General features: G+C 39.9%; 95 protein-coding genes (2 of these 95 running past the window's edge). 47 read left to right on the top strand and 48 right to left on the bottom strand.

The annotated features are described in order from the left end of the window. Positions 1–267 carry the 5' end (the start) of a serine palmitoyltransferase gene (gene spt, locus B4Z90_RS19225; protein ID WP_046672730.1) on the bottom strand. It extends 933 nt beyond the left edge of the window, so only the first 267 of its 1200 coding nucleotides appear in the window; it begins with the start codon at positions 265–267; its stop codon lies beyond the left edge, outside the window. A 411-nt stretch (positions 268–678) separates the two neighbouring features. Between spt and smpB the strand changes: the two genes are divergently transcribed. Continuing rightward, positions 679–1134, top strand: a complete 456-nt coding sequence (gene smpB / locus B4Z90_RS19220; RefSeq protein WP_046672731.1) for an SsrA-binding protein SmpB — start codon at positions 679–681, stop codon at positions 1132–1134. A gap of 1 nt (position 1135) precedes the next feature. On the opposite strand, the gene B4Z90_RS19215 is transcribed toward smpB, so the two are convergent. Next, positions 1136–2038: an AraC family transcriptional regulator gene (locus B4Z90_RS19215; protein WP_046672732.1), complete on the bottom strand. Its 903-nt coding sequence runs from the start codon at positions 2036–2038 to the stop codon at positions 1136–1138. A 175-nt stretch (positions 2039–2213) separates the two neighbouring features. Between B4Z90_RS19215 and B4Z90_RS19210 the strand changes: the two genes are divergently transcribed. Both B4Z90_RS19210 and B4Z90_RS19205 read left to right on the top strand, forming a co-directional pair. After that, positions 2214–3716 (top strand): aldehyde dehydrogenase family protein, encoded by a 1503-nt coding sequence (locus B4Z90_RS19210; RefSeq protein WP_070561223.1) that lies wholly within the window; start codon positions 2214–2216, stop codon positions 3714–3716. 120 nt (positions 3717–3836) lie between these two features. Then, a complete protein-coding gene (locus B4Z90_RS19205; RefSeq protein ID WP_112374846.1) occupies positions 3837–4211 on the top strand; it encodes a DUF779 domain-containing protein in 375 nt (124 codons plus the stop codon). 90 nt (positions 4212–4301) lie between these two features. Here B4Z90_RS19205 and B4Z90_RS19200 read toward each other — a convergent pair whose 3' ends face one another. The 5 genes from B4Z90_RS19200 to B4Z90_RS19180 all read right to left on the bottom strand — a co-directional run bounded on the left by B4Z90_RS19200 (position 4302) and on the right by B4Z90_RS19180 (position 10732). Next, positions 4302–4703 (bottom strand): acyl-CoA thioesterase, encoded by a 402-nt coding sequence (locus tag B4Z90_RS19200; protein WP_070561224.1) that lies wholly within the window; start codon positions 4701–4703, stop codon positions 4302–4304. 68 nt (positions 4704–4771) lie between these two features. After that, entirely contained in the window at positions 4772–6595 is a 1824-nt protein-coding gene (locus tag B4Z90_RS19195) for a MutS-related protein (protein ID WP_115046637.1), read from the bottom strand. Between the two features lie 131 nt (positions 6596–6726). Next, positions 6727–7383 (bottom strand): protein-L-isoaspartate(D-aspartate) O-methyltransferase, encoded by a 657-nt coding sequence (locus B4Z90_RS19190; protein ID WP_046672736.1) that lies wholly within the window; start codon positions 7381–7383, stop codon positions 6727–6729. 235 nt (positions 7384–7618) lie between these two features. Beyond that, on the bottom strand, positions 7619–10102 hold the full coding sequence (priA, locus tag B4Z90_RS19185; RefSeq protein ID WP_112374849.1) for a replication restart helicase PriA: 2484 nt from the start codon (positions 10100–10102) through the stop codon (positions 7619–7621). Between the two features lie 240 nt (positions 10103–10342). Next, positions 10343–10732 (bottom strand): DUF423 domain-containing protein, encoded by a 390-nt coding sequence (locus B4Z90_RS19180; RefSeq protein WP_046672738.1) that lies wholly within the window; start codon positions 10730–10732, stop codon positions 10343–10345. A gap of 412 nt (positions 10733–11144) precedes the next feature. On the opposite strand from B4Z90_RS19180, the gene B4Z90_RS19175 reads away from it, so the two are divergent. From B4Z90_RS19175 to B4Z90_RS19165, 3 genes are all read left to right on the top strand, one after another. Further along, positions 11145–13784: a hypothetical protein gene (locus tag B4Z90_RS19175; protein WP_146753065.1), complete on the top strand. Its 2640-nt coding sequence runs from the start codon at positions 11145–11147 to the stop codon at positions 13782–13784. A 118-nt stretch (positions 13785–13902) separates the two neighbouring features. Continuing rightward, positions 13903–14913: a DHH family phosphoesterase gene (locus B4Z90_RS19170; protein ID WP_286803001.1), complete on the top strand. Its 1011-nt coding sequence runs from the start codon at positions 13903–13905 to the stop codon at positions 14911–14913. 23 nt (positions 14914–14936) lie between these two features. Further along, the gene (locus B4Z90_RS19165; protein WP_115046632.1) at positions 14937–15959 is read left to right on the top strand and encodes an FKBP-type peptidyl-prolyl cis-trans isomerase; all 1023 of its coding nucleotides are present in this window, start codon (positions 14937–14939) and stop codon (positions 15957–15959) included. A 79-nt stretch (positions 15960–16038) separates the two neighbouring features. Here the strand turns inward: B4Z90_RS19165 and B4Z90_RS19160 are convergent, their stop codons facing one another. From B4Z90_RS19160 to B4Z90_RS19150, 3 genes are read right to left on the bottom strand one after another with little or no spacing between them, the layout of a single operon-like run. Continuing rightward, positions 16039–17211 carry an ABC transporter permease gene (locus B4Z90_RS19160; protein WP_112374853.1) on the bottom strand — a complete coding sequence of 391 codons (1173 nt, stop codon included), beginning with the start codon at positions 17209–17211 and terminating at the stop codon, positions 16039–16041. Between the two features lie 11 nt (positions 17212–17222). Then, entirely contained in the window at positions 17223–18179 is a 957-nt protein-coding gene (locus B4Z90_RS19155; protein WP_112374854.1) for an HlyD family secretion protein, read from the bottom strand. Between the two features lies 1 nt (position 18180). After that, positions 18181–19575, bottom strand: a complete 1395-nt coding sequence (locus B4Z90_RS19150) for a TolC family protein (RefSeq protein ID WP_286709677.1) — start codon at positions 19573–19575, stop codon at positions 18181–18183. A 363-nt stretch (positions 19576–19938) separates the two neighbouring features. Here B4Z90_RS19150 and B4Z90_RS19145 point away from each other — a divergent pair, with 363 nt between their 5' ends. Together B4Z90_RS19145 and B4Z90_RS19140 are read left to right on the top strand one after the other, a co-directional pair. Beyond that, positions 19939–20706: a TatD family hydrolase gene (locus B4Z90_RS19145; RefSeq protein WP_112374856.1), complete on the top strand. Its 768-nt coding sequence runs from the start codon at positions 19939–19941 to the stop codon at positions 20704–20706. A gap of 12 nt (positions 20707–20718) precedes the next feature. After that, the gene (locus tag B4Z90_RS19140) at positions 20719–21738 is read left to right on the top strand and encodes an asparaginase (RefSeq protein ID WP_046672745.1); all 1020 of its coding nucleotides are present in this window, start codon (positions 20719–20721) and stop codon (positions 21736–21738) included. 113 nt (positions 21739–21851) lie between these two features. Here B4Z90_RS19140 and B4Z90_RS19135 read toward each other — a convergent pair whose 3' ends face one another. The 11 genes from B4Z90_RS19135 to B4Z90_RS19085 all read right to left on the bottom strand — a co-directional run bounded on the left by B4Z90_RS19135 (position 21852) and on the right by B4Z90_RS19085 (position 38350). Then, on the bottom strand, positions 21852–23156 hold the full coding sequence (locus B4Z90_RS19135; RefSeq protein WP_112374857.1) for a bifunctional folylpolyglutamate synthase/dihydrofolate synthase: 1305 nt from the start codon (positions 23154–23156) through the stop codon (positions 21852–21854). Between the two features lie 11 nt (positions 23157–23167). Then, positions 23168–23995 carry an energy transducer TonB gene (locus B4Z90_RS19130; protein WP_286802998.1) on the bottom strand — a complete coding sequence of 276 codons (828 nt, stop codon included), beginning with the start codon at positions 23993–23995 and terminating at the stop codon, positions 23168–23170. Between the two features lie 58 nt (positions 23996–24053). Continuing rightward, entirely contained in the window at positions 24054–24464 is a 411-nt protein-coding gene (locus B4Z90_RS19125) for an ExbD/TolR family protein (protein ID WP_046672748.1), read from the bottom strand. Then, positions 24464–25171 carry a MotA/TolQ/ExbB proton channel family protein gene (locus B4Z90_RS19120; RefSeq protein WP_112374858.1) on the bottom strand — a complete coding sequence of 236 codons (708 nt, stop codon included), beginning with the start codon at positions 25169–25171 and terminating at the stop codon, positions 24464–24466. The genes B4Z90_RS19125 and B4Z90_RS19120 overlap by 1 nt, the downstream gene beginning before the upstream one ends. 31 nt (positions 25172–25202) lie before the next feature. Further along, complete coding sequence (locus B4Z90_RS19115; RefSeq protein ID WP_112374859.1) at positions 25203–26645, bottom strand: SPOR domain-containing protein; 1443 nt, start codon at positions 26643–26645, stop codon at positions 25203–25205. A 41-nt stretch (positions 26646–26686) separates the two neighbouring features. Continuing rightward, positions 26687–28429, bottom strand: a complete 1743-nt coding sequence (locus tag B4Z90_RS19110; RefSeq protein ID WP_046672750.1) for a TonB-dependent receptor — start codon at positions 28427–28429, stop codon at positions 26687–26689. Positions 28430–28435: 6 nt separating this feature from the next. Further along, positions 28436–31474 carry a tetratricopeptide repeat protein gene (locus B4Z90_RS19105; RefSeq protein WP_115046620.1) on the bottom strand — a complete coding sequence of 1013 codons (3039 nt, stop codon included), beginning with the start codon at positions 31472–31474 and terminating at the stop codon, positions 28436–28438. Between the two features lie 381 nt (positions 31475–31855). Continuing rightward, positions 31856–32794 (bottom strand): aspartate carbamoyltransferase catalytic subunit, encoded by a 939-nt coding sequence (locus tag B4Z90_RS19100; RefSeq protein WP_046672752.1) that lies wholly within the window; start codon positions 32792–32794, stop codon positions 31856–31858. A 182-nt stretch (positions 32795–32976) separates the two neighbouring features. Further along, a complete protein-coding gene (gene pyrR, locus B4Z90_RS19095; protein ID WP_286802995.1) occupies positions 32977–33540 on the bottom strand; it encodes a bifunctional pyr operon transcriptional regulator/uracil phosphoribosyltransferase PyrR in 564 nt (187 codons plus the stop codon). A 245-nt stretch (positions 33541–33785) separates the two neighbouring features. Further along, positions 33786–35186 carry an APC family permease gene (locus tag B4Z90_RS19090; protein ID WP_286802993.1) on the bottom strand — a complete coding sequence of 467 codons (1401 nt, stop codon included), beginning with the start codon at positions 35184–35186 and terminating at the stop codon, positions 33786–33788. A 149-nt stretch (positions 35187–35335) separates the two neighbouring features. Continuing rightward, positions 35336–38350, bottom strand: a complete 3015-nt coding sequence (locus B4Z90_RS19085; protein ID WP_286769493.1) for a DUF2723 domain-containing protein — start codon at positions 38348–38350, stop codon at positions 35336–35338. 810 nt (positions 38351–39160) lie between these two features. Between B4Z90_RS19085 and B4Z90_RS19080 the strand changes: the two genes are divergently transcribed. The 3 genes from B4Z90_RS19080 to pth all read left to right on the top strand — a co-directional run bounded on the left by B4Z90_RS19080 (position 39161) and on the right by pth (position 41868). Then, entirely contained in the window at positions 39161–40117 is a 957-nt protein-coding gene (locus B4Z90_RS19080) for a ribose-phosphate pyrophosphokinase (protein ID WP_046672755.1), read from the top strand. A gap of 510 nt (positions 40118–40627) precedes the next feature. Continuing rightward, on the top strand, positions 40628–41224 hold the full coding sequence (locus B4Z90_RS19075; protein WP_046672756.1) for a 50S ribosomal protein L25/general stress protein Ctc: 597 nt from the start codon (positions 40628–40630) through the stop codon (positions 41222–41224). An 80-nt stretch (positions 41225–41304) separates the two neighbouring features. Further along, positions 41305–41868: an aminoacyl-tRNA hydrolase gene (gene pth, locus B4Z90_RS19070; protein ID WP_070561240.1), complete on the top strand. Its 564-nt coding sequence runs from the start codon at positions 41305–41307 to the stop codon at positions 41866–41868. A gap of 68 nt (positions 41869–41936) precedes the next feature. Here pth and B4Z90_RS19065 read toward each other — a convergent pair whose 3' ends face one another. Next, positions 41937–44147 (bottom strand): M56 family metallopeptidase, encoded by a 2211-nt coding sequence (locus B4Z90_RS19065; RefSeq protein WP_286802990.1) that lies wholly within the window; start codon positions 44145–44147, stop codon positions 41937–41939. A 4-nt stretch (positions 44148–44151) separates the two neighbouring features. Next, positions 44152–44514 carry a BlaI/MecI/CopY family transcriptional regulator gene (locus B4Z90_RS19060; RefSeq protein ID WP_046672759.1) on the bottom strand — a complete coding sequence of 121 codons (363 nt, stop codon included), beginning with the start codon at positions 44512–44514 and terminating at the stop codon, positions 44152–44154. A 335-nt stretch (positions 44515–44849) separates the two neighbouring features. On the opposite strand from B4Z90_RS19060, the gene B4Z90_RS19055 reads away from it, so the two are divergent. From B4Z90_RS19055 to B4Z90_RS18985, 15 genes are all read left to right on the top strand, one after another. Next, positions 44850–46220 carry a hypothetical protein gene (locus B4Z90_RS19055; protein WP_070561242.1) on the top strand — a complete coding sequence of 457 codons (1371 nt, stop codon included), beginning with the start codon at positions 44850–44852 and terminating at the stop codon, positions 46218–46220. Positions 46221–46225: 5 nt separating this feature from the next. Further along, positions 46226–47233, top strand: a complete 1008-nt coding sequence (locus tag B4Z90_RS19050; RefSeq protein ID WP_070561243.1) for an SPFH domain-containing protein — start codon at positions 46226–46228, stop codon at positions 47231–47233. A gap of 126 nt (positions 47234–47359) precedes the next feature. Beyond that, positions 47360–47608, top strand: coding sequence for a hypothetical protein (locus tag B4Z90_RS19045; protein ID WP_286802988.1), 249 nt, complete (start codon positions 47360–47362; stop codon positions 47606–47608). A 189-nt stretch (positions 47609–47797) separates the two neighbouring features. After that, positions 47798–49084 (top strand): citrate synthase, encoded by a 1287-nt coding sequence (locus tag B4Z90_RS19040; RefSeq protein WP_046672763.1) that lies wholly within the window; start codon positions 47798–47800, stop codon positions 49082–49084. 252 nt (positions 49085–49336) lie between these two features. Then, positions 49337–50410 carry an NADH-quinone oxidoreductase subunit NuoH gene (nuoH, locus tag B4Z90_RS19035; RefSeq protein WP_046672764.1) on the top strand — a complete coding sequence of 358 codons (1074 nt, stop codon included), beginning with the start codon at positions 49337–49339 and terminating at the stop codon, positions 50408–50410. A gap of 3 nt (positions 50411–50413) precedes the next feature. Then, positions 50414–50977: a NuoI/complex I 23 kDa subunit family protein gene (locus B4Z90_RS19030; protein WP_046672765.1), complete on the top strand. Its 564-nt coding sequence runs from the start codon at positions 50414–50416 to the stop codon at positions 50975–50977. Positions 50978–50980: 3 nt separating this feature from the next. After that, positions 50981–51523, top strand: coding sequence for an NADH-quinone oxidoreductase subunit J (locus B4Z90_RS19025; protein WP_070561245.1), 543 nt, complete (start codon positions 50981–50983; stop codon positions 51521–51523). Continuing rightward, positions 51520–51828 (top strand): NADH-quinone oxidoreductase subunit NuoK, encoded by a 309-nt coding sequence (nuoK, locus tag B4Z90_RS19020; RefSeq protein WP_046672767.1) that lies wholly within the window; start codon positions 51520–51522, stop codon positions 51826–51828. The genes B4Z90_RS19025 and nuoK overlap by 4 nt, the downstream gene beginning before the upstream one ends. A gap of 3 nt (positions 51829–51831) precedes the next feature. Further along, entirely contained in the window at positions 51832–53886 is a 2055-nt protein-coding gene (locus B4Z90_RS19015; RefSeq protein ID WP_286727820.1) for an NADH-quinone oxidoreductase subunit L, read from the top strand. Positions 53887–53889: 3 nt separating this feature from the next. Further along, positions 53890–55491, top strand: coding sequence for a complex I subunit 4 family protein (locus B4Z90_RS19010; RefSeq protein WP_070561247.1), 1602 nt, complete (start codon positions 53890–53892; stop codon positions 55489–55491). A 6-nt stretch (positions 55492–55497) separates the two neighbouring features. Further along, the gene (locus tag B4Z90_RS19005; protein WP_286802986.1) at positions 55498–56976 is read left to right on the top strand and encodes an NADH-quinone oxidoreductase subunit N; all 1479 of its coding nucleotides are present in this window, start codon (positions 55498–55500) and stop codon (positions 56974–56976) included. 107 nt (positions 56977–57083) lie between these two features. Beyond that, complete coding sequence (locus B4Z90_RS19000) at positions 57084–57689, top strand: DUF4254 domain-containing protein (RefSeq protein ID WP_159333421.1); 606 nt, start codon at positions 57084–57086, stop codon at positions 57687–57689. 3 nt (positions 57690–57692) lie between these two features. Beyond that, positions 57693–58718 (top strand): glycosyltransferase family 9 protein, encoded by a 1026-nt coding sequence (locus tag B4Z90_RS18995; RefSeq protein WP_112374873.1) that lies wholly within the window; start codon positions 57693–57695, stop codon positions 58716–58718. After that, positions 58715–59929, top strand: a complete 1215-nt coding sequence (locus B4Z90_RS18990) for a glycosyltransferase family 4 protein (protein WP_159333423.1) — start codon at positions 58715–58717, stop codon at positions 59927–59929. Before B4Z90_RS18995 ends, B4Z90_RS18990 begins: the two co-directional genes overlap by 4 nt. 12 nt (positions 59930–59941) lie before the next feature. Beyond that, on the top strand, positions 59942–61060 hold the full coding sequence (locus B4Z90_RS18985) for a glycosyltransferase family 4 protein (protein WP_286802984.1): 1119 nt from the start codon (positions 59942–59944) through the stop codon (positions 61058–61060). Here the strand turns inward: B4Z90_RS18985 and B4Z90_RS18980 are convergent. The 8 genes from B4Z90_RS18980 to B4Z90_RS18945 all read right to left on the bottom strand — a co-directional run bounded on the left by B4Z90_RS18980 (position 61052) and on the right by B4Z90_RS18945 (position 69276). Then, positions 61052–62008 carry a glycosyl transferase family 90 gene (locus B4Z90_RS18980; protein ID WP_159333424.1) on the bottom strand — a complete coding sequence of 319 codons (957 nt, stop codon included), beginning with the start codon at positions 62006–62008 and terminating at the stop codon, positions 61052–61054. The two genes, B4Z90_RS18985 and B4Z90_RS18980, sit on opposite strands and share 9 nt — an antisense overlap. A 62-nt stretch (positions 62009–62070) precedes the next feature. Beyond that, a complete protein-coding gene (locus B4Z90_RS18975; protein WP_070561253.1) occupies positions 62071–62739 on the bottom strand; it encodes a glycosyltransferase family 32 protein in 669 nt (222 codons plus the stop codon). A 12-nt stretch (positions 62740–62751) separates the two neighbouring features. Continuing rightward, positions 62752–63561: a glycosyltransferase family 2 protein gene (locus B4Z90_RS18970; RefSeq protein WP_070561254.1), complete on the bottom strand. Its 810-nt coding sequence runs from the start codon at positions 63559–63561 to the stop codon at positions 62752–62754. Positions 63562–63585: 24 nt separating this feature from the next. Then, positions 63586–64395: a glycosyltransferase family 2 protein gene (locus B4Z90_RS18965; protein WP_083295763.1), complete on the bottom strand. Its 810-nt coding sequence runs from the start codon at positions 64393–64395 to the stop codon at positions 63586–63588. Between the two features lie 4 nt (positions 64396–64399). After that, complete coding sequence (locus B4Z90_RS18960) at positions 64400–65566, bottom strand: glycosyltransferase (RefSeq protein ID WP_286802982.1); 1167 nt, start codon at positions 65564–65566, stop codon at positions 64400–64402. A gap of 107 nt (positions 65567–65673) precedes the next feature. Then, entirely contained in the window at positions 65674–66939 is a 1266-nt protein-coding gene (locus tag B4Z90_RS18955; protein WP_159333426.1) for a glycosyltransferase, read from the bottom strand. Further along, a complete protein-coding gene (locus tag B4Z90_RS18950) occupies positions 66936–67973 on the bottom strand; it encodes a glycosyltransferase family 2 protein (protein ID WP_159333427.1) in 1038 nt (345 codons plus the stop codon). Before B4Z90_RS18950 ends, B4Z90_RS18955 begins: the two co-directional genes overlap by 4 nt. A gap of 73 nt (positions 67974–68046) precedes the next feature. Further along, complete coding sequence (locus tag B4Z90_RS18945) at positions 68047–69276, bottom strand: hypothetical protein (protein ID WP_112374878.1); 1230 nt, start codon at positions 69274–69276, stop codon at positions 68047–68049. Positions 69277–69721: 445 nt separating this feature from the next. Between B4Z90_RS18945 and B4Z90_RS18940 the strand changes: the two genes are divergently transcribed. After that, complete coding sequence (locus B4Z90_RS18940; RefSeq protein ID WP_070561258.1) at positions 69722–70213, top strand: SixA phosphatase family protein; 492 nt, start codon at positions 69722–69724, stop codon at positions 70211–70213. Positions 70214–70258: 45 nt separating this feature from the next. On the opposite strand, the gene B4Z90_RS18935 is transcribed toward B4Z90_RS18940, so the two are convergent. The 7 genes from B4Z90_RS18935 to B4Z90_RS18905 all read right to left on the bottom strand — a co-directional run bounded on the left by B4Z90_RS18935 (position 70259) and on the right by B4Z90_RS18905 (position 81358). Beyond that, entirely contained in the window at positions 70259–72829 is a 2571-nt protein-coding gene (locus B4Z90_RS18935) for a flippase-like domain-containing protein (protein ID WP_159333428.1), read from the bottom strand. Positions 72830–72944: 115 nt separating this feature from the next. After that, positions 72945–75464, bottom strand: coding sequence for a DUF5686 and carboxypeptidase-like regulatory domain-containing protein (locus tag B4Z90_RS18930; RefSeq protein WP_159333429.1), 2520 nt, complete (start codon positions 75462–75464; stop codon positions 72945–72947). A 51-nt stretch (positions 75465–75515) separates the two neighbouring features. Beyond that, the gene (locus tag B4Z90_RS18925) at positions 75516–76214 is read right to left on the bottom strand and encodes an AcvB/VirJ family lysyl-phosphatidylglycerol hydrolase (protein WP_159333430.1); all 699 of its coding nucleotides are present in this window, start codon (positions 76212–76214) and stop codon (positions 75516–75518) included. A gap of 103 nt (positions 76215–76317) precedes the next feature. After that, on the bottom strand, positions 76318–77136 hold the full coding sequence (locus B4Z90_RS18920; protein ID WP_046672782.1) for a DUF4249 family protein: 819 nt from the start codon (positions 77134–77136) through the stop codon (positions 76318–76320). A 5-nt stretch (positions 77137–77141) separates the two neighbouring features. Then, positions 77142–79712 (bottom strand): TonB-dependent receptor, encoded by a 2571-nt coding sequence (locus B4Z90_RS18915; protein WP_159333431.1) that lies wholly within the window; start codon positions 79710–79712, stop codon positions 77142–77144. Between the two features lie 18 nt (positions 79713–79730). Next, complete coding sequence (locus B4Z90_RS18910) at positions 79731–80741, bottom strand: FecR family protein (RefSeq protein WP_070561264.1); 1011 nt, start codon at positions 80739–80741, stop codon at positions 79731–79733. A gap of 2 nt (positions 80742–80743) precedes the next feature. Beyond that, complete coding sequence (locus tag B4Z90_RS18905; protein WP_112374885.1) at positions 80744–81358, bottom strand: RNA polymerase sigma factor; 615 nt, start codon at positions 81356–81358, stop codon at positions 80744–80746. A 200-nt stretch (positions 81359–81558) separates the two neighbouring features. Between B4Z90_RS18905 and B4Z90_RS18900 the strand changes: the two genes are divergently transcribed. From B4Z90_RS18900 to B4Z90_RS18885, 4 genes are all read left to right on the top strand, one after another. Next, positions 81559–83559 (top strand): thioredoxin domain-containing protein, encoded by a 2001-nt coding sequence (locus B4Z90_RS18900; protein ID WP_159333432.1) that lies wholly within the window; start codon positions 81559–81561, stop codon positions 83557–83559. 36 nt (positions 83560–83595) lie between these two features. Then, positions 83596–84093: an FKBP-type peptidyl-prolyl cis-trans isomerase gene (locus B4Z90_RS18895; RefSeq protein WP_046672788.1), complete on the top strand. Its 498-nt coding sequence runs from the start codon at positions 83596–83598 to the stop codon at positions 84091–84093. Between the two features lie 102 nt (positions 84094–84195). Continuing rightward, positions 84196–84885, top strand: a complete 690-nt coding sequence (locus B4Z90_RS18890; RefSeq protein WP_070560718.1) for an SMUG2 DNA glycosylase family protein — start codon at positions 84196–84198, stop codon at positions 84883–84885. Positions 84886–85412: 527 nt separating this feature from the next. Next, positions 85413–86147: a hypothetical protein gene (locus B4Z90_RS18885; RefSeq protein WP_070560720.1), complete on the top strand. Its 735-nt coding sequence runs from the start codon at positions 85413–85415 to the stop codon at positions 86145–86147. Between the two features lie 309 nt (positions 86148–86456). Here the strand turns inward: B4Z90_RS18885 and mnmD are convergent, their stop codons facing one another. Continuing rightward, positions 86457–87122: a tRNA (5-methylaminomethyl-2-thiouridine)(34)-methyltransferase MnmD gene (gene mnmD / locus B4Z90_RS18880; RefSeq protein WP_070560722.1), complete on the bottom strand. Its 666-nt coding sequence runs from the start codon at positions 87120–87122 to the stop codon at positions 86457–86459. Between the two features lie 146 nt (positions 87123–87268). Continuing rightward, positions 87269–87436, bottom strand: coding sequence for a hypothetical protein (locus tag B4Z90_RS18875; RefSeq protein ID WP_286802979.1), 168 nt, complete (start codon positions 87434–87436; stop codon positions 87269–87271). A gap of 259 nt (positions 87437–87695) precedes the next feature. Between B4Z90_RS18875 and B4Z90_RS18870 the strand changes: the two genes are divergently transcribed. After that, the gene (locus tag B4Z90_RS18870) at positions 87696–88946 is read left to right on the top strand and encodes a dicarboxylate/amino acid:cation symporter (protein WP_112374892.1); all 1251 of its coding nucleotides are present in this window, start codon (positions 87696–87698) and stop codon (positions 88944–88946) included. Positions 88947–89043: 97 nt separating this feature from the next. On the opposite strand, the gene B4Z90_RS18865 is transcribed toward B4Z90_RS18870, so the two are convergent. Beyond that, the gene (locus B4Z90_RS18865) at positions 89044–90003 is read right to left on the bottom strand and encodes a lipid A deacylase LpxR family protein (RefSeq protein ID WP_112374893.1); all 960 of its coding nucleotides are present in this window, start codon (positions 90001–90003) and stop codon (positions 89044–89046) included. Positions 90004–90385: 382 nt separating this feature from the next. Here B4Z90_RS18865 and B4Z90_RS18860 point away from each other — a divergent pair, with 382 nt between their 5' ends. From B4Z90_RS18860 to B4Z90_RS18845, 4 genes are all read left to right on the top strand, one after another. Continuing rightward, entirely contained in the window at positions 90386–90793 is a 408-nt protein-coding gene (locus B4Z90_RS18860; protein ID WP_046672794.1) for a cytochrome c maturation protein CcmE, read from the top strand. A 19-nt stretch (positions 90794–90812) separates the two neighbouring features. Next, entirely contained in the window at positions 90813–93272 is a 2460-nt protein-coding gene (locus B4Z90_RS18855; protein WP_286752632.1) for a heme lyase CcmF/NrfE family subunit, read from the top strand. After that, positions 93272–94033: a Rossmann-like and DUF2520 domain-containing protein gene (locus tag B4Z90_RS18850; RefSeq protein ID WP_286802976.1), complete on the top strand. Its 762-nt coding sequence runs from the start codon at positions 93272–93274 to the stop codon at positions 94031–94033. The genes B4Z90_RS18855 and B4Z90_RS18850 overlap by 1 nt, the downstream gene beginning before the upstream one ends. A 186-nt stretch (positions 94034–94219) precedes the next feature. Next, complete coding sequence (locus B4Z90_RS18845; RefSeq protein WP_075994264.1) at positions 94220–95776, top strand: FMN-binding glutamate synthase family protein; 1557 nt, start codon at positions 94220–94222, stop codon at positions 95774–95776. Positions 95777–95876: 100 nt separating this feature from the next. Here the strand turns inward: B4Z90_RS18845 and B4Z90_RS18840 are convergent, their stop codons facing one another. From B4Z90_RS18840 to B4Z90_RS18830, 3 genes are all read right to left on the bottom strand, one after another. After that, positions 95877–96320: a MarR family winged helix-turn-helix transcriptional regulator gene (locus tag B4Z90_RS18840; protein WP_046672798.1), complete on the bottom strand. Its 444-nt coding sequence runs from the start codon at positions 96318–96320 to the stop codon at positions 95877–95879. Positions 96321–96586: 266 nt separating this feature from the next. Continuing rightward, entirely contained in the window at positions 96587–97363 is a 777-nt protein-coding gene (locus B4Z90_RS18835; RefSeq protein ID WP_046672799.1) for an amidohydrolase, read from the bottom strand. Between the two features lie 84 nt (positions 97364–97447). Then, a complete protein-coding gene (locus tag B4Z90_RS18830; protein WP_112374896.1) occupies positions 97448–98416 on the bottom strand; it encodes a polyprenyl synthetase family protein in 969 nt (322 codons plus the stop codon). Between the two features lie 111 nt (positions 98417–98527). Here B4Z90_RS18830 and B4Z90_RS18825 point away from each other — a divergent pair, with 111 nt between their 5' ends. The 4 genes from B4Z90_RS18825 to B4Z90_RS18810 all read left to right on the top strand — a co-directional run bounded on the left by B4Z90_RS18825 (position 98528) and on the right by B4Z90_RS18810 (position 101719). Beyond that, on the top strand, positions 98528–99697 hold the full coding sequence (locus tag B4Z90_RS18825) for a glycosyltransferase family 4 protein (RefSeq protein ID WP_286802973.1): 1170 nt from the start codon (positions 98528–98530) through the stop codon (positions 99695–99697). Then, positions 99694–100023, top strand: coding sequence for a metal-sulfur cluster assembly factor (locus tag B4Z90_RS18820; protein WP_046672802.1), 330 nt, complete (start codon positions 99694–99696; stop codon positions 100021–100023). Before B4Z90_RS18825 ends, B4Z90_RS18820 begins: the two co-directional genes overlap by 4 nt. 198 nt (positions 100024–100221) lie before the next feature. Beyond that, positions 100222–100899, top strand: a complete 678-nt coding sequence (locus B4Z90_RS18815) for a hypothetical protein (protein WP_286774677.1) — start codon at positions 100222–100224, stop codon at positions 100897–100899. Positions 100900–100930: 31 nt separating this feature from the next. Next, positions 100931–101719 carry a TlpA family protein disulfide reductase gene (locus B4Z90_RS18810; RefSeq protein ID WP_286802971.1) on the top strand — a complete coding sequence of 263 codons (789 nt, stop codon included), beginning with the start codon at positions 100931–100933 and terminating at the stop codon, positions 101717–101719. A gap of 67 nt (positions 101720–101786) precedes the next feature. Here the strand turns inward: B4Z90_RS18810 and B4Z90_RS18805 are convergent, their stop codons facing one another. Together B4Z90_RS18805 and B4Z90_RS18800 are read right to left on the bottom strand one after the other, a co-directional pair. Further along, a complete protein-coding gene (locus tag B4Z90_RS18805) occupies positions 101787–103031 on the bottom strand; it encodes a cation:proton antiporter (protein ID WP_112374899.1) in 1245 nt (414 codons plus the stop codon). Positions 103032–103034: 3 nt separating this feature from the next. Next, positions 103035–103514 carry a cation:proton antiporter regulatory subunit gene (locus B4Z90_RS18800; protein WP_046672804.1) on the bottom strand — a complete coding sequence of 160 codons (480 nt, stop codon included), beginning with the start codon at positions 103512–103514 and terminating at the stop codon, positions 103035–103037. Positions 103515–104036: 522 nt separating this feature from the next. Between B4Z90_RS18800 and B4Z90_RS18795 the strand changes: the two genes are divergently transcribed. The 3 genes from B4Z90_RS18795 to B4Z90_RS18785 all read left to right on the top strand — a co-directional run bounded on the left by B4Z90_RS18795 (position 104037) and on the right by B4Z90_RS18785 (position 108702). Further along, positions 104037–106646 carry a SusC/RagA family TonB-linked outer membrane protein gene (locus B4Z90_RS18795; RefSeq protein WP_286802968.1) on the top strand — a complete coding sequence of 870 codons (2610 nt, stop codon included), beginning with the start codon at positions 104037–104039 and terminating at the stop codon, positions 106644–106646. Between the two features lie 81 nt (positions 106647–106727). Then, positions 106728–107021 (top strand): hypothetical protein, encoded by a 294-nt coding sequence (locus B4Z90_RS18790; protein WP_286802966.1) that lies wholly within the window; start codon positions 106728–106730, stop codon positions 107019–107021. A 58-nt stretch (positions 107022–107079) separates the two neighbouring features. Beyond that, on the top strand, positions 107080–108702 hold the full coding sequence (locus B4Z90_RS18785) for a RagB/SusD family nutrient uptake outer membrane protein (protein WP_286802965.1): 1623 nt from the start codon (positions 107080–107082) through the stop codon (positions 108700–108702). Between the two features lie 49 nt (positions 108703–108751). Here the strand turns inward: B4Z90_RS18785 and B4Z90_RS18780 are convergent, their stop codons facing one another. Continuing rightward, positions 108752–109534: an MBL fold metallo-hydrolase gene (locus B4Z90_RS18780; RefSeq protein WP_286802964.1), complete on the bottom strand. Its 783-nt coding sequence runs from the start codon at positions 109532–109534 to the stop codon at positions 108752–108754. Positions 109535–109648: 114 nt separating this feature from the next. Between B4Z90_RS18780 and recJ the strand changes: the two genes are divergently transcribed. The 3 genes from recJ (at position 109649) to B4Z90_RS18765 (ending at position 113772) form a co-directional block, all read left to right on the top strand. After that, entirely contained in the window at positions 109649–111349 is a 1701-nt protein-coding gene (recJ, locus tag B4Z90_RS18775; RefSeq protein WP_046672806.1) for a single-stranded-DNA-specific exonuclease RecJ, read from the top strand. Between the two features lie 151 nt (positions 111350–111500). Next, positions 111501–112235: an LPS export ABC transporter ATP-binding protein gene (gene lptB, locus B4Z90_RS18770; protein WP_028072074.1), complete on the top strand. Its 735-nt coding sequence runs from the start codon at positions 111501–111503 to the stop codon at positions 112233–112235. A 22-nt stretch (positions 112236–112257) separates the two neighbouring features. Then, positions 112258–113772 carry a GH3 auxin-responsive promoter family protein gene (locus tag B4Z90_RS18765; RefSeq protein ID WP_286752640.1) on the top strand — a complete coding sequence of 505 codons (1515 nt, stop codon included), beginning with the start codon at positions 112258–112260 and terminating at the stop codon, positions 113770–113772. Positions 113773–113963: 191 nt separating this feature from the next. Here the strand turns inward: B4Z90_RS18765 and B4Z90_RS18760 are convergent, their stop codons facing one another. Next, entirely contained in the window at positions 113964–114122 is a 159-nt protein-coding gene (locus B4Z90_RS18760) for a hypothetical protein (RefSeq protein WP_156167568.1), read from the bottom strand. 325 nt (positions 114123–114447) lie between these two features. Between B4Z90_RS18760 and B4Z90_RS18755 the strand changes: the two genes are divergently transcribed. Then, positions 114448–115343, top strand: partial view of a branched-chain amino acid aminotransferase gene (locus B4Z90_RS18755; protein ID WP_115046575.1) — the 5' portion only. It continues 175 nt past the right edge of the window; the window shows 896 of its 1071 coding nt (coding positions 1–896); it begins with the start codon at positions 114448–114450; its stop codon lies off the right edge, out of view.

Here is a 115343-nt window from a genome sequence, read left to right as displayed (position 1 = left end):
ATCCAACGTACCGTTTAAGAAACGAGATCCAGCACATCCAGTACCATACTTTTCCAAAGCATCTTGCGCTGCTTTTATAATACGTGTATCAGTCGTTAACCCTAAATAAGAGTTAGAACCAAACATCAACACACGTCTACCATCGATTTTTACTTCGGTATCTTGTTTTGATTGAATAGGTCTAAAATAGGCATATAAGCCCTTAGCTTTCAACTCCTCAACAATCTTAAATTGCGATATTTTCTCGCCTAACTTTCCTTTACTCATGCGATAAAAATGTATTTCTAAAACTATTTCTAACTTTTAGATGTTATTGTAACAAACAAAATTATCGAATTGGACTTTTATATAAAAAACTCGGTCTCCGACTAAAAATCTGCTATATCCACAATGTAAGTTGAAATGCTACGTTGTATATATTCACAATAATTCCAAAAAACGTTGCAAACATACGAAAACATAATCTGACTTTCACTTAAATTTAGTCATATTTTTAACACATCGCCCAAAACAGTTAATTTTATTTTAATACTCCGCTAACATCCGCCCCACACAATTCTACTTTAAAATAAGACAATTTTAATAATTATATTTGCGAACTTTAAATTATCCTATAATTAGTTACATTTAGGTTCATTGCAATAGCAATGGTATAGACTTACTAATATACAACAATATATGGCTTTATCTTCAGATATCAATATAAAAAATAAAAAAGCTTCTTTTGAATACCACTTACTGGACAAGTACATTGCAGGAATTCGATTATTGGGTACAGAAATAAAATCCATACGCGAAGGAAAGGCAAATATTAACGATAGTTTCTGTAGTTTTTTTGAGGACGGATTATACATCCGTAACATGCACATTGCCGAATATTCCATGGGATCTTTCTATAACCATGAAGCAAAACGCGACCGTCAACTGCTATTGACAAAAAGAGAATTAAAAAAACTGAAAGAGAAAGGGGAAGAACGTGGTTTTACCATTGTACCCCTACGCATCTTTATCAGTGCCCGGGGGTTTGCCAAAGTTGAAATTGCCTTGGCACAGGGTAAAAAAGATTTTGACAAACGAGAAAACATCAAAGAAAGAGATGTTAAACGTGAGCTTGATCGCGTGATGAAATTTTAGGTTAACGCGCCAGGACAAATGCGCCTGGCGTCATGCCTACCCTGCTTTTAAAAAGCCGAACAAAGTAGTTGACATCATTAAATCCTGCCCCATAGCACGACTCCTTTACATTACGGGTGAGTAAAAGCATCTTTTTTGCCTTCTCGATACGCTGTTGGATCACATACTCCATTGGACTAAGTCCAAGTTCACGGTTAAACATCCGCGTAAGGCTCGCTTTGCTCATGTGAGCAGTCCGCTCCAATAGACCAATTGAAATTTTCTCGGTAATATGTTTCTGAATAAATTCCTGCACGTGTAACAGTACTTTGTTGGGCGACTTCCCAATTTTTAATGCCATCATCGACTGTGACTGAAGTAGCCGAATCGTAAGCTCTTTAAAGGTCAGATCTGCAAGCACATCTTTCAACGGATTTTCACTAATAATGATCTGAAACAACTTGTTCACCAGATCGGCAAGCTCAGTCGAATTGTACAGGTGAAAAAACTCCGGATCAAGCCGCCATTGATTGACATGTTCTTTTGGATAAAACTCATTTAGATAATCTAAGACTGCTGCTATCTTCTCTCTATGAATTGTTAAAGCGGTACACTGCGTGGGCTGGTCGAGGGTCGCTTCTGGAAAATCAATATGCATAGCCACCGATGCAGGTAACACCATCATCTGACCGGGCAGATAGTCAAAAGCCTTTACATTCTCCAAATGCATGATTTTTTTACCCTGGATCATATTAATCATAACCAAATCATCAAAACATAAAGGTACATGCTGCGATATCCGATATGTTTCGTAGATATTAAGCTCCAAGCTATCTAACGTAAATGCGCGTCGGTTCTCCACTAATGTGCTGAGCTCCCCCTTCCGCGAAAATGGCAATGTATGAATCAGCGTCCTATTTTCCATAGTGCAACAATTAAATATAATTGGCAGTCAATCAAATATAATAAATAAAATAAACTATGAGCGAAAGTTATGTGCCACAATTGTGCTATGTTTTGGATCAATTCTGCTACACCATTGAATAATTGCTGGCTAACTTTGATAAGAAGGGATTAAAAATAATTAATAAATAAACCATATGAGCGCAATCAAAAGACCATCGTTCAAAGAACGATATGACAACTACATTGGTGGTAAATTTGTCGCACCAATTCAAGGAAAATACTTCGATAATATTTCGCCGGTAGATGGAAAAGTGTTTACTCAAGTTGCCCATTCAACAAAAGAAGATCTGGATCTCGCTGTCGACACCGCCGCTAAAGCTTTTGAAACTTGGGGACAAACCTCGGCTACAGAACGAAGTATTATCCTCAATAAAATTGCTGACCGCATTGAAGCTAATTTAGAATATATCGCCGCCGTTGAAACGATAGACAACGGAAAAGCGGTACGTGAAACATTAAATGCCGATATCCCATTGGCAATCGACCATTTCAGGTATTTTGCTGGTGTAATCCGCGCTGAAGAGGGGTCCATAAGCGAATTGGACAGCAATACAGTGTCACTGATTGTACACGAACCAATCGGAGTTGTTGCACAGATTATTCCATGGAATTTCCCGATTCTAATGGCCGTATGGAAACTAGCTCCGGCCCTTGCCGCAGGGAACACCGTCGTATTAAAACCTGCTGAAAGTACACCCACATCCATTCTTGTCCTTATGGAGATTATCGGTGATCTGATTCCTGCCGGAGTAGTCAATATCGTTAACGGTTTCGGCGCAGAACTTGGTCGTTCTTTGGTCACAAACCCAAAGGTTTCCAAAGCAGCATTCACTGGTTCCACAGCAACTGGACGTTTGGTTATGCAATATGCGACTGAAAATATCATTCCGGTAACCCTAGAATTGGGTGGGAAATCGCCCAATATTTTCTTTAGTTCGGTTATGGATGCAGACGATGCATTTTTGGACAAAGCAGTGGAAGGAGCCGTATTATTCGCACTCAATCAGGGCGAAATTTGTACCTGTCCTTCTCGTTTACTGATCCAGGAGGACATTTATGAAAAATTTATCGCTAAAGTAGTCGATCGGGTTAATCAGATCAAAGTGGGCGATCCATTAGACCCAACAACAATGATGGGTGCTCAGGCATCGAAGATCCAAAAGGACAAAATTATGTCCTATATTAAACTTGGCAAAGAAGAAGGGGCCGAAGTATTGACCGGCGGTGATGAAAACAATGTCGGTGCTGGTTTTGAAGAAGGCTACTACATCAAACCTACCCTATTCAAAGGCGATAATAGCATGCGTATTTTCCAGGAAGAAATCTTCGGCCCCGTGTTGGCAGTCACCACGTTCAAGGATGAACAAGAAGCAATTGCTATCGCCAACGACACCATGTATGGTCTCGGAGCAGGTGTATGGACCCGAGATGCACATCAGCTTTATCAGATCCCACGTGCCATACAAGCAGGACGTGTTTGGGTAAATCAGTATCACTCCTACCCAGCGGGTGCCCCATTTGGCGGATACAAACAATCAGGAATTGGACGGGAAAACCATAAAATGATGCTTGCCCATTACAGACAGGCCAAAAATATGTTGATTTCCTACAGTAAAGAAAAACTTGGTTTCTTTTAACTGAAGCGTACCGGGTATTCTTTTCGAACAGCTAGATACCCGAGTTTAGGGGGAGCAAATGCTGCCCCTTCAGCTGAATTTCCTATTCGTCAACGCTAAAACACATAAACGAATTTCACCATGATCAATAGACTAGACATCACTGAAAAAGCCAGGGAGCTCATTCATGAACTTGAAGCGAAGCATGGTAAATTAATGTTTTATCAGGCCGGAGGTTGCTGCGAGGGTACACAGCCACAGTGTTTTGAGGAAGGAGGTTATTTTCCTAGGACAAATGACGCCATGATCGGATTAGCCGAAGGATATGAGTTTTGGGTGGATCGGGATCTCTTTGAATATTGGAAACATGCGCATTTCACACTCGATGTGCTGGATGGATTTGGTCCGGGGGGATTCTCATTGGAAACCCCACTGGGTAAAACTTTCAAAGTTCATTATCGTTTATTTACAGCCGAAGAACTTAACGACCTCCGCCCCATCAAGAGAAACGAATGACAAAAAGGGTCGCATTGCAATCTGCGACCCATTTCCATGTTATAATTTTAAAAAATCTCCCTTGAGTTTCCGCATTCGGAAGCTAAAATTTTATTCAATATCCAAGCCTTCAAGGACTGGAATTGGCTGTCTGTTTTCATCAAGGGCAACAAATGTAAAAACACCCTCAATGGCCAATTCTCTTCCTTCCTTGTACATATGTTCCAAAAATATGTCGACCTTCACCTTCAAGCTGGTCCGGCCTACATTTTGAACCCGCGCGACCGCTTCAATAATACTTCCGGAAGGAATTGCCTTATTGAAGTCAATACGGTCTGTCGATACAGTCACCAACGTTTTGCGGCAAAATCGTGTCGCAGCCATAAACGATACTTCGTCCATAATGGACATCGCCTTGCCGCCGAATAAAGTATCGTGATGATTTGTCAAAAACGGAAACACGGTCGTGCAAACATGTGTTTCTGATAAATCAATACGTTCTTGTAAAGTCATTTATTGTATTATTTAGTGGATTTAAGAGGAGACAAATGTAAACCAATCTAGCTCCAGTTCCGTCATTTTTATTCCATATTTTCGTCAATATCCACGCCTATACCTTTCAATAAAAGCGACGCATTGAATATCTTACATTCCCCTATCTTCAGCTTATAATCAAACAGCATCTGCCCCGCATCAACACGAATGTCAAAATGATAATTTTTGATATCTCCCGGGAATTCCTCTTGTAAACTGGACAGTTGTAAGTCGTGTGTAGCCACCATACCCTTACCGTCCAATCGAACCAGTTTCTTTATGATTGCACGGGAGCCAAGATATTTGTCGACTGAATTTGTTCCACGAAGCATCTCATCGATTAGAAAAAAGCTATCGCTATGTACTGAAACTGTATCCAATATAAATTTCATCCGATTCAGTTCTGCTTTAAATGTCGACGTACTTTCATTCAGGTTATCCTTGATGCGCATATAGGATATTAGTTTGTAAATCGGGAGCTGAAAAGAAGTCGCTGCAACCGCAGCTCCGGCATAAGCCAAAATTGCATTAATACCTACTGTCCGCAGAAATGTACTCTTTCCAGCCATGTTTGAACCTGTTACCAAAGCAACACGATGATCTATACTACTGTAATCATTGGCGACGACCTGACTGCTTGGGATCAGTGGATGATATAACCCTTGCGCGTCAATCTTATTTTCCAGCGGATTATCCAAAATTACTGGATAACTATAAGACGAATGGTTTCTCTTCCAAATAGCAAGACTAGTGACAGCCTCCACCTTAGCCAAGGTATCGAATGAATTCAGAATCTCGTTTTCGTATTTATTCTTCCAATCAACAATAGCCAATACTTGTCTAAAGTCCCAAAGGAGAAATAGGTTTAGAAATAGCCCAACAAAGACATTATTCCGTGCGTCCAAGTTGTTAATAAGACCAGCGAGTTTTTTAAAGGCAAAGGAAATGGATGCTGTTCCCCGGTTTTGTTTTAGCTCTCCGGCGATCTCCTGCATAGCAATAGACTTCCATGCGTGGTCTTCGATCGATTGAATCGCATCTGCATATGATCCCAGCACGCCACCAATTTTGTCTATTCGCGACGAGAACATACTCACACTTCCTGCTTTGGCCAATGCCCAAAGAATATGAAATAGTCCTATCAAGGTTGCCACTCCAGCCAATTTTGGCACGAAAAAGCTGCCCGCTAAAACGACCAAAAATAAAACAGGGCCTGCTTTGATATAAAATCGCATAAAAGCATTTCCGAATTGAAAATTTCGGTCTTGAAAGTAATTTGTCAAAAATGCCTTGATATCCAATTTATGGTTCAGATTGGCCAAGAGCTTTGCCTGAAAATCCCATATCCATTCGGATTCATTTTCGAGTTCCTGTGATGCTTCTTGATTGCGTTGAATTTGATTGCTTTGGAGAGGCGCATCAAGCCAAGAAGCCAAAAGATCAATCCCCTGTTTGGTCGTTGCCCGATTTATCTGCGCGAATAAGGAGTATGTGCCAAAGATATCCATATCGGAGCTATAAGGATGAGCTCCGTTTTCGAAATGCTCACCATGGTCATACATGTTTAGTTTCCCTTCTGCTAGGGCCTGTTCATTTGCCAAAACTTTCAGATAAGCTTCAAAATAGTTCTTCTGAAGCTCTAACTGGCTCTGCTTCCGCACCAGATAGGCAAATAGGAACAATAGTCCAAAAAAGCAGAAAAAAACCAGCGGAAGGCTTTCCAGTTGAAAGGTATAAAATAACAACGCTCCGCCACCGAGTATCACAAATAGCCGCGACAAGCTGAGCGTGTTGACTTGTTTATTTAATTTGACCACAGTTGAAGCGGTTTCGCGATGCTTCTGGTCATATTGTATTGCAGTTGGCGTCATAAGGTGAATATTTATTCTTTCACGTTCATTTCAATTTAATCATGGCTATTTTGCATCTGCTCATGAAACAAGGGCTCGATTGTCACTCGCAGACCTTGGGGGAGGCCATCGGAACTGGTTGAATGGATCTCCTACCAAGCTTGATCACCCACCAAAGGCACAAAACGAAACGTATCCAATTCGATACGGTCAAAATCATTTTCACCTACCCGAATGATCGTCATCATCTTTTGCGATTTTTCGTCTCCTACAGGGATCACAAAAATTCCGCCCATTTTCAACTGCTTCAACATAACCTCTGGCACGAAAGGCGCACCTGCAGTGACAATAATCTTGTCATAAGGGGCGTGCTCTTCGATTCCCTTGGAGCCATCACCTAAAAAGAAATTTGGTTTATAGCCCATGTAGGGCAACACTTGAATGGTTCGTTGATATAGGTTTTCCTGACGTTCGATAGTATACACTTCTGCGCCAAGTTCCAACAAGATACAGGTTTGGTACCCCGATCCCGTACCAATTTCCAGTACTTTATCTCCTTTTTTCACGTGGAGCAGTTCAGATTGATAGGCGACGGTATACGGCTGCGAAATTGTTTGTCCGTCACCTATTGGAAAAGCAATATCCCGATAGGCCTGATTCCAGAATGTTTCATCAAAAAAATAGTGACGTGGTACCTTGCCAATGGCATCTAATACTTTCTGGTCCGCAATGCCCCGGCTTTTTAGATGTTCAACCAATTTCTTACGAGCACCTTTCTCCCGATAATTATCAATAAACTTGTACGCCATGATGTTTCAAATTTACCTTTTAAAAGGCACATTAAACAGAATTAATCACAAATAATTCAATACCAACACTGTACGTATTTTCAAGTTAATTTGCTTTATTTTCCGAATCATCTTTCCCTTAGGCTCAACCTCCGTTGACCTCTTGAATTTGGCCGCGAAGAAAACGATAAGCGCATGTGATTTAAGTTTACCAAGAACGCTCGTTTTTACAAGTTAATGCGGGCAATAGCTGTCACTAATAGGGATCTACATCGACCTGAACGCGCACACCAGCATTGGTTTTATCGATTTCAAAATCGAGGAGCACCGAACGGATCAATTCCTTGACCTTTGCAATACTAATATTTGTTCGCTCAATCTTCAAGGTAATGGTCTGGATAAAATTATTCCGCACACGAGAAACTAAAGGCGGCTCCGGTCCCAATACCCTTGCACCCAACTGTTGCCGCAGCGCCGAGGCAAAACGATTGGCCGAATCATAGCATTTCTGAAAATCCGTATGTTTAATATCAATCCGAATGAGACGGTAGAAAGGAGGATAAAGATAGTTTTTACGTTCTGTAATTTCAGTCATAAACATCCCTTCATAATCGTTATTGACCACCTGTTCTAAAACCCGATGATTCGTGGTGTAGCTCTGGATGATAACTTTTCCGCCGGCTTCACGTCGACCTGCGCGTCCTGCTACCTGGGAAAATAACGAAAATGATCGTTCATACGAACGGAAATCCGGAAAGTTAATGATCGTATCTGCATTGACAACACCAATAAGGCTTACTCTTCCGAAATCGAGCCCCTTAGCGACCATTTGTGTCCCTATAAGAACATCAAATTCATGCTCATCAAAAGCCGTGATAATTTTGTCGAAACCATATTTGCCTTTTGTGGAATCCAGATCCAAGCGACCGATGCGGATTTCGGGCATCAGGATTTCAAGTTCTTCCTCTACCCGTTCTGTACCGAAGCCTTTACTTTCGATATGGGGCATTCCACAGGCTGGACAAACACGAAGTGGAGGCTCCACATGACCACAGTAATGGCAATGCATCATATTAGAGCTCTTGTGATAGGTTAAGCTGACATCACAATTGACACATTTTGCAACAAATCCACAGGTATTACACTGGATCATTGTCGTGTGCCCACGTCTATTTTGAAATAATATAACCTGCTCTTTATTTTTTACAGCTTCTTCAATTGCCTTTAACAAGATACCCGAAAAATAGGAAAACATATTTTCCTTTCTTCCTTCTTCGGGAATATTCACCAACTCAATACTTGGCAATTGGGCATTGCCATAACGCTCAAGCAGCTGCACAAAGCCATACTTCTTAGCTTTGGCATTGTAATAACTTTCCAAAGAAGGCGTCGCGGATCCCAATAGTACTTTGGTCTGATGTAGAAATCCGAGGTAAATGGCCGTATCGCGGGCATGGTAACGTGGGGCTGGATCAAACTGCTTATAGGAGCTTTCGTGCTCTTCATCAACGATGATGATCCCTAAATCCTGAAATGGCAGAAAGACGGAAGAACGAGCCCCAATCACAACCTGAAATTCATTCTTCATGACTTTATGCCACACCTCGGCACGCTCATTATCATTAAACTTAGAGTGGTACACCCCCAGTTTATCGCCGAAATGCAACTTTAAGCGCGCTGTAATCTGCGCTGTCAGCGCAATCTCAGGCAGTAGATAGAGAGCTGATTTTCCCGCAGCGATTGCTTGTTCAATAAGCCGTATATAAATTTGTGTTTTTCCCGAAGCAGTCACACCATGCAACAGTGTAACGTCCTTCTCCTCAAACGACGCTTGTATTTCGGTATAAGCCCTTTGCTGATTTTCATTAAATTGAAAATTGGCATCCAGTTCGATATCCTCCCCCTGAAACCGGGATACAACCTTTTCCTTTATTTCAAAAACACCTTTATCAATCAAAGCCGTAATTGCACCGTTACCACAGCCCGAGGCCTCCGTCAACATGGGTCGCGTAATTTCCTCCGTTTTTTTGACCAGCTGCATAAATGCCAATACCGCATCTTGTTGTTTTGGTGCACGGTTTAAGCTGTCCAACAATTCTCTTTTTGCATCTTCATTTCGAAAGTCGGGCGCAAAACGCAAAAATGCTTTGGTCTTGGGTTTATATCGTTCTGTAATCTCTTCAGAAATCAAAACAATTCCTTTGTCAAATAATTGTTTTAATATAGGGAAGACTGTTTTTTGTCCCAGCAATTTCACAATATCATTGACTTTTAGTTCTCCCGCCACCTCCAAAGCTTCGATGATGAGATACTCCTTATCTGATAGTGTGGAACGGTCAAATTCTTCCTCAATCGATGAAACGACTTTGGTCTCACTGGCCAGCTTCAATGCCGAGGGCAGCGCAGCCTGCATGACTTCACCCAAACTACACATGTAATAATCGGCTAGCCAATCCCAAAGTTTAAACTGAGCTAAATCGACAATGGGTTTTTCATCAATGATGTCCAAAATATACTTTGCTTCATAGTGCTTTGGTGCTTCCTGGCTAATAGACTTGACAACCGCAGAATAGATCTTATTCCGTCCAAATTGCACGATGACTCGTACACCGACCTGCACACGATCGTTCCAGTCAACCGGAATACGATACGTATATGTTCTTGCTAATGCTAGTGGTAGGACCACATCAACAAACAGCGTATCTCTTTCACTAAAAATCGTAGATTGTGGATTGGACATAAATTCAAATTATGGTATAAAAGTACAAAAAAACCTTCAGGAATAGCGGTCAAACGACTCCGGCAATACATAAAACCGTCTACAATCATACGGCGCCAAAGCGACATCGGAGTGTGAAAGCCAAGCGATCACTGGTCAATCCATTGTAACCTAAAAAAGCCTTCCTGAATTTATTCAAGAAGGCTCTGTTATGATTAAATACGAATATGATTTCGTATCGACATAGGCAATTAAATAGGATTACGATTTATTTTTTAGCGCTGCTATAAATAGCGCAACCCAGCCAACGATCAAAGACAATCCTCCCAAAGGCGTGATAGGTCCTAAAATAGACGGATTGCCAAAGCCGGTTATTTCTCGCACACTTAAGACATACAACGATCCTGAGAAAAAAAGTATACCAATGAGGAAAGCAATAAATGATACTTTAATCGAGTACGTCTTTGCTCGCGAAAAAGTAGATAAAAATAACAGGGCGAAGGTATGATAGAAATGATACTGGTTTGCAGTTTTCCAAGTTTCAATATGATATGTACTTACCTTTCCTTCTAGACCATGAGCGCCAAAGGCACCTAATATTACAGCTAATGCTCCCAACAACGAAGCGGCTAAAATGATTTTCTTATTCATTATGTTAAAGTGAATGCTGAAAATGAGTTTCTAGCGATAAATGTATTAAAAACAGAGCAAAATAAGGAATTTTTTGTTAAATTTCTATTACAAAGGCGCATTATAGCAACGATTTTCTATCTCTTCCCATATATTTTTATTAGGTTTGTTTTACGTATGAATCATCATGAGCATCGTGCAGCTCACCAAGATCTTGAACGAGCTTCAAGATTTGTATATCCTTGATAAACATCTGCCGCATGATAACTTCATCACCATTTAAAAAACAAGTTTAGTGTACTTATCTGCTGAAAAGAAAATGAGTACCTCATAAATAGTTGTTCTGCTAAAAACTGCATTTTTAATCGTATCGACCAGCGGGTTAGTGACGATTTATTCGAGTTCTTATCAGGCATTGAAAAAAATAAAAAGGATGAAAAAAACAATCATCATCACTGTTATATTATTCATCGCGGTCATCGCGGCTACGATCTATCTTTTTGGAGACTTCAATAAAAACAATAAACAAGATTCTAAAGCTTTACAATATCTTCCTGAAAATACATTAACCATTGCCTCCTTTGCCAATGATCAGACTGTAGATACGATCTTTAACGACTATGAGCTCTTTAAAGCCATTATTGGCCAACGCAATTTCAGTAATTTGGAACGTCTTAAAGACGAATTATTACGTAGCGAACAGCTAGCACCTCTTGTAGCGGGGCAGCAAGTATTACTGTCTTTTCATCAGGAAAAAGATCAGATTACTCCGCTATATAGCGTTCAGGTTGGTCAAAGCATTGATAATAACGCGCTGGCAACATTGCTTGGAAACGTCGGTAAAAACTACAAGATACAACCCTTTGACACCTTAGGCCAACGATTTTATGGGCTTAATCAAGGTACTAAGGATAGTACACTTTATTGTGCCTATTCCCACGAAATCATTTTCGCCAGCTACTCTAAGCAGGTGCTTTCCCAGATCTTTGATAAACAGGTTAAGAAAATAAGTACCAAACAAATCGAGTTCTTCGTAAACCATAATAATAAAAACACACCACTTAGTCTCTATTTTTTCAATGAGCAACTGTCGCAAATTGCTCGAATACTAATGAAATCCAAATTTGGTACCTATCTCAACCTGATCGATTCGCTGAAGGGCCAAACGTCCTGGAACATGAATTTCAAAAAGGATGCTTTTATCTTTAAGGGTGAAACAGATCTCACGGCGAGCAAAAATAGCTACTTACAGTTATTTGCCACGCAGACGGCTCAAGTGCAAGCTCTGGGGAACTATCTCCCTAAAAATGCAGCATCTTATATAGACTTTAGTATCTCTGATCCCCGTAGTTTCCGCAGCGGATTAAAAGCCTTGTTAGTACAACAAAAAGAAGACGCTCGATTGACGAAAAGTATAAAAAACTTTGAAGAGGACAGCAAAGTATCATTTGACAGTATTATTGCGCCAATTTTCAACGATGAATTTGCACTCGCGGAACTGGACAATCAGGATGCGATTGGTTTGATTAGCATTTCGGATTCCACACAATTTGCCGATAATCTTAAGAAATTCAGTACTGCTGTAGGGGATTCGATCTATCAATTTAAATATTCGAATCTTTTACATGCATTATTTGGAGAACCTTTCAAGAGCTTTACCCGACCCTATTTCACTATTGTAGACAATATCATGGTTGTTGCTGGCCGAACAGGTATCTTGCGAGATTATCGTGAATCTTTCCGGGAAAAGCAATTTCTTTCGGGTACTGCAATTTTCAAAAATCATGCAGCATTGCAGAATAGCCGCAGTAACGTAACGTTCTATTTAGAACCTAAGGCTGGTAAAAGCAATATTCTGGATAACTTAAAAGCTGATTTCGCAAAGAACTTTAAAGATGAGGATGAATATGGCTTTCAAAATTTCTATTCATGGTCCTATCAGCTAAGTGGCAACCAAGGCACATTTTCGTCCAGTTTATATGCACTCTTTAAGAGTGATACGAGACTGGGGGGCAAACCAGAATGGACAGCTCAACTGGAGAACCGAATTATCAATAAACCTTGGATTTTAGATCAAGATGGGAAGAATAAGTTTATCCTGATTCAAGAACAAGATCACACGGTACATGCATTTTCGCCGGATGGAAAAGAGCTTTGGCAGAACCTCTTCCAAGGTGAAATTTTGGGCGAGCCAATTCAGTTACAGGATCTCAGTATTGTCGCCGTTACAAAAAACCGCTTATATCGTTTTATGCCAGATGGTAAAAACCGAACCGGTTTTTCAGTTGAATTGCCATACTCGGCGACTTATGGGGCTACAATTGCCACCTTCAATAAAGAGCAACGTATTTACATTCCCGCAACAGACCGCATTCTTGCCTATACACTCGACGGCAAAAAAGTGGAGGGCTTTGAAAATAATAGCGTGGACGGGCGAATTTTATTCGATTTAAAAACAACCAGTCTAGGGCAGACCAATTATATTATTGCCGGTACAAGCACTGCTTCCGTCTATTTCTTTGATCAAAATGGTAAGGTCATCCATAAAAAAACATTGGATACCGATGGAGAAAGTGTTAAAAATCCAATTGGTTTAGTTGCGGCCTCGGATGAGAAGAACTCCTTCATTTACTTGGCAAACAATAAAGGTAGTGTCTTCAAAATTCCTTTCGAGGGCGAAACCAAAAAAATAAAACTGGGTGACTGGGGCAAAGATGCTTTCTTTAATTTTGAAGATATTAGCGGTGGTGCCGACAGAGACTTTGTTATTCTAGCCAACAACAAACTGAATGCCTACAGTGTAAGAGACTCTTCTTCCTACTTTGAATATAAATTCATCGAAGAGGCCAGTAACAGACCGTTGTTTTTTAAACGAATAGGTAAATCTGATATCATTGGCGTAGGAACCGACAATCGCATGATCTATGTCTTCGGATCTGATGGCTTGGTTCAGGAAGGATTCCCTGTAGAAGGTTTTTCAAAATTCTATTATGGACCGATTAACTATGGCGACAATGCCAATTATCTAATCTGTATGAAGCGGGATTTCAAGATCTATGTATATAAGTTTTAAAAACCTGAAAATCATTTTTTTAGAATCAACACCAAACGCGATAAGATGCAAAAAGATCTTTATAAAAAATTTGTCTAATCTAATTTTTTTATAGTAGGTTTGCAGACTTAATATGACTATGCTGAAATCGGAAGAATTAAAAGAGTTATTGGCTGAACCAAAACGTATTGTAATTACAACGCACTACAAACCAGATGGGGACGCTTTGGGTTCATCTCTAGGATTGTATTTTTGGTTGACCGCGAAAGGACATCAGGTAAATCTCATTGTACCGTCAGACTTTCCTGCCTTTTTGGATTGGTTACCTGGCTTGGAAAATGTACAAATTTATACACAGGATATTGACCTGCACGATCAACAGATTGACGCAGCTGAATTAATTTTCTGCTTGGATTTCAATGGTCTTGCCCGTATTCACGAGATGGGTGAACCTATTCGTCAAGCGAAGGCAATCAAATGTATGATTGATCACCATTTGGATCCGGAAGGATTTGAAGACTACGCTTTTTGGGATTCATCTGCAGCAGCGACTGCACAATTGATCTATCGCTTCTTGGTCCATGAGATGCAAGATCCAGACCATATCAGTGCTGACATGGCGACATGCTTATATACCGGTATTATGACCGATACGGGCTCTTTCCGCTTCCGTTCGACCACTGCTGAAATTCACCGCATCATTGCATCACTCATTGATTGCGGCGCACAAAACTGGGCTATTCACGAAGAGATATACAATAGTTCGTCTGAAAGCCGCCTGAAATTCTTAGGGTTCTGTCTACTGAATCGTCTAGAGGTTATCCATGAATATAACACCGCCATTATCCATGTAACCAAAGCGGATCTCGCGAAGTTTGAAGTTATCACCGGCGATACCGAAGGATTGGTCAATTATGCACTTTCAATTAAAGGAATTCGATTGGCTGCTTTAATTATTGACAGAAATGAACAAATTAAACTATCTTTGCGTTCGATTGGAGAAGTTCCTTGCAATGAGATCTGTAAATTATATTTCAATGGGGGTGGGCATCTTAACGCTTCAGGCGGTAATTCGAAAGAAAGCCTCGAAGCAGTGATTGCTAAATTCAAATCGGTTTTACCAAATTATAAAGAAATATTAACAAAATAAGATATCGTAACATACATTAGAAAATGAAGAAAGCAATTCTATTTTTCGCGGCTGCCGGTCTTTTGATGACGTCATGCCAAAAATTCAAAAAGGCTGAAGGTGGTCTTGAGTATAAAATCGTAGATGATAATGCAAAAGAAAAAGCAGTATCAGGCGATTTATTAGCACTTGACATGGTTGTGAAAACGGACAGAGATTCTACAATGCAAAGTACATATGACATGGGAGTCCCTCAAATCGTTCAATTATATCCAGATAGTATCATCGCAAAAAATCCAGGTGACCCTACTGGTTTATTCAAATACGTAGGTGAAGGCGATAGCTTGGTATTCAAAATCAACTTGGATTCTATGGCTGCTAAAACACACCAACCAAAACCAGAGTTTGCAGATAAATTCATTGTTTATTCGATCAAAGTCAAAAAACACTTCAAAAAAGGAAAATTGACAGACCAACAATTGGGCGAACAAGTTCAGAAATATTTTGAAGAAGAATTGAACAAACACAAATCTGCTGAACCAGCTAAACTTGAAAAATATATCAAGGATAAAAACTTGAAAACAACAAAAACAGCTTCAGGTCTTCAATACGTAATCACGAAACCTGGAACAGGAACAAATGCAAAAGTAGGTGATTCTATTCATGTGAACTATGTAGGTTCATTAACTACAGGAAAAGTATTTGATACAAATCTTCCAGATGTAGCTAAAAAAGAGAAAGTTTTCAACCCTCAACGTCCTTATGAGGCATTAAAGTTCCAATTAGGTGTTGATGGTGTGATCCCAGGATGGACTGAAGCTTTCCAATTGTTTAACAAAGGTACAAAAGCAACTTTAGTCATTCCTTCATCTTTGGCTTATGGCGATCGCCCTTCAGGTGTTATCCCTCCATATGCTCCTTTAGTATTTGAAGTAGAAGTATTGGATATTAAACCTGGAAAAGTTCCTGCTCCTACAGCAACAACTCCAGGCATGGTAGCGCCTACTGGAACTACTGCTCCAGCGGCAACAGCTCCTGCAACGAAAGCTCCAGCAGCAAAAAAATAATTTGACTGTAAATTTCAGTTAACAAAAAAGCGGTTTCACCAAATTGAAACCGCTTTTTTGTTATTCCTGTTTTTATTGGTTATGCGTTAACCTTCTTATCTTCTTTTTTGATCTTCCGTATTTTTAGCCACAGTATTACTACGGCCAATATAAAACTGATGATCATAATGATGGTTAACGCGATCAGGGCCTTATCGGTATGGTAATTTTCAGCATGCTGAATAAACATTAACCTAAAAATTCGTAGATAATGGGTTGATGGGATTACATTTGCTATTGCCTGTACCCATCCTGGCATTAGACTCGACGGCCAGGTAAAGCCACTCAAGATAAATGCTGGCGTTGCAATGACCATAAGGACTTCTGTCGATTTCAATTGCGAAGGTAGGACAATGCTGACGAGTACACCGATAAAACATACGGCGAGCAGAAAGACGAAAGTACACAGGACAAAGCGCCCAAACTCGGCCTGTAAAGGCATACGGTAATACTGACCAAAACCCCAATATAAAACCAGAATACCAATAGACATCAAAACATAAGGTAATATCTTAACAAGAATAAGCCCAATTGGATTACCGATTTTACGTACAAGCTCTGGAAATGTATTACCTTCAAATTCGGAGGAAAAAGACAAAGCCAAGCCTAAGAGCAAGACCTGCTGCAGCACGGTAATAAGCACTCCCGGCAGCATAAAATACAGGTAATTTCCACTTCGGATATTTTGCTTAACAAAAGTTGTCTTAAAAGGTTCGTACTGCTGTGCAGCAATCTTTGCGGGAACACCACGTTTCATTTGAGCCTGAATCTGTATACCCGCTTTCAACGTCGAGGCACAAACATTAACAGCCATCATGGCTGTATTGGAGGTCAACGTATTGGCACCATCTACGAAAACAGTCATTTCGGGCAAACGTCCCTGTTGTACTCCAGATGCAAAACCCTTAGGAATATGCACAATCGTTGTTGCCTCATATTGCATGGCAATATCTTTTGAATCAAATAAGGACGGTAATACACGGGCAACGTCAATACTCTCATTATCGGAAAGCATATCAATAAATGAACTGCTTAAGGGGCTATTATCCTCATCAACCACAATGATCGGCATATGCGTTACCTTACCTTGTTGATAGACGTGCCCCACCAAAACACCGTACAATACAGGTGCCCCCAGAAAAAGCATCAATAGCACTTTATTATTGAAGAAGAGCTTAAACTCTCGTTGGATCAATTCTAAAAATTTTTTCACAGTCAAGCTCTTTAATTCGCATGGAGAACCACAAGCGTTTTTGTTAACAAATCTTTGCTACCGGCAGCATCTTCAGGGATAACCTTCAATTCAAATACAGCCTGTTGCGGATCGAAATCAGGATAAGCTGAGGCGATGCTTGCATACGAATTTAAGGCTTTAATACTAATCACCTTCGCTTTAACCTTTTTGTGATTCAAATAAGGAATTTCTACCTCCACGACCTCTCCTTTTTGAAGTCTCCCCATTTTATTTTCGGGCAATGTGAATCTAAAATAGGTCGATCGATCGAGGAAACCATTTATAATGGGATAACCAGCCATCGCCAATTCACCGACTTTCAGATTAATCGTCTCCACACTCATGTCCTGTGGAGCAATGACATATTTCTCCTGCGCAGCAACATTGACTTCAGAGATCGCTCCAAGTGCACGTTCTTTTTGCCCCAAGGCCATAATCTGCTGTTCCTGTCTAGCCCCACCCCTTGCTTCAGCTAATTCAGCCTGTGCTGCAAGATATTGATTTTTGGCTCCCTGATATTTGGCGTAGGTCTCGTCGTACTTTTGTTGTGGAATAAGACTGTCCTGCAGAAGGGCATCCAAGCGACCTATAGATTTTTTCGCAAATTCATATTGTTCCTTAAGTCCATCTACCTTCGCTTGCAATTGCACGAGTTGTCCTTTCGTAGCGCCCCGGACTGCCATGTTATATTGTGCATCAGCAGACTGTAGTGCCCCTTTTGCCTGTTCTTCTTTAGCATCCACTTCGGGAATACTCAAAATAGCCAAGGTATCACCCGCATGCACAAAGTCCCCTTCTTCAACCAGAAGCTTCGCAATTTTTCCCGGGACCTTTGTCACAACCGTCACCTGCTCACGCTCCACCTTACCTTCAATAGGCTTCTCCTTCACTTGATTTGTACAAGAAACAAAAATAAACAGCGATAATATCCCATATAAATTCTTCATGTTACTCATGTATAGTTTGTAATAATTTTCCTGATGTATGTAGTAATTCGACCGCAGCAGTACGTTGCTGCAATACATTGTTAAAATAACCCAAATTAACTTTGTACCAATCGTTTTCAGCAGCCAACAACTCCGTAACATCTATTAAGCCGGCTTGATACTGTTTAACAGCCATAGAAAGGTTATTTTCGGCAACTTTCAACTGCTGTTCTCCCACTTTCAACTTTTGGTTGCCAGTCGTATAGGTGACTGTATTCTTGCTCAATAATAGATTTAACTTTTCCTGCGTATCTTCCCGCTTGGTCGTATTGATATGTTGATCGAGTTTGACTTGCTTAATTTTATTGTGATGTTCCCCGCCGGTATAGAGATCCCATTTAACCCCTACGCCGACCATGACATTGGGACTTCCCTTGATGGAATTAAGTGGCAAATTGACTGTACCAAACAGGGGTTGGTCTTTCACCGTGAGTTTAGAATTGAAAACATTCAGATAGTTTGCAGATCCAAAGGCAAAGACAGCAGGAAGAGCTCCCCCCTTTTCTTTTTTATACAGATATTCATACGCTTTTGAAGAAGCATCTAGCGCTTTCAATTCGGATCTTTGTTCGACATCACGTGGTAGCTCTGACAAAAATATAGGTTTAAGTCGATAATGAATTCCACCAACCTCATGAAAAGACACGCCAGTTTCTTGTTCGATCTTTTGGCACAACAAATCCCGATTGCCAGAAAGTTCTACCTTTTTCTCTTCCAATTCCAGTAATGCCAATTTCAATTTATCTCGATCATAAGGTATTGCAAGTCCATTTTGAATCGCTTTATTCACCTTTTCCTGCTCTTTTTTTAATCGCTTTTCAGAATCTACAATTAATTTATCCACCTCATCCAACAACATTAATTGATCAAATGATGCTATAATATCCTTAGAGAGTGTCTCTCGACTGGCCGATTCTAAATATTGTTGTGCCGCAGCTTTCTCCTGCAATGCTTTTATTCCATTCGGAATCTGTAATCCGGAAAAGATAATCTGCTTTACAGACACTCCCGCATAAGCAGCTTGCCCATGCATACTAAATCCTGTTGCTCCTTCAAACAGGCCTAGGTTCAACAAAGGAATATTAACTGTAGGAATATCAATACTCCCATTGCTATGTACATAACCGTATAGCCCGAGTGCGGAGACGTGCGGCAACCGATTTGCTTTAACACCATCAGCTTCCAGACGTGCTTTATCGACTTCGTAAGCCTTCAATTTCAATTCTTTATTTGTCTGAAAGGCTTTTTGAATAATGTCTTTTATCGATGGGTCAATCAATGATTGCGCATGTAGTTTGTTTATAAACATAACCGACGCCAAAGTCAACAAACCCAGGCATAACCTCTTATTCATCATATGATTCATTTATTCTTATAAAAATAGGACAACAACCGCCTCTTTTATCTATTTAACAGTAAATCTTACGGTATGTTTGACTTCTGACTCTTTTTATTACGACCTATCTTTCCAAGGGGCAATAATAATCGTTACTACTGTCCTCATGGCATGAAGGGGCGGTCCTCCTCCTAATGGCGTTTTCCAAGATACGAAAAAGGAATTCATCTCAATCGAAGGAATCCAGTATTAATTTTCATTTTTGCTAATTAATAAGTTATCTTTGGAGATCGAATTGAAATTTTGGTAATTAAGTCTACCACTTTATTCGATAATAATAAAAACAAGTTTTTACCCTAACCCACTGCTTCCACGCAGAAAACTATGTTGCTTACAGATACACATACACACATTTATTACCATGCAGGAACCGAAAAACTGCAAGAACATCTACAACGTTGCTTTGATAATGGCATACAACGCCTTTTTTTGCCGAATGTGAATAGCGCTTCCATAAAACCTGTATTTGATACCGTAGCAGCTTATCCAGAACATTGTTTTCCCATGCTTGGATTACATCCCTGCGACGTAAAGGAAAACTATGTGGAAGAGTTAGAAACCATCCGAAAGAGCTTGGAAACAAACAAAGTCCATGCCATAGGTGAGATTGGGCTGGATCTTTATTGGGATAAAAGCACGCTTGAAATTCAAAAAGATGCCTTTCGAACTCAGGTTCAATGGGCTAAAGAATTAAATTTACCAATCGATATCCATTGTCGGGAAGCCTTTACTGAATTGTTCGAATTATTGGAAGAACTCCACGACGACAGACTGTTTGGCGTTCTGCACTGCTTTACGGGCAGCCTGGAGCAGGCCCATCATTCGATCGATTTAGGGTTCGCCCTTGGTATTGGCGGGGTCGTTACCTTTAAAAAAGCGGGCTTAGATCAAGTCGTTAAAGAAATCGACTTGAAGCATATCGTTCTTGAGACCGATGCACCCTATCTGGCACCTGTCCCTTTCCGCGGTAAAGAAAATGAGAGCAGCTATTTGGTTTACGTCGCTCAAAAAGTAGCTGATCTGCATCAGATTTCCGTCGAGAAGGTCGCCGAAATCACAACAGAAAATTCAAAACGTATATTTGGTATATAATTTCAAAACTCAATGCATAATATCTTTATTATCTACACAGGTGGGACCATTGGAATGGTTAAAGATGAAACAGGAACATTCGTTCCTTTCGACTTTGAATTGATCAAACGTAATCTCCCTGATTTAAGTCGCTTAGACTATAAGCTGACCGTGCACTCTTTCGAACCTATTATCGATTCATCCAACATGAAGCCTGAAATATGGATTGAAATGGCACAAATTATTAAGGATAACTATGCGAATTACGACGGTTTTGTTATTCTACACGGTTCCGATACAATGGCTTTTACGGCCTCCGTACTGAGCTTTATGTTGGAAGGACTCCAAAAACCGGTCATTTTATCCGGCTCTCAGCTACCTATCGGTGAGATCCGAACGGACGCCAGGGAGAATATGATGACAGCGTTGGAAATCGCTTCGGCGAAGCAGGATGGCATCTCCATTATCCAAGAGGTATGTATTCTTTTCGACAATAAATTATTCCGCGGCAATCGCTCATTTAAATATAATTCGGCCAAATTTGAGGCCTTTAGATCGCCAAACTATCCTGTATTGGTCGAAGCTGGTATTCACCTCAAATACAATACAGATGCTTTATTAAATAATATTGATAAAGAATTTATCCTACATACCAAACTGGACAACAGGGTAGCTGTATTAAAATTATTTCCGGGAATCTCTGCGCAAACTATCAAAGCAGTCCTGGATTCCGATGTCCGCTCCATTGTTATGGAAACATTTGGATCGGGCAATACAACCACCGACACCTGGTTTCTGGATTTATTGAAGGAAGCCATTGAACAAGGTAAAAATATCCTCAACATTTCACAATGTAAAGTAGGGTCTGTTGAATTAGGTCGTTATGAGACTTCACAAGGACTTAAATCTATCGGCGTGCTCAATGGCTACGACCTTACATTTGAAGCGGCAGTAACTAAATTGATGTATCTTCAAGGTGAGTTAGAAGATCAAAAAGAAGTCGCCTATTGGATTGAAAAGGATATTCGTGGTGAATTGACAATCAATGACTAATGACCAACGGTACAAAAGTATAAAAAGGGAGCTGCACGTCATGCAGCTCCCTTTTTATGATCAATTTCTATGAATTCCTCCCGCAGATTTATTTGCGAGAAAAGGTGATATTCCTAGTCGTGCGTCAAACTAGCCAGCACTTCCGCAACAACAAAATTGCTTCCGCCAACAAAAATTAGGTTACCTTGCTGATACGCCTCTTTTGCTGCATCAAACGCGGCTTCCACGGATGGATAATCGAGTCCAACTAGACCAAATTCCAAAGCTTCTTTTCGCAACACATCCGCTGGCATTGCACGCGGCATATCCGGAGCGGAGAAATAATAGATTGCATCCTTCGGCAGATAAGGCAACATATGGGATAAATCCTTATCACGCATTGCCCCTATCACAAAGTGCAATTTATCATAAACCGTTGTCGCCAAATTTTTGAGCACTTCATGAATTCCGTCCTCGTTATGCCCTGTATCGCAGATGATAAATGGATCCTTAGACAATTGTTGCCACCGCCCTTGAATTCCTGTACTTGTTTGCACGTTTTTCAGCGCGCGATGAATATGTTGATCACTGATCTCAAAGCCCAGTTGACGTAACTCATCCACAGCTAATAACACGCCGGCAAGATTTTTCACCTGATAAGAGCCTTTAAGATCGAGCTGATATGTTGCTTGATGACCGTTAGGATCAATAGCCTGCACTGTTAAATAATCTTGGTCGACTGCCAGCATCTTGGTCTCATACTTGTCAGAAGCGAATTGTATCGGCGCATGCTCCATCGCTGCTTTATCCACAAACACAGCAGCCGTTTCTTCGGCATATTCCGAAATAACGACAGGTGTATCTCTTTTGATAATTCCCGCCTTCTCCGCAGCAATTTCTGCCAGTGTATTACCGAGAAGATTCATGTGATCAAAACCGATATTGGTAATTACGGACAGCAAAGGCTGAATAATATTGGTGCTATCCAAACGCCCGCCAAGGCCGACTTCAATGACAGCGATATCAACCTTTTTCTTCTCGAAATAATCAAAAGCCATGGCTACAGTAATTTCGAAAAAGGATGGACTGACTTCTTCTATAAGCTCGCGATGGGTATTGACAAAATCGACAACAAATTCTTGCTCACATAACTTTCCATTGACACGAATACGTTCTCTGAAATCCAGTAAATGTGGTGAAGTATAGAGACCGGTCTTATAGCCTGCTTCGGCCAAAATAGCGGCCAACATATGGGAGGTAGATCCCTTTCCGTTTGTGCCAGCAATATGTAAAGTTTTGAATTTTCGCTGTGGGTCGTCCAACGCAGCGCAAAGTTTGATGGTATTGTCAAGGTCTTTTTTGAAGGCAGAGGCGCCATCCCTTGTAAACATAGGCAATCGAGTATACAGATACTCAATTGCCTCATTATAAGCATTCATGTGAATGATTTTTATCTTAATCTAAAATTGAACACAATCCGTCCCGTCTGTGAGTTGGGGGCATTCGGCAATTGGTTTAGCCTAGCGCCACGTACAGCACGCTCACATTTCTCCAATAACGATGGATCGGTGATCGTCGTTCCTTTTACACCAGCACGCGCATAGGTGATAACCCCTTGCTTATTGACTCTAAACTCCACAGCAACCTTTCCTGCTTGCTGTCCATTGTCGTCGATACTTGGCCGTTGCGTAAAGCTTCGGTTTTCAATAGACAACATCATGTTACCGTTTCCAGATCCTCCTTCGCCATAATTACTTGCTAAAGGATCACCTAGTTTGGAACCTTGATTTCCAGGTGTTGTTCCTGTACCATCACCAGCTCCTTTACCATTATTTTTATTCCCTTTAAAAAGTGCTTTAGCGTTTGCCTGCGGAGCCACTTCCTTCACTTCTTTGGTGGTTTCAGGCGCCTTTGATACTACCTTTTTTTCGGTTTTTGTTACCGCAGGAGCATCTTCCAGATCTTGCGTAGCGACTGCCTTCTCCGCAACTTGTTGCGTTGGAGTTGGGGTAGGTGTTTCGACAGGATCGATACGGTCTGGGCGCTCATTATTCGCATTGGGATCTACAGAAGGTTCCTCAACGCTCATATAGTCATCCCCCATACCTTCGGGTGATGTCCCATAATTAACGATCATTCCCCCCATTCCATATTCATCCGGAGCCTGTGCCTTAAAAACAACAAAAAAACCAATCAAGAGCAACGATGCCATGACTAGAGTCGATATCCCCAGCGCTTTGGGGAAATTATTTTCTTCATGTTGAAGATGATATCTCATCGCATTAATCTCCTATATTAACATATGAACAATAAACTCTCAAAAAGTTTAATTATTCTTACTTATCTTTTTTGGGTTCTGTTGCCAATACCACTTTAATCTTCAATCGATTAGCTACATCCATAACAGAAATAACATTTTGAATAGGAACCGTATTATCGACATAGAGCATAATTGTCACTTCCTCGCCTGCAGCCATTTGGGATTGAATTGCAGCCTCCAATCCTTCAATTGGAACGGGTGTTTTATCAATAAAATAGCCCAAATCTTTTGTAATCGATACCGTGACGGTCTTTTTAGCAACAGATTGTTCTCCCGCACTTGACTTTGGCAACAATAGCTTCACCACTTGCGGATTAGAAACTGCAGAAGCCAACAGGAAGAATAACATCAGGAAAAACATGATATCATTCAGCGCTGAAGTATGTACTTCCGCAGATGGTTTATTTTTTCTACTTCGTAAGTTCATTATCTTCCGGGTTCATCCAATAAATCAATAAATTCTACTGCATCCGTTTCCATCCGTAAAATCAATCGTTCCACCATCATATTCAGGATATGGTAGCCTAAATAAGCTAAGATACCCACCGCAAGACCTGATGCAGACGATACCATTTTTACATATAGTCCCCCAGATACAGAAGCAATATCAATACCACCTGCTAATTCCACGTCGTGGAAAATCTTAATTACTCCAAAGATCGTACCTACGAAACCAAGCATAGGGGCAATACCAGCAATAATACCCAAAATATTGATGTTCTTTTCTAACTTGGCAACTTCCAATTTACCCACGTTTTCGATCGCTCCTTCAATATCTTTGATCGGTCTGCCGACACGCAATAAGCCTTTTTGCAACATGCGTCCCAAAGCTGAGTTACTTGAACGAACTACAGCTAACGCTGAATCCAAGTTCCCCGACAACACATTTGCCTTTACTTGCGACATTAAGCTGTTATCATATTTTGCAGCACGACGAATCGTCAAATAACGCTCAAAAAAGATAACCAATCCAATAAAGAACAACAGTAAGATTGGAACCATAATCCATCCCCCTTTGATCATCATATCGATCAAACTCATGTTTTCTGTAGGCGCAGCAGCAGGTAATGGTTGTTGTGCAGCTTGATTAAACGAATCCACAGCAACCCGTGCTGTATCTTGTACTAATGACATAATTATTAATAGTTTTATATAGTTTTAACTTTTATAAGATCTTTTCTACCCAAGCATCCTTAATTTTATTGAGTACCGACTTCTTCGCAAGCTGTGCTTCCTCATTTGTCATGTAGGTATTTAAGATAATTTTCTTTCTATCTTTTTTATTTTTCCCTTCAACTGCCCGTGCTGTTTTATAGCCCATCGCACGAAGACGTTGTGCCTCCTGCTCGGCGCTTGCCATAGTTTTTGCTGATCCAATGACCACCTGGTATCGCGGTTGAGCAACAGGAATGGACTCCTTAATCACAGGATTTGCTTCCAGAACCGGAGGTTTTGCTGCAGCATTGGTCGCTGGTACAGCAGCTGTCTTTTTAACAGAATCGGCTACATTACGCTTAACCAATGAATCGACTTGCTTTAAACTATCGGCTTGCGTATTGGACAAGGTATCAGCAGGTATGATCGGCTTTTGTTGAACAAGGGTATCTGCCGTCTTTACGACAGGTTTGGTCGACCCGAATAACGAATCCTTTAATGCAGGATTGGTGTAAACGACCGCAACAGCAACCATTGCCAGCACAATAATTCCAGTCATCCAATACCAGATCGCATTTGAATTACGCGGCTCTTCCTCATAGATATTTGGTGCATATGCCGAATTGGCGTTAGCCGACGCAATAGCACCGATTTCTTTTTTTGAAGTGATTTCTTCCTCTGGAGTAACCGATTGATTACTACCAGCTATCAAAGCTGCCTCCACAGGTTCAAGCTCCTCCGTTTCCTCTTTTGTTAATGGAGATTCTTCGGTTTCATCATCATTAAGATCATTTGCCAATTCAGTTTCCTGTACAGTCTCATTCAATACAGGATCCTTTACAACGGCCGGCTCGTGTGCTGTTTCAGTTTCCTCTTCAACCTCGATCGTTTCGTCTTGATCATCTGCCGTATCCGAAATAGACTCCCCGACAGGCTCTATGTTATGATCAGCTTCCACTACAGGATCTTCTTCAACAACAGGGTCATCTTCAACAGCTAAGTTCGTAAGTTCTTCTTCTTTCGCTTCTTCCAAAGAAGAAACGACTGTTTCAATCTCTGGTGCAACAAGATTTGTAACGGGCTGGAAATCGAATCCAGATAGATCCAAGGGTTTGAAGACTAAACTTGCGCCATAACTAATCAATAAGCCAAGATCATCCAATTTGACCTGTCCAAATTGCCCCAAATCAGCCCGCAGGTTCTCAACAGTTTCCGACAAGATCTGTTGTGCCTGATTTAGGCCCAAGTTTTCCTGCTGTTGGATATAATGAACAATATTAAACCCATGTTGAGCAGAGTAGTCCAGCTCAACATAAGAAATTGGTGGCAAAAACACATTATTTTGTTTATCGAACTGAGCCGGAGAATGAATTCGTTTGAACACACCTATTCCGGGCACGTATACTTCCGCATAACGTTTTAATAAACTATTGATGTTTTTGCCTAGATTCATCGCGCACTATGTTTAAGATGCAAATTTATAATCTTAATTCGTTAAAACGAATAATTAAGACCACCAATTACATTAAAGCCCAATCTTGGGTAATACATATAACGTTCGTATTCTTTTCCAAAAATGTTATTTGCTTTGACGAAAATACCAAATTGTTTTTTGATTCGGTATTCTGCGCCCGCATTAAGATCAGCAAATGAACCTATTGTTGCCTTATGCCCACTGTTGGCAATACGACTGCCATCTGTGTTATAATCATAAATATATGCATAGGTATTGCCTTGTGTAGAAAGTTCAGCATCTACGAAAAATTTATCGGAAATATTGAAGCGTGCATTAGCTTGCATGCGGAATTTGGGCAAGCCCCATGCTTCTTCCTCATCACTCAATTTATAATCGTCTATATACACTTTTCCGCCTAGATTAACCAGCTGTGAAAGACGTACATTGATTTCTCCTTCCAATCCCATATGTTTAGCCTTATTGATCACGCCATCATAAACGACATCAAAAGCCCAAGGCACATAACCATTTTGACTATCGCCAAATGCACTATTTTTAAATAAAGGCAGTCCTTCAATCTGCTTGTAGAATACCTTTACTTTATAACCAAATGTTGCACCGGCATTTCCTTTTAAACCTGCATAAACATTCATTTTCTCAATCGAGTTGATCATTTTAGCGTTAGGAGCCAAATACGGATTTTCTTTAGCGAAACTACGGAAAGAAGCTTGTTTTACGCCACCATTAATCCCGGCAAACAAAGAGATGTATTCAGGTGCCAATGCAAAATCAGCCTCCACCGATGGGAAAATATTGAATCTTGAGCTATCGCCAAATTCAGAAGTTAAATTCGCACCCAAGGTTACGTTATAGTTGTCGCCCTTAAAACGAATATATGGATTGATAACCGCCAAATGATTTTTTACCTCAGCGCTATCTTTCACGTTATTCATTGTCACGCTTAAATTTGCCCCAACATTGAATGCACTTAAACGCTTATTCAAATAACCGGATAATGCGATCGAATTTTCTTTGGCTTTGTAGGCATCTTTAAACAAATAGCCATCAACTTTTGCGGAATAGCTTAATGCCTGCTCATTCTTCGGATCCACATTACTTGAGAGCTCTCCATTCAAATAGATATCTGTAAAGGTCTGTTTATCCGGAGTTGTATTCAACAAAGTTGTTCCCGATTGGTCAAAAGTCTGACCATAGAAATTCGTTCCATAACGATTGTATCCGATGGTACCTTTAACGGTTACGGCATCCAATACACGGCGACCAAAGATACCGATATCCTGTGTACTGAACTTCTGTCCATCAATATTACCCTTTTGGCTCAAATGCTTTGCAAATAAGCCAAATCGTGTGTTTTCAAACTGCTCAGAAGCTAAATAAGCCTCTCCCAATATACTGTTATAGTTACCGATACCAAATTTGACATAGTTGCTACTATGCTCAAAAGGTTGCGCAAAAGGAATCTCCTGTACATTCAATTGTTTCAACCCCGTATTGATATCCAATTTCTTGTCCAAAATATTGTTGTAGGACAATTTGGGTTGGTATTCCCGTTTGTTGGTCATATCCGGACTGCGGCGGATTTTTACAGCATCCGCAAGAATTGGTTTATAATCACGAACAACATCAAAAGAATCGATAGTGACCGGTTTTTCAGGATCATTCTTCTTGCCTGTTTCCTGTGCAAAAGAATTCAATCCCACGCCCATCAAAAGCGCTGCTAAAGTATATTTCTTCACGTTTCTATTTTGCAACTTCTTCATTGTATCCTATTTCTTTTTGTTGTTCAATTTATTTAGACGTTCTTTTGCTGCTGGCAAAATATCATCTTTCGCATCATAGTTATCCACAATCGATTCAAGTGTAGCTTTTGCTTGGAAAGTATCCCCCTTACCTGCATAAGCATCTGCCATAGTGATAAAACTTTTCGCTACCCAATATTCGTACGAAGAGAAATTATCAGATAGATCCATAGCTGTCTTAATACAAGCATCGTATTGTTTATTTTCCAATTGAAGCACTGCAACATTGTATTTTGCTTCTGCACCGAAGACGGTACGGCTCTTCAATGCTGCTAAACTGAATTCTTTCATGGCTTCAGTTTTCTTATTCTGCTTCACATAACATTTGCCGGCATACAAGAAGGCATTTGCGATCTCCTCTTCCGAAGACTTCTCGTAATTCTTGACAGCATTGGTATAATTTAAGGCTTCTTTATAATCCCCAATCTGAAAATAAGAGACCATTAAGTTATTGATTGCGAAACCATAGTTAGCCTTATACTCAGAAGTAAGCTCCAGTTTTTTCAACAACTGTGTCGCTTCGTTATATTTCTTTTGTTTCAAATATAAATTGGAAACCGAAATCAACGTGCGTTCTGTATAAGGAGACGTCCAGTCATTCAAGATAATATTGTAATCATGTAATGCATCTTCTGTATTACCCAGAGCTGCGTTACTTTCAGCACGAACAAAACGTGCATATTTCTCTTGATTTGGTTTCGGGAATTTGTCGAAATATGCATTTACAGCTTCCACCGCCCCTTGATAATTACCTCTGGAGAATAAAGTCGTCGCAGTCGAGAATGAGCGTGAATCTTGTTCAGATTTCGAAACGTCACCTAAATTTGTTCCCGTTGCATATTTGATATATCCTGTTGCATCGCCTTTGTCCAAATAGATGTTCTCAATGGAACGCATGGCCTGTCTTGCTTCATCTGTTGATGCATATTGGTCAACTACACGTTGGAAAGTTGCCAATGCAGCATCATTGTTATCTTGATTATATTGAACCAGACCAATCGTCACCAAAGCACGTGGCACATAACTACTGCGCGGATATTTTTCAACCATTGTTTGAAGGCCTGCAATTGCCTGATCACTTTCTCCCATCAAGAAACGTGTATAAGGAATCTCAAAAGCAATATCGTCGGCATAATTCGAACTCGGGAATTGCGCAATAACAGCATTCAATGTTGAAATTTTACCATTGTTATCCCCTTGTAATCCTTGAATAATACCACGTTGGAATAAAGCGTAATCCTGACTAGGAGCTTTAGAAGAGATTAACTTATTGTATTCTGTTAATGCTCTACCGTAGTTTTTCGAAGAGAAATAAGAATCACCTAAGCGTGCAATTGCATCATTACGTGTATTCATTTCAATTCCTTTCGAACCACCAGACGCTAAGAAACGCTCGAAGTAATTTGCCGCCGTGCTGTAGTTACCATTACGGAAAGCCGCATAGGCTAACGCATAATTGGCATAGCCATACACATCCGTTTTGCTAGCTCCCGGCAAGCGTAAGAATTTATTGAAATTTGTAACCGCTTCACCATATTTACGAACTTCGTACATGGCTTCCGCTTTCCAATAGGTGGCTAAAGCGTAAATTTCCTCGTCATAACGGAACTCTTCGGAGCGCATGAATAGGGAAATTGCATTTTCAAAAGCACGCTCGTTATAATATTCCAAACCTCTGTAGTAGGTTACCTTTTGATAAGCTGCGTTTGCTTCTTTTCCACGTTTAGGGATAGATTCCAAAATATCAACTGCTTCGCGGTAGTTTTTTGTACTCAACAATACTTCAGCAAGTAAAGTTTTCGCTTCCTCCAAACGTTTCGATTTTGGATACGTTTTCAAGTATTCTTGTGTAGAAGCCAAAGCCACTTGGTGGAATTCCAACTCATACGAAAGCTTAGCATAGTTGAATAAGCCCTCTTCTTGCATTGCCGGATCAAAATCCAATTTCGAAGCCCGGAAAAATGCATTACGCGCAGATTGCTTATTGCCTTTCTTCAAGAAAGCATCACCTAGGGTAATCATCGCAGACTGATAATAAGCGTCAGGCTCGGTCATTTTTTCCAATTCCGTGATCGCTTTATCGTAATCCTTCAATTTGTAAGCGATGTAACCGATTTGGTAGCTATCCTGATTATTCTGCGTCTTACCTTGATCTTGTGCCTGGAATTTATCGTAATACTCTTTTGATGTTTTTAAATCACCTTTGATAAAGTATGTTGCCGCTATAATACGGAACATCTCTGTTTCATTTTCTTGTTTTGTCCGCGACAAAATTGGCAATGCATAATCCAATACATCGTCGTAGCGTTTATCCAAGAAATACAAAGCAGTGATATAATAGGGGTAACTATTTTCGAATTGTTTGGATCCATTCAAACGCTCAAATTCATTCAACGCCGTTTTATACTCGGCGTCTAAGTAAGAAAGATACGCGTAATAATAGATGGAAGCTTCCTGAAATTCAGTTTTTTGATCTTTCAATCCTTCAAATAATGGTTTCGCCGTTTTATAGTCTTTAGTCATAAAGGAAGCGTATCCATATTTAAAGCGATATTCTACATTTTCTTTACCTGCTAAATTTTTGCTATCGATCTTATTAAACCACTCTAAGGCCTTAACATAATCTTTTTTAGCATAATAGGATTTACCGATTTGAAAATAAGCTGCTTTAGCATTTGCACTGACAGGGAAATCCTTAATGTATTTCAGAAAACGGTTTTCGGCATCAGATTCGCCCAATTCCAGTGCGCAAACTGCTTGATAATACCGTACGTTCTCTTTCAACAAAGAAAGTTCCTCTGTTTCGTCCAATTGCAAGTTGGATTTTGTCCGCAAAGCTTCAACACGGTCAAATTGGGCTGAAGCAGAACTAAATTTTCCGCGTTCATACAATTCCATTCCTGTTTTGTACGCCTTGTTGATTTGTTGCCATTCTGTCTGTTGCGCTAATGCTGGCGTCGCCATAACGGTTAATGCAACTCCCACCTGGTAAATCTTCTTATACATAATATGTGAAACCTTAATATGTTATTTATCTGCAAATGTAAATGAATCTCCCTCCAACCCGCGATAAATTTGCTTTAACCGGCGAATTTATCAAAAGCTTCTCAGCCATGAAAGGCTTTAAGATAGCCCCAAATTTATTGAAAATCAATTCAAATCTCCACTTCTTAGGGAGATAGTTTTATTCATTTTACTAAATTATACTTTAATTGAGCTATTTTACACAAAAGTTATTAACATCTGTGAATAATCCTGTATTATAACGGAAATTTTGCACAAAAAATATGCCCGACAAAAAATAAAGTCAGGCATACTATTGTAGCATTAGAAAACAGTGTTATTTAGTCTCCCACGTGCATTAACGCAGGGCGAAACCAATTTCAACTATCCGCGTTGCCCTGCTAGTAGATACAAGACAGCCATGCGCACAGCAACACCATTTTCAACCTGATCCAAAATAATTGAATGTTCGCTGTCCGCGACATCCGATGTGATTTCGACCCCTCGATTGATTGGTCCGGGGTGCATAATTGTAATTGGCTTCTCTAAAGAATCCAAAATCTCTTTATTCAATCCATATAGCATGGAATATTCTCTTAAGGAAGGGAAATAGGCAATATCCTGACGCTCCAATTGAATCCGTAACATATTTGCAACATCGCACCAGTTCAGCGCTTTTCTCAAATCATGCTCTACCTTTACACCCAATGAGGTAATATGTTTAGGAATTAATGTGGTCGGACCACAAACCATCACTTCAGCACCTTGCTTTTGAAGACATAAGATATTCGACAAGGCAACGCGTGAATGTGTGATATCCCCAACAATAGCTACTTTACGACCAGCTACATCGCCATAGCGTTCACGAATTGAAAATGAATCAAGCAAAGCTTGTGTAGGGTGTTCATGTGCTCCGTCACCTGCATTGACAATCTGTGCATCAACATGTTTACTTAGAAATACCCCAGCCCCAGCATAGGGATGTCGCATTACAATCATATCAACCTTCATGGCCAGAATATTGTTCACCGTATCGATGAGTGTCTCCCCCTTACTTACGGAAGAGGAGGATGCTGCAAAATTCACGATATCCGCAGAAAGCCTCTTTTCAGCTAGTTCAAAAGACAAGCGTGTACGTGTAGAATTTTCAAAAAACACGTTGGCAATCGTAATATCCCGTAATGACGGAACCTTTTTAATTGGCCTATTTAATACCTCTTTGAAATTACTTGCTGTATCCAGGATCAATTGGATATCGTTCTCATTTAGATCTTTGATCCCCAATAAATGGCGGGTACTTAATTGTTCTGCTACAGATGACATTTTATAGTATATTCAAATATTTACTAATCATTTTTTTTCTGAAAGTGTCTGATCTTATTGGCCAGAAAGAACCTTCAGTTTGCTTTCATTGCTGTTGGCGTCTGCGAAGTCATGAAGGTTTTATTGAAAGTGCCTGTTTCCAAAGGTCAACAATAACCTTCAGTATCGTCATGACACCGCTATTAATCGCTAGCTGACGCATTCTTTTCTGTAATCAAGATAATACTATCCTGATCCTCTGATTCTTTCCAGTTAACAATTACTTTTTGTGAATCAATAGAATCTACCTGTATTCCGATATAATCGGGCTGAATAGGGATCTGTCTAGAAAACCGGCGATCGACCAAAACAAGCAATTCTATTCTTCTTGCACGGCCAAATGCCTGCACAGCATCCATTGCCGCACGAATAGTACGTCCTGTCCATAAGACATCATCTATAAAGATCACCTCTTTACCTTCTACAATAAAATTGATATTTGTGCTATTTGCTAAGATTGGACCAGTATTCCCTTTCGTACGGAAGTCATCGCGATAAAAGGTAATATCCAAATCGCCAACTAAAATCTCTTTTCCGATCATTTGTTCAAGCTCTTTGACGATGCGTCTCGCTAAGAAAGTTCCTCGGGGTTGAATACCTATGACGACAGCATTTGAAAAATCACCGTGATTCTCAATCAATTGACGACATAGTCTTTGAATTGTGATTTGAAATTTTGGTCCGTCTAATAAAATCGACTGTTTCATTATGGGAATGTTTGAGCAAAGCTACACTTTTTTTAACAAAAACGAAGCCATGAAGGGCAATTAATTTCAATATTTGCATCCAACTGGCACAATAACAAAAAGTGATTTAAACAAAGATTATCTTCCTTTCCGGGAAATTTACAAAGCCATTATTCCAGCACATTACCAGATTTTGAAGTTATATACAATACGCATTGCCAACCATTTACAGCAAATTCCATAGCATCTTAAGTTATACTGGGAGATTATTCGTCGAGCTGGGCAGGTTTATTATTGCGTGCGAAAAAATATACCGGTACACCGATTAATACAAGGATAAAGCCGGGCCAGGTATATTGTGGCTTATAGATAATTAATAATACACAAAATACAGTACCGATCAGCAGGTACAAGATCGGAGTGACAGGAAATAGAAATGTCTTATAGGAACGTTCCAAATCAGGTCTCCGGACACGTTGAATAATAACACCCAACACTGTAATCATATAAAATATAACAATAACAAAAGATATCATATCCAGCAAGTTGCCATATTGTCCGCTTAGACAAAGTAATGAAGCCCAGATCCCCTGAAGCCATAATGATCGTGCAGGCACATCATATTTGTTATTGGGAATCGCCTGTTTCAGAAACAGTCCATCTTTTGCCATGGTCTGAAAAACACGCGCTCCTGAAAGCGCAAGTCCGTTCACACAACCAAAGGTCGAGATCATGACCAAAATTGCCATCGCTACCGTGCCACTATGTCCCAATATTTTTTCAGCGGCTGCAATAGCTACCCGATCATTGGCTGCAAAAGCAATTTCCTCTCGATTTAATGCCGCCAGGTAAATGTAATTACAACTTATATAGAGCAACATCACCAGGCTCGTCCCAATAACCAATGCCCGAACGACATTACGCTGCGGATTAACAATTTCCCCGGAAACAAACGTTACATTTTCCCAGGCTACACTGCTAAATACAGAACCTACCATGGCAGCAGCTAATGCCCCCATCAGTACGCCACCCGAGATCTGCGACCAGCCTGTACCTTTCAAATTTTGAAAAGAGTCCCAGCCATAAGCCATATTTTCTGAAAAATGATTTTCTTTAATCAAAAACAGACCACCTAAAATCAGTAAAATCAAGGCAATAATTTTTGCTGAGGTAAAGAAAGATTGAACAGCTTTTCCACTCTTGATCCCTCTTGTATTGATATAAGTAAGGAGAATAATAACACCCATAGCAACAATCTGTATCCAGGTAATCTTAAACTCTCCACGCTGAAATAACGGTGCTGCATCATTTAGCTGAGGAATGAGATAGGCCGTAAACTTACCAAAGGCAACAGCTACAGCTGCTATAGTCCCCGTTTGAATAACTGTAAATAAGCTCCAGCCATATAAAAAGCCGATTGGCTTCCCAAATATTTCTGTCAGATAAGTATATTGTCCACCAGCCTTCGGATACATCGACGACAATTCGCCATAGCAGATTGCCGCCGCAACAGTGGCCAATGCGGTCAATAACCAAACTATCGCCAACCAATATCCGGACCCCAGCTGCCGCATCATATCACTCGATACAATAAAAATACCGCTTCCGATCATCGATCCCATGACCAGCATCACTGCATCCCACAATTTTAATTGACGTTTCATCATAACTTAAGCTTGGTTTTATATGGCGTTAAGCTAAGAAAAAATAATCAAAAAAAAGCTGCCCTTTCCTACATCGCATCAAAAAGTATTTCTCCTTTTCGAATGCCTGCAGTAAAGGGCAGCTCCTTTGGATAAGATGATGTCTCTAATTGTTACTCAACACCATACTGTTGTTTATACGATTTTTCTAAATCGGTCACTTGCTGTAGCAATTGTTTTTCCGAAGTAGAGGCTAAAATACTCTTATAGGCTCCCAAAGCACGTAAAGCCGTTCCAATATTGGAATATTCAAGCTCAGGTTTCGTTTGAGCAATATCTTGGTACCAACGCATATTTTGGGTCATAAACTTCAAATTGCGGTTTACGATCTCATTCGCACGCTTCGTTTCACCAGTTTCATACAGCACATTGACAATTGGAATATAGCCTAAAATATCGCGCATTAAATAAACACGTTTTGGCATTTTCTCGTACGTTTCAACAGCGACTTTGCGCGCCTCATCCTTATGACCTTCCATCATCAACTGTGTCGCTGTACCACCCATTACGGTATTTGTAATCATGGTAATCATGCGGTAAGATTCAGGATCCAGGTACGAAGCATGTGCCATATTACCCCATTGGTATTTCGTTGTAATGTCTTTATAAGCAGACTGTGTATCAACCAATGTACCTTCCGCCCCGGCAGGAGTTGCAATCGGCATTAAACGCAGTGCAAAGCCCTCTTGGACCAGATATTTATCTAAACCAAGGTAGTTATCATTTGGAACTGTTGCCGCAAAATAAATTGGACGTTTCCAATCGTTATTCAACAATACGTTTAAGATTGATAATTCTGCCCTAGAGATATAATTTCTATTGTAGGTCCAGCTCATGGTATCGACAATAGATTCTTGCCAAGCTTTAGGAACGACATTATTTTTCAGAACAGATTCTTTATTCACCGGAAGGCTAAAGTTTTTGGTTGGCAAGAAGTTTTCAAACTTACCACCTCTCAATTCCAATTTGTTCTTCTGGTCGTCAGACAATAAAATCTGCATGATCAAATCCAGATCCACATGTCCGGGAACCTTCATATCCTGATAATAAAGCACTTCGCGAACGCCTTTTTTGAATTTTTCGTCATCGATATTGATCGGTAAACCTTCGGCCTGATTCACTTTTTGCTTCATCTGGCGCATATACCAGTCCGAACTCAATAAACTTAAGTTCACCACGCGTACATCTGGACGATAATTTTCAACTTCCTGTACATACCACAAAGGATAGGTATCATTATCGCCGTAAGTAAATAAAATCGCATTCGGTGCACAAGATGCTAAATAGTTTTTCGCTAAATCACGTGCAGTTGTTTTCTCCGAACGATCGTGATCATCCCAGTTTTGGAAGCCCAGCAATACCGGAGCACCCAATAAACAAGCAACTGTAGCAGCACCGGCCGCTACTTTACCATCCACTTTTTTGCTTAAATAATCCGCGATAGCGAAAACCCCAAGCCCGATCCAGATGGCAAAGGCATAAAAAGAACCTGCATACGCATAGTCACGTTCCCGCGGTTGAAGCGGACTTTGATTTAAATATAAAACAATTGCTAATCCTGTAAAGAAAAACAACAGCCCCACAATTCCCGCATCACGTTGTCTCTTTCCAAAATGCCAAAAGGCACCGATTAGACCGATGATCAAAGGCAAGAAATAATATTTGTTATTCGAAGGATCAGTCTTCAATGAATCTGGAATGGCATTTTGTCCACCGACATGCATTTGGTCTACAGGTTTAGCACCTGAAATCCAATTACCCTCCGTAAACGAACCCTGACCTTGTTGGTCATTTTGACGACCGGCAAAATTCCATAAGAAATAACGGCCGTACATATGTCCGATCTGATAACTGAAAAAGAATTTCAGGTTATCGCCAAAAGTCGGCGACTGTCCTTCCGGGATTTTTAAGTAATCACGATAATATTCAATATGTCCCTGATCTCGTGAACTGTAGACACGCGGAAAAAACATGGTTTTATCGTATTTATAATCCATGCCGTTCTCCACTTTTGTATACTTGTCCTTGTCTTTTCTGTACGTATACGTCGGCTCGGCATCAACTACCTGCGCATCAAATGTAGGTCCGTTTAAAAGAGGCTCACTTGCATATTGCTCACGACCAAGATAGCTTACAAAAGAAAATGCATTATCTGGATCACTGTTATTTAACGTCGGATTTGCTTTTGCACGTACCATAATCATGGCAAAAGAGCTATAACCAAAAATGATAAATGCTGCACTGATCAAGATCAGATTTAGCATCGGTTTGACCTTTTTGATTGAATACCAGATACCATATACGAAAAGAGCCACCGCTAAAATCATGAATAAGTTAAATCCAGTACCGAAGCCCATTCCCAGACTATTCACAAAGAACAGGTCAAAATAGGCTGCCGCTTTAACGGTGTATTGAATGATACCCCATAAAATGAGCGCCAAAACAACGACACCGATCAAGAAAGCTTTGATGGCTCCTGATGACGTGACTGTTTTCGAACGTTTAAAATAGATCACCAAAGCTATTGCCGGGATCACCAAAAGGTTCAATAAGTGAACACCTATAGAAAGCCCCATCACGTAAGCGATAAAGATCAACCAACGATCTGAACCAGCTTCATCGGCGTGGTTTTCCCATTTTAGAATTCCCCAAAATACAACCGCCGTACATAAAGAAGACATGGCATATACTTCGGACTCTACCGCTGAGAACCAAAAGGTATCCGTAAATGCATAAGCCAATGCACCAACAGCGCCCGAGCCGAATATTTTGATTAAATCGGTTGATGTATATGATCCATCAACACCCTTTACAACGATTTTCTTTGCTAAAGCTGTAATTGTCCAAAATAAAAACAAAATGGTCAGACCACTACATACCGCCGATCCTACATTCATCCAGAACGCAATTCGTGTAACATCTCCACCGGCAAGGTTTGAGAATATATTTTGAATCATTAAGAATAAAGGTGCTCCTGGCTGGTGCACAATTTGAAGTTTAAAGGCTGAAGCGATAAACTCGCCACAGTCCCACCAGCTCGTCGATCGTTCGGCAGTCATGACATACGCTAATGTTGCTATTAGCGCACATATCCATCCTAAAAGATTGTTGATTTTAGTATAGTTCATAAAATGATAACTGTAAAAAGTATTATAATACGGCTCGAAAATAAGGATAAGTTAATAAGAAATGAACTTTATTCTGATTTTTTAACACATATTAATTGAAAAAATTTCATTACGCGATCTAATATTGGCGACAAAGAAAGCACGTCCAAGTATACTTGTACACTTTACAACGTGTTGATGGGATCTCCTTACCGAAAAAAAAGGTTAGCACACTGAATTTTCAGGAGCAAACAAAAATTATTTCTTTGAAAATCAGCCCTAATACACTTTTGAGTTCATTTTTATTTGCAGAAATAAGAATAGTCCGTATATTTGCATCATCAAATGTGAACGACATCATCACGATAGCAATCACTTTTGAATTGTTTGTCCGATAGTATAAGGGTAGTACAACAGTTTTTGGTTCTGTTTGTCTTGGTTCGAATCCAGGTCGGACAACAAACAATAGAAAAGGCTTGCAAATGCAAGCCTTTTCTGCGTTATATGCAAGGCTTATTATTTATAAAAGGGTTTAGATTTTTTTAAATTTACATTTTGATTTTTAAAACAAATCTCTATCTTTGCGTCGTCAAAAAGAGAAAAGCGGAAACGTTGACTTTTTAGAGACATTGTCCGATAGTATAAGGGTAGTACGACAGTTTTTGGTTCTGTTTGTCTTGGTTCGAATCCAGGTCGGACAACTTTTAAAGTTAAGGTATATGGATTGTGAAAACAATCCATTTTTTTTAATGTTTAACTTTAAAAAACAGTAAGGGAATAAAAATATTGAATAAACGACAATACAATAACCCAACATAAATATACAAAACCATGCCTTTGCAATTCAACACGGTTAAACTATTTGCAGGTTCTGGCACTACAGAACTAGCCGAAAAAATCGCACAATCTTACGGGAAACCACTAGGAGACAAAACATTATCGCGTTTTAGCGACGGTGAGATTCAACCATTCTACAATGAATCAGTTCGCGGAAGTGATGTATTCATCATCCAATCTACCAACCAACCTACCGACAATCTTTTTGAATTATTATTGATGACAGATGCAGCGAAGAGAGCTTCAGCGCATTATATCACAGCGGTAGTCCCTTACTTTGGTTTCGCAAGACAAGATCGAAAAGACAAACCAAGAGTTGCTATTGGCGCAAAAATGATCGCCAATCTGTTGACTGCAGCTGGTATCCACCGTATCATGACAATGGACCTACACGCAGCACAAATCCAAGGTTTTTTCGATATCCCTGTTGACCATTTGGATGGTTCTATCATTTTTGTCCCTTACATCAAATCGTTAAAACTTCCGAACCTAACGATTGCTTCCCCAGATATGGGTGGCTCATACAGAGCGCGTACCTTTGCTAAATTTTTCAATGCAGAAGTTATTATCTGTGACAAACGTCGTAAACGTGCAAACGAAATCGAATCGATGTCTATCATCGGTGACGTAACAGGTCAGGACGTTGTTTTGATCGATGACATCTGTGATACTGCTGGTACACTTTCAAAAGCAGCAGCACTTATCATGGAAAATGGTGCAAAATCCGTAAGAGCCGTTTGTACACATGCAGTGTTATCCGGAAAGGCATATGAAACAATTGAAAACTCGGTATTGTCAGAAATGATCGTAACAGATACCATTCAATTGGATCCAGAAAAAGCAAAACAATCGACTAAAATTAAAGTATTATCAACGGCTGATTTATTTGCAAAAGCAATCACCAGTGTAAATCAACACTCTTCAATCTCTGATTTATTTGAAGTAGAATAATCTTTGCGTTTTAGATTCTAGATATTGGACCTTGGTACAGAAAGCATTCAGCTCAACGGCCAAGGTCTTTTTTATATTGCACAACCAACCTCCGCCCTTTCAAAAAAACAACAAAGATTTAAAAACACTCTTCGCGTGGCACTTATCTTTTAATCACAGTCGAAAAGTCCATTTTTATCCAATATAGTAAGTTAGCGAGTGGTTGCCATCAACTGCTATAACGATAGGAGATTTACAGGGATATAACAGGGGCTTAGCAGGGGGTAAATCCCTGTTATACCCCTGCTAACCCCCTGTTAAATGAGTCTTATTTCAGTTTTAATATAGGAAGTGGTATCAATTTGGTCATACATTAGGGTAAACAAGTAGCCATGAACAGGCTTAGTCATGAACATGGAAAATCGAAAACATGGAATAAGTGCCTGTTCTCGAACCAATAACAATCGTATTTTTTTGATAATATCAGAAATTAGATTATCTTTGCACCTCAAATTTATAAAAAATTAAAAGATGAAATCAATTGCTATTAGCGGTTCTGTAAGACAGAACGTAGGGAAAAGAGATGCAAAAGAATTGCGTTACCAAGGTTTAGTACCAGCAGTACTTTACGGTGGTACAGAGCAAACAGCTCTTTCTGTATCCGCAGCTGATTTGAAACCAGTTCTTTACACTGCAGACGTAATCATTGTTGAATTAAACATTGACGGTCAAACTAAAAGAGCTATCGTTCAAGACGCACAATTCCACCCATTAACTGATTTAGTTACACACGTTGACTTTTTAGAATTATTTGATGATAAAGAAGTATCATTGAATATCCCTATCAAATTAACAGGAACTTCTCCAGGTGTTAAAATGGGGGGTAAATTAGTTCAAAAATTACGTAATTTACGCGTAAAAGCATTACCAGCAAACTTGCCACAAGAAATTGCCGTACCAATGGAATCTTTAGAAGTTGGTAAATCAGTTCGTGTAGGTCAAATTCAATTGGAAAACGCAAAAGTATTGAACAATGCTGATGATACAATCGTATCAGTAATCATGTCTCGTGCATTGCGTCAAGCTGAACAAGAAGCTGCTAAAGCATCTAAAGGTGGTAAAAAATAATCTGAGCAAGATTTTAAAATACTACAGAAAGCACCGAAATTCGGTGCTTTTTTTGTTTATTAAATTTCTATTTTTGCAGCATGAATTATCTTATCGTTGGATTAGGCAACATTGGCAGTGAATATGCCGATACACGACATAATATTGGTTTTATGGTTGCCGACGAGCTGGTTAAACAGGCTGGCGCCAGTTTCTCCTTGCTCAAGTTGGCCTACTATAGCGAATTTAAGCAACGGGGGCACAATGTTACTGTGATTAAACCTACAACTTACATGAACTTAAGTGGCAAGGCCGTCAACTACTACATGCAACAATGCAAAGTTCCAATTCAGAATGTATTGGTGATTGTAGATGATCTGGCCATTCCATTTGGCTCGCTACGCATGAAACCCAAAGGAAGCAGCGCCGGTCATAACGGACTTAAATCCATAGAACAGCTTTGTGGCGGACAGGTTTATCCGCGCTTACGTTTCGGTATTGGCGATAATTACCCAAAAGGTAGACAAGTCGATTATGTACTAGGTCCTTTTGACAAAGAGGAACAAGCTGAACTACCGGCTTTAATTGACCATTCTGTTAAAATGATCCAGAGTTTTATCAATATCGGCATCGAGCTGACGATGACAAATCTGAATACAAAATAAGTCAGAAAAAGCCGAATATATCGGCTTTTTCCTGTGTAACTCTTGTGCTTTTATTGTATCGACCTTGTCTATTTCTTAATCGCTTCACCTTGTTCCTTCCCCAACTCAGTCTTAATTACTTTTCTCACTTTTCCCGATAGACGGTCCTTTACATCAGAAGATATTTCAGGGTGTTCCTTTACATAAGACTTGGTGTTCACAATGATGACGCCATTATCCGCCTGATCACCATATAGTGCAGTAGCATTTTGATCTTTTAAGATCGTAATGTTATCAATTGTATTCGGATCCAAATCTTTGATTTTTTTGTCTGCGGCAATTTCTCCGTCGACAACAAATAGTGGATTGCCCTTAGCTCCATGAACTCTGCGAAATTTAATATTACGGGCAGCGACTTTTCCAGATCCATCATCTGTCAATCGGATGATATTTCCAGGGATTCCCTGCGCTCGGCCCTTGAGCTCGGGTTCGTTCGCATCTTCTTTTTTATAACCCATTACAACAACTTCCGAGAGGTTTCCATTCACCTTCATCTTGTCAACGTTACCTGCATCTTCTTTTTTATCATAAGTAAAAGTAAGGGTCTGATTTGTGATCTTTGGTGAACCATTTTTCTTCAACTTAACAAGAATAACTCCGTTCTTCCCTTTTTCACCATATATTGATGCAGCATTATTTTTAATCACATCAATCGATTGGATTTCCGTCCCCGGAATGGCAGACATAATGGTTGAATTAACTTCCTTTCCTTCCACAATATAAAGCGGTTCACTTCTAGGGTCTGCATTGGCACGAACCTCTATCCCAATAGTATTTCCTTTCAATCTAGTCGCGTCTTTACCAATATGAGCTCCTTCTTTCAATTCCACTTCAAGGATGCCATCTTTCCCAACATCTTCACCATACTTATCAATAGCAGCCTTACCCTGTAATACCGAGACTGACGCTATAGCATTTGGATCGATATCATCTACAGTAAACGTTTTTTCCTGCACAATACCATTCATAACACAGCGCAATTTCTTTTGCGCTATATCCGAATGTTGTTGCATCTCGACAGTATTGGCCAAAACTGCTCCGCCAGCAATATCAATTGAAGACTTCGTCCGATACTTGATCAGATCACTATCATTCGAAAACCAGTACTTTGCCAGTTTTCCTTCAGGAATAGCCAAAAACTCTGCTTTAGAGACCAATTTATTATCCACAAAATACTTTTGATCTTTAGAGAAATCAATAGCGGATCTCTTGATTTCCGTAAAATCTTTTGTCTCCACTTGATGTGATTTAGCCAAAGTATCCGTTAACGAAGTAGCCTTCATATTTGATTGATCTGTCTGAGATCTTAAATCAACTGTTGGCAACGGAATAGGTAATACAGTTTCATTTGCCTTCTCAACGACCCCCTCAATACTACCCTCCGCTTTACTTACTGTAAATGCTGCTCCCGTCAACAAAAATATGGGTAAAAGAAAGGCGTATTTACTAAGCTCTATTTTCGATGATCGCTTCTTGTTCATCATCATAATACGACGTTTTAAAAGTTTAAAATTAAATTGATTGCTCAATCCTACTGAAGTGCCCTTTTTGGACACATTCAATAGGCTGTATTGGTACGTCTGCTTGTCAATTCCTTTATCGAGAACCTGTTGATCAGTCAAGAACTCCAAATTTTGGCGAATGGCCCTGCGCATGAGCCAGACGAAAGGATTGTACCAACAACACACCAATATCATTTCAAACAATAAAATATCCAAACTGTGAAGGCCTTTCACATGAATATCCTCATGCTTAAAAATATCTTTTAGCTCAGCATCCAGATGCTGGTCTTTGTTGACATAGATTTTATTCAAAAACGAAAACGGAACAATAGGAATCAGTACATTCCGAAATAGATACGTCCGCCATTGATCGGACCTCGAATTCAGATGAATTCGCAATAAACTCAATAATTGAAATACAAATTTTAATAACAATAAAACAGCACCGGCCATAAATACGATTTCCACCAACCTCCCTAATGTCAGCTGCTGTTGAACCTCCGGTTCCATCATATAAAGCGAAATTTGCTCGCCTACGACCCCCATATTCAATCCGCGCTGTACAAACAAAGACTTTAAATCCAAAAATGGATACAGGAAAGCAAATAGCCCCCCTACTAAGAAGTAGGCTCTATTTAAAAAATAGAACGTCAAGCCTTTCAACAGTCCAATATATCCCAGATAGATAATACCCAACAACAGATTGAGTTGTATAATATAGGTTAGTAGACTTTCCATGCGATTAAGATTTATTATGCTTAATCATGTCCATAATCTCCTTTAACTCATCGGCGGTCAGTTTTTCTTCCTGTACAAAAAAGGAAACCATTTCCTTATAGGAATTTTTGAAATAATCGCCCACAAAGGAATTCATAAACTTAGCCTTATAATCTTCCTCACTCACCATCGGCTCATAGCGTTTGGCATTGGCGTAGCGTACTGCCTTCACAAAAGCCTTGCGCTCCAGATTCTTTACTGTCGAAGCCAAAGTCGTATAAGGCATCTTCTCACCTTTTACATTATCCAAGATCTCTTTTATAAAACCTCCATTGAGGCTCCAAATCGATTGCATTGCCTGCTCTTCCTGTGCTGTTAATTTTTCCATATCTTTATCTTCCTTTTTCTAATCTACTACTAATCTACGAATAATTCGTAAATACAAAAAATATTTTTTATTGCCTTTGTGATCTTCACGCAAATAGGGACTTTGTAACCCCTTAAAAAAAAGAAATAGCTCATTTCCTGCGCATTTAAACTCAAATCCGACGAATATAAGTTAGCTGGCAAAAAATTTGTTATACGTTTATTTTAATTCTAAATTCATTCATAAGTCGCTTCATCAATGGAAAGAACAGGATATTCACTGTGTAAAATTGATAGCAATCAGTCGCACCGTTCACTCCAAAAGGAGATGGTTTAACACAAATACAAGAAAGATAAATGGCTAAAAATATCAAAGCGATCAAATGTCCGCATTGTGGCAGTATAAAAATTACCACATTACGCCCCGATTATTACAAATGCGACAGCTGTGGAACTGAATTTTTTCTGGATAGTGATGATATCAATATCAATTACAACTATAACTACCCACGCAACAACCAAGATCAATATAAAGCCATACGGATTGTATTATTTGCTGTTGTGGGCTTTATTGCGCTGATGTTTGTCATTGGAGCCCTAAGTGCTCTATTTTCCAAAAAGCCAGCGCCTAATTATTCAACTTACAGCACTTCCAATACAGCAGAGAAAAAAGAAGAAGCCCAACCGCTGGAATGGAATTACGCAAGCAACACGCTATTTTTGGATAAAGATAATACGCCACATATCGTCGTCGTCGGTAATGTCGGAACCTTCAGGGGTCGAATGAACGAAGGCAAGGACAATAAGGTTTATATTGGGCTCTTCGACCCAAAAACTGGTAAGAAAGAATGGGTTAAGACTTTGATGGAAACTCCCGTCGAACTGTCGAGCAGCGACGTCAAACTTCAGGTATTTGAAGATCAGCATCTTTATATCATCGTCAAATCCAAATATATTTATCAGCTGGACAGAAATACACTCACTTATAAAAGTGTCCTAGAGAACTATGTAAAAGATGCTCCATCTTTAAGCACAGGCATCGCTAAAGTTGAATTTAAATACGAAGACTATGGCTCTGCCTATCAGATTGTCAACAATGAAGGACAAAACCTAGCTTATTACCCCTTAATTAACAAATCTATTCCCGATAAACAACTGTACGATGAAAGAAGGAAAAAGCTGCCCAACCCAACAACAAAAACGGAATTCACCTTTTCAAGTAAATCAAGTTATTACCCAGAAGAAAAAATTCAGTTAATCCAGTACAGCTACCAATATCAATATGGATTTCCCAAAGATAGCCCACGCTTTTCCTGGGATAAGGATTACGGCGGATCAGGTATTTTTACCGACCGCGATCCATACAAAAAGGTCTTGATAAATCCATGGCAATTTAAAGGAGCCCGTCTGATCAGTTTCAAAGACTTTACACCGGGCAGACTTTACTTCCAGCCCGTAGTGGTTGCTCAAAATGACAAAATACTTCTCATTGCGTATAAACCGACACCTGCTGAGGACGACCCCTTACAGATCCAGTTGCTGGATATAACAACGGGGGCCATACAAAAAACGATCAGCACAGACCTAAAGTCCATTTATGGAAATGGATGCCTGTTAAAGGATGGTTTTATTGTAAAAGACGGTAGCAACTATTATTATTTTGATAATAATGGCAAACAAATCAACAAGTTTGAAGGGTATAACCCCAAATTCGACACACTAAATTAAACACTATGGGACTATTTAATCTTTTTAACAACCAGCTTTCTGAGGTCATTGAGTGGAAAAACCAGGATCCCCGAATATTATGGTATAAATTTCCATCTGAAAGGAATGAGATCAAAAATTCCAGTAAGCTGATCCTTGCTCCAGGGCAGGGCTGCATCCTCGTCTACGAAGGAAAAGGTGAAAACTTGCTGACCGAGGCAGGCACATACAATCTGAAAACGGACAACCATCCATTCTTTACTACTTTAGCACGTTTGCGGCAAAACTTTGAATCAGAACATAAGCTCTACATTTACTTTTTCCGTACAGCCGCTATCGTCAATCAATCTTGGGGAACGGGAACACCTATTAAATATATCGACCCCCATTACAATTTACCGATAGAAATTGGCTTGAATGGTACATTCTCTTACCTCATCAAGGAACCGGTACATTTCTATAAAAACATTGTGGCGAATCAAAATACGGTTAGCACAGCTGATATTCAAGACATCATCAATAATCGGATCCCCCAACAAATTATTGCGCAGATTGCACAAAAGAAACTGGGTTACAATGAGATTGACAGTCAACTGGGATTACTTTCCAACGACATCAAGACCGCGGTTACACAAGACTTTAATGATCTTGGCCTCGACATTACGGATTTCAAAATCCTAGGAACTCAATTTGATGCCAATACACAACGAAGAATTGGAGAAATCGCCGATTTAAGCACACAAAATCAAGCAGCGCTACAGGCAGGTCTGAGCTATGTTGAATTAGAAAAATTACGGGCACTACGCGACGCAGCTAAAAATGAAGGCGGAATTGCAGGTGTAGGTGCACAACTGGGAGTCGGTATGGAACTCGGAAAGCAATTCGACCTTCAAAAAGAGGAGATCAAAGATCATATTCAGCAAGAGGGTGACTTTGTCGAGAAACTCCAAAAGCTGCAGCTGCTGCTTCGTGAGAATATCATTACCCAAGAAGAATTCGACACATTAAAAAAACAGATTCTCAATAAAATCTAGTGTATTACGGGAGATTCAACCTTAAAAGTGATAGCTATCCCATGAGACCTTTTAAAATGTAAATCGGTACGATTCAGCTCAATATACTGAGGTCAATCCATTCACAACCCATAAATTAATTCAGCTATGAAATATATATTCGGCATATTATTCACACTGGTGATCCTTTTCGTTGCCACCTATTTCCTTTTGGGACTTTGGGGCATTAAGCTATTGGAGGCGGAAAACTTCAGCAAAATATTGTGGACTACAGGAATTTTGACACTAACGTCCATTATTCTGGTTTGTTTTGTCATACTACCTTTTTTTTTCGGATCGGGCAAACACGGCAACTACCAAGACAAAGGAAAGGTTGCGCAACGAAAAATAGATTGATATTTTTGCAGAATAAGATAATGTTAAATTTGAATAAATTATTTGCTTATTTAAGTAAATAATTCGTGAATATTATCCAAAATGACGCAGTCATGTCATTTTAATTCCAAAAGAACTTTCAATTTTAAATATCAAATAGTTAAATTTGTGAGATTAGCATAACAAATCAGATATAAGATATATATAAACATGTCAGATAAAGCATCTATAAATTTAGACGGCACTTCGTATGACCTTCCGGTCATTGTCGGTACTGAAAATGAAAAAGCAGTTGATATTTCGAAATTAAGAGATCTAAGCGGATTTATTACGTTAGACCCAGGATACAAAAATACAGGTGCAACGAAAAGTGCGATTACTTTCCTTGACGGTGAAAAAGGCATATTGAGATATAGAGGATATCCAATTGAACAATTGGCAGAGAAATCGACTTTCTTGGAAGTTGCTTATTTGTTGATTTATGGAGAACTTCCCAAAAAAGAGGTATTGGAAAAATTCAGAGCTGACATCAAAAAGCAAATGATGATTCACGAAGACATGAAAAACTTCTTCGCTGGATTCCCATCCAAATCTCACCCAATGGGCCAACTTTCGTGTTTAGTAGGCGCATTATCGGCATTTTACCCAGAATCTTTAAATCCTAACTTAACTGACGAAGAAGAGGATCAAACGATCATCAATCTTTTGGCAAAAATGCCAACGATCGTTTCCTGGATTCAAAAGAAATCATTGGGTCATCCTGTCGTTTATCCAAAAAACAACCTTGGTTACATTGACAACTTCCTAAACATGCTGTTTGGAGAAGTGAATGATGAAAAAACATTCGATCCTGTGGTGATTGACGCCATGCACAAATTGTTGATTTTACATGCTGATCATGAGCAAAACTGTTCAACATCTACTGTTCGCATCGTTGGTTCATCCAATGCAAACCTTTATGCATCTGTTGCATCGGGTATCAATGCATTATGGGGACCATTACATGGTGGTGCAAACCAAGCTGTAATCGAGATGTTGGAGGCCATTAAAAATGATGGTGGTGATGCTGAAAAATATCTTGCTAAAGCAAAAGACAAAAACGACCCTTTCCGTCTGATGGGATTCGGTCACCGTGTTTACAAAAACTTCGACCCTCGTGCTAAGATCATCAAAAAAGCATGTGATGACATCTTGGAAAAATTAGGCGTTCAAGATCCGGTATTGGATATCGCTAAAAGACTCGAAGAAGCAGCATTGAATGACCAATACTTCATCGACAGAAAACTTTATCCGAATGTTGACTTCTATTCAGGTATCATCTACCGCGCATTAGGTTTCAAAGCAGATATGTTTACCGTATTATTTGCTTTAGGCCGTCTACCAGGATGGATTGCACAATGGAAAGAAATGCGTGAAAACAAAGAGCCTATCGGTCGTCCTAGACAAGTATACGTTGGCCACACAGAACGCGACTACGTTGAATTTTCAAATCGCTAATCCGATTTCGATTTATATCCTTAAAAAGCATCCCTCGGGGATGCTTTTTTTATTTCTACCCCAACCAACATGGAGAACTTTACAGCTGTCCGAAACCACCCACTCGAACACTATAGGATGCACCGTCGTTACGTTATTGTCACGATAATCTACTTGTTAAGTATATTTTAATTTTTCCTTATCTAAATTCCCTGTTTTTCGTTAAGTTTGCGTATTCATTGGTCTCTTATTAAAAATCATTATAAATAAGACTTGTTAGAAACAATACTACATATCTTGGTTCCCATTGCTATTTTCACTTTTATAGCAGCCTTTACCTTATTTGCAGTATATGCCGAGCGTAAGATCGCGGGATTTGTACAAGATCGTCTAGGACCGATGGAAACAGGAAAGTATGGCAGTCTCCAAACGATTGCCGACATTCTCAAATTATTACAAAAAGAATTAATTACCCCCTCATCGGCCGATAAAATACTCTTTAGAGTTGCTCCTATCGTTATTTTCGTTGCTGTATTTACAGGTTTTGCCGTTATTCCCTGGGCCAAAGATTTTATCCCAGCGGATACACATACAGGCTTGTTCTTTATTATGGCCATCATCTCCATTGATGCTTTGGGCATTTTAATGGCAGGTTGGGGATCTAACAACAAATATTCTTTATTGGGTTCCATGCGTGCCATTGCACAGATGGTATCCTATGAAATACCGGTAGGCCTTTCGCTGATTGCTGTAGTGATGCTAACCCAGACCCTAAATTTGAATGAAATTGCTATTGGACAAGGAATTCTAACTCATGGAAGCATTAAATTCTTTGGTTTTTGGGAAGTCAATGAGATCGGAGGCCTTTTCGCCTGGAACATCTTTCAGGCCCCACATTTGATTATTACCTACATCATATTCTTTATTGCTACCCTTGCCGAGTGTAATCGTGCACCCTTTGATATCCCGGAAGCCGAATCTGAATTAGTTGGTGGTTTCCATACAGAATATGGGGGCATACAATTTGCCTTTATCTTTTTGGCCGAGTATGCCATGATGTTTTTGGTATCGATGTTGGGAGTTGTTCTCTTCTTAGGCGCTTGGAATACACCATTACCAAACATAGGTGCAATACGCTTGGCCGATTGGACCACAGGTTTAGTGTGGGGAATATTTTGGACATTAGCCAAATCATTATTTATTGTTGGTATCCAAATGTGGATTCGATGGACATTACCACGGTTACGTGCAGACCAGCTGATGAGTTTATGTTGGAAAGTATTGACACCGCTGGCTTTTCTTTGTATGGCCATCTCTGCAATTTGGCGAATTTTAGTTATAGCATAGGATATGATATTTAAAACAGCTTCGCATGCATTTCGTACGGCAATCAAGGGTTTATCTTTGACTGTTAAGCACTTGTTTGGTGCCCGACGTTCGCGAACAGAATTGAATATCAAAAAAGACAATTACTTTGATCAACAAGAAGGTATTGTCACCGTACAATACCCGCGTGAAAAAATGCCAATCCCCGAAGTTGCCCGCTATCAATTGCAAGTCGATATCGAGGACTGTATTGTATGTGATCTATGCGCAAAGGCTTGTCCTGTCGACTGCATCGAAATCGAAGCCATCAAATCACCGGAAGCGATTGGAAAAACTTCCGATGGCAGCGTTAAAAGACTATATCCGGCCAAATTCAATATTGATATGGCCAAATGTATGTACTGTGGCCTTTGTACTGTGGTATGTCCGACGGAATGTATTACCATGACCAATGAATATGACCGCAGTTCTCAAAAACTGACCGATCTTATCTATGGTTTTTCAGATATGACCGATAGTGAGGTCGCACAGCGCAAAGCAGAGTGGACCAAGTTTCAAGCTGAAAAGGAGGCAGCAAAGCAAAAATAAAAGATGGAAAGTATTTTATTCTACGCCTTTGCTACCCTAGCAATCGGTTCAGCACTTTTACTGGTCAATCTTAAAAATATCGCGCGTGCATTGTTCCTGTTTTTTATTGTGTTATTTGCTATGGCAGGACTCTACTTATTTGCTTTAGCCGATTTTGTAGCTATCACGCAAATTATGGTGTATGTCGGAGGCGTGCTCATATTGATGTTATTTGCCTTTATGCTCTCCAACAAAGAACTCCTGAAAGACCTTCAGGATAGCAGCGGTTCATTCTTAACCATGCCTAAGTGGCAGACGGTTCCCATCGTACTTGGCTTTCTATTGCTTATGCTATACGGCATTGTTGAATGGCAACAAGCACCATCTGCGTGGATTTTACAAGCTAGGGAAAATAACACCGAGATTGTCGCAACAGATAATAACATTCATCAGATTGGTTTACGTTTTATGACCTTTTACGTTTTACCATTTGAAATTATATCCGTGTTTTTGATGATGGCCTTGATCGGAGCCTCACATCTATCCAGAAAGGAGCGTACAATATGATTACGCTGACGCATTTCTTAGTTGTCAGTGCCTGCATCTTTTGCATTGGTCTTTATACTGTACTTTCCAAGAAAAATGCGATCATGATTCTGGTGGGTATTGAATTGATGATCAATGCCGCCATCCTGAACTTTGTTGCTTTTGGAAAATACGACAAGGTCAGTTATGGTGGGCAAATTTTCGCATTATTTGCCATTGTTCTCGCAGCGGCTGCAGTCGCTGTTGGATTGGCTATTGTATTAAATGTCTATCGGCATTACAAAACCATTAATCCGGATGAGATAAACCAATTAAAAGACAAATAAGCATTGGATCAATTTGTTCACATATCGCCCCTTCTGACCGCACTGTTTACCTTGGCAGCGCCATTTGTGGCATTCCTATATCAAGCAATAGCAGGCAAACGCGATCAGTCGGGCCTAGTTTCTCTCACGGCTATTATCCTCAGTTTTATCGCTGGTGGATTGACCTGGTTCTCTATATGGAATAATCCGGCAGTATCAATGCAAGTAAGCTGGTTCACTATTGGTGAAACAGCATTTAAAGTTGGTATCCTGCTGAACAATTTGAGCACGTTGATGCTTTTTTTGGTACCGACCATTGCCCTACCCGTACATATATACTCCAGGGCCTATATGCATGGCGATTCAGGTATTCACCGCTATTGGATGTATCTCAGCTTATTCTGTTTTGCGATGTTGGGATTGGTTATTATGGACAGCCTCCTATTGATGTATGTTTTTTGGGAATTAGTCGGTTTTGCATCGTATCTCCTCATCGGCTTCTGGTTCACACGTGAAACAGCTGTACAAGCCAATAAAAAAGCATTTTTGGTCAATCGCATCGGCGACCTCGGTTTTCTAATTGGGCTTGCGATCCTATTTACACAGTTCAAAACCCTCAATTTAATCGATCTCTTTGGAGACAATGGCTTAATTTATCAATCCACAATCGCCCAAGGATTATGGATATCTCCAGTCAATAGCTTACCTCAGATTTGGCTTACCATTGCAGGATTAGCCTTTTTCTTGGCAGCGATGGCTAAATCTGCACAATTTCCATTACATGTATGGCTTCCTGACGCCATGGAAGGTCCTACATCCGTATCCTCATTGATTCACGCCGCGACCATGGTTGCTGCAGGTGTATTCCTTTTGGCTACTGTATTTCCATTATTTAATGAATCTGCCTTATTATTTATTGCCATCATCGGTACAATAACCGCTGCTTTGGCCGCATACTTCGCACTTGGCCAATACGACATCAAACGTATTCTTGCTTTTTCGACCATATCGCAGCTTGGTTTTATGATGGTTGGCATTGGCATTGGAACATGGGATGCTGCTTTATTTCATCTGACTACGCATGCCTTCTTTAAGTGCCTGTTGTTTCTTTCTGCAGGAGCTGTCATTCATGAAATGGCCCATCTCAAAGCACATAGCCAATTGGACTTTGATCCGCAGGATTTACGGAATATGGGCGGGCTACGTCAATATTTGCCAAAAACCTTCGTGCTGATGTGTATAGCTTCGCTAGCACTTGCAGGATTCCCTTTGACTTCAGGTTATCTATCCAAAGACAGTATCGTCATCTCTTCCTTTGAATGGGCTCTTTCAAAAGGTAACTTATACCTTATCATACCCGCGATTTTAATTCTAGTAAGTATTTTAACGGCTTTCTACATCGGTCGTCTGCTCTTTAAAGCCTTTTTTGGAGAGTTCAGACTGTTGAAACAGCTTCAGGGCAAACTACTGGATCATCCACTACATGAAGCCCCAAAGACCATGTTGATCCCCATGTTTGTTTTGGGACTATTCTGTCTATTCCCGGTATTCTCATTCAATCCGTTTTCTTATCATGATTCCTGGTTGATGGACGGCCTTTTATTGGATGAATATGCTTTTGCACCAAGCCATAGTGCACACCTTATTATCCCTGCAATACTGCTCCTTGGTTCGGTTATTGGCTGGATCATCGGCTGGAAATGGTATGTACAAAATAAATACCCGTTAAACCCCGCTAGCCAGGCATTAAAAGCCGCTTTCAACCAGGGTTATATCAACGAATTTTACCAAGCAGTCTTTGTGAATGGCATATTAAAATTAGCGCAGTTCTGTTATTGGTTTGATCGTCACATCGTTGACGCTTTCGTTTCTTTGATTCAGTTTATCGTCTTATCCCTCTCACAGCTAAGTGTGTGGATAGATAAATATATTGTAGATGGTTTTGTTAATACGGTTGCTACTGTAGCCTATTGGACAGGCAATCAAGTTCGCTTGGTCCAAAATGGAAAGATACAGACAGCATTGTATTCCGTCTTTTTATTAGTTTTACTTGGTTTAATTTATCTTATATTTTTTTAGGAAATGCCTATTCTATCCTTATTGATATTTTTACCGCTATTGGCTACGGCGCTCATTCTCGCCTTACCAACACGCTATAAATCGAGTTACAAATATATTGCTTTAGCATTCACAGCAATACAATTTGTACTGGCCGGAATATGTTATGCACAATTTGATGCAAGCAAAACAGGAGTCCAAGATCTAGCGGGCTATCAATTTGTTGAACAGCTTTCCTGGATCCGATTAGATTTAGGATCAATAGGAAAACTAGAGATCGATTATCTTATTGGTATTGATGGGATCTCCATGCCCTTGTTATTGCTGAGTGCATTCGTTATGCTGATGGCTATAGGTGCCTCCTGGAATATTCAGAAAAGTCCTAAGGGATACTTTGCCTTGCTCATGGTACTTAATATGGCCGTTATGGGGATTTTCTGCGCATTGGATTTCTTCCTATTTTATTTGTTTTATGAAGTCATGTTACTGCCACTCTACTTCTTGATCGGTATCTGGGGTGGTGCAAGACGCGAATATGCAGCTATAAAATTCTTTTTATATACCCTATTCGGGTCTGTATTTATGTTGTTGATTATCGTCGGATTGTATTTTTCAGTAATCAACCCCTTGACTGGAGCACATACCTTCAACATGATCTATATGATGAATCCACAGAATTATCTTGAGGGTTCTATTTTCGGCTGGGAAGGTTATCAGGAGATTTTGGGCATTTCCGCTCGTCTGGTCGGTTTCATTGTGCTCTTCTTTGCCTTTGCCATTAAAGTACCCATTGTTCCGCTACATACTTGGCTACCGGATGCGCACGTTGAAGCGCCAACACCAGTATCTATTATTCTTGCCGGTATTCTCCTCAAAATTGGTGGTTACGGTATCATCCGTATCTGTTACAGCATCTTTCCCGATATGGCAGCCTTATCCAATTGGTGGCTTGGGTTAATCGGTGTTGTTTCCATTATTTATGGGGCTTTGAATGCCTTATCACAAAAAGACCTGAAACGAATGATTGCCTATTCATCGGTTTCACATATGGGCTTTGTGCTGCTTGGTGTTGCATCGCTGACTGCAGAAGGTATTTCTGGCGCCATGTTTCAGATGATTTCGCATGGATTCTTATCTGCGGCACTCTTTTTCCTAGTTGGTGTGGTCTATGACCGTGTACATGATAGAAATATCTATAGTTTCCGTGGCTTAGCTCAAATTATGCCCAAATACACAGGTTATGTCGCTGTGGCATTTTTTGCGTCCCTAGGCCTACCCGGCTTTTCAGCTTTTATTGGCGAAGCCTTTGTCATTATCGGTTCCTTCAATGCCGCGAGTATAGGAACTGGATTACCGCGCTGGATGGCACTAGCGGGATCCATAGGTATCCTATTAAGTGCAGCCTATTTACTTTGGACACTGCAACGCATGTTCTTTGGACAAATTCGCTTAAAAGGCGGAGACTCCTGGAGTAATGCACTTACAGACGTCAATTTACGGGAACAAGTGATCTTATTTCCTACCCTAGCGCTTGCGCTATTACTTGGAATTATGCCGGCATTAGTATTTAACAACCTAAATGCCAGTGTTCTGAATCTCGTGAGTTTTATCCAACAATTTATCTAATTCAGCATGCTTGCATTTAGTCCATATATCAGTTCTTTCATCGATCAGATTATCGTAAGCGTTCCTTATTTTAAGCCCGAACTGACATTGATCGTCACTTTTATTGGTACTATCCTCGCTAGTCTTTTTATTGACAAACACTGGAAGCATACCTCTTTTGTCATCACCCTCATTGGGCTATTGCTCAGTGGTTGTTACCTTGTGGGCCAGGGACTCAGTAAGGTAGAGGCAACAGGCTTCTTTGATATGATCCATATTGATGCATTTGCTGTAGCCGCACGTTTGATTATCCTGTTGTCAACAATTCTCATTTGTATATTCATTCAACAACGCCATCAAGACCGCCCCTTAGGTGACCTATACGCCGTACTACTGACCGCAACCCTTGGCTTGAACCTGCTGACTATGTCGAGTAACTGGTTGATGATCTTTATTGCAGTGGAAACAGTTTCGATCAGCTCCTATATTATGGTTGGCTATTTTTCTTCCACAAAGGTTCAATCGGAAGCTGCTTTAAAATATGTCCTGTTTGGATCCATTTGTGCCGCCGTTATGCTCTATGGCTTGTCTTTACTATACGGTTTCACGGGAAACCTGAATTTTGACGCACCAAGCCACATTGCCGGCTTGATGGAAGCACCTCAGATCATGATCAGCATTGCTTTATTATTTTTGCTGACAGGTATTGGTTTCAAATTAAGTTTTTTTCCCTTTCATGTCTGGAGCCCGGATGTTTATCAAGGTGCGCCAACAGTGATTACCACCTATCTTGCAACTGTACCCAAAATTGCGGTCGTTGTTCTTTTGTCCAAGATATTCTCCGCATGGCTCAATGTCTCCTTTTATTTCAGCGATTTTCTGACTTATGTGATTATTGCGATCGCCATCGCAACCATGCTGATTGGTAATTTAGCCGCTTTGCGTCAACAGGATGCCAAAAGGATGATGGCCTACTCTTCCATTGGGCATACGGGTATACTCCTTATGGCTGTATTGGTTTATCAAAATAAGGAATCAAATGTCCTATTATTTTACCTTTCCATATACGCCCTGATGAATATTGCTGTATTTATCTTTATTGATGCCTTGGAAGCTAGTTTAGGAAATACCACGATTGAATCTTATCGTGGCTTAGGAAAGCAATTTCCCTTATTGTTTACTTCCTTTTCGATTGTTTTAATCGCTTTGGTCGGTCTACCTCCTACTGCGGGTTTTGTTGGGAAACTTTTGGTCTTTTCCAAAGTATTCGAGCAATACCAAAACTTCCAATCCTTTAGTTTGCTGGCATTACTCCTAGTGGGTGCATTGACATCTGTCATCTCCCTATTTTATTATTTTAAGATACCACTGAATGCGTTTCTAAGGGAAAATACGGTATCTCCGGCGGTTAAATTCAATGTGCTACTCTTGTGTATTGGAATCTTATGTACCGTGGCCGTGTTGATCTTAGGTATCTTTCCCGATTTATTACTTTCGGCATTCTAGAAAACAGGAAACTTCTTTCATTTTAATAAGTTTATCGTCCAATTCATTCCCTTAATGTCTGCGTTGAATAGTAAGAATAACTCCATAATATATTTTATATTTGTAACATGATTAGTGCAATAGCAAATCCAATTTTTCAGCGTGCTATCCAGGATTACCACGTATACGATCAGATTGATCATCCAATCCAAAATCCGTATGACAAACAATCTCTGGAACATCTCCTCTATTTAAAATGCTGGATTGACACCGTGCAATGGCATATGGAAGATGTTGTGCGTAATCCCGCTATTGAACCTCAAGAAGGCTTATATTGGAAAAGACGTATCGATGAATCCAATCAGTACCGCACAGATACCGTCGAGTACATTGATAGTTATTTTCTGCAAAAATTTCAAGGTATACAGGCGAGTCCTACAGCAACGATCAATACTGAAAGTCCGGCATGGGCTATTGATAGACTTTCCATTCTGGCTTTAAAAATCTACCACATGGAACAGGAAACATTACGCAAAGATGCTTCCGAAACACACATCATTTCCTGCCAAGAAAAACTAAACGTTTTATTGGAACAACGAAAAGATTTATCCCAAAGTATTGATGAATTGATGACCGCCATCGCATCAGGTGATAAATACATGAAAGTCTATAAACAGATGAAAATGTATAACGATCCGGCATTGAACCCTGTCCTATATTCATCAGGAAAATAAAACATGTCCTTACCGCAACGGATCATAGTAACCCGATTTTCAGCTATGGGCGATGTTGCCATGGTCGCCTCAGTATTGAAAGAATTCTGCATTCAATACCCTGATGTAGAAATCATTATGGTCAGCCGGAAATTCTTTGCCCCATTTTTTGATGGAATAAAAGGTGTACGGTTTCACGCGATTGAACCCAAAACAATTCATAAAGGTTTTTTTGGATTAGTCAAGCTAAAAAAAGAACTGGCTCAATACGGCGCAGATGCTGTAGCGGACTTACATTTCAATTTACGCTCCCGCGTAGTCGATCTTTTATTTTCCTTATCGGGTGTAAAAGTAAAACAACTTGACAAAGGCAGGGCTGAAAAAAAAGCTTTAACCCGCGAAAACAACAAAATTAAAGTTCCTTTAAAGCTGACAGTGGAGCGCTATGCAGATGTATTTCGCGCATTGGGTTTCAAATTCGAACTCAGCAATAAATTGGTTCTTAATTTGCAGGATGTACCCAAAGCTGCATTTAGTATGTTTGCAAACTTCGATCGAAAGAAAATTGGCATTGCCCCATTTGCGCAACATCGTTATAAGATTTTTCCGCAAACCAAAATGGAAAATGTGATAGACATATTGACGCACAATGGCTATGATGTTTTGTTGTTTGGCGGTGGTGAACAGGAATTCCAGATTGCGCAAAACTGGACGGAGCGATTTCCCAACACCTATAATACCATAGGCAAGCTTTCGCTGCGGGAAGAACTGGATTTAATTTCAAATCTAGATCTCATGATCAGTATGGACTCTTCGGGACTTCATATGGCATCGTTGATGGGCGTAAGGTGTCTTTCTTTGTGGGGAGCAACGCATCCTTATGCTGGATTCACCGGTTACGGGCAGCAGCTAACAGATTGCATCCAAGTTGAACACCCCAACAGACCGAGTTCAGTGTACGGCAACAAGCCCTGTGATTGTGATGGGATAGAAGCAATTGATTTAATTACACCGGAAATGGTGATTGAAAAAATAAGAGCAATAGGATGAAGATAGGGTTAATAACCATTCGATACGGATTGGATATCACCGGTGGGGCCGAATTCCATTGTAGAATGCTAGCTGAACGATTATCAGCAAAGCATGACGTGACTGTATTAACCACCACTATCAAGTTTTTAAATAAACCAGCGGAAGATTTCACTCCGGGCCTAGAAATTATACAGGGAATACCTGTGACAAGGTTCGTGACCGATAAAAATTTGCGTTCCGAAAAGAAAAGTAAAATCGCCCGGAAGATACGCCGATTGATCTATCGCTGGAGGTTAGCAAAGCCTATTTTCTCCTTATTTCCTGTTTGGAAATTCAAAGTTGATGATGAATCAACCTATTTGGAAGGACATCCATTTTATTCGTCTTCATTACTTAACTATATTAGGGAATTCCAACACGATTTCGACAAATTCATTTTCTTTACTTACGAAAACCCACTAACCATATTGGGATCACTCCTTGTACCAGAGAAGTCTATTCTGATTCCCACTGCACATATGGAGAGCATGTTATTTAGAAGTATCAACACACTTTTATTTTCAAAAGTCAATCATATTGCCTTTAATACAGAAAGTGAAAAAGAAATGTGTTTAGAAATTTTCAGAAATTCGCTGGCAAAAAATACAATTGTTGGCATAGGCGTCAATCAAATAGATGACCTAGCAGCTGCAGCAGCCATCAGTTCCAAATATCAGATCAAATCACCATACTTACTTTATTGTGGTCGCATTACACCAGTGAAAATCAACAATTTTATGGCCTATTTTCTGAAATTAAAATCGGAAAAACAGATCGACTTGCAGCTTGTACTTACAGGAGAAAATACCATGGATGTTCAGCAAGATCCTGATATCATCTATACTGGTTTTGTAAGCGAGGAAGAAAAAAAAGCGCTAATGCTACAAAGCTTTGCCATTATTAATCCCTCACTCGCCGAGAGTTTATCACTATTGACATTAGAAGCGCTCCATTTAGGGAAACCAGTCATTGGTAACAAAAAGTGCGATGTCATGGTCGAACATGAACGCAAAAGTGGAGCTGTATTCTGTTATGATTCCTTCAACTCCCTAAGTTCCATTATCACATATTTGCAAGATACAAATACCGATAAGAACATCATTGCGGCAAAAGCTAAAGAATATGTTTCTAAATATTATAATTGGGATTTGGTATTAAGTAAATTCGAACACATTTTTAAAGAAAGCTAAACCGGGTCAAGCATGATAACAATTGGATTTGACGCTAAACGATATTTTCTCAATCGAACAGGCTTAGGCAATTATAGTCGGGACCTTGTCCGTATACTGGAACAATATTATCCGGATAATACTTATTTGAAATATACACCAAGATTGGACGATAATGATCTTTCGAAGAAGGCGCTTATCGAAGAAAAAATTCGTCTCCCCAAAAGCACATTTAACCGCGCTTTTCCCGCACTTTGGCGAAGCTTTGGAATAGCATCTGACCTGCTTAATGACGGTGTAGAACTCTTTCACGGGCTTACAGGAGAAATACCAAGGGGCTTAAAAGCCCGTGGAATTAAATCTGTTGTCACGATACATGATTTAATCTTCTTACGCTATCCCGAACTCTATAAACCCATCGATCGTTGGATATACAACAAGAAATTCCAATTAGCGGTTAATCACGCGGATAAAATTATTGCAATTAGTGAACAGACTAAATCAGATATCATCGATTACTATGCAATTCCCGAACATAAGATCGAGGTTATCTATCAGGGTTGCCATCCGGCTTTCAAGGTTCCAAAAAGTGACGACGAGCAGGACAAATTAAGGTTAAAATATAATTTACCCAAAGACTTTCTGTTAAATGTGGGTTCAATTGAAAAACGAAAAAATGTTTTACAAATTGTAAAAGCTATTCAGGATATCGATATCCCATTATTAATAATTGGTAAGAAAACGACCTATCTTGAGGAGATTAACAGATATATCGTAGCCAACAAATTGGAAAGCAAAGTCATTATAAAACAAGGGTTTACTATTGAAGAACTATCAACTATTTATGCGATGGCATCAATTTTTATATACCCTTCTATCTTTGAAGGCTTTGGTATCCCTATCATCGAAGCCTTATATGCTGGTACTCCTGTCATTACAACCAATTCGGGCGTATTTCCAGAAGCTGGTGGACCATCGTCTTGTTATGTCGACCCTTCAAATGTAGACGAAATAAATCTAGCGATCAAACGTATTCTGAGCGACTCCCAAACCAGTGCAAGGATGATTTCACAAGGACGTCACTATGTGCAAAAATTTAATGATGAAAAAATTGCATCAGAACTCATAAACAGTTATCAGTCCTTATTGTAATTTAGGCTGAACGGTATGCGTAAAATATTTATCCAAGACTTTTAATGCGATTATATCCTCTATTTTTTTATTTTTAAACTGAGCAATATATTCGTGTGCATATTTTACGATCCTCCTAGCCGCATGATCATCTGCCATAAAATACCGTAATTTTTCCTCCAAATCAGAATAATCATCTTTAATACAAATAAAATGAACATCTGGAATTAGGCGTCCTTCCATAAACCAAGTCTCATATTTCGGCATAGGCATGACCGCAATAGAATTAGAGGACATAATCCACTTCAAATTTGTCGCAACATCGTTTCCCTCAAGCGCCAAAATAAATTTATAATCAAGGTGCCCTGCGATGGATAAATAATCCTTATCGGAAGATCGATTAGCCTTTTTGATATTGCACAATGGATGATCATAATACAATTGGTAGAATCGACTTCGATGAATCTGTCCAAAACCGCTCCTTCCGACCAACATATCTATTTTTTTATCAAAAGACACGTCGTCCTGAAGAAAATTAAAATGTCTTGCTTTATCCAAATTTAAGACTATTGCATTGCTATTATTACCATGAATAGGTCGGCTCTTGAGTAAAGTCGGATGTGAGGGAATATGAATGATATCACCGGGCAAAATACTGAACCGCAATTTGGGGTTAAAAAACCTTAAATATTCCTTACTGTCGAAATAATAAACGCGTATGCGTTCTGGTACGCGATATTTGCCTATTTCCATGGCGTCCTGATCTAAAGGCTCAAGCCGTTCCAACTTATTGTAATAATTTACCCTATCATCAATATATGTGGCATTTTTGCGATAATAAGTGCTATCTAAACGCTTTGTCAGTTGGGCTTGAAAAAGACTATCAGGAACTAGCTCCCTAAGAATTGCTTTAATATAATAGTAAATCTTATTATTTTTATTTCGCAAAAAGATTCTTTTGAAATTCATCGATGTGCAATGCTTTTTCCTCAAAAATAAGTAAAAATAACTCTCCCTTAAAATAAATAAGCCTAAAAGTCTGTATCAGGTTTTACAACAGGAATACGCAGTTGTAGTTTCTTCCAATGGTTAGATTTGTCTTTATAAATCATGAGTTTACCTAATTTATACTTAAATTTCAGTAATCCTTTATAATCATCTTCAATGCAGCGATACGCTACATTCGGATTTTCTTTCAGAACTTCATTAATCGCTAATGTATAAACTGTTGGGCCTGTCATCGCATGTACATCATGTGGAAATCGATTCTGTTCAATATTATCCACAATCAGCTCCATCGTTCTTTTTAAAAAAGGATGTCCTTTATCAAAGATAAGTGCCCATTGTGCATACAGGCTCCTATTGTTCTCATGCGTTATTACCGCAACGTCATCGCTATTTAGATATTTATCGATGGAGACTAACAAATCACTATCTAAATCTATATAAATACCACCATATATATATAAAACAGCATAGCGAAAAAAATCTGCTTTGGCGGCCCCTATCTGAAGACGATGATAAGCTTTATTAATGCGCTCATCAAAATGTTCAGCAAAGAAGTCACTCACCCGTTGATCATCATAGAACTCATACGAATAATCCTTATTCTTTTTTAAAAATGAGCGAATATAGAGCTTCGTAAGCCAAGGAATCTTATTATCCTTAAATGTTTGAAATATATTTTTTGGAATTCCCATGATAATGAATAACTATAGGAAACTAGAAAGTCCGTCAGCACAGGATGTCAGCTTTTCTAATTTTGTCTTTTCTAATAAATGATCGTTTTGTGGTAGTGCTTTTCTAGACGCCTCCTTATGATATAAGTGATACCCAATTGCAGCAAACTTGATTAGTTGCCCTTTGAGTCCATAATTGAATAAACGTTCCACAAATTCACTGTCTTCCCGGCCCCAGCCTTCAAAAAGATTATTAAAACCATTCACTGCACGAACATCGCGCATGTAGAAGGACATATTACAAGAGCGTACTTTGCTTCTTTTATGTGCTAGGTTTTTCGCAGTCCATCGTGCTAAAAGAAGATTACGAAAACTACTTATTCTCTTTTCAAACCGACCAGATTCGAATCCCGCCTGAAACATATTCGGATACCTTAGTTGATTCGACTCAGTTAACAATTTAGCTGTTAATGCTTGATTCAGTAAAACCCTTCCACCTTGGATAAAATGTCCGACTTTGGCGAGTTTTAGATGGTCTTCAATAAAATTTGGTGCCATAAGGATATCACCGTCGACAAGTACAACATAGGGTGATTTTACTTGGGCTAGCGCTTGATTTCGAATACGTGCAACGCGAAAACCACAATCGTCCTGCCAAACATGGCTGATTGGAATTTCAGAAACCTGCTCATAACGATGGACAAGCTGTCTTGTTCGATCATCAGAACCGTCATCTGCAACAATAACTTGACTCGGCAAAACTGTTTGATTTAATGCAGACAATAGCACCAATTCCAATGCATCGGGCCTATTATACGTTGTAATAATTATTGAAGTTTCCAAAAAATAGCTATAAAACCGTAAGTGCTAATCAGATGATTTCAGGTATTTATCAATACCGTTATCACAATAGGTCAAATTTAGCTTTTTTGTTTTTGCAAACAAACAATTGTTGTTGCCTAAATTCTCTTTTGCATTTATCGCATGCCAGATGTGAAACACAATGCCGCCGAATTTTAAGAATCGTTTTTTGATGTTGATATTTAGAAGTCTAGCGACAAATTCTTTATCTTCCGGCCCCCAGCCCTTAAAGTCTTCATTATAGCCATTCACACGAATGGCATCTTCTCTCCAATAGGCCATATTGGCACCATGAATCTCCCAACGCTCGTTGCCTTTGTTTTTATAATTAAATTCAAAATATTTCCATAACAACTGAAAACGAAAAGCACTGAATAAGTTCGAAACTCCTTTATCGAATCTATTTACCTTTGTATCACGCTTCGTCAATTTTTTCTCGGAAAATTCCCGATCAAGGTAAATACGGCTGGCGCGTACCACCGATCCTTTTCGCGCAAACTTTCGATGATCTCGAATAAAATAGGGATGCAAAATTAAATCACCATCAATTTGGACAATATAATCGGATGAGGCTTTAGCAATGGCTTTATTTCTGATTTTCGCCAACTGAAACCCCTCATCTTCATGCCATACATGAATAAAAGGAATATTAAACTTACTTTTATATTCTGCCACAACTCGCTCTGTCTCCTTTCCAGACCCGTCATCAGCGATAAGGATTTCATCAGGAAGAACCTTCTGAAGCAATACACTTTCCAAGCATAATGCCAACGCCTCCGGCCAGTTATAAGTAGATATTATTAGAGAGATTTTCATTTATTCATCTATTGTTAAAAACAGCGTCCAAGACTTCATACTCTTTCTTTACGGTATGATTATTTCTCATATATTCAATGGCCTGATTCGATTTTATCTTATAAAATTCATCCTCCTGGAGCAATTCAATAATATGAGAAGCAAAAGCCTGTTCATCTAACGATATAAGACATCCATTATCTGATTTATTAAACAATCCATCGACACCACGTTGATTGGTTACAACCGGAATGCCAAAAGATAATGCTTCCAAAACCTTTATTTTGATTCCTGTCCCTGAAAGCATTGGACAGATCGCAACTTTAGCTTGCTCATAATATGCTGCAAGATCATCCACCAATCCATGTTTTATAACATTTTTCACGGTTGGAATATGTGCACAAATCTTTCCAATCACATGCAGTTCAACATGTGCAAGTAGCGGAAATACTTGTTCTAAAAACCACTTTATACTCGACACATTGTGTGGATTATCACTCGCCACATAAATTAAGTCTATCTTCTTTTCGCGTTCTAGAATAACAGGAGATGGCATTGAAACCGGAATTAATCGTACAAATTTATCTGCAAACTGTTCAAAAATATATTTTTCCTCAATTGAAAATGTCCATATCTCATTAAAAGAGGTCATCATAGACAACTCAGCTCCAAACATTTTACCCAATTGACGCATTGAAAAGTTTTCCTTTTCCTTTGTCTTATTTTGCAGCGTCAGAAAATCATGCGAATCTAAAATTGTATAAGATCCTATCAAATTCTTTACCAAACTACCAAATTCAACATAACTAATAATAACGTAATCATACTTATGATCGCTTAAAATCTTTTCAAATCTTCTTTGAAATGATGGCGAAACACGATCAATCAAATTGGAGTGGAAGATATTTTTAATCTCTTTTTGTAATTTATCACGAAAGAAATAACTAATCCTATTTTTTTTGGAAGATTTAAAAGGTAAAATAATCAGGTTAATATTTGGAAATTCGGATTGAAAAATAGCTTCATCACCTATTCTCCAATTAATTGAGGATACAAAATCGATCTCAAAATTTGCACTTATCGTATTAAAATAAGTTAACAATTGCTTACACCTAGTCAAATTGCCTGCTTTCGAACTGTTAGGATTTTCAGGCATAAAGTATAATATTCTCTTTCTCTTTATTGTTTGCATTTATTCTTATTGAATAGGTAAAAAGCAGCATTTGCTTTTATAATAAATAATACGAATTATTCTCGGAAAATGCCACATTCTATTTGAATTTTTCTTTGCCGGACTAACTAAATCTCGCCTTCGCCCCGAAAATGCTTTGTGACGGTCTCCACTAAATTTAACCACCCTTTAGCCATATTTTCAAAACTGTACACCTCCATTGCCAAGTTGCCCTGAACGCCAAATCTCGAACGTAGCGAAGAGTCCATGATCAATTGTTCGAGGTACAGGGCCATCTCACGGTCGTCCAATGCTAAAAAACCATTCTGATTATGTTTGATCAATTCATTTACCCCGGAACAAGTGGAAAAGCCAATACTTGGCAGGCCTATTGACATGGCTTCTGCTAAGGCTAATCCAAACCCCTCATATTTGCTGGGGAAAATAAAAATATCCGCATCCCGCATCCTTATCAGAGGATCCTCGGTGAATCCACGCAGAAAAACCCGTTCAGCCAATCCAAGATCACAAATTTGTGTATTCAATCGATCAAAGTCTGGACCTGTCCCCCAAAACTCCAAATCCCAATTGGGATATTTGTTTGCCAGGCCAGCAAAAATTGCAATGGCAACATGCTGCTGCTTACATTCTGTATCCAAACGCCCAAGATGAATAATCTTATATCTTTCCTTGATACGGTCATGCCTAACTAAATCGCGGGAATCTACCTGCTGGATTGGATTGGCAATAACGTCGCATTGTCCCGAAAAATTAGACGGTAGAAAATCCCGATAGCTATCAAATAAGATCTGAACACCATTCAGATGATCGAAACTAGCCGTTAACAAATCAACCATATATGCTTTTCTCCCGCCTAGAACATTGGTATAATCGTAATCAGGTCTTCCATTCACCGAATCTATAATGGGGATTGACAGTGTATTTCCATAAGTAATCTCCAGAAGTGAGCCAATGGACATGGTAATAATCAAATCCGGCTTTAGTCCGTCGATATAATCTTTCCATAAAATCGCCCGCTTTCGCAAATTAAATTGAAATAATTTAGCTTCCCCTCCCATCCGTTGCTTCAATCGGCGGTTATACCACTTGCTGTATTTTTTGCGGGCCTTGTATTTCAACCATAAAAGTGGATTCGTCCCCTTATAGTTATAAATAGGAAGCTCGAGCTTTTGCTCCAAATTAGCGTCAAAGATATTCGTCACTTTCACCGACTTATGCAGCGGAAAAACTGGGGAGCCTTTTATGTTTTCATTGGTTGCAATCTCCACTACATATCCATTTGTACTCAGTATGTTCGCTAACGTAGAACATATCTTTTCCGTGCCTCCTATTCCATTTAAAAAATACAAATGTTGTATTAGTAAAATCTTCATACGTCGAGATACTTATTTCTGATCCTTTGACGGACTTTTCTTCTTAGGCCAGCAATTGGAATAAACCTCACCCAAAATAAGCCTCGCTTCAATTTTTCAGCTCTCCTTTTACAATAATCTACGTAAAACGTATCAAAATCCCTATGATCTCGAGCTTCTACAAAATAGCTAAAAGGCACCGTTAATATTTCTTTATCAGCTTTGGTAAGATGTGGGCTTACATATTCTTGCATAAAATTTTGCAATAACTTAAACAGCTCTTCCTTCTCAAGATCATTAAATGCCATTTTTAAATAGCGAAACTCAAAAGGTTCATGTTCGATAAATAGCGCTAGTTTTAAGGCTTTTGAAGCAAAAAGATCATGTTCCTTATAAAACTCCTTCAATAGTTCTAACCATATTGGGATCTGTTTCAATAAGCGATCCGTCTGCCGATTAATTTGCGTATGATTTTGATTCTCGTGCTGTCTATAAAAATATACTGCGCCCGGATTGAATCCGATCTTATCGGTCATCAAAAAGAGACGATGTGAAAACAAGCCATCCTCGCAGGGCTGAATTCCTTCAGGAAAACGGATATTGGGATAAGTGTCCAATAAGGTCTTTTTGGTCAGCAAACCGCATGTCGGTACAGCAGTCAAACGTGGCGCCCGGGAACAATAAGGCTCCCCCAAAATCAGCAAATCAAAATTTTGCTGTTTAGCAATCGCTAAAGAAGCTGACAAAAAGGTGCGTTCAATAGTATCATCAGAATCTAAAAAATAGACATATTCTCCGCTCGCATGAATGAGGCCGTTATTTCGAGCGACAGAAACGCCCGAATTTTCCTGGTCAAAAAAATAAATGCGAGCATCCAATGATGCATACTTCCGACAGATTTCAGCCGAAGAATCACTGCTACCATCATTAACGAGTATGATTTCGAAATCTTGTAATTCCTGATCAAGCACACTTTGGATCGTCTCGTCTAAATATTTTTCGACATTGTATACCGGTATAACTACCGAAACAGCAACCGGACGAGGACAATCCATACAACCATTTTTTACCATCATTAATCTTTAATATACAAAAATAGTAACAGAAATGATATATTAAATGCTGAAATCATTTTAATGATTTCTCGATCCTGTCTTTATTCAATGTAAATTCCCGGTATCTGAACTCACCAGATTTATTACCGATCATTGCTCCCATTTTAATTAAAGATTCGTTGCTGCCCATTGGAAAAATTGAACTTCTATAGGCATTATTTTTCAACAGCGGCTTCGGTAATACTTTGAAATTTAATCCATCTTTGGAATACCCAACGTACAATAGTTCCGCGGTATATCGTTTCACATCACCCACAGCAACACAGAGAAAATAATAACCATCGGCAAATGTGGCCTGAATATGCCATGGTGAATTCACTCGTCCCTCCTTTAACCAGGGTCTATTTAGAAAATTTATGATTTTGCTTTCTTTAAACCCTGTAAAATTAATGCCATCGGTAGATGTTCTACGAACAACATAAGAAGGGTCTTTACCTTTAAAATTTTTCGAATTAAAATTCAGCTCAATTTCATAACTCAAAAACTCCTTCCCGTCATGAATAAACGAAGGGGACAATAGATGATCATCTTTGGGCGTAAACGGAGGGTTGCTGGTAAAGGCGACATTCAAATTCGACCACTTTATACCATCTGTAGAGGTTTGTTGTACAATGGTGCGATGTGCATTTTGTTTCAATCGATCAAAATTGGTATTACTTAACACACATTTGCCTTTCAAAGCCTGCGCAGTGATAAAACTACCCCTATAGTAAAGATAAAACTGATTATTTAAGTAGATCCAATCCACATCTGACCAGAAACCCTGAATCGGATCAACCTTGTTTTCACCGAAACTTTCTGTCGGAAAGGGAGCATTGATAATTGGATTGCTCAATCCCGGAGGATTTACCCAATCAAGACCATCATTGGATACAACAACACTTGGATTTTCAAATTTCTTTGAGTTTTGATTCGTTCCAACTGCGCCAAAATAAGGCGTGAAAACCATCCAATACTTGTATCCATTCAGCTTATTTGGAAAATAGAGAACATCCGGATGACAATAGCTTGCATTTGCACCCGAGATATCTATAAAATCATTGGCATTTTTTAGGCCTTTAAAATTAGCGTCAGCAACAGTATGTATATTGACCAAACCTTCATCACTATCAAAAGTAACTGAATCAATGGGTTCAACAGTCCAAATAGGAGCTTCAACATCCTGCGCAAAAAAGTCCTCTGGACGGTGGCAAGCCACGAGAATAATACTTCCATAGAGAAGTATCAAAAAATTACGAATCATAAGTAAATATCAAACGGTAGAAACAAAAAAATGCGACTTGGCTAACGATGTTTTTCAATAAATAAAATAAGCTGACGGCAAATAGCTGGATAAAACAAATTATTGTTTTTCGCTGCGAAATTAGCATAATTTTATCAAAGTAAAACAACGATTTTGTTTTTTAAATCACCAAGACAACAAAGACCCAAAATCAATCTAAAAAATTCGTTATCAAGACTTTCATTTTGCCGTTATAGGCACTAAAAAAACCACAATGCTTTAGCTTTGACACGATATTAAACGTATCACTTGAGGTAAAAAAACTATTCATAATGTAATATACTTTTCAAAACTTACTGTATTATTATTTGTATTCATACGCAAGCCTGCTCATTGCGCAAACACAATGAACCGGAACAACAAGCGTTATTATCTATATTGGTATTAAGAATCAAAAATTTTAATCATGGACAACAGTAAAAAACTTTATATCATCCGACATGCAAAAGCCGAAACTATTCCGGGCATAAACGACTTTGATCGTGCGCTTACATCCGACGGTATACAACAGGCCAAACAAGTTGCGGCTAAGTTATCCGCAAAATTGACCCTAGATGAAAACAGTATGGTGATCAGTTCGCCAGCCAATCGCGCACTCCAAACAACGCGTATTTTTCTAGACGTCATGGGCTCCTCTTCTTTTGATATTCAAATTGAAGAAACAATTTATGAATGTACGTACAAGCATATGCTGTCCATCATCAATGCCATCCCCGATCATGTCAATCATGTCCTGCTCTTTGGGCACAATCCCACGTTGACTGATCTGGTGGAATACCTGACCCGAAAAGCAGCCTACTTACGCACCTCATCTTGTGCAGAGATAAGACTTGATGGCGGCTTCACCTTTCATATGCTCAGTGGCAATTGTGCCGATCTTGTGCAAATAATTGATTAAAATTCTATTCAAAGAACAAACTTATTTCCAGCTAATATCTGCTGATCACTTACCGGCATTTGATTTCATTGCCTTATCAATCACCAAAGGCACTGAAATCAAATCCAAATCATGTGAATACACCACAAATTTCTCGACCCAGCAGGGATCAAATTTTTCCTTAAATTCTTTTAAGCCCTTTGGTTGACGGAAGTAAGGATTATTTTCATATAAAAAACTGATCAAACGTTCAACGAGCCCTTTTTTCTTGTCAAATCCTGAAAAAGGAGCCAGTCCCATATTGAGAAAAGAATAACCTTCCTCTTTGCAATATTCTAAAAAACGGATAATCAATACATCCATATTTCCGCCTGGTGCATCTTGCAATTTCCGGATAAGATCATACGTCGCCTCGTCCGGAGCATAATTGGGAATGATATTCAAAAAGGCCAAAATGCGCCCTTCGTTATCCTCCAAAGTAATTACATGGCTATTTTTAATCTTACCAACGTCAAACATGCCCTGAGAAAAAACACGTTCTGAACGCTTCATGTCTCTTAACCAATGATCCGACACAACCTGTAATTTCTGAAGCAAACCATTGGATAACGGCGCGCGATATAAATTCGAAACAAAGCCTTTCTTTTCAATGCTATTCACCGCATTCCGGAGTGATTTGCGTTTCTTTCCTTCCAGCGAAAAATTATCGACATTGACAATGGCCTCTTCTCCAATCAGAAAAGATTTTTTGCCCAACTGCTTAAAAACCCCCAAATGTCTACCGTCAACGCGGTAATAAGCTGTTTTTAAACTCGATTTGCGACAATAGTGTTCAAATGCATTTATCAGTTCTTTCATGGCATCTTCAGTATCTTCACAAACGGGACCTTCGAGCACCATCGCAAAACCATAACATTTTTTATACGCAATAAAGCCTGTCAGCTCCTTGTTAAAGAAAAGATCTTTATCGCCATAGGTCTTAAAGTAATCGACAGGTGATTTACCATAACGCTCCAAAATGCGCTGCGCGATTTCCATCTGTCCATCCACCTCTTCCTCCGCTAACTGACATGGGTTGACCATCCAGTAGAATAATGCGGAAAGACTGATCACACTAAAAAAATTGATAGAATACAAAAAGTATTGTCCTATGGCTGTCTGCGGCTCTGCGACATCACCATTGAGCAGTACAAAACCGTGTAATGTATTGCTCACTGCATTTACAATGGTGAAGTCCGTATTAAAATGCTTCGCATTCAAGAAATAAAAGCCCGTAATCCCATACAGAAGCACAACCCCAATAAGCCACAAAACCAAGCTGAGATTTAAAGAGCTTAGCCTTCTGTTACTTTGCACAAAGTAATGTTTCGATGAATAGAGTAACATCAGCAACACCAAAAAAGCAAACCAGGCTTCTTCAAAATCCAACCCTTTGGAAAGATTGGCAATAATAGAAAGTGAACATAACGCAACCGCAACATACCAAGCCATACGTAGTCCCTTCAACAAAAAGCCCGAACACATCACCAACAATATACCGAAGAAAAGTACCGCTGCATTTGAAAAATTTAATGCATCATAAGATATAAATTGCTTTAATGCCGTTATACGGCTATGGATAGCCGGCGTCAAGACCGAGATGATATTAATAAGGCCCATCACAAAAATAAAAACAGATGGAAGTATCCGAACAAAGATGTTGTTTTTATTCACGAAGAAACTAATTCCACCCAATGCCAACGGTCCCCAAAACTCAAATAAACGATATAAAAGGGATATAGAAATCGCCTGTTCTTCGCTGTAGCCAAACTTACACAGAATGACAACCATTGACACCTCGATAAGTCCAACCCCCTTCATCAACGGTGAAAAACAATAGACCAAGGTTCCGACTGCATAGGTTACCGTACAAGCCAATAACGATGTTTCAAAACCTAAAGCAAGCATAGCAATATAGATATGCAAAATCCCGACAAGCTCAATGGCTGTTGCCCAAAGTAGACTTTGCAATACAGCCCAAAAATCTACGCCTTTTTTATGGAGTTCATCCCAGGTACCTGCAACAAAAGGGAAATGACGTATTGTAAAATTGTATGCTCGGCCACCACGGTAAAATGAGCTGCAGTACCAGCCAAATCCCAGCAGTAGGGCGCTAAAAACAAGCATAATCCCGATGATTTGCATATCAAGACCTGCGATTCCAACAAACAGAAAAACAAAAAGACAGAGGATAAATAAGGACACTAAACTAATGACGGCATAGATAACAGAAGAAAGATTGGCGTTTGCATCATCAATTCCCTCCTGATTGACCTCTTTCTTAAAGAAAGCCAGTGAGGTAAATCCACCTACCGGAAGAAAGACACTGATAAAGTTTCTTTTTAGAAATAGGCGGGTAGCCCCACCCAGTGATAGTTTTTGTTGCAAAGACTTAAAACTATAGACATAGACCAAACCTTGCATGGCGATATAAGCCAAAGAAACCACAATCCCGATTGCCACCCAAAATAACGAGCTTGACTGGATAAGCCCTACCGACGATGCTAGCTCCTGTCTTTGATTTGCAAAAAAATATACAGCACCCAAAATGACCAATAGGCCCAACAAGGATTTCCAGATCAACATCTTGTTTTTCATCAGCATAATTACCTCTCGAATTGACAAACCCAATTATTTCGTTTTTCTAAACCACTTTTACTAATGACATCATTTCCTCAAAATAGTCCCAATCCAATTTGTCTTTTTTCAAGCATCAAAAATCAATACCGATCTTTGCCCGCACACCCCATGGAGATACCCCCGGATTATCCAGGTACGTAAAACGGCGAACCAGATCGACCCGTAAAATTTTAAAGATATTACTCAGCCCAACACTACCTTCTATATAGGCCCCATTATTAAGCGAGAACAGCTGCGGTTCGCGCGGATCCTTGGGCAATTCATCAAAATTTTTTGTGTATCTGTTGGAGGCATCAACAGCGCCATACAACATCTTTACAGAGGCAATCTCCCGGAGATCCAGTTTTTTTAAAAGCGGAACTTTATTCAGAAAAAAACCATTAAATGAATGTTGAAGCAATAGTGATGTATATTTATCGCTCATAAATTCCATCGAATTCATCAAATTGTAGGAGTTGAGCTGGTACGAATACGTTTGATTTGCCCGATGAATAATCATCAGCGGATAAGGAACCTTTCCAAATTGGATACCCGATTCAAATACGATATCGGCAAAACCAAATTGAGACGCAAAAAATCGCTTATTGGCATTTAATATGAAACGTTGGTAGTTATAATCTCCACCCAATAAACCTTTCACACCAACCTGTGCGGCTAAGGTAAAAATTGGTTGGCCCGTATTGATGATACGTCGATAACGTTTTCCCTGGTATAATTTCTCATGTGGAGCCCAGCGAATCTCTCCGGTGAAAGCAGAAGTCCACAGCTCATTGCCGTTACTTCTTCTAAAAGCGCGACGGTCATACGTTAAGATACCACCCGGGCTAAGGATTTGATTGAAGAACCCCACTTTAAAAGATAAATGGTTTTCAAACTCCTGCCAATATTCGATCTGCCTCCGCTGTAGATAAAACATTTTGTCATTTTCCCCTCTTCTGAATGAAAGCAAAAAATTGTCATTGTCAATAAAATTGAGATCCTGGCCCGGCACCTGCACCTCTTTACTAACCTTAGCGGAGACTAACTTTACCGGAAATTTGTATACCGATGCACCGTTAAGGGAGTAAGTAGCCCCCATATTATATTTCCATTGCCTATCATTCGTACCATAGGCACCATAACCATCCAGGACCAATGTCTTGCTAAAAATATCCGTCGTGTTGCCCCCAAATTTAAATCGGCTTCCTTCGACAGGGTTAAAACTATAGAATGAAGGTACTGGCCCTATTTCGATAACACCGCGGCCATAATACCCCGACATGATAAAGGAGCCCAATGCCATCAGGTTTTTGAAAGATTTTGATTGTTTTAAACTATCGATATTCGTAAAGGCCTGCGCCTCCAGCTTACTCAGTTTCTCAGGTCTCGCAAGATTCCAGTCAATTCCATTCGGATTCTGTGGTCCTGTTCGTGTCAAAGCTTTACCATTAACAGCAAGCTGTGTTTCACTGGAAGGTGACCTGCTGGTCACTTTCTCCCCAAACAAACCCATACCATCCTTAAAAATCCCCATGTCTATCGTCAGGACTCCCCTACTCAGAAAAAGACGATGTGCTTGATTTTCCGAATAATTCAAAACAATATTTAACCCCTTCACCCAATTGATATTGGTCGCTTCGTTGATGGTCAGCTCCGCTTGATCTAAGGCATAACTCCCATCTAAGCGGATATAGATGAAGCCTGAAAAAAGCGCATCCTCCCTATTGCGTGGCTCTACGCGTATTTTGGCATGCCAAGGTTTACTATCTTTCAAAGTGTCAACCAGGTAATATTTATAAAACGAAGGTGCCAACGTCGCTATAGGGCTCAAAAACCGTCTATTCCCAATAGAGACATCCGTATCATAGATATTTGTTTCGCCATAGATTTTATCCAGATACTCATCAATACCGTCTTCATCCAGGTACTGATCTACGCGCGACTGATTCTCCCCCAGTAAAATAAAGTTATTACCTTTAACGGCATCCAATTTTCGCTGACCGATTTTTTCATCCATGAATATGGGTACCAGCGATCTCCCGGGATACTTTAGCGTATCCATCCCCTTTTTCAAGAATCCGAAACGTTTGAGTAAGCGGGATTTATCCACCTTTTGATTTTGGATAGACAGGGACATCGATAGCTTCTCATATTCCTGATAGCTACCCGCTGCCCCATTTAGGGCATTATTTTCGTCTCTTTTTTCAATTACTTTACGGATTAAATCGACTGTTGGATTATGTTTATTCGTGTATTTCCTCTTTTTAGGCGCATTCACGACAACTTCATCAAGACTTTGTTGTTCATCTTCCAAACGGATAATAAGAATCTTCTTGCCCTGGGCGACACTCATCGGAAATACCTGTTTTTTATAGCCAACGGCACTAAATAATAATTCCCAGTTGTCAGGCACGGATGATAGTTGAAAATGCCCCTCTTTATTTGTTGCTACAGATCTGGCCGTGTGGGAAAGCGTTACAGTAACACCTTGAATGGGTTTTGCTGATGAGGCATCGAGGACAATTCCTGTTAATGAAGCTCCTTGTCCAAATAGTCGAGAAGTAAAGAACAGTAAAACCAATAAGAAACGATATTGCATAAAAAAACCTTGCATCTAAATTCAGTAGGATGACAAGGTTTTTATAAAAAAGTCCTAGTGCGATTGCTATCTTAATCGCACAGTATTATAAATCGTCTTAAAATCACGATTATAATTATGCGGTCCAGCCAATACATCGACCTTTAATCCCGCATTACGAAACATTTTCACGAGATCTTCTTCGCCCTCTTTACAAAAAACATAAGTCGAAGGGATTTGCTTTAGCTTCAACACTTCAGCAAGTACCTCATAGCCATTGGCTTTCTGTTTCCAGTTGAGCATTGTCGATACGGTCACCTCAAAGCTCGCATACTGATCGGGTGATAAATAGGTAACATGCCGGATAGCTTTTTTCAATGGATCCGAAAAATTATTCAGGACAAAGGGCAACACTCCGGCAGAAAATGAATGTCCTATCAAATAAATCTGGTCACAGTCCCATTCTTTTCTGAAATGGTCAATATATCGTTCGAATTCCCTGCCCGCTTCTTGTGGTGTTTTCTTTTTCCAGAAATATTTTTTTGCATCGATGACCAAACGAGGATATCCATCGAGCGAAAAGTAAGCTAACAGGCTTTTACTAAAATCATTATAACCGCCATCACCCGTAATAAATACAAGCATTGTTTTTTGTTTGTTATTGGCATCTTTAAGTGGAATAACGTAACTTGGTAGTACTTCTGCGTGTACTGGTTTTAGGGCAAGACTTAGCCAAAAAAATAGCAATAGCAATAATCTATCTGTTTTATAATGTGCAGTGTTCATGTGTATATAATATGTGTAAATATTTGCTTTGAATAATAACAATGCCTGTGACCACCTGGGATGATTCATTAATAAATACGCCGTGAAATCCTTTCCTCTGACACTATTTACCGGTTCTAATGTCCTTTATTGGAATAGATTTACGCACACCGTCCATCACATAAAAAAAACCAAGGGCATTATTCGAAATATTACCTTCGACATTAGCAGGTACTGCAGACAATAAACCTTTCCATTCCGTCTCCTGAAATAGATTATAAATAAAACGGGAGTAACGTGGCGATTCAGAAAACTTAGAGACGATTAAACTATCCTTCAACGATACTTCATAGTTGTAGGTCTTCCCAAGTAAGTTGTTCAGTACGTTGGGCGCGCCCAAACGATAACTATAACTAAAAGGAGATCGAAAAGAAGAGATATCGTCTTCGGAAAAATCCTTTTGCGGCATAATAAGCCATTTATTAGAAGTTCGCATCCCGAACAGATGTTTACTGACTTTTACCCCCCATTTGCCATTCAAGTTATTTTTTTCTACCGGCAGAAAGGCATTTTCAATCGGTATCACGGGTATCAATTGATCCTGTGCTTCATATGATTTCCCATTCAAAGTAATCGTAAGCTGAAATACATTTCCTACGGTGTCCTTGAGGTTGAACAGCTCCCCATAGTAAAGCCCTTCACCCAAATCATTGAATTCAATCGTATTGGGACCATTGGTTACCCGGACGGTGGCTCCGCTAATCCCAATAGTCCCTGAATTAGACTTTAGCCCATCCAATTTCTTTAATTGGATATACTGCTCTTTGTACATTGTATTAATCCCGCCTTCAACAATCATATCGTACGATTGCCCCTCGTCTACAGCTGACTTCTGACAGGAAACCACTAAAAAACAAGCAACTATAATCAATAAGAATCTCATATCAATCAAAATCTCATGGTGTAACTAATTGAGGGAACCCGCCCGGAAAAGGATGTTTTCTGAATTGCCAAATTCCCATTGCTATCTTCGGAGAAACTATAATAAAGTGGATTGCGCTGATCAAATATATTATATAATCCAAAATTCAAGGTGTGTCTTCTCCCTCGCTCTCGCTGCCTTATCGTTTCCAAATCTACCGAGCAATTTAGATCAAAACGACTAAACGTAGGCATGCGATGGGAATTACGGCTTGAATACACTGGAACATATATCCCCTCATATTCCATAAATCCTATTGGATAGGTTAAAGGTCTCCCTGTATGAATCGTATAAAAAGCACTGAGATGCACCGACCTCCCCAAATCGTAGGACAAGTTGCTCTTAAGCACATGTGGAATATCGAAATTGGCGGCATACTCTTTTCCTTTATTGATGCCGTTGATCTTCCGAAAAGATCTGGACCAGCTATAGAAAATACTGCCCGAAAACTCACCGATACGCTGATTGACGGATAATTCTAGTCCATAGGCACGCCCCTTTCCTTGGCGCAATTGTGTTTCGATAAATGGGTTGAGTATAAGCTGCGCATGATCGATCAATTCGACCTGATTGCCCATTCTCTTCCAATACCCTTCCAGTCCGATATTTCCACGATAAAATAATCTGTTGATACGAAAAGAAATCGCGTCAACATATTGTGGTTTAATATTTAATCCCGCCGGTACCCATGCTTCCAACGAGGAAAAAGCAAGTTCATCGTTCTGTAATAACTGCAAATACTGATAGCTCCGATTATAAGCCAGTCTGAAAGCGTAATCATTGCCCATTTTATATTGCAAAGACAGGCGTGGCTCTAAACCATAATACGACTTTTTCTTGTCGGCATCGTTCGACAGGGGCCTATACGAGCTGCCATCCAATAAATAATAGCGTCCAAAGGAGGCATTAAAAAAGGCATTCGCCCGCATTCCCGCAACAATCCGGAAGGCGGAATCAATCTTCCAGTTAAAAGAAACATAACCCGTATAATCATAGGCCTGGGCCCTAAAGATATTATCCTCCGTATTTGAATTTACCGGCGATATCTCCCCGGGATTAAAACGATGTAAGGTTCCCTGGAGACCAAAATCCAAGGTGCGATCCAATCCCATAAAATACGTAAAATCGGATTTCAAACTAAAGTCGCGTATCCGTGTCAACCAGATCTGATTGTCACTCGATTCAGGTTTGCTCACATCCAATTTATTATGATAATCACTGAATATAGCCGAAAGGTTCATAAATAGTCGGTCACTATGCACATGGTTCCACCGCAAAGTAGAAGTCCAATTACCCCAACGATTGGTATTCTTATTCGGTGAAATAACTTTATCTTGCCCGTAGTAACCCGAAAGGTAAACCCGATTTTTCTCGTCAAAAGTATAGTTGAACTTCACGTTATAGTCACTGTACTTACCTTTGACATTAAACAGCCGATAATCTGTATTAAAAGCATTTAATATACTTCCCCGTGCAGTGGCAATGAAAGCACCTTTTCCTTTTTGTATAAATGGCCCCTCAGCACCAACCCGGGCAATCAATAAACTTGATCCACCAAAAACATGAAAAGCATTGGCATCGCCGTCTCTGGTACTCATATCCATAATGGAAGAAAGACGTCCCCCTAAATTTGCAGGGATAGCATCCTTATAAAGCTGTGTATTCTTCAAGATATCCGAATTAAACACCGAGGTTAAACCGAATAGATGCGATGGATTATAAACAACGGCTTCATCAAGCAAAATAAGATTCTGGTCTTTACCGCTTCCCCTTACAAAAAGATTACTGCCACCTTCTGTTAATCCGTTAATCCCATTTTGCATCTGTAATACCTTCATGATATCAGCCTCGCCTTTATAAAATGCATTTCTTCGTGTTTGGGTCCAATTGATCTTATCTGTAAAACTTCCCATGTGCTGCGCTGTCAAAGAAGAATCAACATTAACCACCACCTCACTCAAGTTGAAATCTACCGGAGCAAGCTTAATGACCAGGTAATTATTTTCTAACGCAGCATTTAAAGAGACTGCCCTTGTTTTATAGCCCAGATAACTTACATAACAACTGTATTCGCCCCGTGGTAATGTCAGTGAGTAAAACCCATATTTATTACTTAAACTACTTTTGTTTTTCTCCGCGATCAACAAAGTGGCACCAATCAGGTTTTCACCGCTCAGACTGTCCACCACACGTCCTTTTATGGTAAAAGTTTTATCTTCCTCATAGAAGATCAGCGCTCTATTGATAATTGTAAATCCAACATTGGAATCTTTCAGCAAATAATTAAGGACTTCTTCCAAACTGGACTTGTCGAACGAACGACTATAGATGATGTCCTTGTTAAAAATCTGCTCATCATAGGACATGGATATATCGTATGTTTTATGAATTTCGGTAAGTATCTGAATGATCTGTTTGTTGTGCGTGTCAATTGAGATCCGTAATTCAGCAGGGGAGCTCTGTCCCATGGCTTTCGAACATACAACCATAACTAACCAGCAGAAAAAGAGCAGACGATACAGGATCCTATCTTTCATATCAGCAACGCGAAGAGTCTATTCGTAGATACTATATCCCTTTTTACCAGTTTTCCATTTCACGTTTAAGGTTTTGGAAAGAATCTGAACGATCTCATTGAGCGTCTGCCCATCAAAATACATGCTGAGCTTCCGTGCTTTTAAACTATCTCCAACGACAGTTATATTCGCCCGAAAGTGCTTTTCCAAATCTGAGCAGATACTATCCAACCGAACATTTGAGTAGCTCAGCTTTTGCGCTACGTCAGTATCATTGTCTACCGACAGATCAATTTTAGATAAAGACGCTGTTTGTCTTTTATAAAGGCCCTTTTGATTTTTCTGTAAAACAAGCTCTTCCGCATGGTCTCCTTTTCCACTGCTTAAAGCCACTATCCCCTCCTTAACAAGTACTTCGACATCATCTTTTAGTAGGTTGACTTCAAAGGTAGTGCCGATATCACGTACATAATTATGTTCAAGATCAACCACAAAGGAGCTTCCTGTTTGATGTTTGACATCGAATAGCGCTTTTCCCTTTTTGAGCTCGACAGTTCTTTGCTGTGGAAATGTCCTTTTGTTGAACATCGCTTCAGCTCCGGCCTGTAGTGTGATGATCGAACCATCGGGAAGTAGGGTAGGCTGCTGAGCTACTGATCCATATAATCGGATTTCATTGCCCATCCAACGGTCAAAGTTCAGGTAAGCGGCAAAACCGACCACGAACAATACGGCTGCAGCCACAAATTTCATCCAGGGTTTCCAGATTGTTCGTACCGCTGTCGCGATCTCCGGTTTTTGATGATCCCCTGTTTTATCCAACTGATTTTTAAATTTTTCCCATTGGCTACCAGTATCTACTTTTTTATAGCGTTCCAGTACTATAAGGTCGTCAGCTATACTTCTAACTTCCTGGTATAGCTCGTGGTTCTCCACATCCTCCGAAATCCAACGCCCAAGCAACACTCCTTCCCTTTCGGAAATAGTCCCATCCAGCTCTTTCTGAATCAAGTCATAAGGAATAAATCTTGAAGTATTGTTTTCTTCCATAACTATAAGATAATAAACTGGACAAAAAGTCCTAATGAAAAAAATAAAAAGCCAATGAGAAGCAACAGAAAAGTTTTTTGCTTGGCCAAAGCGACCCGAATTTTATCGTAGGCAATGGTCAGATGATTTTTAACCGTTTTTATGGAGATTCCCAATTGATCTGCGATTTCCTGTTGTTTCATCTTATCGTACTTACTCATAAGAACGATTTTTCGACACTGCGGCGGCAGTCCTTCCAGTATACTTTCGATCATCAACAACTTGGATTCGTAAAGTGCGGCACGATCAGTTTCATCTTCATCATCGGTCAGATCCAATTCCTTGCTATAATCGTTATTCCGTTCCAATAAACGTTGATTCTTTTTGAGGTAGGTAAGCGAAAGGTTGATAACGCTACGAGATAGGTAAGCTCCCAGTGATTGACTAATAGCCAACTTGCCTGCATTTTCCCATAACATCATAAATACGTCGTTGGTGAGCTCTTCAGCGATGGCCTCCTCACGCACGTACCGAAAAGATAAGCTATACAATTTACGGAAATGGCTCTTATAAATAGCTTCAAAAGCATCGCGATCTTTTTGGACTATCTTCTTAAGCAGGTCAACGTCATTTGACATAGGACTTCGGTAAAGCTAATAATAAATGCATGTAAAAATAATCAAATTCATCGGACATTTTATAACATCTAATTAATTTTCAAGCTAATGAGCTTACTTTAAACACGACGTAGAAATTAAAAAAAACGCTACACCGTAGTCTCCGTATATTATCTTTGAGTCGGACTCCTTAGTTATTACTTTTTCACTACCTTCGTCCTATGGCGAATCAATTGCAATTTGAAAATTCACCCTACCTTAAACAGCACGCACACAATCCAGTAGATTGGATGCCCTGGGGGCCGGAAGCTTTAAAAAAAGCAAAAGACGAAAATAAACTGATCATCGTAAGCATTGGCTACTCGGCTTGCCATTGGTGCCATGTGATGGAGCGTGAAAGTTTTGAAAACTCAGCCATCGCCCAAACCATGAATACGTTTTTCGTATCGATCAAAATTGACCGCGAAGAACGCCCCGATATTGATCAAGTGTATATGCTTGCGGTGCAACTGATGACCAATGCCGGGGGCTGGCCATTGAATTGTATCTGCCTGCCCGATGGGAGACCTATTTACGGTGGTACCTATTTCAAACCGCACGACTGGCAGAATATCTTATTGCAAATTGCACAAATGTGGGCGGAGAAACCCGAAGTCGCGTTTGACTATGCCGAAAAGCTAAACAATGGCATTCAACGGGCCGAGAAACTCCCCATCCATCCCATCCCCGATCAATACACGATTGAAAATTTAAATGAAATTGTTGCCCCTTGGACCGAGATGTTCGATAAAAAAGAAGGTGGTTATCAAAGAGCGCCCAAATTTCCGCTACCAAACAATTGGTTATTCTTCCTAAAATATGGCGTACTTGCCGACGATCGGGAGATCTTAGATCATGTCCATTTTACATTAAAAAAGATAGCATCTGGTGGTATATATGACCAGATCGGAGGTGGCTTTGCCCGCTATTCGGTGGACCATTATTGGCATATTCCCCACTTCGAAAAAATGCTTTATGACAATGGCCAGCTACTGTCCCTGTATGCCGAAGCTTATCAACAAAGTCGGGATCCATTCTATAAACGGATTATCGAAGAAACGATTACTTGGGCCGAGCGTGAAATGCTTGCTCCAAACCATGGTTTCTATAGCGCTTTAGATGCCGATAGCGAGGGCATTGAAGGGAAATACTATTCCTTCTCCAAAGCTGAATTTGACGAGGTATTGGGCGATGATGCCCCCCTACTCGGGCAATATTTTAACATAACCGAAGTCGGCAACTGGGAGGAGCAGAAAACCAACATTCCTATTTGCGCCATTAATGCAGACCAGTTAGCAACAAAGGTCAATATGTCAGCTGACGAATGGGCAGATTTTCTAAAAATTTCAAAGAAAAAATTATACAACTATCGTGAACAACGGATCCGTCCGGGACTCGACCATAAGCAGCTGACCACCTGGAATGCTTTATTTCTAAAAGGACTAATAGATGCTTATCACAGTCTTGGGAACAGCCATTTTCTCGAACTCGCTTTAAACAATGCCCAGTTTATCTGTACACACCTTATTCAAGACGACCTCCAGTTATTGCACCAACCAAAAGATAACAACAGAGCGATCGCAGGCTTCCTGGATGACTATGCATTCACTATTGAAGCCTTTATAGCCTTATATGAAGCGACATTTGACCTCAATTGGCTCACAAAAGCAAGACAGCTTGCCGATGAGGCCATTGCATTGTTTTACGATGGATCACAAAAAACATTCTACTATACGTCGACAGCGGCGGAGGAACTTATCGCACGGAAAAGCGAAATTTTGGATAACGTAATCCCGTCCTCTTCCTCGACAATGGTTCGCCAATTGAAACGATTAGGTTTACTTTTTGACAATGAAAATTACATCGCCATTACAGACCAATTGCTAGCGAATGTATTCCCGCAAATCAAGACTTATGGTTCGGCCTATTCAAATTGGGCAATATTATTGCTAGAAGAAATATATGGAATCAATGAAATTGCATTGACGGGGGATAAAGCGATGGCTTTCAAAAATGAACTCGGCAAATATTATATTCCTAACAAAATTGTTCTTGGCGGTACGGAAGAAAATCTTCCATTGCTAGAACATAGAGTCGGAAAGGAGACAAAAGCATATCTTTGTAAAAACAAGACCTGCAGTCTACCACAGGATTCAATACAAGCGTTAATAAATTATATTTAATAAACGGTAGCCTCGGCTTCCAAAAATCAAAATCAGATGGCTATAAAAGCAAACGACGTCGTAGCATTGACGTACAGACTTCACACAGTAGAAAACGGTGAAAAAGTTTTCGTTGAAGAAACAACTGCAGAACAACCTTTAGATTTCTTATATGGTGTAGGTATGATGTTACCTAAATTTGAAGAAAACATCGCAGACTTAAACGTTGGTGATAAGATTTCATTTGAATTGGCACCGGATGATGCTTACGGTCAAAAAGACGACAGAGCATTCGCACAATTGCCAGTAGATATGTTCAAAGAAACAGGTTTACCTCCAGTAGGAGAAGTATTGCCTTTACAAGACAATCAAGGAAACCAATTCCGCGCTGTCGTAGCTGAGGTTACTCCAGAAGTAGTTGTTGCTGACTTAAACCACCCAATGGCTGGTAAAACATTAAATTTCGATATTGAAATCTTAACTGTACGTCCTGCTACTGAAGAAGAGTTGTCTCACGGACACTCGCATGGTGTAGACGGTACGCAAGGTCACTAATCCTGACTCAAGATACTAAAAAACAAAGCCGGATGTCAGATGACACCCGGCTTTGTTTTTTGCTTATTTAAAAACCGTATCTTGTTTTTAAACACACGAACGATGCTAACATTTGCGGAAAAAGTAGTTTTATTCAATAAACATCTTCATTATCAGGGAAGTCTTCCCCCAGCATTCAATGTAATTAACCCCTACCTTGACAACCCCGAAACATTGGTCGTGATGGAACAGTTCTACCATAAATATTATAATGATAATCTAACAAGAAAATTCATTATCGGTATCAATCCAAGCAGACACGGTGCAGGAGTAACGGGAGTTCCTTTTACGGATACCAAAAGATTAGCCAGTGCATGTGGCATAGAGATGCTTTCTGCGCATACGCATGAAATATCTTCAGTGTTTATGTACGATATGATTGAAGCCTATGGTGGCCCCGATATTTTCTATAAACAATTTTATATCAATTCACCCTTTCCCCTGGCGATTGTCCGAGAAACGAAACCCAACAATTGGATCAATGCAAACTACTATGATGATAAAACACTTTTCGACATGGTCAGCCCTTTTATGCTTGATTCATTGAAACAACACATCGCTATGGGCTTAGCGACGGAGGAGGTCTTTGTGCTCGGAAAGAAAAATGCAACCTTTCTCGCTAAGATCAACAAAGAAGAAAAGTTGTTTGGAAAAATGACCGTCCTAGACCACCCACGCTATATACAACAATATAAATCCAAAGACAAACTGCACTACATCGATAATTACATCAGCGTGCTGAGCACAGAATAGGTTATCGCACATGTAAACTCTAAACAAAAATTTAGAAAAGCATAAAATAATTTGTATCTATATTCCAAACAAATTGAATATTATAATATACATTTTGAAAATTAAAAGATATATATGCATATATTAACAGAACGAAGTCCGAGTTAACCAACCGATTTGACCATCCGTTTGAGTCACTTCGAAGCAATTTCCGCCCTTATTCGTACCAGGAAGCAGATAGATGCATGCCCCGACCATACTGTTACCTCCTCATTTCCGGGTTTCACTCGGACTCACCACGGACTCATGGTGCTTGCAGTATGCTAGCAATCCGACGCTATGACGAATGTTTTCCAAAGAAGATTGGAATGAATTCCAAATCAAACATATCATTCCGTAGCGAATGAAATACGTTTTCATTATGAGTTTAATAATTGGCCTTTGACAACGATTGCCATAATTAAAATCAGAGGCAAAGCCCAATTTTAAATCTATTAAAAACAAACAACTATTTGTTTTTCAGTTATTTAAATACATATATTTACAATATGGCAACGATAGAAAATGGAACTCTGAAAGGCTTAGTTGGGAACGTGGTCTTTCGACAATCGAATGAAAAAACAATTGTCCAGACGAAAGTAGGACGGAAACCAAAACAAACCAAAGGGACAAAAGCCGCCTCCGTAAGCTTTGGAGTGAGCAGTGCGATTGGCGCTTACATACGACGGACGATGGCAGAAGTACACATGGGTTTTTATGATAGCAATATGCACAATCGCTTAGTAACTCAGTTGCAGCGAGTGAACGGCCCTAGCGGACATATATCCAAAGAAAAATCTATACGCAGCAATAAGATAAACCGTTTGGTCAATTTTCAATTCAATGAAAAATGCCATATGCAGGACTTTATGCATTTCGATCCACAGATCCAATTATTGGACAATAAGCAACTTACAATCCAGTTTCCAAAATTTGATAAACAAAAGGACATACGGCAGCCAAAAAATTGCGACCTGCTCATCTTTAACCTCTTTATTGTCATGCTCAACTTTGAGCAGCAACAATATATTCATATCCATAGCCCCCAGATCCCCATCAACCTGCATACGGGACCCAAAATGGTTGAATTAGAACAGCTATCATTTGATGTAAACTATAAAGATGCAAAAACCGTACTTGTTGGTATGAACATCGAATATTATGGATTTCATCGCCATAAACATCTGTTATTAAATAACAAAAGCTTTCATCCAGCTGCAATAGTCGGTGCGTTTATTAATTAAGATGTGCAACTCTCAAAAGCTGATGTTATCACAATGCCTAATAAAATCGATTGGATTTAACAGCATTACTCATGGACGAAAATAGATCGTTTTTTTTCGCAACAGGCCTTTTCTTACCACTAGGTAACAAAATTTCCCTTAGATTCGTACTCTTCCAATTCCCTAAATGTAAGCTTTTTAACCTGTGTAAGCTTTGTATCACTCTGCTTAGCAATGAATCTGTGGCATCGTCATGTAGTTATTTCTTTCGTCATGTATGTTGATCCGTATGATTAACTCTTTCCGATGCTATTATAAAAGAATCATCCGCTACAACTTTGTGGCACGAAGCATTTCTCGCTTCCCTGGTGCTCCGGGAGCCTTTTCTATCGAAAATCCCAATGCTTTCATACTGCGTTTGAGGTTCCCGGTAATCGCATAAGTCACAAAAACACCACCCGGTTTAAGAAACTGTGCAATATGCCCCAAGGCAGCATCATTCCACATCTCAGGCTGATGCACAGCAGCAAAGGCATCAAAATAAACGACGTCAAATAAGCGGTCCGATTGAAAATTCATCAACAAGGTATGATCAATATGAAGTTTTAATTGTTCGTTAATCTGCACGTTTCCCGTCAAAGCCAGCTCGTATGCATTCAAATAACTTGTCCAAACAGTTGGGTGTACCGTCGCATCATAGCCCGTTGCAGCAATAGTAGACAAAGGCAGGGGAAATCCTTCAATTCCGACGTATTCCACCTGAAAAGATTTATCCCTAAGAAAGTCGGCTGTTTGTAGAAAATTCAAACCGGTACCAAAGCCAACCTCCAAGATACCAACGTCGGCGGCTCCTGTCGTTTGTACATAGTGGTCAAGCCCCGTTTTTATAAAAACATGCCTACTTTCCTGTACCGCACCGTGTTTCGAATGATAACATTCTCCTATTTCAGCATTAAACAAAGTTTTCGAACCATCTCCTGTCGTTACAAATTCCATTTTTATACAAATACGTTAAGTTCTAATTTTTACACATGGAGTCCAAACAAAGAAACGACGCCAAAACGAATGGCCTACTCCCTGCCCATGATGCATATCATTGCTACTGTCCAAAGATAAAAAAGCCAATGCCCGTATCAAAATCCTCACGGTTTTAGCAAGCCCGACCATCGATCAGCGTAGACTAAAGGTGATGTCAACCAATTGACCAATACATCGACTTCCAAATGAAAAAGCATATCAATACCGAGCGTATAGTAGGCATGGGTACCGCTATAAAAAAATGCTTTCAATAAAAAAAGTCCAGTCGACAAAAGCGGATTTTTTCAGTAAGAAAAAACAAAAATGAACAAACACGCATAAATTCAGCTTGTTTTAATAGACCTATTCGAGAAAAACAGTATTTTAGCAATCTAAATAAGAAACATTCACAAAACCTAATGGAATATCCAAACCTAACAAGCGCAAGCAATACAACAGCATTGGATATTCTCCATATGACCAAATTACAAAAACAATATAAGCAGTTCTTCCATGCGAATGAACTCCTTCTAAATAACTAATCATACACCTATGAAATACGCTACAAAAACTTTTGTGCAGAACTACGGCAGTATCTTACTTCTACTCCTTGGGATCAGTATTGGAAGTTTGATCGGCATTTTTTTTCCTTCTATCGTCAACAATCTTAAACCGATCGGCGACATTTTCCTAAACCTGCTCTTTGTTAGCGTCATACCCTTGGTATTTTTTGCCATATCCTCATCTGTTGCTAATATCGATGGCGACAGTGTACTAGGAAGAATCATCGGCATGATGTCGTTCGTATTTGTACTGGGTATTGTCGTCGCCGGACTATCAAGCATCTGCTTCCTTTACATTTTCCCGGTAGATGCTCCACTTCCTATCGAACAAGCAACTCAGATCGTGGAAACGGTTGCCCATGATTCTTGGGGTGAAAAAATGGTCCGCTTTTTAACTGTTAGCGAATTTTCAAGTTTATTATCACGACAAAATATGCTGGCCTTTGTCATCTTTTCATTCCTCGTTGGCATTGCTACACGCAAGTCTGGAACATCTGCAGAGACTTTCCGCAAATTTATAAACGCAGGCAATGTAGTGATGGGAAATCTGCTCGTGATGGTCATGAACCTCGCTCCCATTGGTTTGGGAGCATATTTTGCCTATCAGGTTGGAACATTAGGCCCTCAGCTCTTCGGTTTTTATGCCAAACCTATCGGGCTATATTACTTTTTCGGAATCTTCTATTTTTTCACGGTTTTCAGTTTATTCGCTTTTTTAGCATTCGGGCTTAAGGGGGTCAAACGCTATTGGCAAAACAACATATTACCTTCCTTAACTGCATTGAGCAGCTGCAGCAGCCTTGCCACCATGCCAGCTAACTTACTTGCGGCCAAACAAATTGGAATCCCCGACAGCGTCGCTAGTGTCGTCATTCCCCTAGGCACGACATTGCACAAGCATGGTTCTGCAATCGCCTGTATCTTTAAAATTTATGTTGCGCTTTTATTAAGTGGAAAGGATTTTTTTGATCCGTCGAACCTGATTATGGCGGTAGGAATTACCTTATTGGTCAGTATTGTGGCCGGTGGCATTCCTAATGGTGGCTATATCGGAGAAATGCTGATTATATCGGTTTATCAGATGCCAACCGAGGTAATCCCTTCCATTATGATTATCGCAACCTTGGTCGATCCCCTCGCAACAATGCTCAATGCTACTGGAGACACCGTAGCCGCTATGCTCACCAGCAGATTGATCGGGCAAAAACTGGCCGATCCTATTCCCGAAAATCCAGGCTAAACAGGCTACAAACGGCAAGCATTTCAAGGATAGCGGATCAACGGAGACTCTACCAATGCGCAGCGGATCAATATGGGTCATATCTATGGCTGGCAGATCAAAAACGGTAGGCAAAAAACAGCTCGCCATATTGATGCCGATGAAACACCGATTTGAGCTCTTTCGAATTGAAGATATAATTGATACCGTAATTGATCTTGTGATTCGACCAGTTGAAACCTATGCGGTGACTAAGCATCCAAGGCTGAATAGTGTATAGCTTGCCTATGGGATCATTTTGACCTCTCCCTCCTTCTACGGTTGCGCTGTAAAAAATACGGGACATGCTTGGTTGATAGATAAAATACCATTCTTTATCATTATCTGCTCTATCTTGTGTCAAATGCCCATGTGTAAGGGTGGATGCCTGATAGGATTTCAGCTTCCCCAACCGAAACGGGGCCGCAATCCCCAGATTGGTATTATTTAGTCCAATAGTCCCTTCACCGATAATTCCCACATCAAATTGCTGGTTTTGACTGCGATATAGTCCTTTTTTATAGGTTGCACTTAAATCAATACCGAAGGAATTTCCAAGCTGCGTATCCCAACCTGTTGCCTCATACATACCAAATAGATGATGGATAAACTTCTGGGCTTCTTCACCGTAGGATTTAGGACCGATCTGCGCCAATTCGGTCTTGAACTCAATGACCTGATCCTGCGGTAAAAATCGCGTTACCCCAGCACTAAAATAAAGGTAACCTGCAAACGGTCTATCGTATTTTTTTTCCTGCCGTCTATAGTCAATAATACTGATACCGTTATAAATACGCTGGCCTATTTCAAAATCCAATACCGTATTTGAAGACTGTTTATCCAGTTTCCCCGGCAACGCAATCCTATAGTTTATATTGATACCGTTTGTATAATAGCGGTCTTGACCGGTCAGGAGATAGACGTCATTGTCATTTTGAACAGCAATTTCCTGATTACGGAATTTCACCTGTCCAAAAACAAAAAAACAGGGAACTATAACAGCCCAAAAGAGGCCTAAAAATCGCAAAGCAACACTCATATTAACAGGAAATTGTAAAATTCATGCGATATCATTAGAACCAAAACAGCAAATTTCACTTGAAATTATTCAAAAGCATTCGAATCTAGCTTATTTTTCCAATTAATTCAAACTATTTAGAATAGATATAAATAATATGGAAAAGTTGCATTATTCCTTTCTTAGCGAATCTATTTGTAATTTTGCATTCGATTAGGTCTCAAATGTAAACAATTTGGGATTTTAGCGCGCATAACGTTGTCAGGTTTGGGTAATAATCTTTCGAAAAAAACAGAAAGATATCGGACAAATCGGAACAGCCATTAACTGGTAAAAAAACAAACCGAGTGAAACGAACTCATTGATACGATGAGGTCGGACACTTATAAATAAGTAAATACAAATGAAAAAAAGTTCAATTATTCTAATCGCTATCATTGCTGTCGCAATTGCCATGATACTTGTTATCTATACTGATTCAAGTACGTATTCGACATTTACCGAAGCTAAAGAAAAGAAAACCGAACTATATGTGGTAGGTCAATTGAATAAAGACAAAGCACTTCACTATGATCCCAAAACTGACGCCAACAAATTTTCGTTTTTCATGCGTGACAACGATGGTACAGAATGTGAAGTGATTTTTAGAGGTGCCAAACCTCAAGATATTGAACGTTCAGAGCAGATTGTATTGACAGGAAAAATGGACGGGAATGTGTTTAGGGCAAGTAAGATATTGATGAAATGTCCGTCGAAATATAACGATAAATCGGTCGTCACCGAGATCAATGCTACTGCTTTCAATAATTAATTCGTAAAATCAATTTTCAATGGACGTTAATTACGTTGGTGAGCACCTGCTGCCAGGGCAGATCGGACAATTTTTCATTGTACTTTCTTTTGGTGCTGCACTTCTATCTTGTATCAGTTACTTTTTTGCAACAAAATACCCTGAAGAGCATTCATGGAAAAAAATTGCACGTATTGCCTTCTGGGTTAATGCAGCCTCCGTCGTAGCGATTGGTGCAACTTTATTTTATATTATATACAATCACCTTTTTGAATATAATTATGCCTGGGCGCACTCGTCCAAGACACTCCCTACCTACTACATCATTTCCAGTTTTTGGGAAGGTCAGGAGGGTAGTTTTTGGCTTTGGATGTTCTGGCAAACGGTATTAGGCGCTGTTTTGCTCTTTAAAGCAAAAAGCTGGGAATCGTCTGTTATGACTTTCGTCATGTTATGTCAAGCATTTTTAGCATCCATGATTATTGGTGTGGAAATCTTCGGTCTGCGGATCGGTAGCTCTCCTTTTATCTTATTGCGTGAAGCAATGGATATTCCAATCTTTAGAGAAGCAAATTATCTTTCACTCATCACCGACGGTAATGGTTTGAACCCTTTACTTCAAAATTACTGGATGGTGATTCACCCACCGACACTATTTCTTGGCTTTGCGTCGATGATTGTTCCTTTTGCTTATGCAACAGGTGCTCTTTGGACCAAACGTTACAAAGAATGGATCAATGCAGCACTTCCTTGGGCTTTATTTGCCGTGATGATTTTAGGCGCAGGTATTATCATGGGCTCATTCTGGGCTTACGAAGCACTTAACTTCGGTGGATTCTGGGCATGGGATCCGGTAGAAAATGCATCTATTATTCCTTGGTTTACCTTGATTGCTGCTGTTCACGTCATGATTGCTTACAAGAATTCAGGCCACTCCTACTTCACCGCTACTTTTTTGGCGATGATCAGCTTTGTGCTTGTGATCTACGCATCTTACCTGACACGTAGTGGCGTCCTCGGAGAGACTTCGGTACACTCCTTTACCGACCTGGGCATGAGCGGACAATTGATCTTATTCAATGTTGTCTTTTTGGTTATCATGGTGGTCTTTCTTACCGTCAAAAAGAAAGAGATGCCCATCACTGAAAAGGATGAGGATATTTATTCAAGAGAATTCTGGATGTTTATTGGCGCCTTGGTATTGACTGTTGCCTGTGCACAGATCATTGCTTCAACATCAATTCCAGTGTTCAACAAGATCTTTGGTACCAAGGTAGCTCCGCCTTTGGATCCGATCCAACATTATAACAAATGGCAATCGGGTTTTGCCGTCATCGTGATGATCTTAACCGGATTTACGCAATTCTTAAAATACAAACGTACCGATAGCCGCAAGTTTTTGGCTTCCACTGTAGCATCGTTGGTTGTGTCTTTAATCCTAACGGCTGCTGTAGTCTATTTTACGAAGACGTATACCAACTTGATCTACATTTTGATCACCTTCGCAAGTATTTTCTGTATTCTGGCAAATATCCGCGTATTGGGTGACGCTGTCAAAGGTAAATGGAAACTGGCTGGTTCTTCGGTAGCCCATATCGGTTTTGGTTTATTACTTATCGGTGCCATGGTGGCCGCGGCAACCAACGAAGTCATCTCTGTCAACAACACGGGTTACATCGCTGTATCGGGATTCGACAAAGTAGAAAAGCCTGGCGACAACTTATTCCTGACCGAGGGTGAACCTGTACAAATGGGTGAATACAAAATTACCTATATCGGCGATAGCATTGTTGCTCCAAATACGTTCTATAAAATCAAATACGAGCGGATCGACGAAGAAACAGGCAAAGTGAAGGAGCATTTTGTGCTGCAACCTTTTGCACAAAACAACGCGAAAATGGGGGGGTTGATTGGTACTCCAGCCACCAAACATTATGTTACACATGACGTATATACACTGATTACAGCGGCCGCAGCTGAAAGTCAAGCAACACACGCCAAAGTTCCTGCTGAAGATAAAACTGGTTTCGAGGACTACGAGGAGCCGGCAACATATCAGGTAAATATTGGCGATACCTTACGCTACCGCAATGGATATTACGTCATTGAAGGCTTAAACAAAGAGGCCCACCTAGAGAAAATTCCAAAGGGACCCAGTGATGTCATGGTTGGATTGAAAATAAAAGTATTTTCGGCCGACAACAAACAGTATGAGGTACAACCGATTTACTTAATTAAAGACGGTGGTGTTTACGACTTCAACAAGGATGTTACCGAGCAAGGACTTAAATTCAGATTTACGGGAATTAAACCTGACAAGGATAAACTGGAAATCATGGTTTATCAAAAGCCACTTCCAGAAAAGAAATGGGTGGTATTTAAAGCCATTAAATTCCCATACATCAACTTTTTCTGGTGTGGAACAATTGTCATGACCATCGGTTTTATCATGTCCATTGTGAGAAGAAATAAAGAGGAGAAACGAAAAGCACTTAAATAATGAACATTGTGATCTTAGGAAGCGGTAATGCCGCGACGCATTTTGGACAACAGTTTCAAAAAACAGGACAGCATATCGTTCAGATCTACAGTAAAACAAAAGCCAATGCAGACGCATTGGCTTTTGCGCTTCATTGCACAGCAACTGACCTACTGTCTGAACTCGACCTCCATGCCGATCTCTACCTTATTGCTGTTTCGGATCAAGCTATTTTACCGCTAGTAGAAGCGCTACCGAAGGATTTAACAGGCATTGTTGTCCACTGTTCAGGAGCAACCGATCTTGCTGCCCTGGCTGGATTTAAAAACACGGGCGTCATCTATCCACCACAATCGTTATCCAAAAATAAAGCAGTGGATTTCTCGACAGTTCCACTTTGCATTGAGGGTAACACAGATGAAAATAGTGCCGCGCTACTTCAGCTTGCACAGACATTTGCACCGCAGAGTATCTATTGTAACTCACCGCAACGCTTAGCCATTCACCTGGCCTCGGTCATGGTCAATAATTTCTCCAATATCCTCTATCAGATGGCTTTTGAGTTACTGGAAGAAAACAACTTATCCTTTGATTTAATCAAACCAATTATCCTGGAGACGGCAGAAAAGGTGCAAAATCATATTCCAATAACAGTTCAGACAGGTCCGGCGATCCGACAGGACAGCACAACAATGCAAAAACATTTGCAATTTATTAGCAATAAACCAGATTTACAGCAAATCTATCAACTTTTGTCGCAGGAGATTACTAAAAGAAAATAGTTTATTAGAAACGGTTATAAACTTATCAAAACTTACCTCCAGGGGGTAAATATATCCATTTACTTCAGGAACTTTAGTACATTTGCTTCGTCCAAAAGCGCATTTTGGAATGCTAATTGAGTAATAAAATAGTCAGTTGGGCTAAACATTAAAATAGCGAATTAAAACTAAACAATCGTATTTTCTATGGAAGTTAGAAAACTCATTCTTTCAATAATGATTGTGATTAATTTAATCATTGTATCATTTGGATTTATATTTACATCAAGCTGGTTTTGGCTGCTTATTATCCCATTCCCATTGCTATTGATCGCGTTATATCATAGTTTCCAGACCAAACATGCCATTCTGCGCAACTATCCACTAGTTGGATATTTCCGCTATATCTTCGAATCTATTCGTCCTGAGTTGAGACAATATTTTTGGGAATCGGACATGGATGGACGTCCTTTCAACAGAAGACAACGTTCGATCGTATACCAACGTGCAAAAAATCAACGGGAAACTGTTGCATTTGGTATGCAGACTGATCCACAGGCTGTCGGGAATGAATGGGCTGCGCACTCTGTTTTCCCTTGTCATATCGAAAACCACGATCTGCGTACCACGGTAGGAAATGCAGCCTGTAAGAAACCCTATAGCTTAAGTGTGTTCAACATCTCGGCTATGAGTTATGGTGCCTTGAGTAAAACAGCGATAACGGCATTAAATAAAGGTGCTGCACTTCAAAACTTTGCACACAATACCGGCGAAGGGGGGATCAGCGATTACCACAACAATGGAGGTGATTTAATCTGGCAGGTCGGTACAGGTTATTTTGGCTGCCGCAATAAGGAGGGAAAATTTGATCCCGAACTTTTCAGAGAAAAATCCAACCGTGAAAACGTGAAGATGGTCGAATTGAAACTCTCGCAAGGCGCTAAACCTGGTCATGGCGGTATTCTTCCGGCAGCGAAAAACACACCTGAGGTCGCTGCTATTCGTCACGTCATCCCCGGAACAGACGTGATGTCGCCACCAGCACATAGTGCTTTCTCTTCACCGACTGAAATGATGCACTTCATACAACAGCTGCGCGAGCTATCCGGTGGAAAGCCTATTGGCTTCAAAATCTGTATCGGCGATAAACATGAGTTTATCGACATCTGTCATGCCATGCAAAACACGCAAATCTTCCCGGATTTTATCTCCGTAGATGGATCAGAAGGTGGTACAGGAGCTGCTCCACTTGAGTTTACAGATAACCTAGGGATGCCACTATACGATGCATTGGCATTTGTAACGAAAACCTTGATTGCTTTTGGTTTAAAAAAACATGTTAAAGTTATTGTATCAAGCCGTATCGTAACAGGTTTCGATATCTTGAAAGTCATTGCCTTAGGCGCAGATGCATGTTATAGTGCTCGCGGAATGATGTTCGCTTTAGGTTGTATTCAGGCACTTAAATGTAATGAAGACGTCTGTCCGGTTGGGGTTGCCACACAACAGCCGCATTTATACAAAGGACTCGACGTAAACGATAAATATGTGCGCGTCGCCCAGTTCCACCGCAACACATTACGTGCTACAGTCGAAATTATGGAAGCTTGTGGTTTCAAAACACTTTCGGATGTATCGGCAGATAAATTCTATCGTAAAGTGGATGCCATCCGGACACTCAGTTTTCAAGAAATCTATTTCGGAACCGAAGGTAAATTGGTCAACAGCCATACAGACTTCGAAAGCAAACTTTTTGAAGATTAATTGCTAGCAATTCATAAAAAGAAGGTCCCCCATGTATTCATAGGGGACCTTTTTTTATACCTTGATAGTTCCCTTACAGGATAAAACCCGCTAATTATCTTTATTTCAAATTAAACAATACGCGGTGCAGAATCGTATTTGATAAAGTAATTTGATCGTCGGCCAATCCCCCTAAGGCCTGTTCAATTGTATTTTTTGCCTGCTTCATTCCTTCATCCTTCATCTTCCGCCCGATTTTTGTTAAATAGATCAGATTGGATCGTCTGTCGTTTTTATCATTGACGCGGATAACCAGATTTACCCGTTCCAGATTATTAATTAATCGAGTGACACTTGGTTTATCTCGAAATGTGCGAACAGCAAGCTCCTGCTGGGTAAGCCCCTCTTCTACCCACAGGTTATACATGATACTCCATTGTTCAGAAGTAATGTTTAACCCGGCCTCCTTGAGATTACGCTGTAATCTCCGCATAACTGCAATTGAGTATTTCCCTGTTAAGAAATTATAAAAATACTCTTGTGATACTAAATCTTGGTCTAACATATGAATAATGGTTATGGTTGTTTACGCAACTTATTTTAATAATAAAACGTCGTCTTTCAATCAATTTGAGAAAAAGCTAAACGTATTTTGGCTAATAGTTAGCCTAAATTACGCTTTAATATAGCTGTCTCAAACAAAATTTTATCAACATGTCATAAGTAGATGTTGATAAATCATAACAATTTGATTTATACTAGACTGAATTTAATAAATAAAAAGGATACAAACAAAATAAATGCTTGCAATTGTACCTAATTTAGAGGATGTTATCCGATTGTAAAAGAATCGGAATCTTTTAAGAAAGGAAATTTCTCACGTGCTTCCAACAGATCGTTCGGATTTAAGGTAAAGGTATACAAGTCCTCATCTTCCGGTTTATAATACACCACGTCACCAAGAGGGGATATACACATAGAGCCACCAGAATAGTAAATATCATTACCGTCGTGCCCAACACGGTTTACCCCAACAACATAAGCTTGGTTTTCTATTGCACGTGCCGGAATAAGAGCTCTCCAATGTGCTGAGCGCTTGTCTGGCCAGCTGGCGGTATACACTAAAATATCATATGCTCCGTTTTGATTTTTAGACCAGACTGGGAATCTCAGGTCATAACAGATCATCGGGCAGATTTTCCATCCTTTGATATCGACCAGGATACGTTCATTTCCTGGCTCAAAGTACTCGCTTTCTTTGGATAATCCGAAAAGATGACGTTTATCATATTTTACATATTTACCGTCTGGAAACATCCATACAAAGCGATTATAGTATTTCCCACCTTCTTCGATAATCAAAGAACCGGCAACAACACAGTTAAGTGAGCTTGCCATTTCAAATAGCCATCTTGTCGTAGGTCCATTTGCAGGTTCTGCACATTTCTCGACATTATTCGTGAAGCCTGTATTAAACATTTCGGGGAGAATAATAACATCCGTTTTCTCACGCAATGAGGAAAGTCTCAAGGCTAGATTATTTAGATTCTTCTCAATATTTTCCCAGAATAAATATGCTTGAAATACGGTGATTTTTAAAGGCTCCATGAACGTAATCTAAAAATTTATTTAATTATTTTCTTACAAAAAAAACATTTAATGGCAAGATACGAATTTTAATAGAATTTATACTTATTGCTGTCTTACCAAAAGGTTATTTGCTAACACTAATAACGCTTCTTTGCGATCATTTGGTACATTCAATGCTTCCATTTTTTCAAATGCCCGTTGCGTATAGCTATCTTTCAACTCGTCGGCCGCAGTTTTAATCGCATACTTGTCGTATAAGGCAAGCATATCCGCTACTTTTGATGGAGCAGTCTCTATAGTGGCATTTAATAGGGCTTGTAAAACCGTCTTATCATCATCCGAAATTACTGCCATCAACTTCACCAATAAAAAAGTTTTTTTATTGATCATGATATCACCACCAACAATCTTTCCAAAGGTATCTGGATCTCCATATGCATCCAAGATATCGTCCTGTAATTGAAATGCTAAGCCTACGTTCTCTCCAAAATCGTAGATCAGCTGCTGTTGCTGTTCATCTGCTCCCGACAGAATAGCCCCCAACTGTAATGCTCCACCCAATAACACCGAAGTTTTAAGACGGATCATCTCAAGATACTCAGGCATTGTCAGCGAATCCCGGCTCTCATAATCCATATCTAATTGCTGGCCTTCACATACCTCCATAGCCACTTTACTCAAAATTTTCAAAGTTGCAGGCAAGTAAATAGGATTACACTTTGAAATTTCCTCATACGCTTTGACCAACAAGCCGTCTCCAGACAATATGGCAATATTAGCATCCCACTTTTCGTGAACTGTCGTTTTACCTCTTCTTAAAGGAGCCTTATCCATCAGATCATCGTGGATCAGTGAAAAGTTATGAAAAAACTCCACTGCTTTGGCAGCAGGGATAATTTCCTCCATCTCTTGCATGCCGAATAATTCGGCGGCCATCAATGTCAGCACAGGTCGAACCCTCTTTCCGCCCAAAGTCAATATATACCGTATCGGATCATATAAATTTGATGGTGTTTCAGGAAATTGACTTGTCTCTATCGCCTCTATCACGAGTTGTTGTAAATGTTGCATATATCTTTACGATCGAATCTTGCGAATATAGCAATAATCATATAGAAATGGCAATTTTGTCCCTTTAAAGGAAGTCACCTCAAAATTGTACATTTGTATAAGTCTTTTATTATGCGCATACTGATTATCCATACATTTTATCAAGATCCTGGTGGTGAAGACACTGTATTTCAGCAGGAATCTTCCCTCCTCGCGCAAGGACATGAGGTCCAAACGCTAACCTTTCAAAATAAAAAGGGGTTGCAGGGTGCACTACAGACAATAGGATCTTTTTGGAATATTTGCGCTGCTCAACGTGTCAAAAAAATAATTCGGGCGTTTAAACCAGACATCGTTCACGTTCACAACAAGCATTATGCAGCCGGCCCGATTATCGTGCGTACCATTGCCAAACTCGGCGTCCCCCAGGTCATGACCCTGCACAATTTTCGTTTACTATGCCCTTCGGCGACACTGTACCACCATAACCGTCTCTTTCTGGATTCAATCCAAGAGGAGTTTCCATGGACAGCCGTCCGACAAAAAGCATTTAACAATTCTATCGTAAAAACATTTCTTCTCGCACTGAATTATTGGTTTCACCGTAAAATTGGGACTTGGAGAAAGGTCAATCGCTACATCAATTTAAGCTCCTTTGCAAAGAACATATTCGTTGAATCGACGTTACACCTTCCGCCTGTTCAATTCGCGATAAAACCGAACTTTGTCTTTCCTACGAGAATAGCACCAGAGGGGCCGCAGGCCCACTTTGTATATGTCGGCCGTCTTTCAGATGAAAAGGGGATATTACAGCTGATCGATGCTTTCATCGGCACAGATTTTCAACTAGCAATTATCGGCGGCGGTCCGCTCGAAAATGACGTTTTGAGAAGCATTAAAGACCAGGCGAATATTTCCTACCTCGGTTTTAAAAAGAGATCAGAAATACTTCCCTTGATAGCCAAAGCACAGGCTTTACTTGTACCATCGATTTGTTTTGAAGGGATGCCGATTACGATTCTTGAGGCTTATTCAGTCGGAACAGCTGTGCTTTGCTCCAATTTAGGCCCACTCCCCGAACTGATTATCCCTGGCAAAACAGGACAAACGTTCGATCCCCACAACAAAAACGATATCATCCAATGTTTGAGGGAGTGGAGCACAAAAACAACAAATGAAAAAGATGAGATAAGAAAGACCTGTATTGCTTACTATTTTAGTAATTTTACGCCTGAAATAAATGAAGCGAAGTTATTAGCGATCTATCAGGACGCTATTCACGATAAAAAACGGAATAAATGAGTATCATTGTATTAGATAAACTGGGTCTGGCGCCACAGATCCAAGCTGTACTGGAAACAATTTATGATCCTGAACTGAAACCCGCAAATATTGTGGATTTGGGGCTTGTATATGAAATCATTACGAAGGAAGAGGGTATTGCAAAGATTGTAATGACGTTGACTGCTCCTGGCTGCCCCGTGGCAGGCGAAATCATGAATGAAGTTCAAGAAAAAGTTGCTGCTGTAGCAGGTGTCAAAGAAGCATTGGTCGAATTGACATTTGATCCACCATGGACAAAAGACATGATGTCGGAAGAAGCAAAACTAGAGTTAGGGTTTTTATAGCGAAATCCGAAAGAAACTCAAAAACTTTATCAAAAAATACAAACTGTGATTTCACATGAGCATTAAATGCGGAGGACAGGTTTAAAAGATACATACCTAAAAAAGGTCCACATTAGAGATAATTGGACCTTTTTTAGGTATACTTAGATAGCAATTTGAAGTTTAATTTTCCTATATTTAGTTAGAAATAACCAATATATGAAAAAACCGCTGCTTCTCTCCTTTGGACTATTCCTTGTATTTATCAATCAATCTCATACGCAAGAAGCAACGCTCACGATCGATATTTCATCTCCACAAGAGAACACAATACAGCTGGATGCTATTGGGGTCAATACAATCGCATCCGATGGGTCATCAACTTATAAACTCATCAATAATCGGTTTAATACGACTTTTACGATTCCCCACATCACCAAACTCTATGTGACAGGTGTCAGTAATTCCAATTGGAGTCAACAATTGTACATTTCCCCCGGAGATCATCTTCATGTTCGGGTAGATTCAAAAGACGGTAAAGATCAGATTACAATAACAGGTAAAGGTAGTGAGAACAATCAGCCGTTCTATTTCCCCGACGACATTTATTTTGAAGAACTTCGGGAGGATTCGCTTCCAGATAGGTTACTTGTGGCTATACAAAAAAATATGGATAGCTTAAGCCAGGAAACCAAGAGATATATTACTCAAAACAAACCAACGGCAACCTTCGAAAAAGTTCTACAATACAATCTGGCTTATGCTCCTGCAGAATTGTTTCTCAATTTTTACGGTAACCATAAGTTTTATTTAGAATCACGAGATGATAGTGAAAAATTGACGGCAATCTGGAAACAGAAAAGGGATAGTCTACTGGCTGTATACCCCCTTGAATAATGCCGAAGCATTGATCAGTCCAATATATAAAATGCTGATCGGAAATTATCTTTTACAAAGGAAAGAAGAACTTTGGGCTACTGCTCAGTCAAGCGATTTCCTTTCGACCTATTATTCGGAATTTCCTTCAAACCAAAGAGCACAAGCATACTCCGGTGATCCGGAGAACTTATTGCAAGAAAAGATCATCAATAAGGAATTTACAGGTCAAATCAACGAATATCTATATGCTTACCTCTTACAAATGATGAGCAGGTCAAAAAAAACCAATGCTACAGTTATCTTCGACCGTTTTAAGGCTAAATATCCGACCAGTTTATACCGTTCTCTTTACGAACCAATGATCACTGAAGCACGTATAAACGAGAAGCGACCGTTGAATGAAAAAATGGTCTTTTTAGATAGCAGTGGCCGATTGAAAAAGCTGGATGATGTAATCAACCTATTCAAAGGAAGAACTGTTTTGGTTGATATGTGGGGAACTTGGTGTGGCCCCTGTCATCAAGAAATTGAGAAAAATGCACATGCATTGAAAACACACTTTAAAAATAAGGATCTGCAATTCCTTTATATCTCAAACTTTGACTTAAAAAATCAACTCAATTGGAAAAAACTCATCCGCTATTATAGTATGGAAGGAAGTCATGTTTTAGCAAGCCGGGAGCTTTCAGAAGACGCAATGAACAAAACAGGTAGTGATAGCTTCCCGACTTATTTTATTATTAAAAAGGATGGGACATATGAACTTTCGAAAGCAGGTTATCCAATGGAAAGAGAGCTGTTGATCAAACAGCTGGAAGAAGCCATGTCATACCACTGATGAACTTGATCTAAAAATCTTGCTCTATTTTTTGAACAGCACTTTTAAGTGGACGAGTGTAACCTGTCTATTTACCGAGACTATTATTTTCCAAATCACTCAACTTTTTCAAAGGCTTGGCGCTATTGGCATCCGCACCGAAAAGTAATTTCCAAAGCTTACGTGACTCTTTGGTCAATAGTGGGGATACAATGGAAAGAATGAGCACATATACAACCACAAAAGATTGAATAACGGGTAATAAAGCCCCTGCTTTACCAATATTTGCCATGATAATGGAAAACTCTCCCCGCGCAGACAAGGTAAAGCCAATATCAAAGGACGTTTTAGGTTTCATACCCGAAAATTTAGCTGCAAAATAGCCCGAAGCAAGATTCCCCATCACCGTCACCAGCGCTGCAATCGAAGCCCAAAAGACAGCTCCTCCAAGGGACATAATGTCAATAGACAATCCGAAACTAAAGAAAAACATGGCCCCAAAAAAGTCCTTATAGGGCAGCACCATCGATTCAATCTTTTTGATGTATTGCGAATCCGCCAACACTAAGCCGGCCATCAATGCCCCGATAGCCTCCGCAACATGGATGGTTTCGGAGAAACCTGCCACAATAAAAAGTAAGGCAAAGATGATCAATATAAATAATTCAGAAGTTTTCTCCTTCAATAAGCGATCGATCGCAGGCACCAGTTTTCTGCCCAAAATCAAAAAGGCCAATATAAATCCCAAGGCCAGTAAGGAAGTTCCGGCTACCGTCCAAAACGAGCTGCTTCCTGTCAGTATCAAGCCCGAAAGGAAAGAAATATGCATCGCTATAAACAGATCATCGAACATAATCATCCCCATGATGACCTCCGTCTCCGGGTTGGCTGTACGTTTGAGATCTGTAAGAACCTTTGCAACAATCGCCGTGGATGAACTCGTCATGATACCACATAACACCATCATCTCCTTAAATGGCATATCCATCAACCAACCAATCAACAACCCTGAAGTAAAGTTCAGTAAGACGTAAATTGTTCCACCGGTGACGATTGCTTTACCGGATTTAATCAGCCGATTGACCGAAAACTCAAGACCAAGGTAGAACAACAGGAACAATACGCCCAACCGTCCCATGAAATCGATAAAAGGTTTACTCTCTGTAAATGTTAAATCCACCAGACCAACCTGCGGAGCGTGCTGTCCCAAAACCATTCCTATAATAATGAAAAATGGAATAACAGAAAACTTAAGCTTATTAGCTATTAGGCCAACAATGGCAACAAGTCCTACAGCGATTCCAATTTCCAGAATTAAGGTATGTGATAGCATAAATTACAGTAAAATTTCCTTCAAAAGTTTAATATTATTCTTCTTTCCAGCGATGACAAGTGTGGTGCCTGGGCTAATCAAATAAGACGGTCCTGGATTTATAACCGTATCATCATCCCGTATCCCTGCAATAATCGATGCGCCTGTACGTTGACGAACTTCCAGCTCTCCAATTGTCTTTCCGGCACCCTCATTTTTGCCTTCCACTTTGTACCATTCAATACGTAAATCGTCCAAAGCAACTTCAATTGTCTCCAAAGCTTTAGGCTTGTAGGACAAACCACCGATAATACCCGCAATCTGCCGAGATTCATCGTCATTGAGTGTCATGACGCAACGTGACTCATGTTCCTCATCATCATAGCGATAAAGTTCCCGTCTGCCATCGTCATGGATAACAACAACCATATTGTCTCCCGCATCGGTTTCAATTTGAAATTTTTTTCCAATTCCAATCAGATCGGACTCTCTTACAATAGACATAATTTTCTATTTAAATAAATACTAATAATATAAGCTTCATAACGTGGTATACCACAATTACAAAAACAAGCTGAAGGTTTTTACTACAAAAACAAAGACTTTGAGGAAAAACAGCATCAGCCCTTAGCTACTAAAACACAAATTTACCCAAAAAATCAATCTTAAACGAATCCGCAGGTAGCTAACGGGATGGGCTACAAAGAGCAAATTACCCCAAAATACTAAAAAAAGAGCAGAAAAACGACTCTTTTAACCGATTTCATCCCTTTTTTCGACGTATGGCATCGTGATGACATAACTGAACAACAATAAAAGCACTCGGTGTACATAGGCTATTAACGATCCGAGTTCCTAACAGAACAAATCAGCTTTTATTAGCTCCAATTTTCATTACAAATACCCATTTCTATAACGTTTTCGTAGTTCATGCAATCGTTTTTTCCAAGAAGCAATAGAATTGCCAAAGGTTTATTTCTTTATAATTGCCGCATTAAACACTTACTGAATCTAAATTACACACCTATGGTCAAAAAGAGTCATCTCATCCTTCTGACACCATTATCAATCTTGTCATCAGCGGCACCTATTTACGGGGTAGCGAACCCACGTAATTTGGTTGCAATAACCAGTCGTTCACCCTTCCAGCAAGTCATCTCCGGAAAGGTCGTTGATGAAACTGGGAAACCAATAAGCGGCGTTACCTTTTCTGAAAAAGGTAAAGCGGCAGCAACGACAACCAATCAAGACGGTATCTTCTCCCTGAGCGTCAGTTCAAAAAATGCCATCCTAACATTTAACTCGATCGGATTTACAGCGAAAGAAGTCTCCGCGGCACAAGCAGCACAAATAACCTTGACAAAATCCGAGGATGTTTTGGATGAAGTTGTGGTCGTAGGTTATGGTAAACAGAAAAAGAGCGATTTGACAGGAAGCATCGCTACAGTGGAAGCAAAATCCCTAGAACGAATAAATTCACCGAATGTTGTCGATAAACTTCAAGGTAAGATTTCTGGTCTGGCGATCAATTCCGGTTCAGCCAAACCTGGTGAAACAGCTTCTATCAATATTCGGGGTGAGAACTCGATATCCGCGTCCAATGCTCCCCTAATTATCTTGGATGGAATCCCTTTTAGTGGTTCCTTGGGTGATATCTCTTCCAATACAATTGCCAGTATCTCGGTATTGAAAGATGCCTCATCCACTGCAATTTATGGTTCAAGAGCTGCAAATGGCGTTATCCTTATCACCTCAAAAAAGGGTGCAGCAGGAAAAGCACGCATCAATTATAACGGTTATTTTGGGGTACAAAGTGTAGAACGTCGTCTTAAATTGATGAACGGCCCACAATACATCCAATTTACGCGTGATTACCAGGCTTCGAAAGGAAAAACCGGCGATCAGCTTAACCCTGAGAATTATCTTTTTGCCAACGTATTGGAACAATACAAAAAAGGGGAAGAAGTCAATTGGCAGGATGAAGTATTCAATAGCGGCGCTCCTGTTCAGGAACATCAACTCAGTTTTTCGGGCGGAACGGATAAATCCGATTATTATGCATCTGTGAGCTACCTAAATCAAGATGGCGTTGTAAAAAATACGCCATACGAAAGATACAATGTCAATCTGAACCTCAATCAAAGTTTAAGCTCTTGGTTAAAGCTAGGAATGACCATGCAGGCTTCTCAAGGGAACCGCGACGGCGTACAGCCCAACTTCGAGAGTGTTGTAAAACTTTCCCCTTACAGTAAAAACCGCGATGCCGATGGTACTGCTATAACGTACCCGATGTATGCACAAACACTATGGGCGCATCCTTTTGCAGACGAAAAAGGCCAATGGGATCAGACCAGAAGAACAGTCTATGCGAATACTTGGCTTGATGTGAAACTCCCTATCGAAGGATTAAGTTTCAAAACCACATTCGGAACCAACTACCGAAATATTAATGAAAACTCCTATTACGGTTCAAATACGGTTACAGGACGTGGCGTAAATGGTACCGGATCAATTTACAATGAGCATTTTTGGGACTGGACCTGGGAAAATCTCTTGACCTATGACCGTACCTTTGGTGACCACAAGATCAATGTCGTGGGTCTCTATTCTTCGCAGAAAACAAATTTGAAAACTTCAAGAATGAACGGAGACGATTTTGTATCAGATGCCGGATATAACAACATGGCCTCTGCCTCTAAAAATCTTAAGATCGAATCTAATCTGCAAAATACAGCGATGATTTCCTACATGGGAAGAATCAACTATGCTTTTAAGGATCGTTACCTATTAACTTTAACCGGTCGTTCGGACGGTTATAGTGCATTCTCGATCAACAACCGATATGCATTTTTCCCATCGGTTGCAGGAGCCTGGGTGGTTTCTAAAGAAGGAAATGTGCAGGATTATTTCGATTTATTAAAACTTCGTGTTTCTTATGGTAAAAATGGAAACCAGGCCGTATCGCCATATCAAACTTACGACCGTCTGACTAACGTCGATTATATCTATGGTCTTGACCCCGTCAAAGGACTTGTGATGAATTTCAATGGCCGTGGAAGTAATCTAACGTGGGAAACAACAGCTTCATTAAACCTTGGTTTGGATTTTGGTATTCTCAAAAATAGACTTTCAGGAACGATCGACTACTACTCCTCTAAGACATCGGATCTCTTATTAAGTGAACAGGTTCCTGTCATGAACGGTTACAACACCATTTTGACCAATATCGGTGAAACCTCAAACAAAGGGATCGAAGTTACCTTGAATGCCATACCGGTCAAAAATGGCAATTTCCAATGGAACGTCAATACGACCTTTGCCTATAACAACAATAAAATCACCAAACTGCGCGCGGATGGAAAAGATGATTTGACCAATGCCTGGTTAATCGGAAAGCCTATCCGTATTTTCTACGATTATAAAGTCATTGGTGTATGGCAAGAGGGCGACGACATCGCAAACTCCTATCAGCCTAAAGCGAAACCTGGCGATGCCAAGTTAGCAGATCTCAACAACGACGGTAAAATCGACGCCAGTGACCGTACGATGATGGGGAACAAGATATCGCCTTATACACTTGGTATTGGTAATGATTTCACCTACAAGAATTTCTCCCTGTCAATCTTTATGAATTGAGCCTTTGGCGGAACGAAAATAGATGATTTCAAAAACATCGAACGTTTCTTACCTAACAACGGTGCCAATTACCTTGCCGACATGCCTTACTGGACGCCAGAGCGCACCAATACAGATATTCCATCGCCTGGATATACGCCAGTAAATAACCATACTTATTATATCAATTCATCCTATTGGCGAATTAGAGACTTTAGCTTGGGCTATACTTTTGACGGCGATTTTCTAAAAAGATTGAATCTCTCTTCCATTAAAGCTTTTATCAACGCCCGTAACCTCTATACATTCTCCAAAATCAAAGGTTACAACGTAGAGGCATTGAGCGTGAGTTCGACCACAGGTAATCCAACAACGACAAATATTGCCAGTCCTTAACCTGTTGCAAGAACATTCTCATTGGGAGTAAATGTCCAATTCTAAACACATCAAGATCATGAAGAAAAGAAATACAACTTTATATACAATGCTAGCTGGCCTAAGCTTACTTTTCACAGGCTGCAGCAAGAACTTCTTAAATGAAGACACCAGTAGCTTTCAGTCACCTGATAATACCTATATTAACACGAAAGGCTTCGAAACTGGACTAAATGGTTTATACTCTTATGCCCGCATGGAATTCCTGACCTGGAACGGTAGTATCTTTTCCCAAGGAGCAACCCCGCAGGAAGCGCTACAGGTCGGAACGGATATCGTTGCCATCAAAACTACAGGTACAGACGCTACATTGGCTCCATTCAGCAATTATACGCTAAATCCGGCTTCGTCTTATGTACGCAATTATTGGAAATATGCCTACGGATTTATCGGTAATACCAATACCATCCTCGAGGCTTTAAAAAAGGATGGTATCAGCTGGACGGACAAGGATAACGATCCAAAACGTGTAGAAGCAACGGCCCGTTTCTTCCGCGCCTATAGCTATCGCTACTTAGTCAACCTGTACGGCGATGTGCCTTGGGTGGACAAAGTATCCGAAACACCCCGTCGTGATTTCACGCGTACACCGAAAGCTGAAATCTTGACGCACATGATTGAAGACCTTAAGTATGCAAGTGAAAACCTACCCGACAATCCAGGAACAATTCAGGAAGGGAAATTGACGAAATGGGCTGCTTTACACTACCTGGCAGAAGCATATATCGAAGCTGGACAGCCTGATTTAGCTGCAGAAGCTGCCAACAAAGTTATTCAAAGTGGTTACTTTAAATTGAACAATCAACGTTTTGGTGCCGAAAAAGATAAACCCGGGGATTATTTCCACGATATGTTTATCGAAAACAATCAAAATCGCGGTTCCGGCAATCAAGAAACCATCTGGGCCATCCAATTGGAATACAATACACAAGGAGGTGGCGACCGCTACACCGATTGGAGCAAACGCGCGTGGGTTCCTTTCTATTCACAACAAAAAGGATTTGCCTTGGCCGACTCACTTGGAGGAAGAGGTCTTGGGCACGTACGCCCTTACCAATGGTGGCTGGATAGTTATGAAAAACAGGATGTCAGAAATTCTTCTTTCAATATCAAACGCGATTGGTATTATAACGATCCCTCCGTACCTGAGCTTTATGGAAAGAAGATCGTACTTACCGACGCGATCAAAGAATCAGGCAATGTATTCCCGACAACAACCAAATTTTTCTACGGGAAGACAGCTGTTGACCCTGCATTTGAAGGAAATATGAAGGACCGTGTGAAAGTACGTTTGGCCGAAACTTACCTGCTATTGGCAGAAGCATACTGGCGTGCCAATAAACCGGCACAAGCTAAGGATGCCATCAACGCTGTCCGTGCCCGTGCAAAAGCGTCATTAATCGATGCCGCAGCGATCAATGCGGATTTGATTCTCGACGAACGCGCCCGCGAGCTTATTGGTGAGGAAATGCGTCGCATGACCCTTGCCCGTTTCGGGGAGGATGTATTTTTACGCCGCGTGCAAACATTAAACACACAATCGAAAAATGTGGTGAAAAAAGAATTTATTCTTTGGCCAATTCCACAAGAAGTTATCGACAGTAACACTGGTGCAGCCTTCCCACAAAATCCGGGATACTAAACCTTCCAAAAAACCTTCATGAGCCCAAAGGCCATGGAGGTTTTTTCTTTTACGACTTTGCTTCAATCAGTTTATAGGTGCCATCTTCCCGGATCTGACTACGACCAATGGTGATATTTTTTGAATGGTAAAACAAAAAAATCCAGCCCGCTGGTGCACCTTCTGCCCAGTACTCCTGACGTAGCTCTTTGGAACGCCGACCATCAAAATCATATTTGGCGACATAATTATGGAAAATTTCTTCAGGCTCAGGTAATACATCTCCGCCAAAGAAATAGTGCTGGTCGCCCGTTTGAATATGAAATGCCTGATGATGCGCGGTATGTCCACCATTCAGCGCATAGCTGATTTCATCATTTATTTTTCCTTCACCTTCCACCAGTACCAAATTTCCACTGCGTTGAATCACATCAAAAATCTCGGTCCTGTATGAACTGGAGATGCCTGAATAGGCGTCTTCCCATTCGCCACGCTGAACAATATATTCGGCTTCAGGAAATGCGATACGTCCGGTTCCGTTTTCAAATGTGACCATCCCCCCAGCATGATCCTTATGAAGATGAGACATCAGTACATATTTTACATCTTCGGGTCTAAAGCCAGTCTTACGGATATTATGATGCAGCTGTAGCACAGCACTGTCATCCGTATAACCAAGGCCGGTATCACAGAGAATAAGCCCGGAATTAGTTTGGATCAAGAAGGGATGGACATGGATAAACATCGCCCCCGGTCGGTCCTTAGGGTCGTCTAGAAGTGGGTCAAAGGGAATAAATTTTCTACTCTTGTCTACGGAAAAAGAACCTTCATATAAAGAATAAGCCTGCAACATATTTAAAACATTGGGAATATGCACGTTAAGCAACAGCGGATCAATACCGGGTTTAGGAATTAGGTAAGTCCAGCCTTAAAACGTATATTTACACTTAAAATATTGTGCAAAGATATGCAAAAAAGGTGGGTACTAAAATCTAAAACTGATGTCAAAATAACCAACAAACTGCGCGAGGAATTAAACATCAACACTGTCTTGGCAGAGTTGCTCGTGAGTAGAGGAGTGGAGACTTTTGACGAATCAAAGCAGTTTTTTAGGCCTCAATTATCGGATTTGCACGATCCATTTTTGATGCGGGACATGGAAAAAGCCATCACCCGGATCATCCAAGCCATTGGCAACAAAGAAAAAATACTCATCTATGGAGACTATGACGTAGACGGTACAACAGCTGTTGCCGTTGTTTATAGTTTTTTCAGGGAATTTCATAGCCAGCTGGAGTTTTATATTCCAGACCGCTATGCCGAAGGCTATGGAATCTCCACACAGGGTATTGACTATGCCGCAGCAAATGGTTTCAGCTTAATTATTGCATTGGACTGCGGTATCAAGGCAATCGATAAAATAGATTACGCAAATAGCAAAGGAATTGATTTTATCATTGGCGACCACCACCTTCCCGGTGAGGAACTTCCCAAAGCCTACGCCGTGTTAGATCCCAAGCGTGCAGACTGTGAATACCCTTACAAAGAACTTTCAGGTTGTGGAATAGGCTTTAAGATTATTCAGGCTTTTATACTCACCAATGGCATGGATATCAATGCCTGTTATCAGTTTTTGGATCTTGTGGCCGTGAGTATTGCTTCGGACATTGTTCCTATTACCGGCGAAAATAGAATACTTAGCCACTTTGGTCTCATTAAACTCAATACGAATCCCTGCGTCGGACTAAAGGCACTGATTGATTTATCCAATAATCGAACGAAGATCTTTACAGTGAACGACATCGTGTTCCAGATCGGCCCCCGCATTAATGCAGCGGGCAGAATAGACCATGCTAAGGACGCCGTCAAACTTTTGATCTCCAAATCGCTGCAAGAAGCCAAAGACTTCAGTTCTAGCATAGACGATCAAAACAATGTACGGAAAGACTTTGATCTCAAAATAACAGAAGAAGCGCTTGCACTGATTGAGGATAATGTTCTTCTTAAAAGCCGAAAATCCACGGTATTGTATAAAGCCGACTGGCACAAAGGTGTCATTGGTATTGTCGCTTCCCGACTGACTGAAAAATATTACCGTCCGACGATTATATTGACCGAAACAAATGGTCATATTGCAGGTTCCTGCCGTTCGGTACTGGGCTTTGACTTGTATGAAGCCTTAAGCGAATGCGCTGACTTGTTGGAGCAATTTGGTGGTCATAAATATGCTGCCGGACTAACGATGTCCTTAGATAATGTCACGCTATTCCAGGATCGTTTTGAGGAAGTGGTATCGCGACGTATCAGTCCTGAAATGCTGACCCAAGAAATTTTGATCGATGCAAAGTTGGCATTGAAAGATATCGATGCTAAGTTCTTCCGTATTCTCCAGCAGTTTGAACCTTTCGGGCCCCAAAATGAATCCCCTATTTTCCTCAGTAAAAAGGTAAATGCAGTAGGACAGGCTTTTATTGTGGGCACCAATCACCTCAAGATGACGGTTATTCAAGAAGACTCTCCTTCATTTGACTGTATCGGTTTTGGACTGGCAGAACATATCACACACATCAATTCTGGGCAAAGTTTCGACATCTGCTACAGCATTGAAGAGAATGTGTGGCGCAACAAAAGAAACTTACAGCTCAACATCAAAGGGATTAAGTATTAGTATTGCATTAGTAAGAAGATATTAAATATATTTACACAAGATTTGGTCGGGCATCCCCCCATACTGGATTAGATACCAGGCATGAAAGAATGGTGAGGGTTTTAATTAGTCCTATTGAACAGATACATACAACACAAGACATTCCACGAAGATGATTTTAAAGGCAGAACATCTCATAAAAAAATATAAGCAGCGTACCGTTGTCAACAATGTTTCCTTCCATGTGGAACAAGGCGAGATTGTCGGGTTATTGGGCCCTAATGGGGCAGGAAAAACGACCTCATTCTATATGATTGTTGGTCTTATCAAGCCTAATGAAGGGAAAGTATTTCTCGACGATCAGGAGATTACGCAGGATGCGATGTATCAACGCGCACAACGTGGGATAGGTTATCTCGCTCAGGAAGCATCGGTTTTTCGGAAGCTCTCCGTAGAAAACAACATCCTGGCTGTATTAGAAATCCATTATCCCAATAAAGAAGAACGTTTGGCAAAATTGGAAGAACTACTCACGGAATTCAGCCTACACCGTGTCCGTAAAAACAGAGGTGATTTGTTGTCCGGTGGTGAGCGTCGACGTACCGAAATTGCGCGAGCATTAGCTGCTAATCCATCCTTTATTCTTCTGGATGAACCTTTTGCAGGGGTTGACCCGATCGCCGTAGAAGAAATTCAGACGATCGTAGCCAAGCTCAAAACCCGTAACATCGGCATCTTAATTACCGACCACAACGTACAGGAAACGCTATCTATTACGGACAGGGCCTATCTCCTGACCGAAGGAAAGATCATGCTGACAGGTACTCCTGAGGAAATTGCAGATAATGAGCTTGCCCGTAAATTTTATCTCGGTCGACATTTTGAATTAAGAAGGAAAAAATTTTAAAGATTAAAGAATCCCTCCCAATATGGCCTTATTAAACTCCATTTTTACTTGGTTCATGAAAAAAAGAATTCACCAGATTGAACTTTTCATGAAATACCCACACGATGTACAAGAAGAATGGTTTCAGAGTTTAATTGCCACTGCTGAAGCGACGGAATGGGGAAAAAAATACGATTATACAAGTATATTAACGCCAGAGATCTTCAAAGAACGCGTCCCGATACAGGACTATGATGATATCAAGGGCTACGTTGATCGTATGATAAAAGGCGAGCAGAATATCCTATGGCCTTCTGATATCAAATGGTTTGCCAAGTCCTCAGGCACCACATCTGATCGCAGCAAATTTATTCCCGTTAGTGAGGAAGCACTCGAAGAGTGTCACTTCCAGGGCGGTAAAGATATGCTCACAATATACTGTCATAATAGACCTGAAAATCGCGTATTTACGGGAAAATCTGTTGTTATTGGTGGTTCTTCACAGATCAACAATTTCAGTCCGGATTCCTACTACGGTGATCTTTCATCAATCCTCATCCGCAACCTTCCTTTCTGGGCCGAATTTAAGCGAACGCCCAATATGGAGGTTACTTTAAATCCAAACTTTGAAGAGAAAATTGAACAGATTGCCCAAATTACACTCAAAGAAAACGTAACGAGTCTAGCTGGCGTACCGACATGGAATATTGTTATGGCCAAACGTATTCTTGAAATTACAGGCAAAGACAACCTCTTGGAGGTATGGCCAAATCTAGAGTTTTATGGGCATGGCGGAGTGAGCTTCAAACCTTACCGCGAGCAATTCCAAAAATTGATCCCTTCTGACAATATGTATTATCTAGAGAATTATAATGCCTCAGAAGGATATTTTGGCTTACAGGATCAATCTGATTCGGAAGATCTTCTGCTCATGCTAGATTACGGTATTTATTACGAATTCTTACCTACTGAACGAATGCACGAAGAAAATCCGTCAACCTTACGTTTGGATCAGGTGGAGCTTGGCAAAAACTATGCATTGATCATTTCAACCAATGCGGGTTTGTGGCGTTATAAAATTGGAGATACCATCAGGTTTACGTCATTGTCTCCCTATCGCTTTCAGATCTCAGGACGAACCAAACAATATATTAACACCTTTGGCGAAGAGGTTATTGTTGACAACGCCGAACAAGCCTTGGCCGAAGCGAGCAAATTGACACAGGCACGAATCAGAGATTATACCGCTGGACCGGTCTATTTTAAAGATGCCGAGGCCGGAGCACACGAATGGGTGATCGAATTTGAGCAACAACCCAATGATTTTAAGCGTTTTTGTGAAATATTGGATGCTAAACTCCGTGAAATCAATTCGGATTATGACGCCAAACGTTTTAAGAATATGGCGCTTCGACCACCTATTGTACACAATGCGCCCGAAGATACATTCTATAAATGGATGAAATCAAGAGGTAAGCTAGGTGGACAAAATAAGGTTCCAAGATTGAGTAACAGCCGCGAATATCTCGAGCCGCTCCTGAAAATACTCGCCGAATAATACAGCATATCAACTTAAAAATACGGCACAGTGACCGAATAATAGCACGGTCTCCGGCTGGAGATTAGCCAAAATTTTTGGAAACCTTATTTTGGCTAATCTCGTATTGCTGAATTTTGTTGTTTTAAAGAACTGCTGTGAGTTCGTCTAATTGATAAGCTCAAGAAAGCTTAGACTATAATGGAGGTTTGTTAAGGTTTAATTGCCGTTTTATATAAAAAAACAAAAAAACCAAGAATAAAATTCATAGAAATACCTTTCTTCTGAACTTCAACATCACCCTGTAACAAGGAGCGATTATCGCCTGCTGCTACTTCGTTACTTTTGTTTAGACTGTGCGTCAATTCCATACTAAGTTTATTTTTATGATAAGTGATTTTATAGCGTTACTGCGGACCAGAATGCCCATCTAAAGGACCGCATTCTTTACAGCCAAACTTTATGCCATAATATGAAAAGAGTGTATTAATTAATAAAAAATTAACACATTTAATTATTAATACAGAATAACCGCGGGATATGAAGTGAAATTCTTCCATTTCAAAAAAAAGTGTAGTAAAATAGGGAACAACTGTCCGAAATAAAAGGCATAGCCAGGCTGGTAAATTATACAGGTATATGTGCAACTTATATTTCATTTTTTTCCTAACTTAGCCTAAGTAATTAAATAATAAGATGAACGCGACAGAGAACTATTCAATTCGCGTAGAGCCAACTCAAAATTCAAGACTCTCGCAAGTAGATTTCGACAATCTAAAATTCGGAAAGATTTTATCCGACCACATGCTGGTCGCAAACTATGATGACGGTGAATGGAAAGATGTCAGCATCGTCCCTTATGGAGATATCAGTATTAGTCCTTCGATGTCCGCTTTACATTATGGTCAAGCGATCTTTGAAGGAATCAAGGCTTATAAATTTGCAGATGGAACAGTGAGTATCTTCCGTCCGGACAGAAACTGGGAAAGATTCAACAAATCTGCCGCACGTCTTCAAATGCCGGAGGTACCTGAGGAGATTTTTATGGATGGCCTAAGCAAACTATTGGACATCGACCGTAACTGGATCCCGGCAAAAGAAGGTTCATCATTGTACATCCGTCCTTTTATGTTCGCAACAGAAGCAGCATTAGGTGTACACCCTTCAAAGTCATACAAATTTATCATTATCACTGGCCCTGTAGGCGCATATTACAGCAAAGCAATCAGCTTAAAAGTTGAGACCTATTATACGCGTGCAGCAGAAGGTGGTGTTGGCTTTTCTAAAAATGCAGGTAACTATGCATTATCGCTTTACCCTACACAATTGGCCAATGATGAAGGTTATGACCAAATTATGTGGACAGATGCTTCTGAACATAAATATATTGAAGAAGCAGGTACGGCAAACCTTATTTTCCGCATTGGAGATACGATTATTACACCACATGGTGATACAATCTTACACGGTGTAACACGACGTACAATTATGGAATTGGCGGAGAAATGGGGTTATAAAGCCGAGCAGAGAAAGGTATCTATTCAAGAACTAATCGACGGTATTAAAGCCGGTACAGTAACGGAAGCTTTCGC

Source organism: Sphingobacterium sp. UBA5639, assembly GCF_002421245.1.
GTDB lineage: Bacteria > Bacteroidota > Bacteroidia > Sphingobacteriales > Sphingobacteriaceae > Sphingobacterium > Sphingobacterium multivorum.
Note: the sequence above shows the minus strand (reverse complement) of the source record. Positions and strands in the feature narration are given on the sequence as shown.

Coding starts and splice junctions, on each gene's coding strand:
- B4Z90_RS18905 (WP_112374885.1), bottom strand. CDS start 81,358: ATGTCAAATGACGTTGACCTGCTTAAGAAGATAGTCCAAAAAGATCGC.
- B4Z90_RS18975 (WP_070561253.1), bottom strand. CDS start 62,739: ATGGGAATTCCAAAAAATATATTTCAAACATTTAAGGATAATAAGATT.
- B4Z90_RS19180 (WP_046672738.1), bottom strand. CDS start 10,732: ATGAATAAGAAAATCATTTTAGCCGCTTCGTTGTTGGGAGCATTAGCT.
- B4Z90_RS18950 (WP_159333427.1), bottom strand. CDS start 67,973: ATGGATTGTCCTCGTCCGGTTGCTGTTTCGGTAGTTATACCGGTATAC.
- B4Z90_RS18900 (WP_159333432.1), top strand. CDS start 81,559: ATGGCGAATCAATTGCAATTTGAAAATTCACCCTACCTTAAACAGCAC.
- B4Z90_RS18855 (WP_286752632.1), top strand. CDS start 90,813: ATGGACGTTAATTACGTTGGTGAGCACCTGCTGCCAGGGCAGATCGGA.
- B4Z90_RS19125 (WP_046672748.1), bottom strand. CDS start 24,464: ATGAACTTACGAAGTAGAAAAAATAAACCATCTGCGGAAGTACATACT.
- B4Z90_RS18830 (WP_112374896.1), bottom strand. CDS start 98,416: ATGCAACATTTACAACAACTCGTGATAGAGGCGATAGAGACAAGTCAA.
- B4Z90_RS18965 (WP_083295763.1), bottom strand. CDS start 64,395: ATGAAAATCTCTCTAATAATATCTACTTATAACTGGCCGGAGGCGTTG.
- B4Z90_RS18760 (WP_156167568.1), bottom strand. CDS start 114,122: ATGGAATTGACGCACAGTCTAAACAAAAGTAACGAAGTAGCAGCAGGC.
- B4Z90_RS19110 (WP_046672750.1), bottom strand. CDS start 28,429: ATGAAGAAGTTGCAAAATAGAAACGTGAAGAAATATACTTTAGCAGCG.
- B4Z90_RS18985 (WP_286802984.1), top strand. CDS start 59,942: ATGATAACAATTGGATTTGACGCTAAACGATATTTTCTCAATCGAACA.
- B4Z90_RS19050 (WP_070561243.1), top strand. CDS start 46,226: ATGGGACTATTTAATCTTTTTAACAACCAGCTTTCTGAGGTCATTGAG.
- B4Z90_RS19190 (WP_046672736.1), bottom strand. CDS start 7,383: ATGGCGTACAAGTTTATTGATAATTATCGGGAGAAAGGTGCTCGTAAG.
- B4Z90_RS18820 (WP_046672802.1), top strand. CDS start 99,694: ATGAGTATCATTGTATTAGATAAACTGGGTCTGGCGCCACAGATCCAA.
- B4Z90_RS18895 (WP_046672788.1), top strand. CDS start 83,596: ATGGCTATAAAAGCAAACGACGTCGTAGCATTGACGTACAGACTTCAC.
- B4Z90_RS19090 (WP_286802993.1), bottom strand. CDS start 35,186: ATGATGAAACGTCAATTAAAATTGTGGGATGCAGTGATGCTGGTCATG.
- B4Z90_RS19025 (WP_070561245.1), top strand. CDS start 50,981: ATGGAAAGTATTTTATTCTACGCCTTTGCTACCCTAGCAATCGGTTCA.
- lptB (WP_028072074.1), top strand. CDS start 111,501: ATGATTTTAAAGGCAGAACATCTCATAAAAAAATATAAGCAGCGTACC.
- B4Z90_RS19205 (WP_112374846.1), top strand. CDS start 3,837: ATGATCAATAGACTAGACATCACTGAAAAAGCCAGGGAGCTCATTCAT.
- B4Z90_RS19030 (WP_046672765.1), top strand. CDS start 50,414: ATGATATTTAAAACAGCTTCGCATGCATTTCGTACGGCAATCAAGGGT.
- B4Z90_RS19165 (WP_115046632.1), top strand. CDS start 14,937: ATGAAGAAAGCAATTCTATTTTTCGCGGCTGCCGGTCTTTTGATGACG.
- B4Z90_RS19215 (WP_046672732.1), bottom strand. CDS start 2,038: ATGGAAAATAGGACGCTGATTCATACATTGCCATTTTCGCGGAAGGGG.
- B4Z90_RS19100 (WP_046672752.1), bottom strand. CDS start 32,794: ATGTCATCTGTAGCAGAACAATTAAGTACCCGCCATTTATTGGGGATC.
- B4Z90_RS19065 (WP_286802990.1), bottom strand. CDS start 44,147: ATGGAAAGTCTACTAACCTATATTATACAACTCAATCTGTTGTTGGGT.
- B4Z90_RS18910 (WP_070561264.1), bottom strand. CDS start 80,741: ATGGAAGAAAACAATACTTCAAGATTTATTCCTTATGACTTGATTCAG.
- B4Z90_RS19140 (WP_046672745.1), top strand. CDS start 20,719: ATGCATAATATCTTTATTATCTACACAGGTGGGACCATTGGAATGGTT.
- B4Z90_RS18815 (WP_286774677.1), top strand. CDS start 100,222: ATGAAAAAACCGCTGCTTCTCTCCTTTGGACTATTCCTTGTATTTATC.
- B4Z90_RS18995 (WP_112374873.1), top strand. CDS start 57,693: ATGTCCTTACCGCAACGGATCATAGTAACCCGATTTTCAGCTATGGGC.
- B4Z90_RS19135 (WP_112374857.1), bottom strand. CDS start 23,156: ATGAATGCTTATAATGAGGCAATTGAGTATCTGTATACTCGATTGCCT.
- recJ (WP_046672806.1), top strand. CDS start 109,649: ATGCAAAAAAGGTGGGTACTAAAATCTAAAACTGATGTCAAAATAACC.
- B4Z90_RS19155 (WP_112374854.1), bottom strand. CDS start 18,179: ATGAAGAATTTATATGGGATATTATCGCTGTTTATTTTTGTTTCTTGT.
- B4Z90_RS18890 (WP_070560718.1), top strand. CDS start 84,196: ATGCTAACATTTGCGGAAAAAGTAGTTTTATTCAATAAACATCTTCAT.
- B4Z90_RS18885 (WP_070560720.1), top strand. CDS start 85,413: ATGGCAACGATAGAAAATGGAACTCTGAAAGGCTTAGTTGGGAACGTG.
- B4Z90_RS19150 (WP_286709677.1), bottom strand. CDS start 19,575: ATGATGAATAAGAGGTTATGCCTGGGTTTGTTGACTTTGGCGTCGGTT.
- B4Z90_RS18825 (WP_286802973.1), top strand. CDS start 98,528: ATGCGCATACTGATTATCCATACATTTTATCAAGATCCTGGTGGTGAA.
- mnmD (WP_070560722.1), bottom strand. CDS start 87,122: ATGGAATTTGTAACGACAGGAGATGGTTCGAAAACTTTGTTTAATGCT.
- B4Z90_RS18865 (WP_112374893.1), bottom strand. CDS start 90,003: ATGAGTGTTGCTTTGCGATTTTTAGGCCTCTTTTGGGCTGTTATAGTT.
- B4Z90_RS19005 (WP_286802986.1), top strand. CDS start 55,498: ATGCTTGCATTTAGTCCATATATCAGTTCTTTCATCGATCAGATTATC.
- B4Z90_RS18870 (WP_112374892.1), top strand. CDS start 87,696: ATGAAATACGCTACAAAAACTTTTGTGCAGAACTACGGCAGTATCTTA.
- B4Z90_RS19175 (WP_146753065.1), top strand. CDS start 11,145: ATGAAAAAAACAATCATCATCACTGTTATATTATTCATCGCGGTCATC.
- B4Z90_RS19105 (WP_115046620.1), bottom strand. CDS start 31,474: ATGTATAAGAAGATTTACCAGGTGGGAGTTGCATTAACCGTTATGGCG.
- B4Z90_RS18990 (WP_159333423.1), top strand. CDS start 58,715: ATGAAGATAGGGTTAATAACCATTCGATACGGATTGGATATCACCGGT.
- B4Z90_RS18800 (WP_046672804.1), bottom strand. CDS start 103,514: ATGTCTATTGTAAGAGAGTCCGATCTGATTGGAATTGGAAAAAAATTT.
- smpB (WP_046672731.1), top strand. CDS start 679: ATGGCTTTATCTTCAGATATCAATATAAAAAATAAAAAAGCTTCTTTT.
- B4Z90_RS19115 (WP_112374859.1), bottom strand. CDS start 26,645: ATGAATCTAGGCAAAAACATCAATAGTTTATTAAAACGTTATGCGGAA.
- B4Z90_RS19120 (WP_112374858.1), bottom strand. CDS start 25,171: ATGTCATTAGTACAAGATACAGCACGGGTTGCTGTGGATTCGTTTAAT.
- B4Z90_RS19010 (WP_070561247.1), top strand. CDS start 53,890: ATGCCTATTCTATCCTTATTGATATTTTTACCGCTATTGGCTACGGCG.
- pth (WP_070561240.1), top strand. CDS start 41,305: ATGAATTATCTTATCGTTGGATTAGGCAACATTGGCAGTGAATATGCC.
- B4Z90_RS19060 (WP_046672759.1), bottom strand. CDS start 44,514: ATGGAAAAATTAACAGCACAGGAAGAGCAGGCAATGCAATCGATTTGG.
- B4Z90_RS18835 (WP_046672799.1), bottom strand. CDS start 97,363: ATGGAGCCTTTAAAAATCACCGTATTTCAAGCATATTTATTCTGGGAA.
- B4Z90_RS18795 (WP_286802968.1), top strand. CDS start 104,037: ATGGTCAAAAAGAGTCATCTCATCCTTCTGACACCATTATCAATCTTG.
- B4Z90_RS19195 (WP_115046637.1), bottom strand. CDS start 6,595: ATGACGCCAACTGCAATACAATATGACCAGAAGCATCGCGAAACCGCT.
- B4Z90_RS18850 (WP_286802976.1), top strand. CDS start 93,272: ATGAACATTGTGATCTTAGGAAGCGGTAATGCCGCGACGCATTTTGGA.
- B4Z90_RS19130 (WP_286802998.1), bottom strand. CDS start 23,995: ATGAGATATCATCTTCAACATGAAGAAAATAATTTCCCCAAAGCGCTG.
- B4Z90_RS18845 (WP_075994264.1), top strand. CDS start 94,220: ATGGAAGTTAGAAAACTCATTCTTTCAATAATGATTGTGATTAATTTA.
- B4Z90_RS18940 (WP_070561258.1), top strand. CDS start 69,722: ATGGACAACAGTAAAAAACTTTATATCATCCGACATGCAAAAGCCGAA.
- B4Z90_RS18955 (WP_159333426.1), bottom strand. CDS start 66,939: ATGAAGATTTTACTAATACAACATTTGTATTTTTTAAATGGAATAGGA.
- B4Z90_RS19170 (WP_286803001.1), top strand. CDS start 13,903: ATGCTGAAATCGGAAGAATTAAAAGAGTTATTGGCTGAACCAAAACGT.
- B4Z90_RS19055 (WP_070561242.1), top strand. CDS start 44,850: ATGGCTAAAAATATCAAAGCGATCAAATGTCCGCATTGTGGCAGTATA.
- B4Z90_RS18790 (WP_286802966.1), top strand. CDS start 106,728: ATGCCTTACTGGACGCCAGAGCGCACCAATACAGATATTCCATCGCCT.
- B4Z90_RS19210 (WP_070561223.1), top strand. CDS start 2,214: ATGAGCGCAATCAAAAGACCATCGTTCAAAGAACGATATGACAACTAC.
- B4Z90_RS19080 (WP_046672755.1), top strand. CDS start 39,161: ATGCCTTTGCAATTCAACACGGTTAAACTATTTGCAGGTTCTGGCACT.
- B4Z90_RS19200 (WP_070561224.1), bottom strand. CDS start 4,703: ATGACTTTACAAGAACGTATTGATTTATCAGAAACACATGTTTGCACG.
- B4Z90_RS19075 (WP_046672756.1), top strand. CDS start 40,628: ATGAAATCAATTGCTATTAGCGGTTCTGTAAGACAGAACGTAGGGAAA.
- B4Z90_RS19145 (WP_112374856.1), top strand. CDS start 19,939: ATGTTGCTTACAGATACACATACACACATTTATTACCATGCAGGAACC.
- B4Z90_RS18860 (WP_046672794.1), top strand. CDS start 90,386: ATGAAAAAAAGTTCAATTATTCTAATCGCTATCATTGCTGTCGCAATT.
- B4Z90_RS19000 (WP_159333421.1), top strand. CDS start 57,084: ATGATTAGTGCAATAGCAAATCCAATTTTTCAGCGTGCTATCCAGGAT.
- B4Z90_RS18945 (WP_112374878.1), bottom strand. CDS start 69,276: ATGATTCGTAATTTTTTGATACTTCTCTATGGAAGTATTATTCTCGTG.
- B4Z90_RS18785 (WP_286802965.1), top strand. CDS start 107,080: ATGAAGAAAAGAAATACAACTTTATATACAATGCTAGCTGGCCTAAGC.
- B4Z90_RS18930 (WP_159333429.1), bottom strand. CDS start 75,464: ATGCAAGGTTTTTTTATGCAATATCGTTTCTTATTGGTTTTACTGTTC.
- B4Z90_RS18915 (WP_159333431.1), bottom strand. CDS start 79,712: ATGAAAGATAGGATCCTGTATCGTCTGCTCTTTTTCTGCTGGTTAGTT.
- B4Z90_RS18840 (WP_046672798.1), bottom strand. CDS start 96,320: ATGTTAGACCAAGATTTAGTATCACAAGAGTATTTTTATAATTTCTTA.
- nuoK (WP_046672767.1), top strand. CDS start 51,520: ATGATTACGCTGACGCATTTCTTAGTTGTCAGTGCCTGCATCTTTTGC.
- B4Z90_RS18935 (WP_159333428.1), bottom strand. CDS start 72,829: ATGAAAAACAAGATGTTGATCTGGAAATCCTTGTTGGGCCTATTGGTC.
- B4Z90_RS18925 (WP_159333430.1), bottom strand. CDS start 76,214: ATGAACACTGCACATTATAAAACAGATAGATTATTGCTATTGCTATTT.
- B4Z90_RS18805 (WP_112374899.1), bottom strand. CDS start 103,031: ATGCTATCACATACCTTAATTCTGGAAATTGGAATCGCTGTAGGACTT.
- B4Z90_RS19045 (WP_286802988.1), top strand. CDS start 47,360: ATGAAATATATATTCGGCATATTATTCACACTGGTGATCCTTTTCGTT.
- B4Z90_RS19085 (WP_286769493.1), bottom strand. CDS start 38,350: ATGAACTATACTAAAATCAACAATCTTTTAGGATGGATATGTGCGCTA.
- B4Z90_RS18810 (WP_286802971.1), top strand. CDS start 100,931: ATGCTGATCGGAAATTATCTTTTACAAAGGAAAGAAGAACTTTGGGCT.
- B4Z90_RS18960 (WP_286802982.1), bottom strand. CDS start 65,566: ATGCAAACAATAAAGAGAAAGAGAATATTATACTTTATGCCTGAAAAT.
- B4Z90_RS18920 (WP_046672782.1), bottom strand. CDS start 77,136: ATGAGATTCTTATTGATTATAGTTGCTTGTTTTTTAGTGGTTTCCTGT.
- priA (WP_112374849.1), bottom strand. CDS start 10,102: ATGTCCAATCCACAATCTACGATTTTTAGTGAAAGAGATACGCTGTTT.
- B4Z90_RS18780 (WP_286802964.1), bottom strand. CDS start 109,534: ATGTTGCAGGCTTATTCTTTATATGAAGGTTCTTTTTCCGTAGACAAG.
- B4Z90_RS19040 (WP_046672763.1), top strand. CDS start 47,798: ATGTCAGATAAAGCATCTATAAATTTAGACGGCACTTCGTATGACCTT.
- pyrR (WP_286802995.1), bottom strand. CDS start 33,540: ATGAAACAGTCGATTTTATTAGACGGACCAAAATTTCAAATCACAATT.
- B4Z90_RS18765 (WP_286752640.1), top strand. CDS start 112,258: ATGGCCTTATTAAACTCCATTTTTACTTGGTTCATGAAAAAAAGAATT.
- B4Z90_RS18980 (WP_159333424.1), bottom strand. CDS start 62,008: ATGAATTTCAAAAGAATCTTTTTGCGAAATAAAAATAATAAGATTTAC.